This is a genomic window from Alcanivorax sp. VBW004 (assembly GCF_009718865.1).
GTDB lineage: Bacteria > Pseudomonadota > Gammaproteobacteria > Pseudomonadales > Alcanivoracaceae > Alcanivorax.
This window is the reverse complement of record NZ_WNHC01000001.1, coordinates 1,630,701-1,745,298: the sequence shown is the minus strand read 5'-3', so window position 1 is coordinate 1,745,298 and position 114,598 is coordinate 1,630,701. Positions and strand designations below refer to the sequence as shown.

Below are 114,598 nucleotides of genomic sequence, written 5' to 3'. Positions count from 1 at the left end.
CAGTACCCGCAAGCCGCCCTGATGCTGGGCATAACGACGAGCCGGCTCATCCAGAGCCGTAATTTCCGGGCGCACCGGGTTGCCCACCCAACAAGCCTGCGGATTACCAAAGGCACCCTGAAACCCTTCCAGGGTCACCGTGGCCAGGCGGGACAACAGGCGATTGGTCAGCCCGGGAACCGCATTCTGCTCATGGACCACCACCGGCACTTTGCACAACCGCGCTGCCAGGCCACCGGGGCCGCTGGCAAACCCGCCAAAGCCCACCGCCAGTACCGGCTGACGGGTACGGATCAACTGGCGCGCCTGCAACACCGCCCGCAGCAAATTGAACGGGGCCGTCAGCTTGCGCTTGAGTCCGCCACCGCGCAGACGGGACACGGACAGCTCGGCAATCTCGTAGCCATACTGGCGCACCAGCTTGCCTTCCATGCCGTTTTCCGCGCCCAGCCAGAGGATCTCGAAGCCCCGCGCACGCAGTTGGTCGGCCACGGCCAACGCCGGGAACACATGCCCGCCGGTACCACCAGCCATAATCAGGACGGTGCGACTCATCGTGCAGCCCTCCCTCTGGCTTTCAGGTGATCGGATTCCGCCCCGGCGCGCAGGATCAGCCCCACCATGGCGGCAGAAATCAGCAAGGAAGAGCCGCCGTAACTGATAAACGGCAGTGTCAGGCCCTTGGTGGGCAACAGCCCCATATTTACGCCCAGGTTGATAAACGCCTGGGAACAAAAGACGAAGGCACAGCCATAAACCACATAGGCGTGGTACAGCAGCCCACGCTCTTCCAGACGATGGCCGACACGAAACACCCGCCAGCCCAGCAGAACAAAGCCGCTGATCAGCGCCACATTGCCCAACAAGCCCAGCTCTTCCGACATCACCGCGTAAACAAAATCCGTATGCGCTTCCGGCAGATAAAACAGCTTCTGCACGCTGTTACCCAGCCCCACGCCCAACCAGTGGCCGCGCCCGAAGGCGATCAGGCTCTGGGTGAGCTGATAGCCGGAACCGAACTGGTCTGCCCAGGGATCGGTAAAGGTCATCAAGCGCGCCACCCGGTAAGGTTCGGCAAAGGCCACCAGCCCGCCCAAGGCCACCGCGATCAGACCAATCAGCAGGAAGCGCAGGGTCGGCACGCCGGACAGGAACAACATGCCCATGGCGGTAATGCCCAGCACCACCACCGCGCCGAAATCCGGCTCCAGCAACAGCAGCAGCATCAACACACCCAGCAAGCCCAGCGGCAGCAGGAAGGCTTTCCATTCGGTTTCCAGCGCAGCTTTGCGCTCGGCCACGTACCCGGCCAAATACAGCACAAAGCACAATTTGACGATTTCCGAGGCCTGAATGGTCAGGCCCGGCAACGCGATCCAGCGGGTGGAACCATTCACGGTTCGTCCCAGCCCGGGAATAAACACCATCACCAGTACCACCAGGGCCACGGGCAACATCACAAAGCGCAGGCGCTCCAGCAGCGCCAACGGCACCGCGTAGTACACAAAGGTGCCGACACCCAGCCCCAGCGCCAGATAAATGCCGTGGCGCATGGCGTAATAGAAGGGATCACCCAGGCGCGTTTCCGCAATCTGCAAGCTGGCGGAGGACACCATCACCAGACCCGCCAGCGACAGCAAAACAGCAGTCCACAACAACGGCTTGTCGATGCCCGTACTATCTACTTTCAGGATCATGCGCTCAGTCATGGCACACCTCCCGGGCACGGGCGGTGAAATCATCGCCGCGGGCTGCAAAACCGCTGAACATGTCGAATGATGCACAGGCCGGCGACAGCAACACCGCGTCACCCGGCTGTGCCAGCGCATGGGCACGGGCAACGGCAGCGGCCATATCAGCCACCAGTTCGCAGGGGGCAGCGGACATACCCTGAGCCACGGTATTGCGGTCTTCGCCCATCAACAGGGCGGCACGCAAATATTGGCGCGCCGGCTCGGCCAGCGGGGAAAAGTCCTGCCCTTTGCCCTGACCGCCCGCCACCAGAATCACCTTGCCTTCAATGCTTTCACCGATACCGGTGAGCGCGGCCAGGGTGGCGCCCACATTGGTCGCCTTGGAATCGTTGAACCAGCGCACGCCACCGGCTTCCGCTACCAACTGACAACGGTGCGGCAAGCCGGTGAAGGCTTTCACCGTGGCCAGGGCCTTGTCCCGGTTCAGGGACAGCGCGTCGCTGATCGCCAGTACCGAGAGAATATTCATGGCATTGTGGTGGCCAGTCAGCGCCAGCTCGGACAGTGACAGCAACGGCTCACCCCGACACAACAACTGACCGTTCTCGCTGTCCAACCGGTAATCCGCTTCCGGGTGGGCGCCAAAACTGATCTGCCGCGCCACGGTGGCCGGCGGACGGGTGGCCAGATCATCGCGATTCCAGACTGCCACCTGGCAGCCGTCGTAGACACGCTGCTTGGCCGCCAGGTAATCGGCAAAGCTGGCATAGCGGTCCAGATGGTCCTGGGACACATTGAGAATCGTGGCCACCTCTGCACTCAGGCTGTAAGTGGTTTCCAGCTGGAAGCTGGACAATTCCAGCACATACAACCGGGCCTGGTCGTCAAGCAATTCCAGCGCCGCCACACCCAGGTTGCCGCCGATGCCCGGGTTCATCCCGCAGGCATCCGCTACCTGACCCAGCAACGTGGTCACTGTGCTCTTGGCATTGGAGCCGGTGATGGCCACCAGCGGCTCGCTGGCCGCACGGGCGAACAGCTCAATGTCGCCAATCACTTCTTTGCCATCCACTACCTGCTCGGCAATGGCCGGCGTGGATACCGCCACGCCCGGGCTCACGATCAGGCGACGGGCCTTGCCCATCCAGCCTTTTTTGAAGCTACCGGTGTGCACTTTCAGGTCCGGAAATTCTGCGCACAGGGCATCCAGCCCGGCCGGCTCAGCACGGGTGTCAATGGCGCGCACGGGCATCCCCTGATCCGTTAGATAACGGATCACGGAGCGGCCTGTTACACCCAGACCAATGACCAGATCAAACCCGTCTTTCGCCATAAATTGACTCAATCCCCTATCGGATTTTCAGGGTCGCCAGACCCACCAGTACGAGAATCACGGTGATAATCCAGAACCGCACAATGATCTTCGGCTCCGGCCACCCCTTCAGTTCAAAATGGTGATGAATGGGGGCCATGCGGAAAATCCGCCGGCCGGTGAGCTTGTACGAGCCCACCTGCAACATCACCGATACCGTTTCCATCACGAACACACCGCCCATGATGAAAAGCACAATTTCCTGGCGCACGATTACCGCCATCACACCCAGCACCGCCCCCAGGGACAGCGCGCCCACATCGCCCATAAACACCTGGGCGGGATACGCGTTGAACCACAGGAAACCGAGACCCGCACCACACAGGGCAGCAGAGATAATCACCAACTCGCCAGCACCGGCCACATAGGGAATCTGCAAGTAAGTCGCAAATTCCGTATGCCCCCCGGCGTAGGCAAAGATGCCCAGGGCGCCACCCACCAGTACGGTGGGCATGATGGCCAGGCCATCCAGACCGTCAGTCAGGTTCACCGCGTTGCTGGTGCCGTTAATCACAAAATAGGTGAGCACGATGTAGAACCAACCCATGTTGATGGCCACGCTTTTGAAGAAGGGCACGATCAACTGGGTTTCCACCGGGCTTTGCGCGGTGAAGAACAAGGCACAACCGGCACCAAGCGCGCCCACTGACAACCACAAATATTTCCAGCGGGCGGGCAAGCCGCGCGGGTTCTTTTCCACCACCTTGCGCCAGTCATCCACCCAGCCCACGGCGCCGAAAATAAACAGCACACCCAGGGTGATCCACACAAACCGGTTTTCCAGATCGCCCCACAACAGGGTGGAAATAACGATGGCCACCAGAATCAGCGCGCCGCCCATGGTGGGGGTACCCGCCTTGCTCAGGTGACTCTTCGGACCATCGTCACGAATGGCCTGGCCCACCTGCTTTTCCTGCAGTTTGCGGATCATGATCGGGCCGACCCAGAACGCGATGAACAACGCCGTCAGCACACTCAAGATGCCGCGCAGGGTGATGTACTGCACCACCAGAAAACCGCTGTGGTATTGCGCCAGATATTCCGCCAGCCAAAGCAGCATCAGCGTGCCCCCTCTGTGTGTGTGCGTTCCTGTGTAAGCCGCTGCACCACCGCTTCCATACCGGCGCTACGGGATCCTTTCACCAACACCGTGCCGCCTTGTGCCAGCACCGGAGCACTCCAGCTCGCCGCCTGTTGATAGTCCTCGGCAATTTTTGCTGCTTCGCCATAACCCCGTGCGGCCGCCGCTGCACCGGTCATGGCAACCAAACCGGAAAGCCCGGCCTGACGAGCGTATTCACCCAGTTCCTCTACCAGCGAATCGGCCTGCGGGCCCAACTCGCCCATGGCGCCCAGCACCAGCATTTGTGGTGCCGGCTGCGCGGCCAGCCAATCGATGGCGGCGCGCACTGAACCCGGGTTGGCGTTGTAGGTGTCATCAACCACCGCGCCGGCACCGGCGGCCTGGATATGCATTCGTCCGGGGACCGGTTTCAGTGCTGCCAGACGCGGCAACACCTGAGGTAAATTTACGCCCAAGGCACGCACCGCCGCGCAGGCCATCAGGGCATTGCTCACCTGATGTGCACCGGGCAGCGGTACCGTCACCGCTTCGCCCAGCGGCTGAAGCACAAACTCCGCACGATCGCGATGCAGGGCGATATTTTCGGCATACAGGTCGGCACCGGTTCGCGTGCTTTCATCCATGCTGACCCGCACCACCGTCAAACCAGCAGCACGGGCTTTTTCGGCGAAGAAATCCGCGAAGCTGTCATCGTTGTTGATGATCGCCTGACCACCCGGCGTGCAGCCGCCAAAGATTTCCGCCTTGGCATCGGCAATACCCTGCATGGAACCAAAGCCTTCCAGGTGCGCGCCGGTCACGTTAGTAACCAGCGCCACCTGCGGGCGCGTCAGCGAACTGGTCCAGGCGATTTCGCCCGGCGCATTGGCGCCCAGTTCGATTACCGCGAAACGATGCTCTGCGCGCAGGCGCAACAGGGTCAGCGGCACTCCCACGTCATTGTTGAAGTTGCCATGGGTGGCCAGGGTACCGTCACCCAGCATGGCCGCCGCCATTTCCTTCACCGTGGTCTTGCCGGCATTGCCGGTGACCGCCAGGCGGGGCAAATCGAACTGGGCGGCATAACCGCCGGCAAGTCGACCCAGGCCTTCACGGCTGTCGGCTACGCGCACAGCGCTTTCGAAACTGTCCTGCTCACGGTCCACCAGTGCCGCAATGGCGCCACCGGTTTTGGCCGAGGCCAGAAAATCATGGGCGTCAAACCGCTCACCGCGTAACGCCGCGAACAAGCAACCCGGTTCGATGGCGCGGGTATCGGTGGCCACCGCATTCACTTTCAGGTCGTCACCCTGCAGGGTGCCGCCGGTCCACTGGGCGATCTGTGACAGCCACATCATTGCGCACCTCCCCGGGCGATAAACGCCTTGCGGGCAAGGTCGCGGTCATCACTGGGGTAACGCACGCCATCGACTTCCTGATAATCCTCATGACCCTTGCCGGCAAGCAGAATCACATCGCCGTCACTGGCCGCTTGCACGGTATCCATTACCGCCTGGGCACGCTCAACAATGGCCTGCACTGACGCTGCATCGGCAAGGCCGGCTCGCATGTCGTCGATAATCTGTTGCGGGTCTTCGCTGCGCGGGTTGTCACTGGTCAGCACCACACGATCCGCGCCGCGCTCGGCCACAGCGGCCATTTGCGGGCGCTTGCCGGTATCCCGGTCTCCGCCACACCCCACGATGCAGAACAACCGGCCATGGAAATGGGCGCGGCATGCCTGCAAGGCTTTTTCCAGCCCGTCCGGGGTATGGGCGTAATCAACGATCACGGTGGGACAGCCCGCTTGCTGTACCGGTTCCATGCGACCGGGCACCGCTGTTACCGCCGCCAGCGCGCCACCCAGCGAAGCAGTGCTGATACCCTGGCCATGCAGAATGCCGGCAACGGCCATCACGTTGCTGAGGTTAAAACGACCAAACAGCGGCAGCGTGACCGTCAACGGGTCACCGCCCACGGTCAGTTCGGCGCGCATACCGTCGGCAGTAAAGGTGACAGCGGCACAGCGCACGGTGGCGCCCGGCTGATCGCCGAAGGTGACACAGCGCACGCCATCGGCCAGACAGCCGATCAGCGAATAAGCCGCCGGATCATCGCAATTGATCACCGCCAGCTTGACGCCGTCGCGGGTGAACAGCACAGATTTGGCTGCCAGATAGGCTTCCATGTCCCCGTGGTAGTCCAGATGATCCCGGCTCAGATTGCTGAACACCGCCACCGGTACCGGCGTGGAACCAAGGCGGTGCTGATCCAGCGCATGGGATGACACTTCCATGGCTACACAATCAGCGCCCGCATCACGCACCCGGGCCAGACCGGCCTGCAGGGTAATCGGATCCGGCGTGGTATGGCCGGTAGTCTGCTCATCGCCTTTCAGGCCCAGCCCCAGGGTGCCAACCAGCGCACAACGGTGGCCCAAGGCATTAAGGGCATCGCGCAGGAACCAGGTGATGCTGGTCTTGCCGTTGGTGCCCGTCACGCCCACCACATTCATGGCCGCACCGGGCTCGCCGTACCAGCGCGCCGCCAGCGCACCCACGCGACGCCCCAGCCCCGGCAGCGCCACACAGGGCACCGCCTGATCCTGTTGAATCTCAAAGGTTTCTGCGTCCGCCAGCACCGCCACCGCACCGGCGGCGATCGCCTGGCTGACAAACTGACGACCATCGCTGGCCACGCCCGGCACGGCCAAAAACAGATCGCCGGGAGCAACATTACGGCTATCGAGCTGTAGCCCTGAAAGCACAACACCCGCCGCAGAAGCTGGCAGGGTGACATCGGGTAACAGTTGCTGGAGGGTCATCATGAGCGATCCTCCGCATCCGGGCCGCCGGCCAGCAGCCCGTCGGGCTTGTCCGGTGGCACATGCAGCGAACGCAATACGCCACTCATGATGTTGGAAAACGCCGGCGCCGCGACCAACCCCCCGTAGTAGGCTTTTCCGCCCGGATCATCGATTACCACCACGGTGACAATGCGCGGATCTGTTGCCGGGGCCAGCCCGGCAAACAAACCAATATAGTTGTCATCGGCATAACCACCGGCCATCACCTTGTGCACCGTGCCGGTCTTGCCGGCCACCTGATAGCCCGGCACCTGCGCACGGCGCGCGGTACCCACACGGCTGACCACGGTTTCCAGCATCTGCACCAACTGCCGGGCCGTCGCCTTGCCAATCACCTGCTCGCCCTGCGGCACGCCATCCACTTTTTTCAGGGTCAACGGCACTTTGACGCCATCGTTAGCGATCACGGCGTAGGCCTGGGCCAGCTGCACCGCAGACACGCTCAAGCCGTAACCATAGGACAGCGCCGCCCGCTCCACATCGCGCCACTTGCTGCGCAGCGGCAGCAGGCCGTTGCTCTCACCAGGGAAAGCAATGTGAGTGGACTGGCCAAAACCGAAACGCTCCAGATAGCCCGGCAGGGCCAGGGGCTCCATGGCCAGTGCCAGCTTGCTGGTGCCCACGTTGGAGCTCTTGGTCAGCACCGTGGTGATGTCGATGACACCGTAATCCCGGTGATCACGAATCGTTTTGCTGCCCACCCGCAAGGTACCCGGGTGGGTATTGATGGTGGTGGACGGTGTCACCATGCCCATTTCCAGGGCCGCCGCCACGGTAAACGGCTTCATGGTGGAGCCCGGCTCGAACAGGTCCGTCACTGCCCGGTTGCGAAGCGCACCGGTATCCAGATTGCCGCGATTGTTGGGGTTGTAGGCCGGCTGATTGACCATGGCGAGCACTTCACCGGTGCGCACATCCAGCACTACCGCACTGCCACCCTTGGCCTTGAATTTCTGCACCGCGCCGAGTAACTCCCGGTAGGCCAGGTATTGCAGCCGCAGATCAATGCTCAGGGTAACGTCTTCACCGGGTTCTGCCGGCTCCAGCACTTCAATATCCTGAATCACCCGGCCCAGCAGATCGCGCACCACTTTCTTGCGACCGGAATGGCCGGACAGATGATCTTCCATGGACAGCTCAATGCCTTCCTGCCCCTGATCATCAATATTGGTAAAGCCCACCACATGGCTGGCCACTTCGCCGGCCGGGTAATAACGACGGTACTCTGTCAGCGAATAAACGCCGGGCACATTCAGATTCAACACCGTCTTGGCCGCTTCCGGGGCCAGGCCACGCTCCAGATAGATAAACTCGCGGGATTCATGCCGGCGGACCTTGCGGGCAAACGCTTTCGGGTCGATCACCGGGTTGCCGGCCAGGCGACCCCACTGATCCTGATGCTCCATGGCTTCGCGGGGATTCACCCACAGCGTCACCACCGGCGTACTCACCGCCAGCGGCTTGCCGGCACGATCACGAATCACGCCACGATGCGCCGCCAGCGGCTCCACACGCAGGTTGCGAATGTCGCCCTGGTGCGCCAGATAATCGTGCTGAATCACTTGCAGATTCACCGCCCGAACCAGCAACAGACAGGCACACACCGCCCAGAAGCCCAGCACAAAGCGCCAGCGCATCGGGTGATTCGGTTGCCGTGTCTTGCGGGCCTGTTTCTTCATGGCCGGATCAGCACTCTCTCATCGGTCTTGGGTAATTTCATGCCCAGCTTTTCCCTGGCCAGGCGCTCCACCCGGGCGTAGCTGCCCCAGGTGCTATGCTCCAGCAACAACTGGCTCCACTGGCTTTCCAGTCGAGTCTGACGCTGCTGCAAACGTTGACTCTCATCGGTAAAACGGCGTGCCTGATGCACGCTGTAGCTGACTGCCAACGCAGACATGACCACCAGCACCACCAGGGCACGGATCATCCACGGGGCCGCCATCAGGCCACCTTCTCCGCCACCCGCAACACCGCACTGCGCGAGCGTACATTCACTTTCAGCTCTGCCTTGCTGGCACGCATGGCCTTGCCCACCGGCTCCAACCGTTGAGGCATCTCATTGCCCAACGGCAAACCACCACGCCCCTTCGGCGCCCGGCCGGAATGGTCGCGAATAAACAGTTTCACGATCCGGTCTTCCAAAGAATGGAAGCTGATAATGGCGAGACGCCCGCCGATGGCGAGCGTCTCGAGGGACTGTTCGAGCACTTCATTCAGCGCATCCAGTTCCCCGTTTATATGTATTCGCAGCGCCTGAAAGCTGCGCGTGGCCGGGTGCTTGCCCTGCTCATTGCGCCCCAGCACGGACTCGATCAAATTGGCCAGCTGCAGGGTGCGGGTAATCGGCTGCTCTTTACGGGTGTCGCAAATGCGTTTGGCAATCCAGCGGGACTTGCGCTCTTCGCCATAGCGATACAGCACATTGGCAATGTCTTTTTCCGCCGCATGGGACAACCACTCGGCCACGCTTTCGCCCTGAGTCGGGTCCATGCGCATGTCCAGGGGGCCATCGCGCAGAAAGCTGAAGCCCCGCGCCGCATCGTCCAGCTGGGGTGAAGACACCCCCAGATCCAGCAACAACCCGTCGATCGGCCGCCCCGCCTGCTCCACCACTTGCGGCAGGCAATCAAAACGGCTGGCCACCATATGAAAACGGCTGTCGCTGGCCGCGAGCTGCTGCCCGGCGGCAATGGCCTGCGGATCACGATCAATGCCGGCCAGGCGGCCGTTGTCGTCCAGGCGCGCGAGCAAGGCACGGCTATGGCCACCACGGCCAAAGGTACCGTCCACATAAAAGCCTTCGCTCTGGCTGAACCACATATCCAGCACCTCTTCCAGCATGACCGGCTGGTGTGCGTACTGCGTGTTTTCGGTCGTCATCAGAACGACAGCTCCTGCACACTTTCCGGCAAGGCCGCCGGATCCAGGGTGCCATCCACGTCGGACCAGCTTTCCTCTTTCCAGATCTCGAATCGGTGCATCTGACCGATCAGCATGGCGCGTTTTTCCAGGCTTATCGCCGCTCGCAACTCCGGCGGTACCAACAGACGGCCATTGCTGTCCATCTCGATTTCAGCAGCCTGCCCCAGGAAGCGTCGCTTGAGCTGGCGCACCTGCGGGTTGGAATCACGCTGCTCAGACAGCTTCTTGGCGGTATCCATAAATTCGGCGCGTGGGTAGAGCGCCAGGCAGTCGTCAAACGGGTGCAACGTAAGCACAAGCTGGCCGCCGCACGTGTCGATTAACGACGCACGGTACCGGGTCGGCATGGTTAACCGCCCTTTGGCATCCAGATTGAGTGCTGCGCTCCCAGTAAACACTGGCCGTCCTCTTGCTCTTGGTTATGCGGTTCCTTCCCGGGGCCTTTCGCCCCACTTCGTGACACCTGTCACGACGGAATTCCCACTTTTTCCCACTTTTCACCACATTGAGACACTCTAGGGCCACTGCAAAGCCCAAGTCAAGCGTGACGACACAGGGAAACGTAAAAGAATTTCCAAATAAATCAGCCTGTTAGCTGGCTATTTGAGCAGAGAAGAGGGAGCCGGGAAGCGATAAACGGAAGGAGTTCCGTGACGAATCAGAGCGCTGGGACGCGCAGGTGAGAAAGCACTTTAAGTGTTAGACAGATTAGTTATTACTAACTTTATTTATATATCATTATTCACATGACGCATCAGCAATCCGCCGAAGGGAGCCGGTAGTTTCCGCTATCCAGCAAGTCCACGCCGCACTCCAGCTGCGCCAGCCAGTCGAGAAACCGCCCCACATTGTCATCCTGAAAGTACCCGCCATGCTGGGGCACAATCATCCGCGGCGCGAGCTTACGCACCATCGCCACCCACAGCCTGCAGGCTCGATTGCTGGCCATGTAGCGGCGATGGAATCCCTGCATGCTGTGACAATGATCCGCAAAGTTATCCACCCGCCCTTCTTCCCCGCCCAGGCTGGCGCCCACGTCGCCGGAAAAAAGGATACCGCTGAGCGGATCATAGAAGCTGAAATTGCCCACGGAATGCAGAAAGTGCGCCGGCAACACCCACAGCTTGGTACCGGCAAACGGCAACACCTTGCCTTCGTCGGCAATGCCCATAATCCGCGCCTGCAGTTGCTCACCCATCTTGCCGGTGACATAGGACGATGCCAGGTGCGGCAAGAAGCGGGACCACAGACGACTGACCACCACCTGACAGCGGGTATGCATTAACCAGCGCGGCAGTGATGCGATGATGTCCGGGTCCTGGTGGGACGCAAGAATATACTCCAGCCCGTCCAGATTAACGCGACGACTGAGCGCAATGGTTAAAGGGGTATAGGTGAGATCGCCACCGGGGTCGATCAGCGCGGCCTTATCGTTATGACGGATGCAGAACTGGTTGGCCTGTACCCCCTCGCCCACCACCAGGTCAGCAAAGCGCAGAACCTCATGCCCATTTTCACTGAAGAGGGTATCCACCTGTGCCATGCCGAGCTCCGAACTGCGTGAGCGGGCAAGCCTAACGGCGCACGATTATTGAATCATGATCCAGGTCAACAAGGAGAGTGATTGCGAGAAACAAGCAACGAAACACGAAGCCCTTTCAGGTCATCGCACTCGTCGCTTGCGTCGCATATGGAAAAAGGTGGACCGGTCGATAAGCCGGGTTCTGTCGTGGACAGTCATTCATCTCGGGTTTGCGTCGCCACAAACCTCTAGCAACCTACCCGGATCCAGCGCGGGCCACGCCAACGGATCCCTATTTGGTCTTGCTCCGGGTGGGGTTTACCCTGCCACCGCTGTTGCCAACGGCGCGGTGCGCTCTTACCGCACCTTTTCACCCTTACCGATTCCGACACAAGGACGGAACAGGCGGTATCTTCTCTGTGGCACTAGCCGTAACCACACCGTTCCCAGTGTGGCCCCCAGGCGTTACCTGGCACCCTGCCCTGTGGAGCCCGGACTTTCCTCCAACGGCCATCCTTAAAAAGAATCGCCGCCAGCGACTGCCTAACCGGTCCGGGGCGGAGTCTAAACAGTTAATAATTAATAGTGAATAATTAATAGCTGCGCGGACCAGGTTTTCTGATCTTGAAGCGCAAAAGGCCACGCGCCCCAAAGTTGAGCGCAGCCTCTTGTGCCTGAAAAACGACCAAACCGGATCGCAAGTTATTCATTATTAACTATTAATTGTTCATTGCCTCTAACAGCGCATACAGCTCCTGGCGCTTCAGCCCGGTATGGGCCGCCATGATTTTGGCCACCCGTGACACCGGCAACTCAGTCAACAGGCTTTTCGCCAGCGCCTCGTCCTTGTCTGTCCACGACGAAGACTGCGCCACCGGCGACAGCACCAGCACCAGCTCACCGCGCCGCTGGTTGCTGTCCGACGCCACCCAATCGCAAATATCACCTACCGGGCCACGACGAATCGTTTCAAATTGCTTGGTCAGCTCACGGCACAGGGTAATTTCACGATCTTTTTCAACCAGCTCTTTCAGGGTTTCCAAAAAGGACAGCACCCGGTGAGGCGCCTCATAGATAATACTTGTGACTGACAGGGCCGCCAGGCGCGCAATGGCTTGCTGACGCGGCGCCCCCTTGGCTGGCACAAAGCCTTCGAACAGGAACCGGTCGGAGGGCTGCCCCGCTGCCGCCAGCGCGGCCAGCAACGCCGACGCCCCCGGAATCGGCACTACATTTACCTGTGCCTCCTGGCAAGCACGAACCAGCCTGTAGCCGGGATCACTAATCAACGGCGTCCCCGCATCACTGATCAACGCCCCCTGCTCGCCACCCTGCAACCGCGCCACCAACTCATCGCTGCGCTGGCTTTCATTATGGTCATGGCAACTGATCATGCGGCTGCGAATACCCAACTGATCAAGCATCCGCTGACTGTACCGGGTATCCTCCGCCGCGATCCAGTCCACCGCCGCCAGTACGTCAATTGCCCGACGGGTAATGTCATCCAAATGACCGATCGGAGTACTGACAATAAACAAAGTCCCGCTCATATTCGTGCACTACTCAAGTGTTAAGACGCCCGGAAAGCGCCTACAATAGCCGCTTCATTCTGGTAATACGAACCTCGCCATGGAATTTAGAAAGGCTTATCTGGCAGCATTTCTGGCTGCCGCTGTTGTGGCCGGCTGCTCCACCACCCCTTCATCAAAGACCAAGGTCTATGAAACGCCCGCCGTTGCCACGCCCCGCGCACCGACAGAGGCGCCCGCTGCGCTTTCTGCCGCCCGCAACCAACTTGCCGGCATGGATGCCGACGAACGCATTACCTCAACGCTGTCCTGGGCCTCTACCTATCTGGGCGAAAAACGGGCCGCCGATGCAAACCAATTGCTCGCGGACCTTAACCCCGGACAACTCAGCAGTGAGCAGCGTTTCACCTGGTTGCTACTCAGTGGCCGCGCCCAGCTCGGCCAACAGCAAGCGGACAAGACCCTGACGCTGCTGCAGCAATACCAGGACGAAATACTGCAATATCCCGCCGAGCATCAGGCCCAACTGGATCTGTTGCGCGCCGACGCCCTGGCCATGCAAGGCAAGCTGCTGGACAGCCTGCAGCAACGCGTCGCCGCGCACCCGCTACTCAGCAATGATGATCAGGGCTACAACCACAACATGATCTGGCAACTGCTGATGCAGCTGCCCAACACCGATCTGGCCGACGCCATTGATGGTAGCAGTGGCGATCTGCGTGGCTGGCTGACCCTGGCCCAACTGTACCGCGACCCCATTGCCGACCTGGATGCCCAGGTGACCCGCCTGAACCAATGGAGCGCCCAGTGGCGCACCCACCCGGCCATCGACGATGTGCCACAAATGCTGGAAGCTCTGGAAAAAGCCGCCAGTCAGCGCCCCAGCCAGGTCGCCATCCTGCTGCCAACCACCGGCACACTGCAAACTGCCGGCAAGGCCCTGCAGGAAGGCATTATGACCGCCTTCTACCAGCAGCAGAAAAACGGCCAGCCGCCGACCCTGCGTTTTTACGACTCCGGTGGCGACGATGTCCTCGCCGTGTACCAGCAGGCCGTGGCCGATGGCGCCGATTTCATTCTTGGTCCCCTGGCCAAGGACAAGGCCGCCACCATTGCCGCCCAGGGCACACTGCCAGTGACCACCCTGGCACTGAACTACATCGACACCGACAACCGCGCCGACAACTTTTTCCAGTTCGGCCTGGCCCCGGAAGATGAAGCTCGCCAGATCGCCAATCATGGCGCCCGCAGTGGCGCCTTGCAGGCCGGCATCCTCTACCCGGAAGGGGAATGGGGCGACCGCGTTGCCCAGGCCTTCGTCGATCGCTGGCAGGAACTGGGCGGCTCAGTCACCATCACCCGCACCTACCAGGAAGGGCCCAGCATAGGGGAAACCGTCAAGGAAATGCTGCTGGTAGCACAAAGCCAGAAGCGCGGTAATGCGGTCAGCCGTTTCACCAGCCTGAAGATGGATAACCAGCCTCGCCGTCGCCAGGACATGGATTTCCTGTTCCTGCTCGCCGACCCCAATCAGGGGCGCCAGGTGAAACCGGCCCTGAATTTCCACTACGCGAAAGATTTGCCCGTCTACGCCACCTCCCTGATCTACAGTGGTGAAGACCCGCGCCGAAATCAGGACCTGAACGGCATCCGCTTTGTGGATATGCCCTGGATTCTCTCCGACGATAACCAGGCCCTGCACGACGCCGCCAACGAACAATGGCCGGACGGGCATGGCCGCTACGAGCGCCTGTTTGCCATGGGCATCGATGCCTATCGACTGCAGGGCCGTCTATACCTGCTGAATGCCCTGCCTTCCAGCGAGCTCCCCGGCGTGACTGGCCGGCTGCATATGGAAAACCAGCGCATCGTTCGCCAGCTTAACTGGGCCGTCTTCGTAGGCGGCAAGGCACAGACGCTGCCACAAGTAGCCGAACCAGGCCAAAACAGCTCCCGTGCCATTACTTCGCAGTAAAAAAGACACCGGCCGCGACGCGGAAAAACGTGCCGCGAAATGGCTGGCTGAACAGGGGCTGACCGTTGTGGAGCGCAACTTCCACTGCCGTCAGGGGGAAATTGATCTGATCCTGCTGGATCAGGACACCCTGGTCTTCACTGAAGTGCGCTGGCGCAAACACCAGAGCCATGGCGGCGCGCTCGCCTCGGTGGATCAGCATAAACAACGGCGACTGATCAACGCGGCCCAGCACTTTCTGGCCCGCCACCCAGAACATCATCACCGGCCCTGCCGCTTCGATGTACTGGGCATGGAACCGGGCAGCCAGCAGGCTGTCCTTTACCAATGGATACAAAACGCCTTTTATAGCGAATAAGCTACACAGCAGAATGTGAAAGATTGAGCGACCCTGAACTCAGCGAACAGGACATTGAAGGGACAATTTATGAGCGTGGACCGTATCCGGCAACTGTTTGCCGAAAGCATCGAAACCAAAGCAAAAGCCGGCGAAGTACTGCCTACCGTAATTGAAGCCGCAGGTCAGGCCATGGTCGAATGCCTGCTCAACGGCGGCAAGATCCTCACCTGTGGCAACGGCGGCTCCGCTGGCGACGCCCAGCACTTCTCTTCCGAGCTGCTTAACCGCTTTGAAATGGAGCGCCCGGCGCTGCCCGCCATCGCACTGACCACAGACTCGTCCACGCTGACCTCTATCGCCAATGATTACAGCTACAACGAGATCTTCTCCAAGCAGGTCCGCGCCCTGGGCGGCAGTGGCGATATCCTGCTGGCAATTTCCACCAGCGGAAACTCCGCCAATGTGATCCAGGCTATCCAGGCCGCCCACGATCGCGAAATGCGCGTGGTCGCCATGACCGGCAAGGAAGGCGGCGAAATGGTCAATCTGTATGGCCCCAACGATATCGAAATCCGGGTGCCCGCCACCTCCACAGCCCGCATTCAGGAAGTCCATCTCCTGGTCATTCATTCGCTGTGCGATTACATCGACCAGCAGTTGTTCGGAGGCCAGTAATGGTCGCACGCTTCATCCGCTTATCCGCCCTTGCCCTGCTGCTGTCACTGACTGCCGGATGCGCATCCCTGTCCAAGGGCATGTCCGATCAGCCCACTGACCAGGATCACGGTTCACGGACTTTTGGCGCCTTCGTGGAAGATGGCAACATCGAGCGAAAAGTCGCCGTCAACCTGTCACGGGCCAGCGCCGAGCTCGACGAGTCCCGCATCGTGGTGGTCAGTTACAACGGCAACGTCTTGCTTGCGGGCCAGGTGGCCAGCGAAGGCCTGAGCACCCAGGCGGAAAATATCGCCAGCCAGGTACGCCATGTGCGCAACGTGCACAACGAACTACAGGTAGTGGGCTCCGGCTCCTTCCTGGCGCGTACCAATGACACCTGGCTCACCAGCAAGGTCAAAAGCCGCCTGCTGATTAACGGCGACGCGCCGGGCTGGCGCACCAAGGTGGTGACGGAAAACGGCGTGGTCTACCTGATGGGCCTGCTCACCCATGCCGAAGCCGATGCCGTGGTCGCCCAGGTACAGAAGGTGTATGGCGTACAGAAGATCGTGAAGATCATTGAATATATAGATTAGGCGCTGCGCGCCGGTAACACGCTTCACGCGTCACGCCCCATGAAGGGAAAACAAAAAGCCCGCTCAATGAGCGGGCTTTTGCGTGTTGCCTGCAGCGTGAGGCGTGCTGCGTCTCACTTTCTCACTTCACCACTTTCAGGTGACTGACCTTACCTTTGCCTTCCTCTTTCTTCTCGGGCTCCGGGGTCGTCGGTGGCTCCGGTGGATCCACCGGGTCAAACGCCATGCCCTGCCCGTTCTCACGGGCAAAGATCGCCACCACCGCATTCACCGGCACCCGGATCGTCATGGGCATGCCACCAAAGCGGGCAGAAAAGGCAATTTCATCGTTATCCGCCACGAACTGGGTGACGGCGCGCGGCGCAATGTTCAGCACGATCTGGCCGTCCTGCACAAAGTCCTGCGGCACTTCCACACCCGGGAAACTGGCATTTACCGCCAGGTGGGTGGTCAGGCCGTTATCGCAGATCCATTCGTGGATCGCCCGTATCAGATACGGGCGATTGGAGGTCATTTCGGACATGATTACAGCGGGTTACGCAGTTCGCGCTCGGCGTCCGTCAGGCTGGCCTGGAACGCATCACGATCAAACAGCCTCTCGGCGTAGTCCAGCAGCGGCTTCACCTGCTTGGCAGGCAGCTCAATCCCCAGTGCCGGCAACCGCCACAGGATCGGCGCCACCACACAATCCACCAGGGTGAACTCTTCGCTCATGAAATACGGCAGCTCGCTGAAGATCGGCGCGGTGGCGATGATCGCCTCGCGCAGCTCCTTGCGGCGCTTGTTCAGGCTGGCTTCTTTCTCTTCACCGGCCAGAATCGCATCCACATGGCCACACCAGTCACGCTCCACGCGGTGAATCAGCAGGCGGCTCTGGGCACGCGCCACCGGGTAAACCGGCAACAACGGCGGATGCGGGAAACGCTCATCCAGATATTCCATGATCACCGTGGACTGAAACAAGGTCAGCTCACGATCAACCAGCGTGGGCACTTCGTTGTACGGGTTCAGCGAGGCCAGATCTTCCGGCTTGTTGCTGCTATCCACATCAACGATATCGACCGTGACCCCTTTTTCTGCCAGCACGATACGCACGCGATGGCTGTAATGATCTTCCGGGGAAGAAAAGAAAGTCATTGAAGAACGCTTGGTCACCACACCCATTGTCGAGTCATCTCCGCACTAGTGATCTATAACAGAAACAGGGTAACCGCTTACGCGGATACCCTGTTCAACGCTGGAATCCTACACTGAAGGATCAGTGTACGTCTTTCCAGTATTCCTTTTTGAGCAGGTAAGCCGGGATCAACAGGATGCCCAGGAAGACCAGCACATAAACACCCAGACGTTCACGCTGCGGGCGAATCGGCTCCGCGGTGTAGGTCAGGAAGTTAGTGAGATCGCCCATGGCCTGCTTGAACTCGTCTTCGCCCAACTCTTCTTCCAGGCCCGCCATCACGTGGGGCATACCCACGCTCGGGAACACATGGTTGTTGTAACCGAACGGACGGGACTCATCTTCGTAAAAGTTGATCAGGTACGAATACACCCAGTCGGAAGAACGGTACCGGGTCACCATGGTGAGATCCGGCGGTGCATTACCAAACCACTTCTTCGCGTCGTCCTGGTCCATAGCGTTATGCATCTGGTCACCGAACTTGTCACTGACGAAGTTCAGGTTCTCCATCACCAGCTCTTCCGGCATTTCCAGATCTTCCGCCATGCGGCTGTAGCGCTGGTACTGCAGGGTATGACAACCCAGACAGTAGTTCACGAACAACTTGGCACCGTTTTGCAGGCTAACCTTGTCTTGCAGGTTTACCGGCGCTTTCACCACGTACTCGTTGTGGCCACCGCCAGCCGCGAACGCGACCAACGGCAGGCAGCTGAAAAGAATAACCGCTAGTTTCTTCATCAGTGTCCCCCCGTTACCCGTTCCGGAACCGGCTTGGATTTCTCGAATTTATGCACGAACGGCATGATCAGCAGGAAGTAGCTGAAATAATAGATCGTGCCGAACTGCGCCATCATCGTCTTGCCTGGTGTTGCCGGCTGGGTACCGAAATAGCCCAGCATCAGGAAGTCCAGCACGAAGAGCGTCATGAAGACCTTGCTCCAGATGCCACGATAGCGGATGGACTTCACCGGGTGACGATCCAGCCACGGGATCACGAACAGGATCACGATCGCGCCGCCCATGGCCACCAGACCCCATGCCTTGGAAGACATGATGAAGTCGATGGTTGTGGCACGCAGCATGGCGTAATACGGACCGTAATACCAAACCGGTGCAATATGATCCGGGGTTTTCAGCGGGTTAGCCGGTTCAAAGTTCGGCTTCTCCAGCAGGTAACCACCACCATCCGGGAAGAAGAAGATCACCACGGCAAAGATCATCAGGAACACGATCACGCCCGGCAGGTCCTTCACGGTGTAGTAAGGGTGGAACGGGATGCCGTCTACCGGTACACCGTTTTCATCCTTGTTCTGCTTGATTTCCACGCCATCCGGGTTGTTGGAACCCACTTCGTGCAGCGCCAGAATGTGCAGCACCACCAGGGCAAGCAACACAATCGGAATAGCCACAACGTGCAGCGCGAAGAACTTGTTCACCGTGGCCGTGGACAGCAGGTAATCGCCGCGCACCCAGGTAGTCAGGCCTTCACCGATTTCCTTGGCGTCTGCCGCGCTAATGAACGGCAGCAGATCAAACGGGATCGCACCCGCCAGGGAGATAATTACCTGGGCACCCCAGTAGGACATGTTGCCCCAGGGCAGTACGTAACCGAGGAAGCCTTCGGCCATCAGCGCCAGGTAGATCAGCATACCGAAGATCCACACCAGCTCCCGCGGCGGCTTGTAGGAACCGTACATCAGGCCACGGAACATGTGCAGGTACACCACAGCAAAGAACGCAGACGCGCCCACTGCGTGCATGTAACGGATCAGCCAGCCCCACTCCACATCACGCATGATGTATTCAACGGAGGCAAACCCTTCGTTGGGAGAGAAGAACATGGTCAGCCAGATGCCGGTGAGCAGCTGGTTTACCAGCACCACGATGGAGAGCACACCAAAGTAGTACCAGAAGTTGAAGTTCTTCGGCGCATAGTATTCGGACATGTGACGCTTGTAGGCGTCCACCACGGGCAGACGGGCATCTACCCAATCGACAACGCGATTCACCATTCCCATCATGCCTTGGTCTCCCCTTCCTCAGAGCCGACGATAACGACAGCTTCGCTCAGGTAAGAATGCGGCGGAACCACCAGGTTGGTAGGTGCCGGAACGCTCTTGTACACCCGGCCGGCCAGATCGAACTTGGAGCCATGACAGGGGCAGAAGAAGCCTCCGTGCTCCAGCTCTACCGTCGGCTGATCCTCAAATAGCGGGGAGCAGCCCAGGTGGGTACAGGTACCGACCAGAACCAGGTATTCCTTCTTGATAGAACGCCATTCGTTCCTGGCGTATTCCGGCTGTTGATCCGCTTCGGACGCAGGGTCACGCAGCTTCTCGTCCAGCTTCGGCAGGGTATCCAGCATATCGTCCGTGCGACGCACCACCCAGATGGGCTGGCCTCGCCATTCTTCTACTACGCGCTGCCCTGCTTCCAACCGGCCAATATCCACTTTTACCGGCGCACCGGCATTTTTGGCTTTGGCACTGGGCTGCCAGGACTTAACGAAAGGTACAGCCACGCCAACGGCTCCTGCGGCACCAATCGCCGAAGTCAAGCCGATCAGGAAAGTGCGGCGGCTGCTATTAACGCCGTCGTTGCTCATTGAGTTATTCTCCCCTTAGATCCCACGCTCGGGGTTAGTCCGAGACTCGAGGTTTATCCTCGCGTTACGGGCGGAGTAAGGCGGCGCAAATGGTAAAGAAAAAGCCCACACCTGACAACCGGTTATTATCCCGACAGAATCGCTAAACACCTGATTTGAACACAAAAAAGCCCAGCATTGCTGGGCTTTTTTGTATAACTGTAGTGCTTGAAGCTTAACGCTTGGAGAACTGCGGACGACGACGCGCCTTGCGCAGACCCACTTTCTTACGTTCCACTTCACGAGCATCACGTGTCACGTAACCGGCACGACGCAGCTGACCACGCAGCTCACCGTCATACTCCATCAGTGCACGGGTAATACCGTGACGGATGGCGCCAGCCTGACCGTTGTTGCCGCCACCGCTAACGGTAACCAGCACATCAAACTTGTCAGTCGCTTCTACCAGCTCCAGCGGTTGACGAACAACCATCTGGTTGGTTTTACGGCCGAAATAGGCATCCAGCGGGCGACCATTAACACTGATCTTGCCACTGCCCGGACGCAGAAAAACGCGAGCGGAAGAGGTCTTGCGGCGACCGGTTCCGTAGTTGGTTTCTACAGTTGCCATCGACAAACCCCTTAAATTTCCAGCTGCTGCGGCAGCTGAGCGGTATGCGGATGCTCAGTGCCTGCGTAAACTTTCAGTTTGCGGAACATGGCGCGGCCCAGCGGGTTACGCGGCAACATGCCCTTGATCGCCTTCTCGATGATCATCTCAGGCTTTTCCGCCTGCAGAGTCGCAAAGTTGGCTTCCTTCAGGCCACCCGGGTAACCGGTGTGACGGTAATACATTTTGTCTGACGCTTTCTTACCGGTAACGGCCACTTTCTCGGCATTGATCACAACAATGTAATCACCGGTATCGACATGTGGAGTAAACTCCGGCTTGTGCTTACCGCGCAGACGGCTGGCGACTTCAGTAGCCAACCGACCCAACGTTTTGCCGGAGGCGTCTACCACATACCAGTCGCGCTTTACGCTTTCCGGTTTTGCGCTGTAGGTCTTCATGGAATTCTGCCCTAAATTCAATATGTTACGGGTAGTAAACACCCGCCGGCGACGGTTACGCCGGGCAAGAGAGCGCGAATTCTACCCAAGCCCCCAAAAGAACACAAGCAGTTCGGGGGCATTTGTTGTCATGACACCGGATGGCCACAAATAAAGCCATGCCCCCTGTGCAAGCGGGTCATTGTGAAGCCGGCGGCGCCATGTTGAGATTGAGCGCGATTCTACACCCTTGCAGCCCCCTGTTTAAAGGAGCAGACAATGCAGTACCGCCGTCTCGGACGCACCGACCTTGAGGTAAGCGCCCTGTGCCTGGGCACCATGACCTGGGGAAGCCAGAACACCGCCGAAGAAGGCCATGCACAGATGGACATGGCGCTGGACTACGGCATCAATTTTTTTGATACCGCCGAAATGTATGCCGTTCCCGCCAGCCCGGACACCTCCTTTCGCACCGAAACCATCATTGGCGAGTGGTTTGCCCGCACCGGGAATCGCGACAAGGTGGTACTGGCCACCAAGGCAGCCGGCCCCGGCGAGTACGTGAAGCATATCCGTGGCGGCCCACGTTTCAGCGCCGACAGCCTGCAAAGCGCCGTTGAAGGCAGCCTGAAGCGCCTACAGACCGATGTGATCGACGTTTACCAGCTCCACTGGCCCGAGCGCACCACCAATTTCTTTGGCCGCCTAGGCTATAAACACCGGGACGGCGAGGACGGCATTGCCATCAGCGAAACCGTTGCCGGACTGAAAGCACTGGTGGATGCAGGGAAAATCCGCCACTGGGGCCTGTCCAACGAAACCCCCTGGGGCACCATGCGCTTTATCCATGAAGCAGAAAAAATCGGCCTGGCGCCACCGGTCAGCATCCAGAATCCCTATTCACTGCTCAATCGCAGCTTTGAGGTTGGCCTGGCGGAAGTGGCGCACCGGGAACAGGTGGGCCTGCTGGCCTACTCGCCACTGGCATTCGGCATGCTCAGCGGCAAGTACCGCAACGATCAGTGGCCGGAAGGCGCTCGCCTCACCCTGTTCAAGCAGTTCGCCCGCTACACCAACCCCCAGGCTATCGCGGCAACCGAGGCCTATTGTGAACTGGCCAGCGAGCGAGGCATCAGCCCGACCCAACTGGCGCTGCAGTTCGTTACCACACGCCCTTTCGTGACCAGCAACATTATTGGCGCTACCAACCTGGCGCAGCTGGAAGAGAACCTGAAAAGCATCGATGCACCTTGGGACAAGGCGCTGGATAAAGCCCTGGAGGCCATCCATACCCGCTTCCCGTATCCGGCGCCGTAGCAAGAGACGCAGCACGCTTCACGCGGCATGCAGCACGCCGCGTTGAGGCCTGACGCCAACCATAAGATCACCGGGCGAAAAAACGACACAAGCCAATCTTCGGCCTGCGCGACGGCATATCCTGGCCAACTCCCAAGCTACTAAACACCATTGACGCAGGCCGTTCATCCGTGCCAATGTTAACACCGTTAACTTGAGACAACGGATCAGTATGGCACGCACCGCATATCACCACGGCGATCTCCACCAGCAGGCCCACGATCAGGCCCTGGCCGTACTGCGCCTTGAAGGCGACGGTGCCATCAGCCTGCGCGCCATTGCCAAGCAGATTGGTGTCAGCGCCCCTGCGCTTTATCGCCACTATGCGGACCGGGAAAGCCTGCTGGCTGAACTGGCTATCAGTGGCTTTGCCGCTCTGCGCCAGCAGCTGCTTAGCGTGGATCAACATGCGCCCCGCGCAGCGCTGATCGGCATCGGCCTGGCCTATGTAGCGTTTGCTCAATCCGAGCCCAACCTGTACCGGCTGATGTTTGGCGGCCGGGTGCTCCCCAAAGGCGCTCACCCACGGCTCGATCAGGCCGGACTCGACGCGTTCAACGTATTGCAGGACACCATCGCCCGTGGCCAACGGGCGGGCTATCTGAAGCCCGCACCGCTCGCGTTGATGACCGCCACCGCCTGGTCGCTGGTTCACGGCCTTTCACAGCTGACTATCGACGGCCATCTGCCCAATGCGGATGCCGAGCCCCAACTCGCCGAAGGCATCACCAGCCTGTTGCTGGAAGGTGCCATTGCCCCTACTCATAACCATATTGATAACAACGAGGACACCCCATGAGCAGCCCAACTCCCAGCACCCTCCGTGTCGGCCGCCGCTATCGCGCCAAACGACTCAACGGCCCCTATGACGCCATCGTCATCGGTTCCGGCATTGGCGGCCTCACCGCTGCCGCCTGCCTGAGCAAAATGGGCAAGAAAGTGGTGGTGTTCGAGCAGCACTACACCGCCGGGGGCTTTACCCACAGCTATGACCGCAATGGCTACGAATGGGATGTGGGTGTGCACTACATCGGCGACATGGGCGCCGACCACACCATGGCCAAACGCCTGTTCGACCATGTCACCGACGGTGAGCTGAAATGGGCCCCCATGGACGCCAACTACGACCGGCTGTTTATTGGCGACCGCCAGATCGATTTGATGGCCGGCCCCAAGGCCTTCGTGGATAGCCTAAAAAACGATTTCCCGGATGAACATCAGGCCATCGATACCTACATGGGCTACCTGAATCAGGTCGCCAAGGCCCTGCCCGGTGTGACCCTGGCAAAGGTGCTGCCCAATCTGCTGGCCGGCCCCTTCCGCCGCCTGGCCAACCGCAAGGCGCCTGCCTTCCTCAATCGCCCCACCCAGGAGGTGCTCGAAGGCCTCACCGGTAATCAGGAGCTGATCGCCGCCCTTACCGGCCAATGGGGCGATAACGGCCTGGTCCCCACCGAATCCAGCTTTATTATTCACTCGCTGATTGCCCGCCACTATCTTTATGGTGGCTATTACCCGGTCGGTGGCGCCTCGGAAATGGCAAAGACCATCATTCCCGTCATCCAGCAAAGCGGCGGCGAGGTGTTTACCTACGCAGACGTGAAAGAAATCCTTGTTGAGAAAGGCCGCGCTGTCGGCGTGCTGATGGCCGACGGAGAAACCGTCCGCGCCCCGGCAGTGATCAGCAACGCGGGGGTTTACAACACCTTCGGGCCGCTGCTGGCCGATAACGCCCCGCACAAAGCCTTCTACCAAATGAAACTGGGCAACGTGCAGCGCTCCATGGCCAGCGTCTGCCTCTACATCGGCATCCAGGACACGGCGGAAAACCTGCAACTGCCGAAGACCAACTTCTGGATTTATCCGGGCACCGATCACGCCAACCAAGTGGACAACTTCCTCAAGGCGCCGGATGAGCACGACATTCCGCTCACCTATATTTCCTTTCCCTCCGCCAAGGATCCCAGCTTCGCGGCACGCTACCCCGGCCGCGCCACCGTGGAAATTGTCGCGCCCGGTCCGTTCGAGTGGTATGCCGACTGGGCAGACAAGCCCTGGGGCAAACGCGGTGATGATTACGAAGCCAAAAAGGAAGCGTACTCGCAGCGTCTGCTGGAAAAGCTGTACGAGAAGATGCCGCAGCTGCGCGGCAAGGTGGACTACTATGAATTGTCCACGCCGCTCTCCACCGACTACTTCTGCCGTTACAGCACCGGTGAGATTTATGGCCTGGATCACACCCCCGAGCGGTTCGAACAGGACTGGCTGAAACCGAAAACGCGCATCCCCGGCCTGTACCTTACCGGGCAGGACGTGATGACCTGCGGCGTGGTCGGTGCCATGGTCGGCGGCCTGCTTACCACCGTAGCGATCAGCGGCCTGAAAGGCCTGCCGCTGGCCAAGAAAATGTTTGTGGGCTAAGCCATGCATTTGCCGTTCTGGTTCAGCGTTGGCGCACTCAGCCCCGTGGTGATACCACTGGCACTCTACACCCGCCGCACCACCGTGCGGCTCCCGGAGGCCAGTGGCGAACCCCGGGGGCAATGGGGGCAAGGGGCGCCGGCAACACGCCTGCTGGTCGTCGGCGAGTCCACGGCGGCCGGAGTTGGCACCCTGCATCATCGCCAGGGGCTGGCCAGCCAGCTGGCCCTGCAGCTGCACCAGCACTCCGGCCAAGCCGTCGCCTGGCACACCCTCGGCGTTAACGGCATTCGGCTGGAGGCACTGCTCGCCAACCTTGCCGACATCGCTCTGCCAGAGGTGGATGAGGTTTTCATCAGCATGGGCGTCAATGACACCACCGGGCTAACTTCCCGACGGCGCTACCGGGCAGGGCTACTCCACCTGGTCCAGGCGCTGCGCAAGCAGCACCCGGCTGTCCGCGTCACTCTGCTGGCCGTGCCCCCCATGCACCGCTTTACCGCCCTGCCCATCCCGTTAAGACAACTGCTCGGGTGGCGCGCCAGACAACTGGATCAACAACACCGCCATGTGGTCGCCGGCGATAGCGCCCTGCTCTATCTCGGCTACCCCGCCCTGCAAGACCCCACCCTGCTCGCCGAAGACGGCTACCACCCCAGCGCCAGCGGTTACCGCGCCATGGCACTCGCACTGGCAGAGCAACTGAACAGCCAACAAGGAGCGTGACACCGAAAGGAATACAGTAACAGCAGGAAGGCAAGCGCACCGAGAAGACAACAGCACACTCGCGCAGGTCGCATTAGCCGCAGGCGTAATCCGACAGATTTACCGGGCGTATTTCAAAAGCGCAGGGCTGCAATGCACACCTGTCGGGTTACGCCTTTGGCTAACACGACCTACACGACAGGCGTCATACAGGGGACTACTGGAACAGCATCCCGAAACCGAAACGCCACAGGCCCTGATCAACCGTGCCTGCGCTGCGGTCCACATCCAGCCATTGCTGGCTGTAGCCACCACGCATGAAGAATTGATCATTCACATCCAGGCGCACACCTGCGCCCACTTCATAACTGAACACCGTATCGTTCAGAGTCGGCGTATCCAGCCCGCAGTAATAGCCCCACCACGGATCCCACCAGCACACCGGCGTCGACGGCCCAGTGGGCACATTGGTATCCAGGTAAGTGGCCCCCATCGCCCCATGCACATAGGGCGTTAGCGCCTTGCGGAAAAAATGGTAGGTGCCGTTCACGTTCATGGTGGTCATTTCCAGGTCGCCACGGCCATCAAAGGCGCTGCCCCCGGCCACCGGTTGCGTGGTGGTCCTGAAATCCGTATCCACCCACTCCAGCGCAAACCCCAGCGACAGCTTTTCATCCAGGTTATAGGCCATATCGAAACCAAACCCGATATCGTCATCCACCTTCGCTTGAGACCCGCCATCCCCCGTGAATGACTGCCCCTCAAGGCCAATCACACGAAAGCTGCCTTCCCAGCGCTCCGCCCGGTAACTATTGGGAATTTCCGCCAATGCCGGCAGTGATAACAGGCATGCCATGCCACCCCATACAACTCGTTTCATCCCGTGCCCCTGTGATCTATCTGGCTTTTCTCTGGCAGCATACCACCACCCAAGTGATTCGCGTACATCGGCACGGCTTCGCCATACCCCGCCCTCTGCCCCACAAATGTCAGGCGTTTACGGGAAGCCATGCTTGCATGACGAAGACGCTGGCCCAGCGATACGAATCCCGATTGAATCGTATTACGGCTTTATCGACGCGATGAACCTGGCCACGAAAATCCCATGGCACAGCACCAGTGTCTGTTGTGAGACAAAACGAAAGCCAAAAAAAAGCGAACCCGAAGGTTCGCTTTTTCTGCTTAACCACCACTCAGATTAGAAGCGGTAGGTCATCTGCGCACCGATCACATCGGCCTCCAACTCATAGGTACCTTTCAGCTGAGCACCTTTATCAGAACGGCTGATATCCGCATCTTCCACAAAGATGTGTGCGTAACCCACGTCAATGGTCATATTATCGGTCGGATTAAAACCGGCACCAAGAGTGGCCCAGATACGATCAGAGTCAGGCGAGATAGCCGAACGGTTATCCGTTCCCTGCGTGGACTCCTCCTTGGCCACACCAAAACGCAGCACAGTTCCACTGGTAAGCGCGTGGTTCAAGCCAAGGGAATAACGAGTGGTATTATTCCAGTCAAATTCCTCTGTGGGATTGAACGCCAACCCTGGACTCTCCACCACCAGAGCGTCCAATGAGCTCCACTCTGTCCACTCCACGCCAAGCAACAGCTGAGTTCGATCAGACAAATCCCCTGCATAGGACAACTGCAAGGATGCTGGAAGATCGATATCCGCTGACCCGTCATAAGTACCCGGTGCAACTGGGTTACCTCCCAAAGTCGACAACGCAGCGCCAGCATCACTGAAGGTAATATCACCCTCCACTTCATAGCTCATTTCTGAGCGATACGCTACGCCGAAGTGATTGTTATCGTCAGCGCTGAAAGTCAGGCCCAGGTTCCAACCAATGGCATCATCATCGCCCTCAAGACGGGTGGCCGCATTTTGAATATCTGCATCCAGCATCTGGTAGTTGATGCCCACCCCAAGATTTAAGCTATCGGTCAACTGAATTGCCAGAGACGGGTTAATGTTGATCGTCTGAAGATCTGACTCCGTGGCATAAAAGTCACCAGCCGTTACCGTACCTAACCCACCAGGAGGTGGCGGTGTAAGATAGGCATTACCCCATCCACTCTCATATTCAATCTTGGTACCAAAAGGCGAAACAACGCTAAGACCGAAAGTCATGGTGTCACCCATAGGAACCGCCAGGAAAACGCTCCCAACGAAGGGCTCAACATCTTCAAAATCACCTGTGCCTTGTCCCATTTGGGGGCCAAACAAAGAGGTGCCATCGGAGTCCGAATTAAAGGTCGTGTCCACCCACACTTGGTGCAGTGGCACAGAAATTTCTGTTGAGCGAAGCTCAGCCAACGTCGCCGGGTTATACCATTGGTTTGACGCGTTTTCGCTGAGTACTGCCGAACCCGCATAGGCCGTACCCATCGCAGAGACGGACTGATAAGACACACCAAAACCACTGGCCATGGTCTGGCCGGCTGCCAGTCCCAGAGCGGAACCGATAAGTAGCGCACCTGTTTTTTTCATTGTTGCTCTCCCTCTTCCTGAATGTCCTAAAATTATGGGCGTACACGCCAGATCATTCCTCGATCTGATTCCACTTATACACAACTTAGGCCAATAACAGCAAGGCCGGAAAAAGGCTCATACTTTTCCATTAGCCCCAGTATTTGTAAAATCTTCAGCCACAAAAAAAGGGCTGCCGAAGCAGCCCTTTTTGTGGAGCACCGGCATGCCTCTAATCGGCCAGCACCGCCTTGGCAACAATGCCCTTCATGATTTCATTGGTGCCGCCATAAATCCGCTGAACCCGCGAATCCGCAAACATGCGGGCAATCGGGTATTCCCACATGTAGCCGTAACCACCGTGCAACTGCAGGCACTCGTCGATCACTTCGCACTGCAGGTCGGTAATATAGTATTTGCCAGCCGCCGCGGTAGGAATATCCAGTTCTTTCTTCAGGTGCAGTTCCAGGCAGCGGTCCACATAGGCGCGGGCCACTTCAAGCTTGGTGTGCATCTCGGCAATCTTGAACTGGGTGTTCTGGAAACCGGCGATCGGTTTGCCGAAGGCCTTTCTTTCCTTCACGTATTCGATGGTGTGCGCCAACGCAGACTCGGCCATGGCCAGACCACCAATGGAAATACCGAGACGCTCCTGGGGCAATTCCTTCATCAGGTAAATAAAGCCCATGCCTTCTTCACCCAGCAGGTTTTCTGCCGGCACGCGCACGTCCTGGAAAAACAGCTCGGAGGTGTCCTGGGCTTTCATGCCCACTTTCTTCAGATTCTTGCCTTTCTCGAACCCTTCGGAATCGGTTTCCACCACAAACAGGCTGATGCCCTTGGCGCCTTTGGTGGGATCGGTTTTTGCCACCACAATCACGATATCCGCATTCTGGCCATTGGTGATGAAGGTCTTGGAACCGTTCAGCACGTAATGATCGCCGTCTTTCACCGCGGTGGTTTTCACGCCTTGCAGGTCGGAGCCGGCGCCGGGCTCGGTCATGGCGATGGCACCAATCATTTCACCGGTCACCATTTTCGGCAGGTATTTCTGCTTCAGTACTTCAGAGCCATTATGCTCAATGTAGGGGGCGACGATTTCAGTGTGCAGCCCCCAGCCGATGCCGGTGAGGCCCAGCTTGGAAATTTCTTCGTTGATCACCACGCTGTACAGGAAGTCAGCGCCGATACCACCGTACTCTTCGCCTACCATGGGGCACAGGAAACCCTGTTCGCCAGCTTTTAACCATACGTCTTTGGGCACCACGCCCTGCTGCTCCCACTCTTCATTGAAGGGAACGGCTTCGTTTTCCAGGAATTTGCGCACGGTATCGCGGAAGGTTTCGTGGTCAGAACTAAACAGCGTACGGGGAATCATCATGCTCTCCGGCATCAGGTTATCGGGAGTGGCCCCAACGCCGGACCGGCAGGGGCACAGAATGCCCCATGATGTTCACTGTCGCTGCCATCGGGCAATGACCGAAACGCTCAGGCCCCTGCCCGGCTGTGAAACCCGGCCAATGACCCTCTTGCCGGAAACTGGTCAGGCGCGGTGTTCACGGCCCAGATATTCAGAGGATTGCATCTCTTGCAGGCGCGAGCGGGTGCGCTCGAATTCGAAATCCAGCCGCCCACCGGCGTAGATGTCCTCGATGGGCACCTCGGCGGCGACCACCAGCTTCACGGCACGGTCGTAGAATTCATCCACCAGGTTGATAAAACGCCGGGCCATGTCGTCCTTGCCAGCCCCCATCTGCTCCACATTGGCCAGCAACACGGTGTGGAATTCCCGGGCAATCTCGATGTAGTCGGTCTGGCTGCGCGGGCCATCACACAGCTCCTTGAACTCAAACCAGACCACATCATCCGCACAGATGACGGTGGCAATCTTGCGACCTTCAATAAGCACATTGCCACGATCCCGGTGGCGGGAATGGTCCGGCTCCAAGGTCTGAAACCGCTCCTGCAGAAAGGCATCGGCCCCTTTTCCCAGCGGGCAGTGATAAAGCTCGGCCTGTTCCAGCAAGCGCAGGCGGTAGTCATTCCCCCCGTCCACATTCATTACCTGGGTGTGCTCTTTCAGCAACTCAATGGCAGGGAGAAAACGGGCCCGTTGCAGGCCATCCTTGTACAAACCATCGGGCTCGATATTGGACGTGGCCACCAGGGTAACGCCGTTGGCAAACAGCTCCTGCATCAGGCCGGCCAGAATCATGGCATCGGTGATGTCGGTAACAAAGAATTCGTCGAAACACAGCACCCGTGCCTGGCTGGCGAATCTGCGGGCGATACTGATCAGCGGATTCTTTTCCCCCTGGCGCTCACGCATTTCGCGATGCACTTTCTGCATGAAACGGTGAAAGTGCATGCGACGCTTTTCCTTGAACGGCAGCGCCTGGAAGAACACATCCATCAGGTAGGTCTTGCCACGCCCCACGCCGCCCCACATGTACAACCCCGTCAGCGGACGGGGTTTGCGAAAACGCCCGAACAGGCCGCCGGATGCGGGTTCCGCCAGCAAACGATGGTACAGGTCGTCCAGCGCGGCGACGGCTCGCTCTTGGGCCGGGTCCTGGAAAAAATCATCGCGCTGAAGGTCGGCCTTGTATTGCTCAAGAGGGGTCATGGGTCGCGGACCTGCCACTGTGTAGTTGAAACCGGCTCAGGGCCTGAAACAGGCCCGGCAAGGGCGGGCCAATGTAGCGCCGGGGCCGCCAGCTGACAACCGTCCGGGGAAAATCCACTCGCAGGGCAAAGCTAGCCCGGCAGGTGGCTGGCCGCCACCTCCTTCAGGTCCACCAGCTTGCCGTGGAAAAAATGGCCGCAATCCGGGAAGCGGACCAGATCGGGGGCCAGGGGTGTTTGCTCTGCCCAACGAAACACCTGCTCCGCCGGCACCACTTCGTCGTCTTCACCCTGCACCACCGTCACCGGACAGCCGGTATTTTCAATCTCGTCAAACGGGTAATGGTGCACCGGCGGCGCCACCAGCAGCAGTTCCCGCGCCGGCATGCCGTTGGCCTTGAGAATTTCTGCCCCGCGCGCCGCCACAAAACTGCCAAAGGAAAAACCTGACAACCACAGCGGCAATTGCGGATATTGGTGGGTCAGCCAGCTGTGGATAGCCAACAGATCTTCGGTTTCACCGATACCGTCGCTATAGGCCCCCTGGCTCTCACCGACACCACGGAAGTTGAAGCGCACCACCACGGCACCTTCATCCCGGGCCAGGCGGGCCAGTGTGGTCACCACCTTGTTGTCCATGGTGCCACCAAACAGCGGATGCGGATGACAGACAATGGCCACAAACGGTGGCGTGTCACTGCCCTGTTCCACGACGACCTCCAGCTGCCCGGCTGGACCGGATAAGGTTTGCCGTTGTGTTGCCATTTTCTACTCCTATCGCATCCTGTTACGCCTTTCACCCTTGGCGGCCGCGCAGCTCTGTGCTGCAATAGCCTCAGCGTTATCGCCAGCGTCTTGGCGATACCTTACAGGAGTATGCCATGGATATGCTGACAACTGGGGTGCTGTGCTTTGCTGCCGGCGTGGTAGTAGGTGCAGGACTGCTTTTCTGGTTGTTACCGGCACGGCGGCAAGCCGGCCAACTGATTCGTGACCGTGACGAGGCCCGTCAGGCGCTGAATCATTATCGAGACAAGGTGGACGATCATTTTCTGCAGACCGCCGATCTGGTCAACGATATGACCCAGGCGTACCGCTCCGTGCATGAGCATTTGTCCAAGGGCGCCCAGGTACTCTGCTCTGAAGTGGGCCGAAAACGGGCCGTGGCCAAATCCCTGGATTCCGCACCGGACAAGGAGAATAGCGAACCCATGGCGCCACCGCTGGATTATGCCCCCAGCGCCAAGGGCACGCTCTCGGAAGACTTTGGCCTGCAGCAAAAGCCCACCGGCCCCTTTGCGCCGGTGGACGTGGCGGATAACCCGATTCCTGACACCGTGGTCGAGCCGCCCCGGGATTATGCCGAGGGAGATGACGACACGGCGGATGACAAGAAACCCGGCTGATTGCCGCTCCATCACAGCAAGCAAACATAAAAAAGCCCGCTCTCTGAGCGGGCTTTTTTATGGTTCATCACGTACTGGAGTGAACAACGCGCTTCTCGCCGTTTGACTGGCTTATCGTTACTACTCCGCACTTTGCCAAACGCTCGACGCCGGATGCCTGACGTAAAACCCTATGAATCAAACAGGACCGCTACCCGCATGAGCACCGGCGCGTCTTCCACCTCAATCTCCGCGGGCAAGCTACCTGCCGGGTCGCCGTCCGCCTGAATCGGCTCATCACCGTTCTCACAGCGGATATGCACCCGCTGGGCTCGCAGGCTGGCCACACCATCCACCCGCTCCATACGCCCAAACAGCAAGGCAATCAGGCAGCGCAGCAAAAACCGCACGCCGGGCTTCTGGAATAACAGCACCTGCACTTGTGGGCGCAGGATATTGGCCTCGTTACTCAACACGAAGCTGCCACCGTAATGGCGACCATTGGTGATAATGGCGGAGAAACAATCCAGTGGCCGGCCATCCACTTCCACCCGGTAGTGACGCTGGCCATAACGGCCAATCTGACCAAGCATAGACTGCACATAGGCCAGTTTACCGAAGCGCTCTTTGATGCCCAGATTGACCCCATTGACCACCCAGGCGTCATAGCCGATGCCGCACATCATGATAAACCGCCGGCCGTTCAGACGGGCCGGCGTCACGGATACGCTTTTGCCCTTCACTACCACCTGCGCGGCCTGCTCCGGCTTTTTTGGCAACCCCAGCTCTTTGGCCAGTACATTCGCCGTACCGGTGGCAAACACGCCCAGCGCCACCCCGGCAGCCAACCCGTTGAGCACTTCGTTGGTGGTGCCATCGCCCCCTACGGCCACCACGCAATCGCCCTGGTCAGAAAGCCCATTGAGGTAGTCCGTGGCGTCGTTAGGGCCTTTGGTGTAATACAGGCGCACGCTGGCCCCCTGGCGCTCCAGCTCTGCCACAAAACGGCAGAGCAACGCCTCCCGACCGCCACCGGCGGTCGGGTTGTAAATCACAGTGACTTTCATCAGACAGGAAACCCTCGTACTGCTCCCGGTTTAGCAGGCTATTGGATAACCTATTGCCTGCTAGGCCGGGTTATCGATATCAATAAAGGTATGCTCAATGCCGTAATGGTCGCTGAGCCACTGACCCAGTGCCATGGCGCCATAACGCTCGGTGGCATGGTGGCCACAGGCGAAATAGTGCATGCCGGTTTCCCGGGCAAAATGGGTGGTCGGTTCGGAAATTTCGCCGCTCAGGTAGGCATCCACGCCTTTGGCCTGAGCCTTTTCAATAAAGCCCTGGGCCCCGCCGGTACACCAGCCGATGGTTTCGATTTCATCACCCGGGTCACCGACATGTAACGGGGTACGCCCCAATACCGCCTCCACATGAGCGGCAAATTCTGACGCACTCATGGGGCTGTCCAGCCGCCCCACATTGCCGATGGGCCGGGGGGAATCATCCAGCCCGCCTTCGGTGGTCAGCCCCAGGCGAAGCGCCAACTGGACATTGTTACCCAGCGTGGGGTGGGCATCCAGCGGCAGGTGATAGGCAAACAGGTTGATGTCATGGCGCAACAGGGTCTGCAGGCGCTGCTTCTTCATGCCCCGGACCTGCTGGCTTTCCCCTTTCCAGAAATAACCGTGGTGCACCAGAATCGCATCCGCCTCTTCCACAATGGCCGCGTCAATCAAGGCCTGACAGGCGGTCACCCCGGACACCACCCGGTGGATCTGCTCCCGGCCTTCCACCTGCAGTCCATTGGGGCAAAAATCCTGGAAACGGTCCGTGGCCAGTTCCTGATCGAGCAGAGACAACATGTAATCGCGCTTGAGCATGACACCTACCGGATAAAGGTCGGAACAATAAAAAGTGAGCCATTTGGTCACGAAACCCGTGAACCCGGATCACCGCGCCAATCCGCTCGGGGAGAGTGCGGTGTATCCTGTTTCCCACGTAAACCGCAGGTGAGAGCCGCGCCAAGCCTTGCAATGTGGCCATCGCCCACAGCCAGGCGGCAGTAGCAATCAGTATTCACAGGTTCTACTATTGCGCGCAGTTTACCTATCTGACCCCGCACTTGTCTCGCCGGGCGCCCTTCACCAGGCCCTGATGAGACCGGGGAACAGCATTAACGGGGGCATTACCGGTGATCAAACTGCTTCGTTTTCTGGCCGGCCCGGTGATTACCGGCCTGGCCGTCGGCCTTGTCGCCCTGTGGTGGTACCAGTGGGGACCCAACGCCGAGCCCGCACAACACGACACCGGCGTTGCCAGCTATGCCGGTGCGGTGAACCATGCGGCCCCGGCGGTGGTGAACATCTACACCACCCAAATCATCACCAACGAGGACGTGGCTGAAGACCCGCTGTTCAACCGCTTTATGGAGCAGCCCCGCCGTGAACGCGCCCTGAGCAGCCTGGGCTCCGGGGTAATCGTCGACGACGGCGGCTATGTGCTGACCAGTTATCATGTCATCCGCGATGCGGATGAAATTCTGGTGGCCCTGCGTGATGGCCGTGATGCCCCCGCCCGGGTAGTGGGCACAGACCCGGAAACCGACCTGGCACTATTGCATATCGCCCTGGAAGCCTTGCCCGAAGTGGAACTGAACGGCAACGGCCCGGTGCAGGTGGGCGATGTGGTACTGGCCATCGGCAACCCGCTGGGTGTGGGTCAGACCGTGTCCATGGGGATTGTCAGTGCCACCGGCCGCAGCCACCTGGGCATCGCCACCTTCGAGAACTTTATCCAGACCGATGCGGCGATTAACCGGGGCAACTCCGGCGGCGCGCTGATTGATACCCGCGGCCACCTGATCGGCATCAACACCGCCATCCTTTCTGCGGACGGCAGCTGGCAGGGCATCGGCTTCGCCACTCCCGCCTCGATTGCCAAGGAAGTCATGAATGACCTGATCGAACACGGTCGGGTGATTCGTGGATATCTGGGCGTCACCGTGCAGGATATGACTCCCTCACTGGCCGACACCTTTGGCATGGAAGAGGTGCGCGGGGGCGTAGTCACCGAAGTGGTGGTCGACAGCCCAGCCCATAAAGGTGGCCTGCAACCCGGCGACGTGCTGGTGGGAATCGACGGCGACGTGATGGCCGACGGCTACGAAGCCATGAATCGCATCGCCGGTATGAAACCGGACGATAACGTAACGCTGGAAGTCATCCGCAACCGTCAGCCCCTGTCCGTGGACGTAGTCATCGGCACCCGCCCGCCAGCGGACTAAGAGACGCAACACGCGGCAGACTTCACGCAACAACGCGGACAATGCCTGTCTTTGAGCCGATAGCAAGAGGCCGCGCCCAAACCATGGGCGCGACCTCTTGCGTTTCAAGACAGAGAACCTGTCTCGCGCACTATTAATTATTCATTATTAACTATTAATTGCCTTTAAAGCCCTTCCACACCGCTCAGCGTAGATTCTTCCGGGTAGCGAATTTCGAAGCCTTGCTTGAAACTTTCTTCCCCCCCGGCGGGCAAGGTGAACTGCCAGCGCTGCAGCCCTTTCACATCATCCACGTCGCGGGCATCTGCGGCCTTGCCCTTGGCCGTGACGGTAATATCCTCGTTGCCGGCCACCGGCAGGCGATCCAGCAGATTCACCGTCACCGCCTTGTCGTAATGGGACGTCAGAGTGATGTTCTTCAGCGCAGAAAGGGTATTTTCCTTGCTGATCAGGCCGACCTCCCCTTGCTGTGATGGCTCGCGAACCACGGCAATCTGCAGGCGTGGGTCATCGCCGAAACTCATTTTCACCTGCTCGCCCTGCTTGATGCTGTCGCCGCGATGGTAACGGGCCAGCCGCTGACCATCCCGCAACAGAGTGACACGCCCCGCCAGCCAGGGCAGCGCGCTGGTATTCTTCCATTCCCCCACCAGCAACACCGCCGGCTGCTGCCAGAGATAACTTTCGCGGCTGAGCGTCACCGGCAATTCAGCCTGCTGATAGGGCACCCGGGCACTGGCGCTACCACTGGCCAGAGACAGCGGAGACGAAAGCGGCACGCGCATATCAAAACCGTGAGCCACCGGAGCGGCCACCGGCATCGCCTGCACGCGCTTGGCCATATCGGCTTCGAAGGCGGCCGGTTCCGCCATCACGCTGCGCAGGGACTGTTTGCGCATTTCCGGTTGCGGCGTCGCCAGACGCACAATCCAGGGCTGCGGATCCGGCAGGTGACGGTAACCGGCCGGCACCAGCCCCAGGGTGGCACTGACATTCTGCCAGTCCTCGCCGGTGCGGTTATGAATCAGCGCAATCCCGGTAACGGCTACCGTTTCACTGCCGCTATCCAGATCGACCCGCAATTGATTCTGCCAGCCGGCCTGGCCGGTAAAATACTGCAATTCAACCTGCGCGGTAGCCGACGTTTCGGCACCGACAGTGAGCACCAGTTCGCGGCTGCGAGTCTGTCCCTGTCCCAGCTGCTGACGCTCCTGTCGCAGAGCCTCCAGCTTGCGTTGCTGTTCTTCCCGGGTCACCACACGCTGATTAATCGACGCCTGCCGTTGCGCCACCGCCTTGCCAATGGACGCCCAGGCACTGGCCCATTTTTCCACCGGCACCTGGGCAAACACGGCCTCACCTTGTGGCGCCTGCCCCATCAGGGATTGCAGATGATTAATCTGCTGCTGGTCCAGGCTGTCTGCTGCCCGGGCGGCGGCCATGGCCTGCTCCAGTTCGAGAATCGCCGCATCCAGCTCGGCACGACGGGCCGAGACATCGCCCTCAGCAATGGCAAATCCTTGCCGCATCCCCAGCAACTCGGCACCTTTCACCGCCACCTGCAGACTATCCAGATCCAGCTCCGGCAAACCTTTCACCACCAGCTGGTGCTCACCGGCGGGCAAGGCCTGGGAGAAAGTACGGCTGAGATGAGCCTGGGCGGGAAACAACACCGCCTTGCTCACCGGAGCGGTGACAGCAAAGTCAGCGGCAAACAGGGGAATCGGGATCAGGGCACAGGCAAGCAGTAACGAACGTTTCATTAATAAGGCCTTTCCGTTGGGCGATGCCTGTTAGTACCGCAGGTATGGGAAAGGTTCAAGCGGGCAAACCCTGACATCGGCCAAGAGGCGATTTACGAGCGATAAGACCTCTGAAAAAAAACCAACATTGGTAATATCTGTGGGAAGTGATGCTCGCATCACGAATAACGGTGGAAAGCTAAAGCGCCTTCGCGATGCAAGCATCGCTTCCCACAGTGGCATCGCCGTCTTCAAGAAATGCAAAGTTCAAGCGCGGCTTTACCCGTTAACGCAAAGAGGCCGCACCCAGAGTGTGGGCGCGGCCTCTTTGTCTCAATGTGGTAACACTTAGCCCGCGCTCTTCAACTTTGAACTTTGAACTTTTCACTCAACCCGTCCAGCGCCGCAATCAGCGCCTGGTTCTGTTCTGCCGTGCCCACAGTGATACGCAGGTAGTCCGCAATACGTTCAGGCTTACCAAAGTGACGCACGATAATGCCTTGCTCGCGCAGCCCTTGGGCCAGTTCAGCACCACTATGCTTCTCGTGGCGGGTAAAGAGAAAGTTGGCCGCCGAGGGCAAACTCTCAAAGCCACGCTGCGCCAGCTGTTCGTTGAGCCACTCGCGCTGGCCAATCACCTGCTCACAGCCTTTTTCAAACCACTCCTGATCCTCAAACGCGGCCACGCCGGCGGCAATGGCCAGGCGATCCAGCGGATAGGAATTGAAGCTGTCCTTGATGCGGTTCAGACCATCAATCAACGCTTCATCACCCACAGCCAACCCGATACGCAAACCGGCCAGGGAGCGGGATTTTGACAGGGTCTGGGTAACCAGTAGATTCGGGTAGCGGTTTACCAGCGCAATTGCCGTGGTGTCGCCCTGCCCCGGGCTACCGGCAAAATCGATATACGCCTCATCGATCACCACCAGGGTTTCCGTATTGATCTGTAACAGGCGCTCAATCTCACTCAGCGGCAACAGCTTGCCGGTGGGCGCATTGGGATTGGGAAAAATAATACCGCCGTTGGGGCGCGGCTTGTCGCCCTCAAGATAATCGTCCACCGCAATGCCCAGCGCCTCATCGAGCGGCACTGGTTGATAGTCGATTTGATACAGGCCGCAATACACCTTGTAGAAACTGTAGGTGATATCCGGAAACAACAGCGGCTGATCCTGTTTGAAAAACGCCATAAACAGGTGCGCCAGCACTTCGTCGGAACCATTACCGACGAACACCTGGGAACGCTCGATCCCGTAGCCTTGATTGGAATAGTAATCGGCGATGGCCTGCTTGAGCTGGCTGCTGTCCGGGTCTGGATACAACCGCAGCCGATCATCCGCTTCAGCGCGGATCGCCTCGATCACTTTCGGCGACGGCCCGAGCGGATGCTCATTGGTGTTCAGCTTTACCAGCTTGTCCATCTTGGGCTGCTCGCCGGGCACATAAGGCTCCAGCCCATGAACGAAGTCGCTCCAGTATTTACTCATAGTGATTCCGCCTGCATGCATCAGGCAACACGCAACACGCGTGAAGGCGTGGTGCGTGAGGCGTGTTAGCGTTTCTTGATTCTATATTCCGCACTGCGGGCGTGGGCCGTCAGGCTTTCGCCGCGCGCCAGCGGCGAGGCGATTTTTGCCAGGGTGCTGGCCCCGTCCGGGGAGCAACCAATCAGCGAGCTGCGCTTCTGGAAATCGTACACACCCAACGGCGAGGAAAAGCGCGCGGTGGCACTGGTGGGCAACACATGATTCGGTCCGGCACAGTAATCACCCAGTGCTTCCGGGGTGTGGCGCCCCAGAAAGATGGCACCGGCATGACGAATTTTTTTCGCCCACTGCTCCGCATCATCAATGGATAATTCCAGATGCTCGGAGGCAATGCGGTTGGCAATGTCGATGGCCTGATCCAAATCCTGCACCTGGATCAATGCGCCCCGGTGCTTCATGGACGTGCGAATAATGGTTTCACGCTCCAGGGTCGCCGCCAGCGTTTCCATGGATTCAGCCACCTGTTCCAAGAACGCCGCATCCGGGGACACCAGAATCGCCTGGGCTTCTTCGTCATGCTCCGCCTGTGAAAACAGGTCCATGGCGATCCAGTCCGGGTCGGTCTTGCCGTCGCAGACCACCAGAATCTCCGAGGGGCCGGCAATCATGTCGATACCGACTTTGCCGAACACCTGCCGCTTGGCTTCGGCCACATAGATGTTGCCGGGGCCAACGATCTTGTCCACCGCCGGCACGGTTTCGGTGCCATAGGCCAACGCGGCCACCGCCTGCCCGCCGCCCAGGGTAAAGAGCTTGTCGACACCGGCAATGGCCGCTGCCGCCAGAACCATGTCATTGATGATGCCGTCCGGGGCGGGCGAGACCATGATGATTTCGCCCACGCCGGCCACCTTTGCCGGCAACGCATTCATCAATACGGAGCTCGGGTACGCCGCCTTGCCACCGGGCACATAAATGCCTGCGCGATCCAGCGGCGTCACCTGCTGGCCCAGCAAGGTGCCATCGGCTTCGCGATAGTGCCAGGAATCCTGCTTCTGCTTTTCATGGTAACGACGCACGCGCTCGGCGGCGGCTTCCAGGGCTTCGCGCTGCTCGGCAGGAATGCGCGCCAGCGCGGCTTGCAACTGGGCGTGGTCCACCACCAGCTCATCCATGCTCGCGACGTCACGACGATCAAAACGGTTGGTGTATTCCACCAGTGCAGCATCGCCACGCTTGGCCACATCCTTGAGGATGCCGCGCACACGATCCGCCACTTCTTCGTCGCGCTCTTCCGACCAGGCGGTTAGCGCGGCGAGCTTGGCATCAAAATCAGCGTCTTGGGCATTCAGCCTGGTGGTTTCCATGATCCCTCTCGTTCAACGCAACAGACCCGCACACCTTCAGCAACCCGCGTGACCGCGTGAAACCTGTTGCATGCAAGCGTTAACTTAATCCGCTTTTAACCCGCTTCGCGGGACGCCACGGCCTCGGCCAGCTTGTCCAGGATCGTCTGGATATCACTGTGGCGGGTCTTCATGCTGGCCCGGTTGACGATCACACGGGTAGAAATGTGGGCGATCAGCTCGGTGGGCTCCAGGCCGTTGGCGCGCAGGGTATTGCCGGTATCGACGATATCCACGATGCGGTCCGCCAGCCCCACCAGCGGGGCCAGTTCCATGGCGCCGTATAGCTTGATCACTTCTGCCTGCTTGCCCTGCTGGGCGTAGTAGGCCTTGGCCACATTCACAAACTTGGTGGCCACTCGCAGGCGGCTGCCGGTTTCCGGGGCATCCTTCATGGCCGCCACCATCAATTTGCAGCGGGCAATGTCCAGATCCACCGGTTCAAAGACCCCGTCACCGCCGTGTTCCATGAGCACGTCTTTGCCGGCCACACCGATATCCGCCGCGCCATGCTGCACATAGGGCGGCACGTCCGTGGCGCGGATGATGATGATTTTCACGTCGTCACGGGTGGTGTCGAAAATCAGTTTGCGTGAGGCCGCCGGGTCTTCCAGCAGCTCAATGCCTGCGGCTTTCAGCAGCGGCAGGGTTTCCTTGAGAATGCGCCCTTTGGAGAGGGCGATGGTCAATGGCTTGCTCATCACAGATCCCGATCCGATCAGCGTGGTACGCGACGGATGATCGCGCCCAGCGATTGCAGTTTCTCTTCGATGCACTCGTAACCGCGATCAATATGGTAGATGCGATCCACGGTGGTCTCACCGGACGCCGCCAGCGCGGCGATCACCAGTGAAGCCGACGCGCGCAGGTCCGTGGCCATCACCGGTGCGCCGGTGAGTTGCTCGACACCACGGCAGATGGCGGTGTTGCCCTGCACCTCGATATCCGCGCCCATGCGGTTCATTTCCTGCACGTGCATAAAACGGTTTTCGAAAATGGTTTCGACAATGGTGCTGGTGCCTTCGGCCACCAAATTCAGGGCCATGAACTGGGCCTGCATATCCGTGGGCATGGCCGGGTAAGGGGCGGTACGCAAGGACACGGCCTTCGGACGGCGCCCTTCCATGTCCAGCTCGATCCAGTCGTCACCGACGGTGATTTTCGCCCCGGCTTCTTCCAGCTTCTGCAGCACCGCATCGAGAATGCCAGGCACGGTGTCCTTGGTCTTGATGCGGCCACCGGTAATGGCGGCGGCAATCAGGTAGGTGCCGGTTTCGATCCGGTCAGCAACGACCTGATGGTGGCAACCGGTAAGGCGCTCAACCCCTTCAATGACAATAGTGTCGGTGCCGGCACCGCTGATCTTGCCGCCCATGGCATTGATGAAGTTGGCCAGATCCACCACCTCCGGCTCACGGGCTGCGTTTTCCAGGTAGGTGGTGCCGTCGGCCAGCGCGGCCGCCATCATCAGGTTTTCGGTACCGGTTACGGTGACCACATCCATAACGATGCGAGCGCCCTTCAGGCGACCGTCCACACTGGCATTCACATAGCCATTGGCCACTTCGATCTCGGCACCCATGGCTTCCAGACCGCGCAGGTGAATATCCACCGGCCGCGAGCCAATGGCACAACCACCGGGCAAGGAAACCGACGCCTTGCCGAAATGCGCGACCATGGGGCCCAGCACCAGGATCGACGCGCGCATGGTTTTCACCAGCTCGTAGGGGGCGGTCAGCTCCTTGATGGTGGTGGCGTTCACTTCCACATTCATGCGGTCATCGATCACCACATGGACACCCATCCGGCCGAGCAATTCGATCAGGGTGGTCACGTCCTGCAGGTGCGGCAGATTTCCCACCGTCACCGGCTCATCAGCCAGCAGCGTGGCGGCCAGAATCGGCAGTGCCGCATTCTTGGCCCCGGAAATACGAATGTCGCCGTCCAGCCGCTGGCCGCCGGTGATGATCAATTTATCCATGAACAATCTCTAGATGGTTGCGTTCTTCCAACCCGATTTCGGCCTGGGGCCGGGGTCAGGACAGGCCCTGATTCTGGGCTTTTTCCCACTCCGCCGGAGTAAAGGCAATAATCTGCACGGCATGGATGGTGTTGCTTTTGATCTGCTCGTCGATGGTGGCATACACCAGCTGCTGGCGTTTCACCGGCATCAGGCCGGCAAAGGCCTCTGACACCACACGAATCTGGAACCGGTCACCGCCGCCTTCCACTGCCACATCGGCATTGTCAAAACCGGCATCAACCAATGCCTGAACTTCTTCCGGATTCATCTTTGCTCCTCATCAGGGCCTTGGTCAGGCCCAAACAGCACTGGAGCGGCCTGCAGCCGCTCCATCAAATCGTCATCAAGGGCGTAATAATACGCGAGCACGCTGCCCCTTACCACGGCAGGCGGGTTCACTCGCCCTGTTTGGCCTCGTCGATGCCGGCATCAATCTTGGCATCCGCAGACCAGTTGTCGATCACCTTGTCGATATCGTTGTACTGCTGCATCCCCTGGGCGAACTGGCTCTTGAAGGTATCGCGCAGATCCAGGCCATTCACATACACATTGATCACTTTCCACTGATCATCACGCAGGAACAGGGTGTAGTAGATCGGCACCACTTGCCCGGAGTTGGTTTTTACCTCCATGCGCACCCGTGCATAGTCGCCTTTACGGTCACCGTCCTGCATGGGCAGGGTTTCGATCTTCTGGCCGTCATACAGGGTAATGCCGGAGGCATAGGTGTTGATCAGGCTGTTTTTGAACACATCCAGAAAACGGTATTTCTGCTCCTTGCTGGACGGGCCAAAGTAGTCGCCCATGACCATGCGAGTGATGCGCTTGAAATCCACCAGGTCAGCCAGCTCTTCACGGACCAGCGCCTTGGCCTTGTCCGGATCCGCCTTGAGCGCCTCGCGTTCCGCCTCGATGCGGGATGTCATGCGCTCCACGGCGTCCGACACCACCTGGCGCGGGTCACTCTCGGCATGGGCCAATGTGGCCATGCCTGCCAGCAGCAGCACCAGGCCGGCGTGCAGCCACGTTCGAATATACCGTTGCAAATGCATAGATTACTCCCTGTTAGTCTCCGGCGGTTTTACGGTGTTCTTTACCCCCTGTCCAGTCATCAACAGCGGCAACATCGTGAACCTTGGTTGTTTTATTGGAGTCACAAAGTTCGATACGGTTCCCGCGCGGAAGGCCGGGTTACCGATTACGGGTCAACGTGAAGGGGGCAACCGGTGTATAATCGCCGCCAACGCCAAGGAGAACGCATGAGTCACGACCATATCAGCGTCGGTCAACGGGTACTGGATATCGAAGCCCGGGCCGTGGATAACCTTAAAGACAGCCTGGACGCCAGCTTTTCTGCTGCCTGCGATCTGATGCTGAATGCCAAAGGCCGCGTGATCGTCACCGGCATGGGCAAGAGCGGGCATGTGGGCAGCAAACTGGCGGCCACCCTGGCCAGCACCGGCACCCCCTCTTTCTTTGTGCATCCCGGTGAAGCCTCCCATGGCGACCTGGGCATGATTACCCCGGACGATGTGGTACTGGCACTCTCCAATTCCGGCGAAACCGCCGAGGTGCTGGCCATTCTCCCGGTGATCAAACGCAAGGGCACTGGCCTGGTCGGCATGACCGGCCGGCCGCAATCCGCGCTGGCACAACTCTCCGACGTGCACCTGACCGTGGCCGTGGCGGAAGAGGCCTGCCCTCATAACCTGGCGCCCACCTCGTCCACTACTGCCGCCCTGGCCATGGGCGACGCCCTGGCCATCGCCCTGCTGGAAGCCCGCGGCTTCACTCCGGAAGATTTTGCCCTCAGCCATCCCGGTGGCAGCCTGGGCCGCCGCCTGCTGCTAAAAGTGGATGACATCATGCACGCCGGCGAACAGCTTCCCGTGGTCAGCGCGGACACGTCGCTCAGCGAAGCCCTGCTGGAAATGACCCATAAGGGCCTGGGCATGACCGCCGTCACTCACGAGGACGGCACCCTGGCCGGCATCTTTACGGATGGGGATCTGCGCCGCATATTCGACCGGGACATTGATATCCGCAAAGCCACCATTGCCGAGGTCATGGTCACCGACCCGATCACCATCGCCCAGGGCCATCTGGCGGCAGAAGCGCTGCAGATCATGGAAACCCGCAAAATCAACGGCCTGATGGTTTGCGATAATGCAGGCAAACCCCTCGGCGCCTTCAACATGCAGGACCTGCTACGCGCAGGAGTGGTATAAATGCCCATGCAATTTTCCTCCGTTGATGCCCAGAACCTGCGCCTGATGGCGTTTGACGTGGACGGCGTAATGACCGACGGCCGCCTGCTGTTCGGCCCCCAGGGCGAAGAACTGAAAGTCTTCAACACCCTGGACGGCCACGGCCTGAAAAAGCTGGCCGCCAGCGGCGTGATCCTGGCCATCATCACCGGGCGCAACTCCCCCATGGTGGCCAAACGCGCGGCAGACCTGGGCATTGAACACGTGATTCAGGGTCGCGAAGACAAAGGGGTGGCACTGGAAGCACTGGCTGAATCACTGAGCATCGCCGCCCATGAAACCGGTTATGCCGGTGACGACGAACCCGATGTGAGCGCCCTGCTCTGGGCCCGGCTCAGTTTTGCCCCGGCCAACGCCCACGACTGCGCCAAAACCGCCGCCGAGCACGTTACCGAACGCCGCGGCGGTGAAGGCGCAGTACGGGAAATCTGCGATGCCATTCTCGCCCTGCGGAGCCAGGCATGAAACGACAGGGACTACTCAGCGCCACCGGCATTCTGATGCTGGGGCTGGTCATGCTGATGACGCTCCACGAGTGGGACAGCACCCTGCCCGGCCAGGACAACGCCGTAATGATGGCGCCGGCCATTATTGCCGACGACGTGACCGCCCGCGCCTTCAGCGAAAAAGACGGCACCCTGCAATATCACCTGACCGCCGACAACCTGGTGCAGTTTGACCACAATCCCCTCACCGAAATGGAAGCGCCGGTGCTGGTCATGGCGAACGACAAGGGCAGCTGGACCATCACCAGCGAGCAAGGCACCGTGGAAGACAATGGCGACCTGATCACCTTTCTCGGCAAGGTCAATGTGGACAACCCCACCCAGAAAGTGAACCTGGACACCGACGAACTGCGCTTCAACAGCGACACCAATATCGCCACCACCCCCGGCGATGTGGAAATGACATTCGACTCCGGCCAGACTCGTGCCGGCGCCCTGGAAGCCGATCTCGACAAGGGCATTCTGAACCTGAAACAAGGAGTAAAGAGTGAGTTTGAAGCACCGGCTTCATAGCACCCGCCGCCTCGCCGCACTGGCATTGCTGGCGACATTGCCCCTGGGCGTTCAGGCCGCCCCCATGGAAGGCCCCATCCAGGTCACGGCAGACAGTGGCCGCTTCGAACAGGATGCGGGCAGCGGCCTGTACCGGGGCAACGTGGAACTGATTCAGGGCAAGCGCAAACTGTTTGCTGACGAAATGCGCCTGTTCACCAAAAATGGCGACCTGGTCCGGGTGGAAGCCACCGGCTCCCCCGTGCGCATGGAGGAAGGCGAGGGACTGAATGCCCACGCCGAAAACCTGGTATACGACATTAACGCGCGCACTCTGGTCCTCACCGGCGACGCTTACATCGAGCATCAGGGCAATACATTTGAAGGCGCCAAGGTGGAATACAGCCTGGACTCCAAACGTGTGGACGCCAGTAGTGAAGGCGACCAGCGCGTTCGCCTGGTGATCCCGGCCGAGAATCAAACCAACGCCACCCGCACCGACGACGATGCTGCCGGCGACGAAGACACCAGCAACTCAAACGACACCCCCGGTGGCGGTAACGACACCGCCTCACCCGACGCGGAGCCCAGCACACCATGAGCCACTTACGCGCCCACCACCTGGCAAAAAGCTACAAGGGCCGCCGGGTCATCGAGGATGTCTCCCTGGACGTGGAAGCCGGCCAGATTGTCGGCCTGCTGGGCCCCAACGGCGCCGGCAAGACCACCTGCTTCTACATGATTGTCGGGCTGGTGGAAGCCGATGCCGGCCGCATTGAGATCAATGACAGCGACATCACCCACCTGCCCATGCACGGTCGCGCCCAGCGCGGGATTGGCTACCTGCCCCAGGAGGCCAGCATCTTCCGTCGCCTGACGGTGGAAGAGAACATCATGGCGATTCTGGAAACCCGCAAGGAGCTGAGCAAGGCAGAGCGCCACGAGCGCATGGAGAGCCTGCTCAAGGAATTCCACATCGGCCACATTCGCGATTCGCTGGGGATGAGCCTGTCCGGCGGCGAGCGGCGCCGAGCGGAGATTGCCCGCGGCCTGGCCACCGACCCGGACTTTATCCTGCTGGACGAACCCTTCGCCGGGGTGGATCCGATCTCGGTGAACGATATCAAGGGTATTATCCGCCACCTGAAAGACCGCGGCATTGGCGTCCTGATCACTGACCACAATGTGCGTGAAACGCTGGATATCTGCGACACCGCCTATATCGTCAGCGCCGGCCACATCATTGCCTCCGGCGATGCGGACATCATCCTCGCCAACCAGCAGGTGCGGGATGTGTACCTGGGCGCCGACTTCAGGCTCTAAACAGACTGCCAGCGACGCCGTGAAAGCACGGACCGGCCTGAAAGCAAGGTAGCCGCGCCCAATGCCTGGACGCGGCTACCTGCTGCCCCCCCCATTGCTGCTCGCCTCGCCACCAACGGCCCACTATCAACCGCCAACGTCACTCACCTAGCACACAAAGACCAGTGGCACAATTCTTGCTTGTTGTGTGATCAGCTTGGTATTCTCGTGTTTTGGGGATCCGCAGAATACCGAGCAGTATGAAGCCCACACTACAACTACAAATTGGCCAGCAGCTCACCATGACGCCGCAGCTGCAGCAGGCCATCCGCCTCTTGCAGCTGTCCACGCTGGACCTGCGCCAGGAAATCCAGCAGGCCGTGGAGAGCAACCCCTTGCTGGAACTGGCCGACGATTTCGGTGACGACAGCCTGCCCGAACATGACGAAGAACGTCAGGACGAGGAGCTGGACACCGAGCGTGACGACGCCCTGGAAGAACTGGTGCAGGACGAACCCGGCGCAGAAACCGAGTGGGACGATGTCTATTCCGGCCAGACCAGCAGCGCCACCGCCTCCCTCCCCGACGATGCAGACGAATGGCAGCAACGCCACGCGGTCTCCGGCAATCTTCAGGACCACCTGCTCTGGCAGCTGAATCTGACGCCCATGAGCGATGTGGACCGCATTATCGCCATGACAATCATTGAATCCCTGGACGACCGCGGCTACATCACCGTGCCCCTGGATGACATCGTCGACATGGTGAACGCCCAGCCGGAGCTGCTCACCGAAGGCGATGAACTGGAGCGCGACGAAGTGCTTGCCGTGCAGCACCGTCTGCAGCAGTTCGACCCCGTCGGCGTAGCCAGCATCGATCTGGCGGACTGTCTGGGCGTACAACTGCGCCAACTGCCCGCCGATACCGCCCTGCGCGACGAAGCCTGCGCCCTGCTGGCTCACCTGGACCTGCTGGAAAAACACGACTACGCCGCCCTGCGTCGCACCCTGCAGACCAGCGAAGACGTCCTGCTGGAGGCCCTGTCCCTGCTACGCACCCTGGACCCGGCCCCCGGCGAGCAGATCGGCGAGCCCCAGGTGGACTACGCCGTTCCCGACGTGATCGTCCGTCAGCATAAGGGCCGCTGGCAGGTCAGCCTCAACGACGACGTGCTCCCCCGGGTCAACCTGCAGCAGCAATACGCCAACATCGCCCGCAACACCAGCGGCGAAGACGGCCAATATCTGCGCAATTGCGTTCAGGAAGCCAAATGGTTCATCAAGAGCCTGCAGAGCCGCCACGACACCCTGCTCAAGGTAGCCACCCGCATTGTCGATGTGCAGCAAGGGTTCTTCGATTATGGCGATGAGGCCATGAAACCCCTGGTTCTGGCGGATATTGCCGATGCCGTTGAGATGCACGAATCGACCATCAGTCGGGTCACCAACCAGAAATACATGATGACACCCCGCGGTGTCTTTGAGCTGAAATATTTCTTTTCCAGTCACGTGGGAACAGACGGCGGCGGTGAGTGTTCCTCCACCGCTATTCGTGCCATTATTAAGAAGCTGGTCGCTGCCGAGAATCCCCGCAAGCCGCTCAGCGATAACAAGCTGGCCAGCTTGCTGAATGAGCAGGGAATCAATGTAGCGCGCCGGACCGTCGCCAAATACAGAGAGGCGATGCGAATACCGTCTTCCAGCGCCCGCAAGCGTTTGGTGTAGGGCGCCAGGACGGATCCCAAACAGGTAAAGGAGCCAGCCATGCAAATTAATATCAGCGGTCATCACCTGGATATTACCGATGCCTTGCGTGCCTATGTGGGTGATAAGTTCTCCCGCCTGGAGCGCCACTTCGATCAAATCACCAGCGTCCAGGTCATTCTCTCTCCGGAACCGAAAACCCATAAAGCTGAATCCACAATCCATATTTCCGGGGCCGATGTCTTCGCCACCGCTGAGGCCGGAGACATGTATGCAGCGATCGATAAGCTGACGGACAAGCTGGACCGCCAGATTCTCAAACACAAGGAAAAGGCCGTCAGCCACAAGCACGGTCACTAACCCAAAGCGACAATTATGCGAGTTCGCGAACTACTGACTCTGGCCCGCACCCATCATGGCGTGCAGGCCAGCAGCAAGAAACAACTGCTGGATCAGGTTGCACAGCTGGCCGCGGCCAGCTGTGACAGCCTCAATGAACAGGAGGTCTTCGATGCTTTGGTCGCCCGGGAAAAACTGGGCTCCACAGGCATTGGCGAAGGCATTGCCATTCCCCACTGCCGGCTCGGACATTGCCAGCAAGCAGTAGGCCTGTTGTTGAAACTGGAAAGCCCCATCGATTTCGACGCCGTTGACGGGCACCCCGTGGACTTGGTGTTTGTATTGCTGGTCCCCCAGGACAACCCGGAACAGCACCTCAAGACACTCAGCCACCTGGCATCCCTGTTCAACGACGACAGCTACCGTGCGGAACTGCGCCACAGCACCGATAACCAACACCTCTATCAGACGGCCGTAGAGTCCGAAGCGGAGTTGCGACTGGCATCATGAAGGAACGCAACAAGCTTTCACGCATCATGCAACACGCCCCAAACGCCCCCTTGTCTATCGATCTTGCGTGCCAGCGTGCTACGTGTGGCGTGCCAGCGGTGCAATCATGAAACTCACCATTATTAGTGGCCGCTCCGGGTCCGGGAAAACCACCGCGCTGCAAGCGCTGGAGGACCAGGGATTTTATTGTGTCGACAACCTGCCCGCCGGCATGCTGCCGACACTGGCGAAACAGCTCAGCGAGGGCGAGCCCCCGATTGAGCGGGTCGCTGTGGGCATTGATGCCCGCAACCTCCCCGCCCAGCTACTGGCTTTCGACAACATCCTTGAAGCCTTGAACGAACAACAGGTGGGCAGTGAAATCATCTACCTGGACGCGGATGACCACACCCTGCAGACCCGCTTCAGCGCCACCCGTCGCCGTCACCCGCTGGGCACCGGCGAGCGCTCACTGGCCGACGCCATCGGCCATGAACGGGAACTGCTGGCCAACATCCGCCAGCGCGCCGATCTGGTCATCGACAGTAGCAACCACGACGTGCACACCCTGCGCAACCTGATGCGCGAACGGGTGGCTCGCCGTGAAGCCGCCCTGTCGCTACAGCTGGAATCCTTCGGCTTCAAGAATGGCCTGCCCACCGACGCGGACCTGGTGTTCGACGTACGGGTATTGCCCAACCCGCACTGGCATGCAGACCTGCGCCCCTTTACCGGCAAGGATGACTGCATCATCGATTTCCTCAGCCAGCATCAGGCCAGTCACGACATGCTCAAGGACATCGGCGATTTCGTGGCGCGCTGGTTACCGGCGTTTGCCCACAGCGATCGCAGCTACGTGACAGTCGCCATCGGCTGTACCGGCGGGCGCCATCGCTCAGTCTTTATCACCGAACAGCTGGCATGGACTCTGCGCGCCAAAGGCATTGCCCTTCAGGTTCGCCACCGGGAACTGCCCAGAGAGCAATAACGCGGCCATGACCTGACACCCGGCCTTTTCCCTTTCAGATCACTTCTGACCACAAGACACCCGATGATTGAAAAGAAGCTCGACGTAATCAACAAACTCGGCCTGCATGCCCGCGCGGCCGCCAAAGTGGTCAGCGTGGCCTCCCGCTACGACAGCCGCATTCTGGTCCTGCACAAGAGCCAGACCATCGACGCAAAAAGCATCATGGGCCTGCTCATGCTTGGCGCAGCGAAAGGCAGTAGCGTCACTTTTCAGGTGGAAGGGGAAGACGAACAACACGCCATGGACGAATTGGAAGACCTGTTCGCCCGCTGTTTCGACGAAGGCGAGTAGCCTTCTAATCACCGGGAAATTTACCACTCTTTACCGCCATCCCACCGGCGACGCTTCGGCCTTCACACCGCCTCGTGTAAACTCTCTTCCAGCAAGGAGGAGCCATGCCCGCTGATAGCAGCCGTAGCCAACAGCATTTAAAAGCCATTAACCGCGCCCTGGCCAGCGGTACCTATACCCAGGTACGTCAGCTGATCAACAATTTGCCCGGCGCGGAAGCGGCGCATTTACTGGAATCCTCCCCGCCACGGGAACGGGAAATTCTCTGGCAGTTGCTGCATAAAGACCAGGAATCCGAAGTCCTGCAATACCTGGGCGAAGAGGTCCGGGTCGAACTGCTGCGTAACCTGTCCACCGACGAACTGGTCTCGCTGGTCGAAGAACTGGACACGGATGACCTGGCGGATTTGCTGCAAGAGCTGCCGGACCATGTCACCTCCCAGGTGATGGCCAGCCTGGACGAACAGAACCGCGAACGGCTGGAGCATGTGCTCAGCTACCCGGAAGACACCGCCGGCGGCCTGATGAACACGGACGTGATCACCGTGCGTCCGGAGATCACCTTCGAAGTTGTTCAACGCTACCTGCGTCGCCGCGGCGAAATTCCTCGCACCACGGATAACCTGGCCGTAGTGAACCGGAAAAACCAGTTCATCGGCCTGCTGCCACTGACCAAGGTACTGATCAGCGACCCAGGCACCACCGTGCGCGAAGCCATGATCACCGACACGGAATCCATTACTGCCACCCTGCCCGCCCACGAAGTGGCAAAGATCTTCGAACGCCACGATTTGGTAACCGCCCCGGTGGTGGATGAGGACGGCATGCTGGTGGGCCGGATCACCATTGATGACGTTGTTGACGTAATCCGCGAAGAAGCGGATCACTCACTGATGAGCATGGCCGGTCTGGATGAAGACGAAGATACCTTCGGCTCCGTGTGGCAAACCGCTCGCCGTCGGGCCCTGTGGCTGGGCATCAACCTGCTGACTGCACTCGCCGCCTCTGCCGTCATCGGCCTGTTTGAAGCCACCCTGGAAAAAGTCGTGGCGCTGGCCATCCTGATGCCCATCGTGGCCAGCATGGGCGGTATCGCCGGCAGCCAGACACTGACCTTGGTGATCCGCGCCATGGCGCTGGGCCAGATCCAGTCCAACAACACCCGCTACCTGCTGTTCAAGGAACTGTCCGTGGGTGCAATCAATGGCTTGCTATGGGCAACCGTGATCGGCATTACCGCCGGGCTGTGGTTCAACGACCCCAACCTCGGACTGGTCATCGCCGCCGCCATGGTGATCAACCTGGTGATGGCCGCCAGCGCCGGCGCTCTGCTACCTATCACCATGAAACGTCTCGGCATCGATCCGGCCCTGGCCGGCTCCGTGGTGCTGACCACCATTACCGATATTGTCGGCTTCTTTGCCTTCCTCGGCCTTGCCACGGTGCTGTATGCACACCTCCTCACCTGAGCCGCGATGGTGATAACTTGCAGCATGCTGCTGCCGCAGAGCGGTATAAAAAAGGTTCATCGCGGAATTGAGTAATCAGCCGGCTTCAGAACTTGTCTCATTATCCCGCCTTGGCAGCCGCTGGACGCCGGATGCCAGACGACGGACGCTTGCATTCAAAACCTGAACACCTTGGCCCCGATACTCTCCGCGCAAAATGCATTACCCGATCACGACCTTAATGATGGCCCTGAAATCCCCACAATAACGACAGCCGCTCAGGCCAGGGGTTTTACGTCAGGCATTCGGCGTCAAGCGTTTGGCAACGTGCCGGGCATTCGCGATAACCCAATTAAACGTTGAGAAGCGTGTTCTTCACTCCAGTCCGCGAAGAACCATAAAAAAAGGCGCCGTACCCGGCGCCTTTTTTTATCACTGCATCATTGCCCGTCGCGCTTATTCCACAAACAACTGCTTGAACGATACGTAGTACGCACCGGCCAGAATCGGCATCACGAACAACCACCCCAACAGGAGCGGAATCGCTGCTACCACCAGGATCAGGGAGATCACCAGGGTATAAACGATGAAGGGAATAATATTTTTCAGGCAGGCATCCAGGCTCAGCTTCATGGCGTCGACCACCCCTTTTTGCCCCAGAAAGATCAGCGGCACGACGAAGTAAAACAGGAACATGAAGACAAACATGGCTACCGTGGCCAACAGGCCAAGCACCACGATGGCCGCAGTACCGCCGTCACGGCCGAGCAGGAAAAACAGGCCACCCAATACGACGCCCGCCACCAACAGCACCACCAACTGCGCCACTGCGGTCATGATCAGTGGACTGGTACGGTCAGAAAACCCGGCGAACAGATCCGAGAAATCAGAACGGTTTTCCGTATCGATACGATGAAAGATTTTCACAATGCCCGCGTACAGCAGCGGTGTCAGCAGTATCTGGGCAATCGCACCCAGAAGCGGAATGATCTGCAAGGCAGAAGTGATCAGCACAGTCACTACCAGCGCGCCCAATACCACACCCCAATGCCCGCTGAGCATGCCATGACCTTTGCCAATCCAGCCCATGGCATCACCCACGCTAATTTTGCGTGGCGCGATGATGGTGAACTCATTGGCGCTGGCTGGCGCCGCATTGGCCACATCCGATTGCGGCTGTTGATACGGATTCATATCACTCATTAGCTGGTTCCTTCCCTTTCCCAAGTCAAAAAAATAATCGAATCACACCGGAGGCCATTACCGGCCGGCAATCTTAATGGGCGACAACAGCAGGGACCCACAGGCAATATTCCCGCGGTAATCCACATCCGTGCCACTACCCTGAATCCCCAGCAGCATCTCCCCCAGGTGACCGGCAATAGTAAACTCTTGCAAGGCACCTTGTATGACACCGTTCTCAAACCAGAAACCGCTTGCTCCCCGGGAGTAATCTCCGGTGACCAAATTGATGCCCTGCCCCATGACCTCAGTGATCAGAATCCCCTTCGGCACCTTGGCCATCAGCTCCGCCAGCGAATCACCGGTATCAGTAATACGCACATTGCGAACACCGCCACCATTGCCGGTGGGCGCCATCTCCAAACGCCGGCTGGCGTACAGGCCCAGCGCATACTGTTTCAGCACACCGTCTTCCACAAACGCCTGAGCCCGGGTGGGCAAGCCGTCACCATCGAAAGGCGCCGACGCGTTGCCCGCTGCCAGGTGCGGATTTTCCGTGAGCTGAAACCCGGCCGGTAACACCGCCTTGCCCAGGCAGTCCTGCAGAAAAGAGCTACGGCGATACAGTGCTCCGCCGCTGATCGCAGAAACCAAATGTCCCAACAGACCCGACGCCACTTCCGGGGCGAAGATCACCGGCAGCTCACCGGTTTCCGGCACCTCAGCACCCAACCGGGCCAGGGCGCGCTCACGGGCTTGCTCCCCCACGGCTTCGGCAGACGCCAGACGATCTCCCACACGCCCACCGTCATACCAGTAATCGCGCTGCATGCCGGCCTCATCTTCCGCCACCACACTGCACACACGGCTGTGGTGGGTGCCACGGTAGCCGTGCAAAAACCCTTCCGAGGTGGCATACACCCGCAGGCTGGCCCCGCTGTTGACGGAGGCACCTTCGGAATTGACGATGCGCGCATCGTCACGGGCCACGGTTTCACAACGCAATGCCTGCTCAATGGCAGCCTGGGTATCCATGGCCCAGGGGTGATACAAATCCAGGTCTGTCACTTCCTTTGCCAGATCAGCCGCTGGCGCCAGCCCCGCATAACGGTCTTCTTCGGTGTAACCGGCAATAGCCGTGGCAGCAGCCAGGGTGGCCCGCAAACTGTCCCGGTTATCATCGGAACTACTGGCGTGGCCTTTACGCTGCCCCTTGTACACGGTCACCGACACACCCCGGTCACGGTGGAATTCCACTGTTTCCACTTCGCCCTGCCGCACGTTGACCGAATAGCCCTGGGACAGGCTTACTCCCACTTCCGCCGCATCAGCGCCCTGCCGTTTGGCCTCTTCTATCAGCCAGGCAGCCGTATCTTTGGCCTGTTGTAACTGCGTATTGTCGAGTTCGGCTGTCGTTGGGGAGGAATCAGACATAAAATAGCGGTTCCATTGATGGGTATTAAACAGTTATGACCGAGTATAGCGACGACCAGATCACCAGCAAGGGCCAGCAAAAGCGCGAAGACAATGCCTTGCAAGAGCTGGGTCTGTTACTGATGGACATGAAACAGGTGGAGCGCGAGCGCCTGCCCCTGCGTGACGATCTGCAATACGCGCTGGTTGAAGCCACACGCATCACCAGCCACGAGGCACGCCGCCGCCATGCCCAATACATCGGCCGGCTCATTCGCGAAACCAACAGCGAACAGATCATTCAGGCGCTGGAGCAACTCAATGATCCGTTTCGCCAGCAGCGTCTCAGCAACTGGGTGGAGCAGATTGTAATCTGCGAACAGCCCAAAGATGCGGAAAGCACCGTGCAACAAATTCTGGAATTCTTTCCCCACGGTGACCGCCAGCAGCTGCGCAACCTGACGCGCAATGCACTGAAGGCCCGGGTGAAAGACCCCGCCGACGCGCCCCCCGCGGAAAAGGAGAAATTCAAACGCGAGCGCCGCAAGCTAATCAATTACCTGAACCAGCTGGACAAGACGGCACCGCTGTACTGACATCGGCGCGTTGCCCAAAGCCATATCAAGGCCGCCCCGGAACCACCAGGGCGGCTTTATCCGCTTGCCACCAGCGTAAAAAACGCCCGCCCACGGATTTCTGTGGTTGCGAATGGGCCTCGCCTTCAATGCCCTGTTCCTTTTCCATCAGCGCCACTTTTTCATTCGCCGCGTCGAACCAGGCTTGCGGATCATTGACCCCGGCGGCCATCGCCTCGCCGTACAACGCCTTGCTGAACCAGGTCCGTTCGGAATCATCGCCACAACCGAACGAGGTGCGATCTGCCGCCGCAGAGGAAAACACCACTCGCTCCGGCGTCGCCAGGCCTTCCACCCACTTGCCCGAATAACAGGCCGACACAATCACCCACTGATGCCGGGCAGACAATCCATTCAACCATTGCTTGCCATCGGCCACGGTGAGGTTGTTGAGCTTCAGGCTTTTGTCATCCAGCAGCAGATCACCGTCGGGAGAACCATGGCTGACAAAATGCACCAGCAATAAATCTTCCTCAGGGTCCAGCAAGGCATCCAGCGCCTTGAGACTTTCCTGCACGCTGGTACGGGTGGCCAGCGGCAACTCATCGCTGCCACCATTGATCAGGCGTACATGGCGGCGCTTCAAATCAAACACCGAGCCCAACCGTTCCGCCACCCAGTCCACCTCACGGGCAAACACCGCTTCGGTGCCATCACCGCCGACTACCAGCAAATAGACATCGCGCACACCGGGTCGCTGGGGCGCCAACGAGGACAAGACAGACTGTAATCGGCTGGATTCGGTATACAGCCGCGCTTCCATGGCCGCCGCCTGCTGCTGCTTGCGCTGCCGCCAGGCTTTTTCACTGGGGTAGTAATCGCCCCGTACAAAAAAGCCCTTCTCCACCACGGGCTCGCCCTCATCACGGGGCCGCGTGCGCGTCCCCGGGCCTTCCGCGTGGCCGTTTTCAAACGTGGCGCGGATCACCACGCCGTCCGGACGGGTCAACTCCCCTTTGCCTTCAAAGGTGAAGAAATCGAACTCGCCCTGATAGTGGTAACCTTCCTCGTTGCGGTAAGTTCCCTTCACCATGTAACCCTCGGCAAAGGTGCCTTCAAACTGTTCTGCTGATGCGGTGACCCAGAGCCCTTGTCCGTGCGGTTGAAAATCACGGAATTCCCCCTGATAGGAATTATCGTCCAGATACGCCACCGAGCCTTTGGTCAGCTCCCCATTGGTGAACTGCCCCTGATAGGACGCATCCGGGCAGGTATAACTCCCTTCACCATTGAGGACGCCATTCACAAAGTGGCCTTCCTGCACACAACCATCCCGGCCTTCCAGGCGCCCCTCACCGGTCATCAAGCCTTCCTGGAATTCTCCCTCGTAATGCCGACCGTCCGGCCAGGTCAGGCTACCCTGACCGTGGAACAGGTTATCTTCTGTGTCGCCGTCATACACGGCGCCATCAGGCATGCGCACATCCGCCGGCAATTGCACCGGCTCACAGCCAGACAGCAGTCCCAGCAATACCAACAGACACAGGTTTCTCATAAGCGACAGGCTTTCATTAGCCCACTGGCAGCTTGAACTGAGCCAGCTGGGACGAGGTACGGCGCAGGTGAGTGCATAACAGGCGGGCGATATTTTCCATCACCAGACTCACCGCATGGGGGCTGCGTTTTCGCAACTGCTCGATACCCTTGCGGGTCAGCACAATCAGGGTAGCGTCTTCCGCCGCGCGCACGGTTGCCGAACGGGGCTCGTGGTCCACCAGCGCCATTTCGCCCATGGAATCACCAGGGCGCAGATGCGCAATCACGACTTCGCCACCGCCGTCATTATCCTTGACGATATCCAGGCAACCGCGCACCACAAAGCAGACAAAATCACTGCGGTCGCCTTCCCGGCAGACCACGTCGCCCACCGGCACCCGGTTCACGAACACCAGCTTTTCCAGCACCGCCAGCTCCTCATCACTGAGGCCGGCAAACAGGCGCATGCGCGACAGAATATCCAGAACCTGGGACATCAGGCGGTGCCTCCCACGGTGAGCGCATCCACGCGCAGGGTCGGCTGGCCCACGCCCACCGGCACGGATTGGCCATCCTTGCCACACACGCCGATGCCCGAATCCAGCGCCAGGTCATTACCCACCATGGAAATGCCCCGCATGACTTCCGCGCCGCTGCCAATCAGGGTGGCACCTTTTACCGGACAGACAATCTTGCCCTTCTCCACCAGGTACGCTTCGCTGGTAGAAAAGACAAAACGGCCAGACGTGATGTCGACCTGGCCGCCGGCAAAGTTCACCGCATAGATGCCACGATCCAGGCTGGCAATAATATCCTGCGGATCGCTCTCGCCCGGCAGCATGTAGGTATTGGTCATACGTGGCATGGGCAGGTGCGCATAGGATTCACGGCGACCATTGCCGGTGGGGGCAACCCCCATCAGGCGCGCATTGGTCTTGTCCTGCATGTACCCCACCAGCTTGCCGTTCTCGATCAGGGTATTGCAGGCAGAAGGCGTACCTTCGTCGTCCACACTCAGGGAACCCCGGCGATCCATCAGGGTGCCGTCATCCACCACCGAGCACAGTGGCGAGGCCACCCGTTCGCCCATTTTCTTGGCGAACATGGAGGTTCCCTTGCGATTGAAGTCCCCCTCCAGGCCATGGCCCACCGCCTCATGCAACAGCACCCCGGGCCAGCCGGGGCCCAGCACCACCGGCATGGTCCCTGCCGGCGCCGCTTCGGCCTCCAGGTTCAGCAAGGCACCGCGTACCGCCTCGCGGGTCCAGGTTTCGATGCGCTCTTCCTGCAGCAGCCAGTCATAGGCCACGCGGCCGCCGCCGCCAGCACTGCCCCGCTCACGGCGGCCTGCCCGCTCGGCAATCACACTCACATTGCAGCGAATCAACGGGCGCACATCCGCCGCCAGGGTGCCGTCACTGGCCACCACCATCACCACATCCTGCTCTGCACTGAGGCTGGCGGTGACTTCGACAATGGCCGGGTCCAGGGAGCGGGCCATGGCATCAATACGCTGCAACAGTGCGACTTTTTCCTGGGCGGGCCAGCCCAGCAAGGGGTCGATGGCGGTGTAGCGGGCGGTTGCGGCGCGGCTGGCCAGTTGGATCTGCCGATCCTGGCCTTGCCGGGTAATCGCCCGCGCGGCGCCGCTGGCCTGCTGCAATGCCGCCAGGGTGATGTCGTCGCTGTAAGCAAAGCCGGTCTTGTCGCCCTGCACGATACGCACACCGGCGCCGCGCTCGGTATTGAAACTGGCATCACGAACAATGCCATCCTCCAGCACCCAGGCCTCATGGCGGCTGTGCTGAAAATAGATATCGGCGTAATCCGCCTGCCCGGTCAGTTTGCCATTCAGCAGTGACGCCAGTTGCGGGGTGTGCAGATTGGCCGGAGCCAACAGCACGGATTCGGCAATAGAAAGAGCGTCATCAGTTTGCGTCATAAGGACCTTCAATACGTAATCGTTGATGCTGCTGTACAGGCATTCGCTGGCGAAGCTCGTCCATGGTAGCAAGGTCCAGCGGCGCCACAAGCGCGCCGGGCTCATTCTCCAGACTTGCCACCACGTCCCCCCAGGGGGACACCAGCATGGAATGGCCATAACTGGCACGACGCGGGCCATGTTGCCCGCATTGGTTGGCACCCAGCACATAACAACCGGTCTGCACCGCAGTAGCACGCAGCAGCAGCTCCCAATGGGCGGCACCGGTCACGGCGGTAAACGCCGAGGGATAGACCAACAACTGGGCGCCGGCACTCACCAGGCGCTGGGCAAGGGCCGGAAAGCGCAGGTCATAGCAGATGGCCATGCCCACCTGCACACCCGCCAGGGGCACGGTGACGATGGTTTCACCGGGCTCAAAAAGATCCGACTCCCGGTATTGGCCCTGAGCGTCCTGCACCTGAGCATCAAACAAATGCAGCTTGTCATAACGGCCAACGATCTCGCCATCCGCCGTTACCGCCAGGGAGCGCGTGCGTACCCGTGGAGCGGACACAGGCTCACCGTCCGGGCGATGCAACGACGGCACACTACCACCAATGATGGCCATGCCCAGCCGGGACGCCTGCTCACAGAGCCACTGCTCCAGCATGGTGTATTCTGCCGCCAGCACCCGGTAATCACCGCCGTAGCCCGCAAAATTTTCCGGCAACACCGCCAGGCTGGCGCCCTTGTCCCGGGCCGCCTGCAACAGCTCGGCAGCCTGCTCCAGGTTGGCCTGCGGCGTTTTACCGCTGGTCATCTGTATTGCGGCAACCTGTGCCGCTGCGTTAGGCACCGTCATTCGAAAATCCCTTCGGTTTCAGACACTTTCGGGTTCGACCAACTGCCGCTCACGCGGTATTCCATGGTCGCAGTCTTGTCCAGTTTATCGCCCCAGATGCGCTCCACCACAAAGATACCGGCACAGGCGGCAGGCCCGGCCAGACACCCGGCATACAGGTTGCTGGACAGGGGTAACGTGACTTCCATCTGATGGTTCAGGGTTTCTTTTTCAAGGTCGATGGCCCCTTTCACACGAATGGCGGCCGAGGGCGAATCAATGGCCAGATTGCTGGTGGACACCTGGGGACCGTCGATGGCGAAGTCCCCGCTGATGCTGTCGCAACTCAGCCCCTTCTTGTACAGGTCGGAGAAATCCAGCCGCAATCGGCGCTGGATGGTGCCCAGATTGAGGATACCCAAAAGCCGCAAAAACGAGGTCTTGGTGTCGGTATCGGGAATCCGGCATTCGCCGATATCCACCCGCGCCTGACCATCCAGAGCAAGGTAATCCGGCGCCAGTGGCCACTGTGGCCAGCCCAGCGACACCTTGGCACTGGCGTCATCGGATTCAATCATTTCCGGCAGCCCCCAGGCACTCAGGGAACGCCCCAGATTATCGGACGCCAGCGATCCATTGAAGCGGGTGTACTGATTGCCGCTGTCTTCTGTCCAGTCCACCGTGCCCTGTATCCGGCTGGCCCGCCAGCGGCCCTGCAGATTGTTGATCCGCACCCCTTGCGCCGTGGGACGCAGGTCCGCCTGCCATTCACCGAAGTCTTCACCGTTGATACGCAGGTTGGCCAGGCGGGCATCCACGGCAGGCAGACTCATCGGCGACAGCGGCGCCCCGGATTTCGGATCCGCACTTTCCGGCAAGGTCAGATTCATCCGCGATACGGATAAATTCAGGGGCGCGTCTCCCCGGGCCGAAAACCCTTCGGGAATGGTCATGGAGCCGGCCACGGTCGGGCTGCTCAGGGCCAGGTCCCAACCTTTGCCGCTGGGCAGCACCGACAGGCTCGCTCCGGGCACATCCACGCCGAACAAATCCAGCGTGGCCACCTGCACATTTACCTTGTTAAGCCCACCTTGCTGGCCGCCAGAATCGTCACTATCCGACGTATTGTCCTCCATGGCCGGCGCCAGCTGATCGCTGACAAAATCGATCCAGGGTTCCACGCTGGCACGGGCCAGGCGCCCATGCACATCGATGCCAGACGCGGGAATGCGCGGCGTCCCGGCCCCCAATCGAAGGTCACCCCGCACCGTTTCACCCAGCGCAAAGGCGCCGCGCACGACATCGCCATACTGCAGCCCCAATCGCTGGCCATTGCCGGTAAGGTCCAGCGTCAGCGCCCGGGTCTGCGCCGCACTTTTGCCCAGAGGCGCTGGCGCCTTCACTGTCACGCCCTTGAGGGAGGAGGTCGCGTGCAGGGCAAAGGGCGTGCCCTGCCAGGGCACCTGAATGGTCAGCGCCAACGGCAACGAACCACTGGCCGGGGCCAGCCAGTTGAAACCCAGCCACTCACGCACCGACTTCACTGGCACCGCCCCCTCCAGGGCGAGGGTGCTCTTGCCCGCGTCGGTGGTCCATTTGCCCGTCACCTTGCCACCCAGCGTGGAGGCGCTGAGCTGCGACATCTGCAACCCGTCGCGCAGATGGAAATACACCGGCGCCTGCACCTCAGTCAGCAGCAGGTTGCGTTCCGTATTTTCCACCCGGCCATCGGCCACGGACGCATCCACGATCACCATGGGCGCGCCCTCACCTTTCTTGAGCGGGATATTCAACGTCAGCTGCCCCCCCATGGTGCCGGACTGATAGCGCCAGTCTTTCACCTCGTCGGGCAACTGTTCTGTCAGCGGGGTGTCCTGAAACACCGTATCCAGGTCACTGAGCGGGCCGTGAACCTTACCGGTGACAATCACGCGGGGCCCGGTCTCATCATCAAACGCCGGCACGTCCACGTGCACATCCGCCACCTGGCTATTGAGCAGATTGCCCCGGCTGGCCACCCCCTGCACTTCCCGGCCATTAATCCATACATCCGCGTTAACCCCAGTGGCCTGCGGCCAGTCAGGCAGAAACGACAGGCGCACGTCCTCGCCCTGATAACGCATCTGGAAAGTCCGGTCCTGCTGCCGGCTTTTATCGATTTTCACCGGCCCTTGATAGAGCAGCTGGCCCCGCTGCAAATGACCATCGCCGATGGCCTGCCCAAGCCAGCCGGACAGGCCATCGGGCAACCGCTTCAGCGGAATGTAGTGATTGGCACGGGCACCATTGCCATCGTAAATCTCTGCCGCCAGACGCAGCTCGGGCACCTGCTCCGGGCGCACGGTCACCGCAACCATGGCCTCACCGTGAGCATCCGGGTTCACCACGCGCAGGCGGCTGGAGCGCACCGTGAGCGCATCGCCCTGGCGCTGCCAGCCAAACACCCCGGCCATCTGGCCACCCAGTTCGTGGTCATACAGGCGCGGCAGACGCAGCGCCAGATCATCGCTGTACAAATGCGCCAGCCCCGCATCCGGCGACCCTGCAACCCACCCGTTCAGACCTTTGACGCCGGGAATCCGGTCATCCGCCTGGCTGGCCAGGCCGGCAAAGCGCATCTGAAACTGTTCCAGATCCCGCGCGTGGCCACTCAGGTACACCCCCTCCACCACACCGCGCGGGGACAACACCGACAATTGCTGACGCACCTTGCCGGCGGGCGCCGGCAGGCTGAATGGCCAGCTCTGAAATTGCTGGCTGATGGCGTGCACGGGCAGTTCATTGGCGCGCAGCTGCCACTGGCGCCGTTCGCCCCGGGTCTCCCAGCGCAACGCCATATCACCCAGCGTGAGCGGGCCGGAAGGCGACTTGCCGGACAGACTGGACAACGACAAGGTCGCTTTATCGTCCTCGCGCAGCAGTGAGGCGCGCAGGGACAAACCGGTTAACGGCCAGGCCGTATCTGCCTGGGTAAGCGTCAACGTGGGCACATCAACCTGCAGCTGGCCGCTGATCGGCTCACCGCCTTCCAGGGTGCCCCACAGCGCCACGGAGGCATCCAGCGAGCCAAGATCCAGCGGCATTTTGTCTATATCGGGCAACCATTCGTGCAGGCGCCTGCCCTCGAAGCGGGTATAGATATCCGCATCCACCTCATCCAGCGCGTAGGCATCATCGTGCAGGTGTATTTTTGCCAGCAGGGAAAGAGGCCGGTCCCTAGCTTCCACACGCACCGCCAGCCGGTGTTCGCCACCCGTGTTGGTCATGGTGGCATCCAGCTGCGATGCCGCCAGCGGTGGCATGCCCGGCCATTCCAGGGACAAGCGGGCATCGCTGATCGACAACAATTGCTGGCGGTAAAACAACTTGAGGATACGCTCCAGCGGCGGCCGGGATTCAGGGTCACTCTGGCCGAGCACATCCAGGCCACGCAGACGAATCTTGCCGTCTTCACCGCGCACCAGATTCAAATCCACCCCGCGCACACTGAATTCCTCAAGCACCAGGTCCCGGTGCCACAGGGAGCGAAACACATCAATGCTGAGCACCACTTCATCCAGCACCAATGGCGCCTCCCCTTCCGGGGCGGGCAGGCGAATCTGGCGGGCCACGAACTGGGGCACCAGGCCGGACATGGTGCCGTTCAGTTCAGCGATGGTCAGCGGGGTCTGAATGCGTTCTTCGAAGAGATGCTCAAGGCGCTCACGGTAATCCGGCACCAGCAACATCAGCTGACGCCCTACCACCACATAGGCAGCCATCAGCAATAAAATGATCGCGGCTGCCCACCACAGGGAAGGAAGCAGTCGGCGCCAGCGTGAAGTGTGGGTCGATGCCATAAGTCAGTCGACTTGCCAGTAAGGAATGTCGGCCCATTCAAGCAACGCCACCGTTTGCTCCAGGGGCAGGCCAACCACTCCACTGTAACTGCCAGACAACGATGCCACCAGTGCGCCGCCTAGCCCCTGAATGCCGTAACTGCCCGCCTTGTCGCGCCCTTCACCTGTGGCCACATAGGCCTGCAGGCGCGCGGCATCCAGTGGCCGGAAGTGCACTGTCGTCACCGAATAGCGCACGGCTTGCCGACCCTCAAGGCAAAGACAAACCGCCGAGATGACCTGATGGGACTGTCCGCTCAGCTGCGCCAGCATCGCCAGGGCATCGGCATCATCGGCAGGCTTGCCCAGAATACGCTCCCCCAACACCACCGCCGTATCTGCACCCAGTACAGCACCCGGTGCCGGCATGCGGGTCAGGCCCACGGCCGCCTTTTCGCTGGCCATACGCTGCACATAGTCCAGCGGCACCTCACCGGGACGGGGCGTTTCATCGATGGCCGGAGCGGGCAACACCGTAAAGGGAACGGCAATCTGCTGGAGCAATTCCGCCCGGCGGGGAGAGCCGGAGGCAAGGTAAAGAATCATAGAATTAGTTGCTAGTTGATAATGGACAATTGATAGCTGCGCGACCCAGTGATGCCGAGAACTGAAAAATTGAAGCCGCGCCCAAAGTAATCCGGGTTTTCGCTGTCAACGATCAATTATCAACTGCGAACGACGCTTTTATCGTACTAGAAATCGCAACTGAACCCAGCGTAACGCCGCACATACCGGACGCCACAACAGCGCGCTGGTCACAGAAGAGTAGAGAATGGTGTAAGGCGGGTACAGGGTACGTCCCACGGATTCCTGCACCAGAAACGCCAGCAGGCTCACCGTGCCCACCAGCAGGAAGACCACCGCACACTGCTGTAGCGCGGTGAATACGCGCATACGCTTGTAAGCCGCCAGCATCACGAAGGCGCCCAGCGCCGTGGCCAGCCCCCACTGCCCCAGCGTGGTGCCCACCAGCACGTCGTGATAGAGCCCCACAAAAAAGCCCCACAACACACCAATGCGATGCGGCAGGGAAAGCACCCAGTACACCAGCACCAACAGCATCCATTCCGGGCGCACCCAATCAATGCTCGCCGGCAGCGGGATCACTTCCAGCAGTGCCGCCAGCAACAGGGTGACGATGATAACGCCGGTGCCGGCGGGACGATCACTGATCATTGTCGGCCTCCGCTGGGGTGGGCGCACGTACCGGGGTTTGCGTGGGCTGCACCAGCAGCACATGGCTGGCACGATCCAGCTGCGCAGTGGGGCGAGCAGCAATATGCGCGAAGGGGGTGCCCGCCTGATGATTCACCGAGGTGACGCTGGCCACCGGATAGCCGCGGGGGTATAACTGCCCCAGGCCCGTGCTGACCAGCAGATCACCTTCCTGGATATCTGCGGTGTCGGGCACATACAACAATTTCAAACCGCTGGATTGCCCCACCCCGGCCAATACGGCGCGCACCCCATTACGGTTTACCTGCACACTCATGGCGTGGCTGGCGTCGGTGATCAGCAACACACGGGAACTGAGCGGGCCGGCATCCACCACCTGGCCAATCAGGCCCTGGGAATCGAGCACCGCCTGCCCCCGGGACACATTGTCCCCGGACCCTTTGTTGATGACGATCTCCTGGCGGTTAGGATCAGGATCCACACCGATGATTTCCGCCACCAGCACATTGGCATCCAGATCCGCCGAGGAATTGAGCAGCTCACGCAACCGCACATTCTCGGCTTCCAGCACCGCCAGACGCTGCACCTTCTGCTCCAGAATCAATGCCTGACGCTGCAAACGACGGTTTTCGTCAAGCAGGGTGCCGCGGCTTTGGGTCTGTTCAGAAAGCCATTCACCGCTGTCCACGGGCAAGTGGGCGAGGTAATGAATGGGCGCCGTCAGGTAGCCCAGTGCATGGCGCACGGGCGCAGCCCAAGGGGTACGCTGGTCCAGCACCATCATGACGACAGCCAGGACCAACGCGATAATGAGTCGGTAGGAGGGTTTGGCCGGGGCCACCATGGGAGTTAACCCATGGCCAGCATGTCAAAGCCCTGGCTGTCCATCAGCTCCAGCGCCTTGCCGCCACCTCGGGCCACACAGGTCAACGGATCATCGGCAACAATCACCGGCAGGCCGGTTTCTTCCGACAGCAAACGATCGATATCGCGCAACAGGGCACCACCACCCGTGATCACCAGACCACGCTCGGCAATATCCGAGGCCAGTTCCGGCGGGGAGGCTTCCAAAGCATTTTTCACCGCATTGACGATGGCCGCCAGCGGCTCTTTCAAGGCTTCCAGAATTTCTTCGGAATTCAGGGTAAAGCTGCGCGGCACCCCTTCGGCCAGGTTCCGGCCACGCACATCAATTTCACGGATTTCAGCACCCGGGTAGGCCGTACCGATTTCGTGCTTGATACGTTCAGCGGTGGATTCACCGATCAGCGAACCATATTCCTTGCGCACGAACGCCACGATCGCTTCGTCGAAACGGTCGCCGCCAATACGTACGGATTCAGAATACACCACGCCATTAAGGGAAATCAGGGCAATTTCAGTGGTGCCACCACCGATATCCACCACCATGGAACCGCGGGCTTCTTCCACCGGCAGGCCGGCACCAATAGCCGCCGCCATGGGTTCTTCAATCAAATACACATCACGGGCGCCAGCCCCATAGGCGGAATCCTGAATGGCACGGCGCTCCACCTGGGTGGACTTGCACGGCACACACACCAGCACCCGGGGCGCTGGCGGGAAGAATCCGGTGTCGTGCACTTTTTTGATGAAGTACTGCAGCATCTTCTCGGTCACATCGAAATCGGCGATCACGCCGTCTTTCATGGGCCGGATAGCGGTAATATTGCCCGGGGTACGCCCCAGCATACGCTTGGCATCCGCGCCAACGGCCGCCACACTCTTCTGTGCACCATGGTGGCGGATGGCAACCACGGAGGGCTCATCCAGCACAATGCCGCGGCCACGTACGTAAATAAGGGTGTTTGCGGTCCCCAAATCGATGGACAAATCGGTGGAGAACATCCCCCGAATACGCTTGATCATGGACATCCTAGCCAGTTTCCTGAACTTTTCGCGAAAAAACGATGCCTGGCGGGAAAAAGCCGGGCATCTCATAAGATGGCGCAACTCTAGCAACGGCAGGGGCATTGGGCAAGCTGGCGTGCTCTGCGGACAGTGGCCCCGGACAGGCGGTCTATGGTACTTTTTGCGCCTTCCAAGCCTCATACCTCCCCTCTGCCAGCCTTCGGTGGGGGATGCCTACGGAGAGAACCATGGCCATTGATTCCAAGGTGGTTGCCCAGGTGGCCCACCTGGCGCGCCTGAAAGTGGACCCCCAGGACAGCGACGCCCTGTCCGATCGCCTGAATGACATCCTCGCGATGGTAGACCAACTGCAACAGGCTGACGTAGAAGGCGTGGCCCCCATGGCCCACCCTCTGGACGTCACCCAGCCCCTGCGCGACGACGTGGTCACCGAGCCCAATATCCGCGACAAGGCACTGGCAATTGCCCCGGCAGCCGAAAACGGCTGTTTCCTGGTTCCCCGGGTCATCGAGTAACGACGACCGTATAAAGGCGACTGACTGACCATGCACAACAAGACCCTGACCGAACTCAAGGCTGGCCTGGCCAACCGGGACTTCTCCTCCCGGGAGTTGACCGAGCACTTCCTGGCCCGCATCCAGCAATACGACGGCGACCTCAACAGCTTTGTCACCGTCACCGACACCCAGGCGCTGGCCCAGGCCGATGCCGCCGACGCCGCCATTGCCGCCGGCAAGGCCGGCCTGCTCACCGGCCTGCCCATCGCCCACAAGGACATTTTCTGCACCGAGGGCGTGCGCACCAGCTGTGGCTCGAAAATGCTGGACAACTTTATTGCCCCCTACACCGCCACCGTGGTGGAAAAGATGGCTGCCGAAGGCGCCGTCATGCTGGGCAAGACCAATATGGATGAGTTCGCCATGGGCTCGTCCAACGAGACCAGCTACTACGGCCCGGTGAAGAATCCTTGGGACCTGGAACGGGTTCCCGGCGGCTCCTCCGGCGGCGCCGCGGCCTGTCTCGGCGCCCGCCTGGCCCCTGGCGCCACCGGCACCGACACCGGCGGCTCTATCCGCCAGCCCGCCGCCCTGAACAACATCACCGGCCTCAAGCCCACCTACGGTCGCGTCTCCCGCTGGGGCATGATTGCCTTTGCATCCAGCCTGGATCAGGCCGGCCCCATGGCACAGAGCGCCGAAGACTGTGCCCTCATGCTGCAGGCCATGGCTGGGCACGATCATCGCGACTCCACCAGCCTCAACGAAAAGGTGGGCGATTATCTGGGCGCCCTGAAAGACGATATCAGCGGCCTGACCATCGGCATCCCGGAAGAATTTTTCCCGGACACCCTGGACGGCGCCATCGCCGATAACAGCCGTGACGCCATTCGCGAACTGGAAAAACTCGGCGCTAAAGTCGTCTCCGTGTCCCTGCCCAGCATCAAGCTGTCGGTGCCGGCCTACTATGTGATTGCCCCGGCAGAAGCCAGCGCCAACCTCAGCCGCTTTGACGGCGTGCGTTTCGGCCATCGCTGTGACGACCCGAAAGATCTGGAAGACCTGTACAAACGCTCCCGCTCCGAAGGGTTTGGCGACGAAGTAAAACGCCGCATCCTGGTCGGTGCCTACGCCTTGTCCGCCGGTTACTACGACGCCTACTACCGCCGCGCCCAGCAAGTCCGTCGCCTGATCCGCGACGACTTCGCCCGCGCCTTTGAAAAAGTGGACGTACTGATGGGCCCCACGGCACCGGAAACCGCCTTCAAACTCGGCGCCAAAAAGGACGACCCGGTGAGCATGTACATGGCCGACGTCTTTACCATTGGCGTTAACCTGGCAGGCCTGCCGGCGCTGTCCATGCCCACCGGCTTTATCAACGGCCTGCCCACTGGCACCCAGATCATCGGTAACTATTTCCGTGAAGGTCAGATTCTCAACGTGGCCCACAAATATCAGCAAGCCACTGACTGGCACAAGCAAGCGCCAGCGTTTGGAGGTGCACAATGAGTTGGGAAGTGGTTATCGGTCTGGAAGTGCACGTCCAGCTCAACACCGCCAGCAAACTGTTCTCCGGCAGCAAGCTGTCCACCGGCGCAGAACCGAACACCCAGGCCTCACTGGTTGATCTGGGCCTGCCAGGCACCCTGCCCGTGGTCAACCGGGAAGCGGTACGCAAGGCCGCCCTGTTCGGCCTGGCCATTAATGCCGACATCTGCCGCCACAGTGTTTTTGAACGAAAAAATTATTTTTATCCGGACCTGCCCAAGGGCTACCAGACCACGCAACTGGCGGAGCCGGTTGTCGGTGCTGGCGAAGTCGAAATCCAGCTGGCCCCGAAGGGCAACCAAGGTGGCGAGGGCGAGAAAAAAATCGTTCGCATCCATCATGCCCATCTGGAAGAAGATGCCGGCAAGTCTTTACATGAAGCTTTCTTTGATGAAAGGGGCCACGGCATGACCGGCATCGACCTGAACCGCGCCGGCACCCCACTGATTGAAATCGTCAGTGAGCCAGACATGGCCAACGCCGAAGAAGCCGTGGCCTTTGCCCGCAAGTTGCACGCCATCGTCACCTCCATCGGCATCTGCGATGGCGACATGTCCCAGGGCAACATGCGCTTCGATGTGAACATTTCCGTTCGCAAACCCGGCGAGCCACTGGGCACCCGCACCGAAACCAAAAATCTCAACTCTTTCCGCTTTATGGAAAAGGCCATCGCCCTCGAAGTAGAGCGGCAGATTGACGTTCTGGAAGATGGCGGCGAAATCGTTCAGGAAACCCGCCTGTACAATGGCGACACACACAGCGCCCGCTCCATGCGCAGCAAGGAAGACGCCAACGACTACCGTTACTTCCCCTGCCCGGACCTGTTGCCCGTCGCAATTACCGATGCCGACATCGAAGAGCTGAAAGCGGCCATGCCAGAGCTGCCGGATTCTCGCAAGGCACGCTTCATCAACGACTATCAGCTGTCAGAGTACGATGCAGACCTGTTGTCCGGCTCCATCGCCACTGCCGCGTTCTTCGAAGCAGCCGCCAACGCCGGTGGTGACGCCAAGCTGGCCGCCAACTGGGTCATGGGCGAACTCGCCGCCAAGTTGAACGCCGAAGAAAAAGATATTGCCGACAGCCCGGTTAGCGCCGAACAGCTGGGCCAGCTGATTGCTCGACTGAAAGACGGCACCATCAGTTCGAAAATTGCCAAACAGGTATTCGAAGCCTGCTGGGCCGGCGAAGGCAACCCGGACGACATCATTGAAGCCAAGGGCCTCAAACAGATGAGCGACACCGGCGAACTGGAAAAAATTGTCGATGACATCATCGCCAACAACGCCGCCCAGGTGGACGATTACCGCAACTCTGACGACGCCAAGAAAAAGAAAAAAATCGGCTTCTTTGTGGGCCAGGCCATGAAGGCCACACAGGGCAAAGCCAACCCACAACAACTGAACAAACTGTTGCAGGAGAAACTGCAATGAGCCTGATCCATGACCGGGTAAAACTGGAAAAGAAAGACGGCATTGCCTACGTCACCCTGAGCCGGCCCGATAAATATAACGGCCTGGATTTCCCGATGATGGAAGGGCTGGTGGAAACCGCCCGCCTGATTCGCAAGGACCGTGAATTACGCGCCGTGATTCTTCAGGGCGACGGCAAGGCATTCTGTGCCGGGCTGGATTTCGGCACCGTCATGAAACAGCCGGTAAAACTGCTGCGCAGTTTCACCAAATACGGCATCAAGAAAACCAATCTTTTTCAAGAAGTGTGCTGGTGCTGGCGCGAACTGCCCATCCCGGTGATCGCCGTGCTGCACGGCTACTGCTACGGTGGCGGCATGCAGATTGCGCTGGCAGCGGATTTTCGCATCACCACACCAGACTGCGAAATGTCCATCATGGAAATCAAGTGGGGCATGATTCCCGACATGACAGGCACCGTGACCCTGCGTGAACTGGTGCCCATGGACGTGGCCAAGGAACTGACCATGACCGGGCGTTTGTTCACCGGTGACGAAGCCAAAACCATGAACCTGGTCACCCGCGTGGCAGCCGATCCCCTGGAAGAAGCTGAAAAACTGGCACAGGCGATCAAGACCCGCTCACCGGATGCCATCAGCGCCAGCAAGGCCCTGTTTCAGCAAAGCTGGAACGTGCCGGAAGCCCAGGCTTTCGACGTGGAAAGCAAACTGCAATTCAAAATGCTGCGCAGCAAAAACCAGCGCCGCGCCATGCAGGCCAACATGAAAAAAGAAGCGCCAACGTTCGGCCCTCGCGAACGGGATTACTGAACCGATTCGCACACACCGGGGCGCCTTGCCCCGGTGTCTTTCCCTCCTCATCGATCTGCCAAGCGAGTCCTGTTTCCTCTCGGGATCTTGCGGCATACTCAATGCAGAAACCGACCATTATTGAGGCAGCGTATGATTTCTGTAGCCGAAGCCAGCGGCGGCTTTTCCGCCCTGACCCGCCTGTACAAACGTCTCGTCAAGGAACTGATCGGTCAGCTACCGCTGCAGCCACAAACCCTGCCCCTGGCGCCCACGGACGATGCCTTGAAATACGGCATGTGTCGCGACACCACCTATGTGGTGAAAGGCGGCATGCTGGGGATGCGCTGTCAGGACCGCAAGCTGTTCACCTGGGACGAGGGCGACCTGATTCTCCCCGACGCCGGCAACGATGAAATTACCTATTACGCAGAAAGCTCCGTGCTGCTGGCCGCCTACCCCACCGTCGAACTGGTGGATGCGGTTCTCGCCGACGAACAGATGGCACGGCTGTGGACCCGGATTCTTACCACCCAGCAAGGCATGCTGACACGGCTTCTCGCCGCCCATGTTCCCGAAGAGCACCACACCACACCGGGTTTCGCCTATTTTGAGCCCGGCAATATCATCATTCACCAGGGCGAACCCGCCGACTATGTTTTCAGCCTGTTCGAAGGTGAAGCGGATGTGCTGGTGGATAATGTGGTCGTCGGTCATGTCAGCGAAGGAGAAGTGCTCGGCGCCATCGCCCTGCTCACGCATTCACCACGCAGCGCCACGGTGCGGGCAAAATCACGCTGCTCGGTGGTCAAGGTTCCCAAGCACCAGTTCAAGAACCTGATCCGGACCAACCCCGGCATGATCCACAGCCTGCTGACAGACATGGCCCGGCAGGTAAAATCATTGAATGGTCAGGTGGTGGAATTGTCGGCCTGATCCGGCGACGTTCGCCTCCAGGCCCGAAAGCGCAACCTCAGCAACCCCCAGGGAGGGCGGCTCACCATGAAACATCTCATCGGATGGGCGTTTCTGATTGTGGTCATTGTTCTGGTTCTGATTGGCGTCATGGCGGAAGACCCGCCGATCATGGCCGAAGGCATGCAGGACACGCCGGCCGCCACGGACAATCAGCCCGGCAACTGACGCGCCGCGCAAACCGGGCATTGAGGATCGCGGGGAATCGCCACCTGGCGCCAGCCCAGCGTTCGGCCGTCGAACAAATGCAGCACCGATGCCACCGAGGCACCGGACAGCGTTCGTATGGCAGCCAGAGCCTGCAAGGTTCCCACCACACCGACCACCGGCCCGAGAATCCCCGCCTCGCTACAGGCCAGATCACCGTCCGTGCCGTCCCCGTACACACAGGCGTAGCAGGGGCTGTCTGCGGCGCGCAAATCAAACACTGCCAACTGGCCATCCATGCGAATAGCGGCACCACTGACCAGAGGCTTGGCATGGGCCACACAGGCACGGTTGATGGCCTGTCGAGTGACGAAGTTATCGGTGCAATCGAGTACCAGGGTCGCCTCCGTGACGGCGTCATCCAGCCAGGCATCATCCACGCGCACCACCGCCGAGCGCACGTCCACATCCGCGTTCAATAGTTGCAGTTGATCTCGTAGCGCCTCAGCCTTGGACTGATGCACCTGATCACCGCGAAAGGCCACCTGCCGGTGCAGGTTGCTCAGCTCCACCCGGTCGTCATCCGCCAGCACCAGCTGCCCGACACCGGCACCCGCCAGATATAACGCCGCCGGATTGGCCAGGCCACCACAACCGACGATCAATACCCGGGCGGCTGCCAGTGCCTCCTGCCCGTCCAGATCCAGTTCATCCACCATCAATTGGCGGCTGTAGCGATTGAGTTGCTCGTCGTTAAACATGAAAAGACTCGCTGCATGCAACACGCTTCACGCTGACACGCAAAGCCGGTCTATGAAAGTGACGGCAGAAGCCTGAAGATCGCAAGCAGGCTTTCGCCTACACCGGGTGCTGCCCAAAGGTGACCCGATCGTTGCCACCCAGATCCTGCGCCGTACCCACCTGCACGAAGCCGGCCTGCGTCAACAGGGTACGCACGGCCTCACCTTGCTCAAAGCCATGCTCCAGCAACAGCCAACCGCCGGCAACCAGTTTGCCGGCGGCTTGCTGAGTAATGGCAGCCAGATCCGCCAACCCGTTATTGGGCGCAACCAGTGCCGAGCGGGGCTCGAAACGCACATCCCCTTCATCCAGATGATGGTCACTTTCCTCGATATAGGGCGGGTTGCTAACGATCAAATCAAACGGCCCCGGGCTGGGCGACAGCCAGCTGCCCTGCAGACAAGTCACCGCGGCCCCCAGCCGATGAGCGTTGTCAGCGGCCACCTGCAAGGCGGCCTCACTCAGATCCACCAGGGTGACATGCCACTCCGGCCGCGCCAGCGCCAGGGAAACGCCGATGGCTCCGGTCCCCGTGCCCAGATCCACCACCCGCGCCTCGGCGGGCACATCCAGCGACAGGGCCTTTTCCACCAGGGTTTCCGTATCCGGGCGGGGAATCAGGGTATCGGCGGTCACCCGAAACAGGTGGCCGAAAAACTCCCGCTCGCCGATCAAATGCGCCACCGGCTCGCCCGCCACCCGGCGGTCCAGCAAGGACGTAAAGTCGGCCTGCTGCGCAGTGCTCAGTTCGCGTTCGGGCCAGGTAAAGAGATAGCTGCGCGGCTTGCCCAGCACGTGGCAAAGCAGCAACTCCGCATCCAGTGCGGCGCTCGGCGAGTCGCTCAACCGGCTACGCGCATCGCGCAGGGCCGCGTCAATGCGCATGGTGATCAGCTCTCGCCCAGCGCGGCCAGCTGATCGGCCTGGTACTCCGCCAGCAAGGCACCCAGCAATTCATCCATGTCCCCCTCCATCAGCTCGCCCAGGCGATACAGGGTCAGGTTGATGCGGTGGTCGGACACCCGGCCCTGCGGGTAATTGTAGGTCCGGATGCGCTCGGAACGGTCACCGGAGCCCACCAGGGACTTGCGCTCCGCCGCCTGCTCCGCGTGGGCCGCGTTCTGCTGGGCATCATAGAGTTTGGCACTGAGCAGGCTCATGGCGCGGGCCTTGTTCTTGTGCTGGCTGCGCTCGTCCTGACATTCCACCACCACACCGGTGGGCAAGTGCGTAATACGCACCGCGGAATCGGTAGTGTTAACGTGCTGCCCCCCGGCGCCGGAGGAGCGATAGGTATCGATCCGCAGATCTTCGTTGCGAATGGTGATATCGCCCAACTGCTCGGCTTCCGCCATGATCGCCACCGTACAGGCGGAGGTATGGATACGCCCCTGGGATTCCGTGGCCGGCACCCGCTGCACCCGGTGGGCACCGGATTCAAATTTCATGCGCGAATAGACGCCATCACCGATCACCCGTGCGATCACCTCCTTGTACCCGCCGTGCTCGCCCTCACTGGCGCTGACCATCTCCACTTTCCAGCCACGCTGATCGGCGTACTTGGAATACATGCGGAACAGATCGCCGGCAAAAATGGCCGCCTCGTCGCCGCCAGTGCCGGCGCGGACTTCGAGGAACACGTTGGCACCGTCGCGGGGGTCTTTAGGCAACATCAGTTTCTGCAGTTCTTCGGCAAGCTCCTCCATGCGCGCCTGGGCATCACGGGCTTCTTCCGCGCCCATTTCGCGCATATCCGGATCGCTGTCGTCCTGCATGGCCCTGGCCGCGTCCAGGTTATCAGCAGCCTGCAGATACGCCTGATAGCATTTCACCACCGGATCGATTTCCGCGTACTCCCGGGACAAATCACGAAACTGGTTCTGATTGCCGATCACATCCGGGTCAGACAGCAATCCCGCCAGTTCTTCGAACCGGTCTGCGAGCTTATCCAGCTTGCCTTGCAATGACGCTTTCATAGAGTCCTCTAAAGCACAGTGCTTTATTCAGGGGTGTATTCGGGTGAGCTATTCGTTTTCTTCGGACGAGGAACCCGGATTTTCGAGCAGCAGCTCGCGGGCCAGCAACAGGGCTTCGGCGCGACCATCAGCCGCCATTTTTCGCAAGGTCACACTGGGCGTATGCAGCCACTTGTTCACCAGCGAATGCTGAAACTTGCGCAGCACCTGTTCCGCATCGCCACCATTGCGTAACTGCTGAAGGGCTTTTTCCAGTTCACTCTCCGCCATGCTGGTGCGTTGCTCACGGTAGTCGCGCAACACCTTGACGGCATCCTGCTCACGACGCTGACGGCGATGCCGCACAATGGCATCACGGATCAATTCCGAGGCTTCCTGGGCCGCCTGCTGACGGGCACGGACATTTTCCTGAATGGCTTCCTGCAGGTGATCCACGGTGTACAGGTAAACATCGTCCAGCTCGCCCACTTCCGGTTCGATATCCCGTGGCACGGCGATATCCACCATGAACATGGGCCGGTGGCGACGTTTTTTCAGGGCCCGCTCTACCATGCCCTTACCCAGAATCGGCAACGGGGCGGCAGTACAGGAAATCAGGATATCGGCACTTTCCAGCGCCACCGGCAATTCTTCCAGGCTGATGCCCCGGCCGCCCACGGCCGCTGCCAGCTCGCTCGCCCGTTCCTGGGTGCGGTTGGCAATGGTAATTTCCTGCACCTGCTGCTCGCCCAGATGACGCGCCACCAGCTCGATCATTTCACCGGCACCGATCAACAACGCCCGGCTTTTTTTCAGGTCCGCAAAAATGTGGCGCGCAAATGAAACCGCCGCATAGGCCACCGATACCGGGTTAGCACCGATGCCGGTTTCCGTGCGAATGCGTTTGGCCACCGAAAAGACTTCCTGGAACAGGCGCGACAGTTCGCCATTGAGCAGGCCTGCCTCGTGGGCGCGGGCATAGGCTTCACGCATCTGCCCCAGGATCTGGGGCTCGCCCAGCACCAGCGAATCCAGGCCGCCTGCCACCCGCATCATGTGCTCCAGCGCCTGCTCCCCGGAGTGCTGATACAGCACCGTGGACAACCGTTCGGCGGACAGGTTACGGCTCGAGGCCAGCCATTGGGTAAAATTCGGGGAAACGTCGTCAGTGAGGCAATACAGCTCGGTGCGATTACAGGTAGACAGCAAGGCAGCCTCCCGCACACCGGGCATCTCACGCAAGCTGGCCAGCGCCGCTTCCGCCTGCTGCGTTGAAAACGCCAGACGTTCGCGTAACTCCACATCCGCGGTGGTGTGATTGACGCCAACAGCGACTAGATTCATACATTCCTGTGCGCGACAGTGACAGCGGGCGATCGTGGCCAGCCCGAAAACCCCGAAAAAGCCGGGGCGCAAGGGTGTGGCATTTTGCGCGAAAGCGCCTGCCAAAACAATGTCGGCCCGGAGAGCAAACCGTTATGGTAGCGCACACCACTTCACGGTTTGGGCAATGGCCAATCGCTGTGCCATGATAGCCCAAACAGAAAACAGGCATACCGACCTTAATGACCCGTTACGCGATTCTGCCGCTCTGCGGCGCACTCCTGATCCACGGCTGCGCCAGCCAGACCCCAGCTCCTGAGCCCACCCCGGAACCCACGGTGCCGGTGGCCAGCGCCCCGAATTATGACAGCGAGACCCTGTCCGACCTGCTCGTGGCAGAAGTGGCAGCCCAGCGCCAATCCCTGGGCGTGACCCTTGGCTACTACAGCCGGGCAGCGGAAAGCACCCGTGACCCGGCCGTCATCAGCCAGGCCGCCCAGCTGGCCCACTATCTGGAAGATCCCCAGCAAGCCCTGGCCATGAGCGAACTCTGGCTGGACACCACGCCGGACAGCGAGGACGCCCTGCAAGTGGCCATCCTCTCGGAGATTCGTCTGGGCAACACTTCAGCGGCCACCCGACATCTGGACCAGTTACTGAGCGCCCATGGCGAAGACGCCCTGGGTCGTCTGGTCAACCAGGCACGCGGCCTGGACGAGCAAGGCAACCTGCAACTGGTCGAGGCCCTGGCCCAGCTCACCGACAGCTATCCGGATCAGGCACCTCTCTGGTACGCCCGCGCCCTGTGGCTTGAACACGAAAAACAGCCCGAACCGGCCCTGGACGCCACCGAGCGCACACTCAAATTAATGCCCCGCCATGAAGATGCCCTGCTCCTCAAGGCGCAGCTGCTCTACGAAACCGGCGAGCCCCAAAAAGCCCTGCGCCACCTGAAAAAGCTGGTCCGCAAATACCCGCAAGCGCGCCGCCCCCGCATCGCCTACGTTCGCATGCTGCTGGCCACCGGCCAGCTGGAAGAGGCTGGCGAGCAACTCACCATCATGGCAGAGCAAAACCCTCAGGATCTGGACCTGCGCTTCTCGCTGGCCCTGCTTGCCCTGGAGGCTGGCGCCAGCGATGCCGCGCAGACCCAGCTTAACGTCCTGCTCGCACAGAACTATCGCCCCGACGATATTCATCTGTACCTGGCCCAGGCCGCCGAGCAGAAGATGGACACAGACAGCGCCATCGACCATTACCTGAAAGTCGGTGGCCCCCAGGCCATCCGCGCGCGAGTGCAAGCCGCCCGCCTGCTGTACCAGCAAGGTAATGCCGGCCAGGCCCACGCCCTGATGCAGGATCTGGCCCAGCAACAACCGGAACTGCAGGACAGCCTGACCATCACCGAAGCAGAAATGCGCAGCAGCAACGGCGACCCTCAAGGCGCCATCGCCCTGATCAACGACGCACTGCGTGACCAGCCCGACAATACCGAGCTGCTCTACAGCCGTGCCATGACCGCCGAAAAGGTGGGCGACCTGGCACAGCTGGAAAAGGACCTGAAGCGCATCATCACCCTGAACCCGGACGATGCCAGCGCCCTCAATGCCTTGGGGTATACCCTGGGCAACCGGACCGATCGTCTGGACGAAGCCTATCAATACGTCTCCCGGGCACTGGAGCTGCGCCCCGACGACCCGGCCATTCTCGATTCCATGGGCTGGGTACTGTACCAGCGCGGCGAGCCGGAAGCCGCCCGGGACTATCTGCGCCGGGCCTATGAAAAATTCCCCGACCCGGAAGTCGCCGCTCACTATGGTGAAGTCCTGTGGGTTCTGGGCGCCCAGAACCAGGCCCGCCAGGTCTGGCGCGACACCCTGGAAAGCGACCCGGACGCCCCCCACATCCGCGAAGTCATGGAAAAACTCGGAGCCCGCCTGTGACCCTGAGCCTTACCCGCCTTATTGGCCTGGCGCTGATAGCCCTGGCATTAAGCGCCTGCCAGCTACGCCCCACCACGACCGCCCAGTTCGAACACCCCGGCCAGATCCAGCAATGGCAGATAAGCGGCAAGCTCGGCTACCGCACCGCCAACGACGGCGGCAGCGCCACCTTTGACTGGCGCCAACAACCCCAGCGGGGCGATATTCATTTTTCCGGACCACTGGGCTTTGGCAGCGCAGACCTCCATTGGGATAGCGGCCGCGCGGAACTGGTCACCACCAAGGAAACCTACCAGGCCCGCAGCCCCGGCGAACTGGCCTGGCACCTCACCGGCTTCTGGCTGCCCGTGTCTGCCCTGCAATACTGGGCTCGTGGCCTGCCCTGGCCCGGCGCACCAGCGGATGCCGAATACGATGACCAGCAACGCCTGATTTCACTGGAGCAACTGGGCTGGTCGCTCAGCTTCGATCGCTACGCGCCCATCGCCGGCGTCGCCCTGCCCTACCGCATCAAGGCCCAGCAGAACAGCAACCGTTTCACCCTGCTGATCAAGGACTGGCAACCCGGCAGCAGCGCCCCGTGACCCGACCAAAACCCGCCCCGGCACTGACACTGCCGGCCCCGGCCAAGCTCAACCTGTTCCTGCACATCACTGGCCGCCGCGATGATGGCTACCATCAACTGCAGACCGTGTTCGCCCTGCTCGACCATGGCGACACCCTGGCATTCTCCCCGGCAGACGCCTTGTCGCTGCAATGCCACACGGAAAACAACCAGGGCGCCCTCCCCACGGATGACAGCAACCTGATTCTGCAAGCCGCCAGAGCACTGCAGGCGCACACCGGCAGCAACAAGGGGGCGGCGATCACCCTGACCAAGCGCCTGCCACTGGGTGGCGGCGTAGGTGGCGGGTCCTCCGACGCCGCCACCGCCCTGCTGGGTCTGAACCAACTCTGGGAGCTGGGCCTGACACTGCCGGAGCTGGCCGATATCGGTCTGGCGCTGGGCGCCGATGTGCCCGTCTTTGTGCTGGGGCACAGTGCCTGGGCAGAAGGTGTCGGCGAACAAATTTCCCCCGTCACACTACCAAATGACGCTTTTTTGGTCGTTCACCCCGGAATTCATGTATCAACTGCTCGAATTTTCGGCGACCGGCAATTGACAAGGGATACACCCATCAGTAAATTACCGGCCTCGCTTGAGGCGGTGCTGACCCGCGACTTTCACAACGACTGTGAAGCGGTGGCAACCCGGCACTTTCCGGAAATCGGAAAAACGCTGGACTGGCTCAAGCAACATACGGGCAATGCTCGTATGACCGGCACAGGCGCTTGCTGTTTTTCCCGCCTGACCGGATTGCAACAGGGGCAGCAATTGCTGCAACAGTTGCCACAACACTGGACAGGTTTCGTCGCTCGAAGCTGTAATACTTCTCCTCTCCACCAGATTCTGGGAGAGACACTGGCGAAGTTTCGAGAGACAAAGAATTCAGGCAAACCCGCTTAAGCGGGCCTGAGACCGAGTGTTGGGGTATAGCCAAGTTGGTAAGGCAGCGGGTTTTGATCCCGTTATTCCCAGGTTCGAGTCCTGGTACCCCAGCCATTTTCTTCTGAGGAACCTCTTACCCTTCCCCTTAGTGGTTCCCAAATTCACGACGCAAGACCCCAGGGGGCGCCAGTGTCCAAGCTCGTCGTTTTCACCGGTAACGCAAATCCCGAATTGGCCAAAGCCATGGTCAACAACCTGAACCTGCCGATCGGCAATGCCGATGTGGGCACGTTCAGCGATGGCGAAGTTGCCGTGGAAATCCAGGAAAACGTGCGCGGCAAAGACGTCTTTATCGTGCAATCCACCTGCAACCCGACCAACAACAACCTGATGGAATTGCTGGTCATGGCCGACGCCCTGCGTCGCTCCTCCGCAGGCCGCATCACCGCTGTTGTCCCCTACTTTGGTTATGCCCGCCAGGATCGCCGCGTGCGCTCCGCCCGTGTGCCGATTACCGCCAAAGTGGTCGCCGACATGATCACCGCCGTTGGTATTGATCGCGTGGTTACCGTGGATCTTCACGCCGACCAGATTCAGGGCTTCTTCGATATCCCGGTAGACAACGTCTACGCCACCCCGCTGATCGTGGCGGACATCGAACGCCAGAACCATGACGACCTGATGGTGGTCTCCCCGGACGTGGGCGGTGTAGTCCGTGCCCGCGCCCTGGCCAAGCAGCTCAATGACGCCGACCTGGCCATCATCGACAAGCGCCGCCCCAAGGCCAATGTGTCCCAGGTGATGCATATCATCGGTGAAGTGGAAGGCCGCACCTGCGTACTGGTGGACGACATGGTCGATACCGCCGGCACCCTGTGCAAAGCCGCCCAGGCCCTGAAAGACCACGGCGCCGCCAAGGTGATTGCCTACATCACCCACCCGATCCTGTCCGGCCCGGCCATCGACAATATTGCCAGCAGCGCCCTGGACGAACTGGTTGTCACCGACACCATCCCCCTGTCCGAAGCCGGCCGCGCCTGCGCCAACATCCGCGTCCTCAGCCTGGCCCCCATGCTGGCCGAGACGGTACGCCGGGTGAACAACGAAGAGTCCCTGAGCGCCATGTTCGACCGGCTGGAGCTGGTATAGGGAGACGCAGCACGCTTCACGCTGCACGCGACAACACGGATCACGTCTTTTGATCTGCTCGCCTTGAGGCCGCGCACCAAATTATGGGCGCGGCCTCTTACGTTCTGAAACCGACCCCACTTGTCGTGTTGTTGCGTGGCGCGAGTTGCGTGATGCGTCCCGAAGGGCCATAATCGCGCCCCCGCGGAATCCTCCGTGGTTTTATCAACCTCTCTGGCCGACCTGGTCGCGGGAAGCCCGAGAGCATACTGGAGACAGACCATGTCCAATGAATTCCAGCTTAATGCTGAAAGCCGCAGCGATACAGGGAAAGGTGCGAGCCGCCGCCTGCGTCGTCTGCAAGAACGTGTTCCCGGCATCCTCTACGGTGGCGAAGCCGAGCCGCAGATGATCAGCGTTGAACTGCGCGAGCTGAAAAAAGCCCTGGAAAACGAAGCGTTCTACAGCCACATCCTGACCCTGAAGCTGGACGGTGCCAGTGTGCAGGCCGTACTGCGTGACATGCAGCGTCATCCTGCCAAGGGCCACCCGCTGCACGTGGATCTGCTGCGCGTCGACAAGACCCACAAGATCACCATGAACGTTCCCCTGCACTTCATCAACGAAGAAAGCTCTATCGGCGTGAAGAAGCAAGGCGGCGAGATTCAGCACAACTACGCGGAAGTGGAAGTGAGCTGTCTGCCCCAGCACCTGCCCGAGTTCATCGAAGTGGACATGGCTAACGCTGAGCTGGAGACCGTTATTCACCTGTCCGATCTGAAACTGCCGAAAGGCGTGGAGCTGACCCAGCTTGCTCTGGGCGACGACCACGACCAGCCGGTAGCTGCGGTTCACCAGCCGAAAGTCCGTGCGTCCGCTGATGACGATGCCGACGAAGCGGCAGGCGAAGAAGCCTCAGGCGAGGAATAAGACGCACCGTGGCGGAACCTGTTCGACTGATCGTGGGCCTGGGCAATCCGGGCCGCGAATACGAAGACACCCGCCACAATGCCGGCGTCTGGTATGTAGACGCCCTGGCCCGACGCCAGGGCGTCTTCCTTACCGAAGACAAGAAATATTTCGGCCTCACCGCCACCTTCTCCTTTGAAGGCGAAACGATCCGCCTGCTGGTTCCGACCACCTTCATGAACCGCAGTGGTCAGGCAACCGCCGCACTGGCAAACTTCTTCAAGATTCCCGTTACGCAGATGCTGGTTGCTCACGACGAGCTCGACCTGCCCCCCGGCTGTGCCCGCTTCAAGCAAGGCGGCGGCCACGGAGGCCACAATGGTCTGCGCGACATCATCAGCCGACATAGCAACAGCCGCGACTTTTACCGGCTACGCCTGGGCATCGGCCACCCCGGCTCTGCAGACCGGGTTACCCCCCACGTGCTGAACAAACCCTCCAAAGCCGATCGGGACCTGATCGATCGCGCCATCGATGAAGCCGCCCACTACACCGCCGATATGCTCCGCGGCGATCTGAATGGCGCCATGAACCACCTCAACGGCTTTAAAGCTTAAGATCAGCCACACGCCCCAAGCAGCACGCGACAACGCGAGAGCCGCTTTCTTTGATTTAAAGCAACGAGCCGCGCCTGACCATGAGAGCGACCTCATGGCGTACACGCCTCCTCCATAGCTGCGGCGCGTTGTAGCTTGTCGCTTGCCGCTCATGTAGCATTGCGGCCTCGAAAAATGGAGGTCTGTCATGGGTTTCAAATGCGGTATCGTCGGTCTGCCCAACGTGGGCAAATCCACCCTGTTCAACGCGCTGACCAAAGCGGGTATTGATGCCGAGAACTTCCCGTTCTGCACCATTGAACCCAACACCGGCGTGGTACCGGTGCCAGACCCGCGTCTGGACAAACTCTCCGCCATCGTCAGCCCGGAGCGGGTCATGCCCGCCACCATGGAATTCGTGGACATTGCCGGCCTGGTCGCTGGCGCCTCCAAAGGCGAAGGGCTGGGCAACAAATTCCTGGCCAACATCCGTGAAACCGACGCCATCGCTCACGTGGTGCGCTGCTTCGACGATGAAAACGTGATCCACGTATCCGGCAAGGTATCCCCGCTGGACGATATCGCCGTGATCAACACCGAGCTGGCCCTGGCCGACCTGGACACAGTAGAAAAAGCCCACCTGCGCGCCACCAAGGCCGCCAAAGGCCAGGACAAGGATGCCAAAGGCTTGCTGCCGGTACTGGACAAGGTACTTCCCGCCCTGAACGAAGGCGACCCGGCCCGTTCCGTGGAGCTCACTGACGATGAGCGCAAGGCAATTAAAAGCCTCAACCTGCTGACCCTGAAGCCCACCATGTATATTGCCAACGTGGACGAAGGTGGCTTTGAGGACAACGCCCTGCTGGACGCTGTGCGCGAGCTGGCCGAGAAAGAAAATTCCTCCGTGGTGCCGATCTGCGCCAAAATCGAATCCGAGATTGCCGAACTGGACGACGAAGAAAAAGCCGACTTCCTCGCTGACCTGGGCATGGAAGAACCGGGCCTGAACCGGGTGATTCGTGCCGGCTTTGACTTGCTCGGCCTGCAGACCTACTTCACCGCCGGCGTTAAGGAAGTGCGCGCCTGGACTGTTCGGGTTGGCGCCACCGCGCCCCAGGCTGCCGGCGTGATTCATACGGATTTCGAGAAAGGTTTCATTCGTGCCGAAGTCACCGGCTACGATGATTACATCGACAACAACGGCGAGCAGGGTGCCAAGGAAGCCGGCAAGTGGCGCCTGGAAGGCAAGGAATACATCGTCAAGGATGGTGACGTGGTGCATTTCCGGTTTAACGTATAAGAGAACGCTGCACGCACCACGTTTCATGCAACACGCGAATAAAAAAGGCCGCCCTTCCGGGCGGCCTTTTTTGTTTCGCAGTTAATTATTAACTGTTAACTATTCATTGCCCTTTTAGTCCGTACCGCCCGCATTCACTGGCTCGAAGTCTTCATCCTTCAGCTCCGGCAGCTTCTCATCGCAACCCTGAATGCCCTGCTTTTTCAGGTTGGTGCAGACCCGATCCAGCTTGTTGTCCACCGCGTGCATGTGATCCAGCAGCAGGTGAATCGCTTCGGCCACCGGGTCAGGCATGTCGTTGCTGACACCATAGGCCTGGAAACCAATTTTCTCGGCCATTTCCTGGCGAGTCTTTTCTTTCTCGGTCAACGGATGGCTAATCACCCGGCCCGGGATACCGACCACCGTCGCCCCTTCCGGCACCTCCTTGGTGACCACGGAATTGGAGCCAATCTTGGCATTCTTGTGCACCGTAAACGGCCCCAGCACCTTGGCTCCCGCACCAACCACCACACCGTCTTCCAGTGTCGGGTGGCGCTTGCCCTTGCTCCAGCTGGTGCCACCCAGGGTAACGCCGTGATACAACGTCACGTCATCACCGATTTCTGCGGTTTCACCGATCACCACCCCCATGCCGTGATCAATAAAGAAACGACGGCCAATTTTGGCACCGGGATGAATTTCGATACCGGTGAGCCAGCGCGAAAACGTGGACAACAACCGCGCCAGTTGCTTGAAGTTGCGCGTCCATAGCCCATGGGCCAACCGATGGAAAAGCACTGCGTGCAAACCGGGATAGTTGAGCAACACTTCCAGCGTATTGCGGGCCGCCGGGTCCCGGTGAAAGACCGAACGGATGTCCTCGCGCACTTGATCAAACATAACTACCTCAACATCGAAGCCTTGGGCCTGGGCCCGTTAGGATGACGCCAATAACCGTTTGTTACGGCACATCAGCCATCATCTCGCGGCATTTTTTTCTCCAACGCCACCAATACGCCCCGCAAAATGCTCATTTCCATTTTGTCCGGTCGGGCGCGCATAAACAAACGGCGCATGCGCGTCATCACCTGCCCGGGCTGCTCCGGATTCAGGAATCCACTCTGCGCCATCACCTTTTCCAGGTGGTCCAGAAACCCCGATACCGCTTCGTTAGTGGCCGGCGGCTCATCCCAGAACATTTCCGGCAACGGCATGACCTCGCGACGGGAACGGGATTCCTGCAGCTCAAAGTCGTCCCCCAACAACGCCAGGCGCAGCTCGTAACTGATTAATTGGACCGCCGACGCCACATTCAAGACCCCATACTCCGGGTTGGTGGGCACGCTCACATGAAGATTGCAGCGGCGCAGCTCATCGTTGGTCAGGCCCCGGTCCTCACGGCCGAACAACACCGCGATGCGAGTATCCTGCGGCGCATTGGCCAAATCGTGAGACAACTGAGCCGCCAGCTGGCGTGGAGTCAGGCAAGGCCACGGAATGCGACGCTGACGGGCGCTGGTGCCAATCACCAGAGTGGCGCCTTCCAGGGCCTCGTCCACGCTGTTGCATACCTGTGCAGCCTCCAGCACATCGCCGGCACCGGAGGCGCGCGCCGTCGCCTCCACACTGGGGTAGGCCTGCGGCTGCACCAGACGCAGATCCGACAGGCCCATGGTTTTCATGGCCCGGGCAGCCGCGCCGATATTGCCGGGGTGGGAGGTTTCCACCATCACAATGCGCACATTTTCCAACATGGGAGGCCTCTCATTAAAAAAGGCGCTAATCTTAACACGGCGGCTGCCCTGATCGCGCGGGCTCTGCTACAATCCGCGCCCCGGAACGGGAACCCCGAGTTTCCCTGCCCTGCGCTCTTTAAAGGAGCCTCTGAAGAACGCCTTGTGTGCTCAGTCTTTCAGGCTGGCCCGCAATCTAGGCGCGCTTTTGACGGTGTATGTCGATCCATCGAAAAAGGGCAACAACGAGTGCGGGCCAGCCTGGAAGACCCGGAGGGCGCGGTCTGAAACGCCCATTTGCTGCGCCTTGCCTCTAGGAAAGGGAACCACCCTGCCCGTCGAGACAAGACACAACAACTGCACGTTTCAGACCACGCTGAGCACACAAGGCGTTCTTCAGAGGCTCCTAGCCGTTACGCCACACGTCATATTGAGGATAGATGCCATGCATGCGCCGCAAGTGAATATCGCCCTGCGAGCCGCCCGTCAGGCGGGAAATCTGATTCGCAGAGCTGCTGAAAGCAGTGATCCCGTGTCTGTCACGAAAAAGGGCATGAACGACTTCGTCACCGAAGTGGATCGCGCTGCAGAAGCGCGCATCATCGATGTGATTCGCAAGGCCTACCCGGACCACAGCATTCTGGCTGAAGAATCCGGTATGCTCGAAGGCAGTGGCGACGGTAAAGACTACCAGTGGATCATCGACCCACTGGACGGCACTACCAACTTCATCCATGGCTTCCCCCAGTACTGCGTCTCCATTGCCCTCAAATTCAAAGGCAAAATCGAGCATGCGGTCATTTACGATCCCAACCGCGACGAAGAATTCACCGCCAGCCGTGGCCGTGGCGCCGCCCTCAATGGCCGCCGCATTCGCTGCACCAACCGGGCAGGACTGGATGGCTGTCTGATTGGCACCGGCTTCCCGTTCCGCAAGGACCAGGCCCCGCATATGGACGCCTACCTCGGCATGTTCGCGGATATCGCGGCCTCCACCGCCGGCCTGCGTCGCCCCGGTTCCGCAGCCCTGGATCTGGCCTGGCTGGCCGCCGGCCGGCTGGACGGCTTCTTTGAATTCGGCCTGGCAGAGTGGGACATGGCCGCAGGCGTACTGCTGATTACCGAAGCCGGCGGCCTGGTTGGCGACCTGAGCGGTGGCCACAAGTACCTGGAAAGCGGCGGTATCGTCGCCGGCAGCCCGAAAGTCTTTAAGGGCTTGCTGCAAAAAATCAAACCTCATCTGAACGACAGCCTGAAGCGCTAACCCCCGCACAGCCTCACCTTCTCCCTTCCTCCCGCTGCGGAGGAAGGGTTTTTCCTGCCTGTCCCCTCACTCCGTTTTGTAAAAACTCCTTAGACTTCAATACGAAAGTGCTGTCTGTGGCATGGACATCTCGGCACGCTTTGCTAGCGTGTCAGGTATAACGGTTCAGCAAGGAGACGCTTCATGGCAACAGTTTCTCTCACGGACAGCACCCTGTTCCGCCAACAGTGCTACATCGATGGTCAGTGGTGTGATGCTGACGACGGCGCCACCTTTGCGGTCGACAACCCGGCAAACGGCGAAGACATCGGCACCTCGCCCCGCATGGGCGAAGCCGAAACCCGCCGCGCCATCGACGCCGCCCATCAGGCTTTTCCCGGCTGGCGCGACAAGACCGCCGCCGAACGGGCCAACCTGCTGATGGCCTGGCACGATCTGATGATGGAGCACCAGGAAGACCTGGGCCGCCTGATGACGCTGGAACAAGGCAAGCCCCTGCCCGAGGCCAAAGGGGAAATCGCTTACTCTGCCTCTTTCCTGAAATGGTTTGCCGAAGAAGCGCGCCGGGCCTATGGCGACACCATTCCCGCGTCCAAACCCGGCCAGCAGATCGTGGTGATTAAACAACCCATCGGGGTCACCGCCGCGATCACGCCTTGGAACTTTCCCTCCTCGATGATTACCCGCAAAGCCGGGGCGGCCCTGGCCGCAGGCTGCACCATGGTGGTCAAACCCGCCAGCGCCACCCCGTACTCCGCACTGGCGCTGGCCGAACTTGCCGACCGCGCCGGGATTCCAGCAGGGGTGTTCAATGTCATCACCGGCAGCGCCGGCGCCATCTCCACGGCAATCACCGACTCCCCCAAGGTTCGCAAACTGAGTTTCACCGGCTCCACCGAAGTGGGCAGCCAGCTCATGGCCCAGTGCGCCAAACACATCCAGAAGGTCTCACTGGAACTGGGCGGCAACGCCCCTTTCCTGGTATTCGACGATGCCAACCTGGATAAAGCCGTGGAAGGCGCCATGGCCAGCAAGTTTCGCAACACCGGCCAGACCTGCGTGTGCGTGAACCGTTTCCTGGTACAGGAAAGCATCCACGATGCCTTTGTGGAGAAATTCAAGGTTGCCATCGAAGCCATGAAAGTAGGCGATGGCTTTGAAGAAGGCGTTTCCCAGGCTGCCCTCATCAACCGGGGCGCCTCCGATAAAGTCATGGAGCATCTGGAAGATGCACTGGGCAAGGGCGCCCGGGTCATCACCGGGGGCCAACGCCACGAACGGGGTGGCAGCTTCGTTCAGCCCACGCTGATCACCGGCGTTTCCACCGATGCCCAACTCTGCCAGGACGAAACCTTCGGGCCGCTGGCGGCCATCATTCCCTTTAAAACGGAAGAAGACGCCATCCGCATTGCCAACGACACCCCTTACGGGCTGGCAGCGTACTTCTACAGCGACAATATCCACCGCTGCTGGCGCGTGGCAGAAGCACTGGAAAGCGGCATGGTCGGCGTCAACGAAGGGTTGATTTCCAATGCCACCGCACCGTTTGGCGGGGTCAAGGAATCCGGCCTGGGCCGCGAAGGCTCCCACCAGGGCATGGAAGAGTATCTGGAAACGAAATACCTGTGCATGGGAAGTTGAGACGCTTCACGCAACACGCTTCACGCAACCACACGGGGCAATGCCTGTAATAACGCATACCCTCGCGCTTCGCGCATCAACGTGATCCCGCGGTTACAAGACGTGAAGCCAGCGCCACACGCAAGGCGCGCTGTTGTGTGCAGCGTGGAGCATGCTGGGTTAAAGGAGTTAAGGATGACGAAACGGCTAAACATCGCCCTGCTCCCCGGCGACGGCATCGGCCCTGAAGTCATGGCCGTGGCCGAACAAGCGTTAACACTGCTGATTGACCGCTTTCAGTTGCCGCTGTCCTGTCACTCTTTCCCCTGGCCGTCCCACGCCTGGCACCAGCAACACGGGCAGATGATGCCGGATGATGGCGTCGACCAGCTACGCGCCTTTGATGCCATTTTGTTGGGGGCCCTGGGCGACCCGGGGCCACTGGATGATCCGGACCGTTTTGTGCTGCCCGACAGCATTTCTCTCTCGCCGCTGTTGGCGCTGCGCAAACAACTGGACCTGTGGGCCTGTGAGCGGCCAGCCCGCTGGCAGCCCGGCGCGCCCCAGTACCTCAGCGATCCACGCGCCAACGATGTGGACATGCTGGTGATTCGCGAAAACAGCGAAGGTGAATACAGCAACCAGGGCGGTCGCCTGCGAGCCGGCACGCCCCACGAAGTGGCCACGCAGGTGGAGGTATTTACCGCCTCCGCCACTGAGCGTTTGATTCGTCATGCCTTTGAGCGCGCCCGCCAGCGGGCCACCCAACGTCATCGGCCGCGCCAGTTCAAGAACGAAAAAGCCTCACAGGTCTGCCTGATCACCAAACGCAACGCCCAGCCCTTCTGGGGCGACCTGTACACCGAAACCTTCCTGCGCCTGGCTCAGGAGTATCCGGATGTGGACACCCACCACGAACTGGTGGATGCGGCCTGCATGAAATTTGTCCAGTGTCCCTGGCGTTTCGATGTGGTGGTGGCCAGCAACCTGCACGGCGACATCCTCACCGACCTGGCGGCGGTACTCTGTGGCGGCCCCGGACTCGCCCCCTCCGCCAACCTGAATCCGGCCGACAACAGTATTCCCGCGTTATTCGAACCGGTCCACGGTAGCGCACCGGACATTGCCGGGCAGAATCTGGCCGACCCCCGCGCCACCCTGCTCAGCCTGGCCATGACCCTGGAATGGCTCGCCCCCCACCACCCGGCCCTGGGCAATGCGGCACAACATCTGCATGACACGGTAACGGCGGACCTGGCCAGGGGAAATGACCCCACACTGACCAACGGGGCCCAGGCCACCGGCACCCGGGAAACAGGACAACGGCTTTACGCATTGCTGGCTCCGTAACACGGGCCGGTAACGTCAGAGCACCAGCGGGGCGTATTTTCATCCCGCTGGCATCAGACAACGACGGCAATGAGCGATGAGAAAGGAGGCACCATGAGTCATTTGTCCCCCTTACTGGTTCAGTCCAGCGGGATTTGCGCAGAGCGCGGCGAAGGTAGCTGGCTCTATGATGAAAAAGGCAACCGCTGGCTGGACTTCACCTCCGGCATCGGCGTGACCTCCACCGGCCACTGTCACCCCAAAGTGGTCGCCGCCACGCAGGCTCAGGCCGCCAAGCTGGTTCACGCCCAGTACGCCACCGTCACTCACCCCAACATGCTGGCCCTCACCGACCGGCTCTACGAACACCTGCCCAAAGGACTTGATGCGGTGGCCTTTTCCAACTCCGGCAGCGAGTCCGTGGAAGCGGCCATTCGCCTGGCGCGCCAGGCCACCGGCCGCACCAATCTCATCGCCTTTCGCGGTGGCTTCCACGGCCGCACCCTGGCCGCCGCCTCGCTGACCACGTCCACCAGCAAGGTACGTACCGGCTGGCAGCCGCTGATGGCCGGGGTCAGCATCGCCCCGTTCCCGCACGCTTATCGCTATAATCAGGACATGGATCAGTGTGTCACCGACTGCCTCAACGAGCTGGACCATATCTTCGCCACCGAGTGCAACCCGGCCGACACCGCCGCCATGATTATCGAACCGGTGCAGGGCGAGTACGGCTATTACCCCGCCTCGGCCGCCTTCATGAAAGGCCTGCGCGAACGTTGCGACAGGCACGGCATCCTGCTGATTGCCGATGAAATCCAGGCCGGTTTTGGCCGCACCGGCAAGTTCTGGAGCCACGAACATTTCGATGTCAAACCCGACATCATCGTCACCGCCAAAGGGCTGGCCAGCGGCTACCCACTCTCCGCCATCGCCGCCAGCCGCGACCTGATGACCCACGGCTACCCCGGCTCACAGGGCGGCACCTATGGCGCCAATGCGGTGGCCTGCGCCGCCGCACTGGCCACCCTGGACGTCATTGAGGAAGAGCAGCTGGTGCCCCGCGCCGACAAGCTCGGCCAGCAGCTCCTTACTCACTTGCAGGGCCTGCAAAAACAGCATGACTGCATTGATGAAATTCGCGGCATGGGGCTCATGCTGGGCCTGGAAATTGTCAGTGCCCCACACACCCCCGATGGCGACCGCGCCGGCAAGCTGCTCAAGCATTGCGAAAATAACGGCATGCTGATGTTGCGCTGCGGCACCCAGGGCCAGGTGGTACGCTGGTTGCCACCGCTCACCGTCACCGAAGCGGAAATCGAAAAAGCGGTAGAACTGTTTGATGCCGCACTGAAAGAAACATGAGTTAAAAGATGAAAGTTAAAACGCGATCCCGGCATAGGGTTAACAGGCCCCTATGAAACCGCGCTTGTACTTTGAATATAAGCGGGCAAGGCTTTTGTCTTACGACAAGCTACCCCGGATTTTTCAACTTTGAACTTTTCACTTTCAACTCAAAAGGAGATTCGATGACCGACACCACCATCACCGTCCTGCTGGCCGAAGACGAACCGTCCCTGCCGGGCCTGGACTCCCTCAGCGACCACGCCCGGGTGCGGGAAGTGCGCACACCTGATGCACTCCGGGCCGCGCTGCCAGACACCCAGGTACTGGTGGTTACCGATTTCCGCACCGACCTGCTGGAAGAAGTGTGGCCGGATAACTGCCCGGTGCGCTGGGTCCACGCCACCAGTGCCGGTGTCGATGCACTGATGATCGACCCGATCAAACACAGTGACATCGTGGTCACCAACGCCCGCGGCATTTTCGATCGCGGCATCGCCGAATACGTGCTGGGCGCCCTGCTGATGTTCGCCAAGGACACGCTCGGCAACCTGGTACTGAAAGAACAGCACCGCTGGCAACACCGTGAAACCCGCATGCTGCGCGGCGCCAATGCACTGATCGTAGGCGCCGGCTCTATTGGCCGGGAAGTCGCCACGGTGCTCGGCGCCATGGGCATGAACGTGATCGGCACCGCCCGCCATGCACGCCAGGACAGCGCCTTTGATCGGGTCCACCGACAACAGGATCTGCCTGCCCTGCTCGGTGACGCGGACTATGTGGTGATCACCGCACCGCTAACACCGGACACCGACGGCCTCTTCGACGCCGCCACCTTCCGGCAGATGAAGCCCGGCGCGGCTCTCGTCAACGTCGGTCGCGGCCCCATCGTGCGCACCGACGCCCTGATGCAAGCCCTGCAACGCGGCCGGCTGGCCGGTGCAGCACTGGATGTGTTCGAAGCGGAACCCCTGCCCGCCGACCATCCGCTATGGGATCACCCCAATGTGATGATCTCGGCGCATATGGCCGGGGACTTCATTGGCTGGCGCCAGGCGCTGGGCCAGCAATTTGTCGATAACTTCCACCGCTGGCGCCGGGGTCAGCCACTGGACAACCCCGTCAGCAAGGAACACGGCTATGTAACCAACCGGTGAGCCCGCCGCGACGGGCCACCCCAGGAGGATCGTCGATGAGTAAGGAATTACTGACCATGAGCGCTCAGGCGCTGAAAGCCGCTTACCAGACCGGCGCCCTGTCACCCGTGGAGGTGTGCAACACCCTGCTGGATCATGTTGAGCGCCATGATGAGGCGCTCAACGCCTGGTGTCTGATCGACCGTGATACCACCTTGCAATGGGCTCGCGAAGCCGAACAGCGATACCAGAACGGCAACGCCGACGGCCTGCTTGACGGGGTGCCGGTTGCGGTCAAAGACGTCTTCCTTACCCCCATGTGGCCCACCCTGAAAGGGTCGAAAACCATCGATCCCGCCAGCACCCTGGAAAAACGCTCCCCGGCCGTCGCCGCACTGGAACGCCACGGTTATGTGCCGCTGGGCAAGACCACCACCCCCGAGTTTGGCTGGAAAGGGATTACCGACAGCCCCCTGTGTGGCCCCACCAACAACCCCTGGGACCCGAGCAAAACTGCCGGGGGCAGCAGTGGCGGCAGCGCGGCCGCCGTATCCGCCGGCATGGCGCCCATGGCACTGGGCACCGACGCGGGCGGCTCCATCCGCATTCCCGCCGGCTTCTGCGGCATCGTCGGCCACAAGCCCACATTCAGCGAAGTCCCCCACTGGCCAGCCAGCCCCTTCGGCACCCTGGCCCACGCCGGCCCCATGACCCGCACCGTAGCCGACGCCGCGCTGATGATGACCGTCATGAGCGAAGCCGATGCCCGCGACAGTCTGGCCGCGCCACGCCGCGGCATTGATTATGTCGCCGCTCTGCAACAGCCCATCAAAGGTCTGCGCATCGCCCTAAGCACCACTCTGGGTTATGCCGACGTGAACCCGGAAATCGAAAAAGCCACCCGTGAGGCCGCCCGGGTTTTCGAGTCACTGGGCGCCACCGTCAGCGAAGTCGACCCGGGTTTCAGCAACCCGCTGGCGGCATTCAGCCACTTGTTCTACAGCGGCGCCGCCAATGCCATGCGCGACCTGGGCGAGCGCCAGCGCAGCCTGATGGACCCGGCACTGGTGGAAGTGGCCACCAAGGCAGAAAAGCTGAGCATGCTGGATTACCTGGGCGCCATGAACGAACGCATGGCGGTGAGTGAACGTATGGCCGTATTCCACACCAAGTACGACCTGCTGATCACCCCCTGCTTGCCCATCGAGGCCTTCGACACCAACCGGGAAGTGCCGGTGGACTGGCCCAGCACCCGCTGGCCCACCTGGACGCCCTTCACCTACCCCTTCAACCTGACGGGCCAGCCGGCATTGTCTGTGCCATTGGGGCTCAGCAGCAACGGCCTGCCCATGGCGCTACAAATTGTCGGTGCCCGTTTCGACGATGCCCGAGTGCTCGCCGCTGGCCACGCCTTTGAACAGGCTCAGCCGTTTACCCAGCGACCACCGATGCTACAGAACTAGGAGCGCGACGGTGCGCATAGGGCTATCTTTTAGCGTCAGGCGTCCAGCGCTTGGCGTCCGGCGTTTGATAAGGAGCAGATGATGGGAAACAGCAATCTGGACACGGATTTCTACGAAAGCGAAGACCCGATCTGGAACCCGGCCCTGTTGACCATTCCGGTGCCGGGTATCCGCCGCATGGTGAATCTGGCTGCCGACCTGGACGATGTGATTCATCTGTCCATCGGCCAGCCCGACTTCAAACCGCCGGAGCACGTTATCCAGGCCGGGGTGGATGCGCTTTATGCTGGCCAGACCGGTTACACCATGGACGCCGGCCTGCCGGAGCTGCTGGAATCGCTGGCGGAGTACTACAGCAAACGCTATCAACGCACCCTGGTGCCGGAAAACTTCATGGTGACCACCGGCGCCACCGAAGCCCTGTATCTGGCGTTAACGGCCACCTCGGCCCCCGGCCGGGAGTTCATCGTGCCGGACCCGTCTTTCATGCTCTACGGCCCACTGATCCGCATGAACGGTGGCATCGTGCGCAACATTGCCACCCGCGCCGAGAACAACCATCAGCTGGATCCCCAGGAAGTGATTGATGCCATGGGACCCAATACCTTTGCGGTGATTCTCAACTCCCCCAGTAATCCCACCGGCACCATCTACCCGCGGGAAACCATCGAAGCCATTGTCGAAGAAGCGGCCTATCGCGGCATCCATGTGATCAGTGACGAGGTCTACGACCACCTGATCTACGACGGCAAGGATTACCCCAGCGTGCTGTCCTGTTGCCCGGATCTGGACCACGTCATGGTGATCAGCAGTTTCTCGAAAACCTTTTCCATGGCCGGCATGCGCATCGGCTGGCTGATCGGCAGCCAGGGCGCCATCAAGAAACTGCGCCGCTACCATATGTTCACCACCACGGTGGCCAACACGCCCTGCCAGTGGGCCGGCGTCGCCGCACTGCGTGGCAGCAACCAGTTTATCGACAACATGGTGGAGGAATATCAGCGCCGGCGGGATCGGCTGGTGGAATTGGTGGAACAGACGCCACACCTCACCGGCTACAAACCGGATGGCGCTTTCTATCTGTTTCCCTCGTTACCGGAAGGCGTCGACGGGGCCAACGTGGCGCTGAAACTGTTGCGCGAGACCGGGGTCTGCACCATTTCCGGCGATACCTTTGGGGACGCCGGGCGCAACGCCCTGCGCATCAGTTACTCCACCTCGCTGGATCAGATCGAAGAAGCCTTCAAACGAATTATTCCCTGGATGGAGAAACAGAACTTCAGTTAAGGAAAGCCGCAAAAAACGGGCTGGCTTGGGCGTAAACAGCACCCAACCGGCCCGCCATCGTCCTGAGTCCAATGCCGGATTACGACTACACCTGGTTCGACCCATACCGGCTTTTTCGATTACGGTTTCTGCGCACCTTTTTGTGCGTCTGCCTGGGCCAACTCCGCTTCCATATCGGAAAACATCTGCTGCAGGGACGGCATCACATGCTGCATCTGGCGCTGGGAAATCTGTACCGATTCAGCCATTACCTGGGGCATTTTCTTCATGATCGCCCGGCCACTGTCTGACTGATAAAACTCGGCCATGTCCCGCAGCTCCTGCAGGGAAAAGGTACGCTGATAAATGGCCAGCATCTGCTCTTCCATGGCGCCCCAGTCCAGCCCCTCTTCCAGAATGGTCTGTACCCGCGAGGTATAGCGCTCCATCATGGCCTTGTTGTCCGCCGGTATAGTCTGCGTCAGGGCCTGGTCGGTCATGCCTTCAATCTGTCGCCGGGCTTCACTGAAAATGGCTTTGGCATTACTGGCTTCCAGTACCTCTTTGGCGGCAGCCGTCTTGTCCGCCTGTTCCGATGCCTGTGCGGTTACCGACAGGAAAGACAGCAACAGTACGGTCAGTATTTTTTTCATGATTATCTCCAACATTGCGGTGCCAGCACCGCCAGCCTGAAAAGCAAAAAGGCCGTGACGAATCACGGCCTTTTACTATCAATTAACCACTATTAATGATCAATTGCCGTTATGGCATTTCATCCACTTCTTCCGGTTCCGGAACCATGAAGTCTTCCTTGCTGACCTTCATCATGAAGAGGATATTGCTGACCACATAGATGGACGAGTAGGTACCCACGAAGACCCCTACCAGCAAGGCTTCCGAAAAGGAACGCATCACTTCGCCACCGAAGAAATACAGCGCCACCAGCACCAACAAGGTAGTCGCGGAGGTGTTGATTGTCCGGGTCAACGTCTGGTTCACCGCACCATTGATAATGGCCACCGGGTCCGTCTGTCGTGAATTGCGGAAATCTTCCCGGATACGGTCAGCCACTACAATGGAGTCGTTAAGCGAGTAACCGATCAGCGCCAGCACCGCCGCCAGCACGGTCAGGTCGAAAGGCCACTGAATCAGCGAGAACAATCCCAACACGATGATCACATCGTGAAACAATGCGACCACGGTGGCCACGCCGAACTTGTTGGAGAACCGGAACCACACGTAGACCATCATCAGACCCAGCGCCAACAACATGGCGGTGCCCGACTCGTCACGCAGCTCGTCCCCTACCTGCGGGCCAACGAACTCCACTTTCTGTTTTTCCAGGTCCGGGTTGTGGTTTTTCAATACCGCGACCACATTCAGGCCAACCTGGTCTGCATCCTTGCCGTCCCTGGGGGCGACTCGAATATTGACCTCTTTTGGCGAACCGTAATGCTGAACAACCGCATCACCAAACCCCGCATCGGCCAAATCCGCACGGATTTCAGACAGTTCCACATCTACCGGGCTTTTTACTACCACGGTCGTGCCACCGGTGAAATCCAGCCCCAGGTTCAGACCCCGGGTCAGCAGCAGCGCCACGGAAATAACGACTAGCGCCAGCGACAGGACACCCAGCGGTTTGCGGGCGGCCATAAAATTGATGTTCATGGGTGCTTTGCTCATAACCGCCTCAGATGCTCAGTTTGCTCGGGGCGCGGGCGCCTCGACCGTAAATCATTTCTGCCATGGCACGGGTACCGATAATCGCCGTGAACATGGAGGTGAGGATGCCGATGAACAGCGTAACCGCGAAGCCCTGCACCGAACCGGTACCCGCCGCAAACAGAATCACCGCCACAATCAGGGTGGTAATGTTGGCATCGATAATGGTGGTGAATGCGCGCGCGTAACCTTCTTCAATGGCCTGGCGCGGACTGAGCCCCCTGCGCAAATCTTCACGAATACGCTCGAAGATCAGCACGTTGGCATCCACCGCCATCCCCACGGTCAGCACGATGCCGGCGATCCCCGGCAAGGTCATGGTGGCCCCGGGGATCAACGACATGACGCCGACAATAATCACCAGGTTACCCAACAGGGCCACGTTGGCAATCAGGCCAAACAGCTTGTACCAGATCACCATGAAGACCAGCACCAGCGACAGACCCAGCGCCATGGACTTGAGCCCGGCTTCGATGTTTTCCGCCCCCAGGCTCGGGCCCACGGTGCGCTCTTCCACGATGCTCACCGGCGCCGCCAGAGAACCCGCGCGCAGCAGCAATGCCAGTTCGGAGGCTTCGGCAGGATTATCCAGCCCGGTAATACGGAAACGGCTACCCAGAGTGCTCTGGATGGTAGCCACGTTGATCACATACTTGTCGGTGCTGCTGGTCATCTGATCAACGCTGTTGCCGTCCTCGTCGATCACCTTTTTTACGTCGGTCTTGGTTTCGATAAACAGCACGCCCATGGGGTTACCCACGTTCTTGCCGGTAACACGCTGCATGCGACGGGCGCCATCGGAATCCAGCGTCACGTTCACTTCCGGCTGACCGTTCTGCTGATCAAAGCCCATCTTGGCATCGATCACCTGATCACCGGTGGCAATGCTGGATTTATTCAACGCGACGATACGGCCCTCTTGCCCCTTGAACGGGAAGAATTCCAGACCGGGAGGCGCCATGCCGGAACGCAGGCGGGCAGAAGACACACTGTTGTCTACCAGACGGAATTCCAGGGTCGCGGTGCGGCCCAGAATCCGGCGGGCGGTGGCCGCATCCTGAATCCCCGGCAGCTGCACGACGATGCGGTCTGCACCTTGACGCTGCACCACGGCTTCCGCCACACCCAGTTCATTGACCCGCTTGTTCAGCGCGGTACGGTTCTGGTCCACGGCGTAATCCTGCATTTCCTTCAGGGCCGTTTCGTTCAGCGTCATGACAATTTTCGGGCTGTCACCGGCCGGCTGCATGGCCAGCTTGTCCAGCGCCTGACGCAGCGGTGCACGGGCTGCGTCCGCAGCTACCTGATCGCCAAAGGTGGCGGTCAGGGTGGTGCCATCCACAGACACCGCGCGGTAACGCACTCCCGCATCACGCAGGGTCAGCTTGGCGGTACCTTCCCAGGCTTCCATGCGGCTCTTCACCACCGAATCCATATCCACCTGTAGCAGGAAGTGCACCCCACCACGCAAGTCCAGGCCCAGGTTCATGGGGCTGGCGCCGATCTCACGCAGCCACTGGGGCGTGGTCGCCGCCAGGTTCAAAGCCACCACGTAGTTATCGCCCAGCGTCGCCGCAGCGATGTCCTTGGCGCGCAGCTGCGCTTCGGTATCGCCCATACGCACCAGCAGTGAGTTCCCCACCACTTCGCCGTCACCGTGGCTCAGGCCTGCATCATCCAGGGCGCCGAGCACTCGCTGCCTGGCCACATCAGACACTTCACCGCCCGCCTCGGAATGGCTGATCTGGATAGCGGGAGCATCCGGGTACAAATTAGGGAGCGCATAAAGGCCGCAAACAACGAGGGCAGCCAAAAGCAGGAAAAATTTCCAGCGTGGATAGCGGGTCATAGTTCTTTCCGGTAGTGCCGGTTTTTTAATAGTGCGACAGTGCGTCGAGCGCCGAAAAAAGGCGGCCGGCATGCACGATTAATCAACCGCTCGATACATTGGGTTTTGCTGGCGTTACCGCAACAGCAAAAGCCCCGCTCAAGACGGGGCTGCTATTCTTCTAGATCGACTTGATGGTGCCTTTGGGCAGAGTGGCCTGGACGCTGCTTTTCTGCAGCTTGATTTCCAGGTTGTTGCTGATTTCCACCACCACAAAATCATCGGTCACTTTCGCTACCTTGCCCAGAATGCCACCGCTAGTGACCACTTCATCACCCTTGCTCAGGCTCTGGACCAGGTTTTTGTGTTCCTTGGCACGCTTCTGCTGCGGGCGAATCAGGAAGAAATAGAAAACCACCATCATCACGACCAGCATGATCAGCTCGACACCGCCCGGGCCGGCAGGGGCAGCAGGGGCTGCAAACGCCGGAGAAACCATGGCAGTGGCCAACAGGGCCAGCAGGGAACGCATTGCGATGTTCATTACATACTCCAATCGATAAATAGCTACAGCGCTGGCGTAGTCTGGCCACGCGCCGCATAGAAGTCGTCCACAAAGGCGGACAATGTACCCCCTTCAATGGCCCCCCGCAATCCAGCCATCAGCCGCTGATAGTAACGCAGGTTATGGATGGTATTGAGCTGGGAGCCCAGCATTTCGTTGCAGCGATCCAGGTGATGCAGATAGCTGCGGGAGAAATGCTGGCAGGTATAACAGTCACAATCCGCCTCCAGGGGAGCCAGATCATGACGGTGTCGGGCATTTCGGATTTTCACCACCCCTTCGGCGATGAACAGGTGGCCATTACGGGCATTACGGGTGGGCATAACGCAGTCGAACATATCCACCCCACGGCGCACCGCTTCAACGATGTCGTCCGGCTTGCCCACGCCCATCAGGTAACGGGGGCGCTCTGCAGGCATATGCGGGGTCAGGTTGCCCAAGGTGCGTAGCATTTCTTCCTGGGGCTCGCCCACGCTGAGGCCGCCCACGGCGTAGCCGTCGAAACCGATATCTACCAGCCCGGCCAGGGATTCGCGGCGCAAATCGTCGTACATGCCGCCCTGAACGATGCCGAAACACGCCGCATCATTGCCTTCATGGGCGTCTTTTGAGCGTTTCGCCCAGCGCAGGGACAGTTCCATGGAATCGCGGGCCTGTTTCTCGGTGGCCGGAAACGGGGTGCATTCGTCAAAAATCATGCAGATATCGCTGCCCAGTGAGCGCTGCACCTGCATGGCCTTTTCCGGACTCAACTCCACCTTGTCGCCATTGATGGGGTTTTTGAACACCACACCCTGCTCGGAAATCTTGCGCATATCGCCCAGGCTGAATACCTGAAAACCGCCGGAGTCAGTGAGAATCGGCTTGTCCCACTGCATGAAGCCATGCAGGGACCCGTGGGCTTCGATGACCTCGGTACCCGGGCGCAACATCAGGTGGAAAGTATTCCCCAGACAGATCTCGGCACCGGTCTCGGCCAGATCTCGGGGCAACATGCTTTTTACCGTCCCGTAGGTCCCCACCGGCATAAACGCCGGCGTCTGGATGGTGCCCCGGGGAAACGTAATCTCACCACGGCGGGCGGCACCATCGGTGGCGTTGAGCTGGAAGGTCATTCGGGACATGGGTAAGAGCTCGCTTGCACGCGGCATGCTTCACGCAGCATGCCAAAAAACGGGAAACACAGGATCATTCGTCAGCCCCACCCGCGTGTTGCGTGTCGCGTGATGCATGCTGCGTTCCTTCAATAAACATGGCATCGCCGTAGCTGAAAAAACGGTACTGGGACTCAATCGCCGCCTGATAGGCGTTCATCACCCGATCACGGCCCGCGAAGGCACTGATCAGCATCAGCAACGTCGATTTGGGCAGGTGGAAGTTGGTCACCAGGGCATCCACCAGCCGGAACCGGTAACCCGGATAGATAAAGATATCCGTCTCGCCCTGCCCGGTTTGCAAACCACCGGACTGGCTGGCCGCTTCCAGCGCCCGCAGCGCGGTCGTTCCAACCGCCACCACCCGGCCACCCCGGGCATGGGCCTGGGCCACTTGCTCAACCAGGGAATCGGGGATCTGGTAGCGCTCACTGTGCATGTGATGGTCTTCCACCTTGTCCACGCGCACCGGCTGGAACGTCCCTGCTCCTACATGGAGGGTGACAAAACCGATATCAACCCCGTGCTGCTCCAGGGCCGCCAGCATCGCATCGTCAAAATGCAGGCCGGCGGTCGGGGCCGCCACAGCGCCGGGTTCGCGGGCATAGACCGTCTGGTAGCGCTCCATATCCCCATCTTCATCCGGGCGGTCGATATACGGCGGCAACGGCACATGGCCGATTTTCTCCAGTGCCGTCAGCAGGGTGTCGCAGCCCTGGCCCGGCAGCGAGAACTGCAAGATGAACAGGGCGTCACGACGCCCCGTCACCTGGGCACGAATACCCTCATCAAATTCCAGCCAACTTCCCGGTTTCGGTGACTTGGAGGCGCGCACGTGGGCGAGTGCCTCGTGGTCATCCACCACCCGCTCGATCAACACTTCAACCTTGCCACCGCTTTCCTTCTGGCCAAACAGCCGGGCAGGAATCACGCGGGTATCGTTGAAGATCAGCAAATCGCCGGGGTGCACATGGGAAAGCAGATCAGGAAACTGCTGATGCAGCAGCGCATCGCGGGTAAGGGCCAACAGGCGCGCATCACGGCGCTCAGCAGGCGGATGGCGGGCAATCAACCCGTCGGGGAGCTCAAAATCAAAATCGTCGACGTTCACGTACTGTACCGGCACGGAAGTTCAAGGGGCGCCAAGGATACCTGCTAAACCCCCTCACACCAAGCGCTCTACGTCGCCGGCCCGCCAGGAAACAAGGTGCGATTCAGGGTGTCTTGGGTTTCTTCGACAGTTGCACCGTCGCCGTAGCGGACAGGCGATCGTGAAGCGTTTGATGCGGCGCGATCAGCACCACCAGATAGCCGGCCCCGAACAGGCCCCAGGACACACAAGCCCCGACGAAACGAGCCAGGGTCTGCCAGAGCTTCACCGGCCCACCGCGATAGTCCCGCACCTGCAACCGCCAGGCACGCATGCCCAGGGTCTGGCCACCACGCATCCAGAACCAAGCGTAGAACAACCAGGTTTCCACCAGCAACAGCGGCAGCAGAATCCCCTTCAGGTAATCCGGAGCAGCGCGGGTGACGCCATTAATATCCTCCATCGGCAACCCGGTTTTGGGGTAGACCAGCACGAAGATACCCGTGGTCACAAACCACAAGGCGAGCACCAGAAAGCCATCATAGACCAGCGCCATCAAGCGCTTAAGCAAACCGGCGGGCGGGGCATATTCGGTCATGATCACTCTCCTGGACAGACGAGTTTGAGCTATCGAGAGCCTGCGACGCCCGACATAAAAAAGCCCGCTGGAAGCGGGCTTTTTTATTGTTTGGTACCAGAGGCCGGACTTGAACCGGCACGCCCGTGAAGGCAACGGATTTTGAATCCGTCGTGTCTACCAATTCCACCACTCTGGCAGTGGGGCGCGAGTATACCAGCCCTTCACGGCTTTTCCAGCCTTTACGTTAACGCAATTTTGATCGCGGTCACGTTATCCCGACTGCCCGCGTTCAAGGCTGCCTTGAGAATGGCAGACTCGCTGGCGCCCTCGACCAGCAATTGATGTATCTCAGGCACCCGCAGCACAGAATGCACGCCATCGGTGGTCAGCAGGAATTGCTGGCCGGCCCCTACCGCAAACCGGATCTGTTCCAGTTTCAGCTTGTCTCCATTACCAATGGCCTGATAGATCACGTGACTGCGAGGGTGGCGCATGGCCTCTTCTTCGTTGATCTCACCTGCGTCCACCAGTGCCTGCACAGGGGTGTGGTCCTTGGTGATGGCACTGGTTCGCGATGCCTCATGCCGGTAAAGCCGGGCATCGCCGGCCCACAGCACCCCAGCCTCGCCATCATGAATCAGCAGCACGACAACCGTCGCCCCCATGGGCTTGCTGCCCAGGTGCATGGCGGCGTGGTGACGGATCGCATGATTGGCGCTTTGCAGGGCGGCATCCACCGCCAGCAACCGGTGGGCAATACCGCCCCCGAGGGCAAGATTGTCCAGTGCATGACGGATCATGGTGGCGGCAAGGTCGCCGGCGTCATGGCCGCCCATGCCATCAATAACGGCCCATAAACCCTCACCGTCACGGCACACCAGCGCGTCTTCATTGGCCGGCCGGCGGCCTGCGTGGGTGCGTCCCTGCCCCCGCCAGCAGCTCATCTCATCGCACTCGCTGCAGTAGCCAGATACCCAGCACCAGACACAGGGACGGCGGCAGCATGGCAGCCAGAAGCGGGTCAGTATGGAATACCAGCGACAACTGGCCGAAGAATTGCTGGCCGTAATGGAAGATCAACCCGGCGACGATACCCGCCGTCAGCCGCAGGCCCATGGTGACTTCCCGCAAGGGGCCGAACACAAAGGAGATGGCGATCAACACCATGCCGATGGTCGCCAGCGGCATGAACAGTTTCTGCCAGAAGCTGAGCATATAGTCTGCGGTTTCCAGACCCTGGCGCTTCAGATAGCGGGTATATTCCAGCAGTTTGACCAACGCCAGATTGTCCGGTTGAAGCACCACGATGCTGAGCAACTGCGGCGTCAGCTCCGTTTGCCACTCGCCCTGATCTTTCTGGTAGGTTTCGGCGTGATCATCGAACAAACGAGTGCCGTGGATCCCCTCCAGCGACCAGAAGTCCCCTTGATAGATCGCCCGATCCACATACTGGGTTTCTGTCAGTTTCTGGTTGTCGCTGAAGCGATAGCGGGTCAGACCGTGCAACACGCCGTTGGGCTGCACCGCATTGATATGAATGAATTCGGGCCCTTCCCGATGCCAGTAACCGTACTTGGAGCGCAACGCTTCACCGCCGCCCTCGGCCATGGAGCGGTTACTCTGCGCCACCTGCTCGCTGTAAGGCGTCAGGTATTCACCCAGGGGAATCGACAGGATGATCAGCACCAATACCGGGCGCAGCACCAGCCAGCTCACTTTCAGGGTGGAGACCCCCGCCGCACGAATCACCGACAGCTCGCCGCTATTCGCCAGCAGCCCCAGTCCGATCAGGGTGCCCAGCAAAATGGCCATGGGCATGTATTCGTAAAAGCGCCGCGGCGTGGTAGTCAGGATAAACTGCAGAGCTTCCATGACCTGGTAATTGCCGCGGAGAAACTCCAGCTCATAAACAAAGCCGAACAGACAATCCAGGCCGACAATAATAAACAGGATGGCCAGGGTCGGGATCATTACCGCCCGCCAGAAGTAGCGCTTGAGCAATGTCATGAGCGCGCCCTCCGCCGGAACAGGCGCCCGCCAAAGTAGAGCAGAAAGACCACTGCTCCGGCACTCAGGTGGATCCAGACCATGCTCAGATACCAGGGCAGCGCCCCTTTATGGTCTTCAATGGCGCTGCGGCATACCAGCAACATACCCACGTACAACATATAGCCCAGCACCGCGGGGATAAGGCGATAGAAACGGCCTTGCCGTGGGTTGACCCGCGCCAGCGGAATCGCCGCCAGCGCCATGATCGGCACGGTGAGAATCAGCGAGAGGCGCCACTGCAGCTCCGCCAGCGCCGCCTTGTTGTCGGCTCGCTGATCCACCAGCTCCTGGGTAGAGCGCCCCCGCACTTTGGGGGGGCGACTATCGGTTTTTTCGCCACCAATACGTACACGAGCTTCCTTGAAGCCCACTTCCTTGTAATCCAGCTGACCCGGCTTGCCCTGATACTGGAAACCGTCCGTCAGCAACAGGTAGCTGATACCTTCTTCCACCACCAGCTTGCCGCTTTTTGCCCAGACGGTGAGCAAGCGGCCGGCCTCGCCCTGGCTTTCAAAACGGGCATCGGCCACGAACACATTTTCCAGAACCCCCTTTTCCCTGTTCAGGTGTTCCGCATAGGTGGCGCGCTGGGAATCGCTGGAACCTTTGACGTGAAAGCGTCCCGGGGTAAGCAGCTCCAGCACCGATCGGTCCTTTTGCTCCTCAAAAATCCGGTTCACCTCTGCATCCCCGCGCGGCGTGACGTAGAGAGAAAACATGCCCACCAGAGTGGTGGCCATCAAGATGGGCACCACCAGCGAACGCACCACCCGGCCGTTACCCTGACCACCGGCCTGCAGCACTACCATCTCGTTATCCATGTGCATCCGCCCCAGCACCAGTAGCAAGGCGATATACAAACTCAGGGGAACGATCATCTGCAGGAATTCCGGCATCCGGAACGCCATCACCAGGAACAGCGCATCGGCGGCAATTTCACCGGCCGCCGCTTCCGCCAGGTATTTGATAAAGCGCCCACTGACCAGCACCATCACCAGAATAAAGGTGACCAGTACCGTGGTCATGAACACTTGCCGGTTAATATATCGATGAAGAATCAAGGGCAGGCCCACTCATTGCTGTCTGCAAAAACGCACCGGGCACAATAAAGGCAGGCGAATAGCCAGCGGCTCGGCACACACCGCCGGGCAAAAAACGCCTGCGGCAGCAGTGAATGCCACCTAGTGTAACTGAGTGCTCGACCAAGGTGATAATTCCGTGTGAACAAGGCCACCGATGGATAGCGCCGAACGGATTGCGTTTCCGTGCGTGACGGCCCACTATTTCCTTTATTTATCGGGTGAATAGCGCCCCCACCCTTTTATTGATCTGGAGACAGCATGGACTTCGCAGTAAGCAACAGGCCCCTGGAAAAAAGCAAGGCAGACGCCCTGATCGTACTGTTGAGCAAGAAAAGTGACCTTCCCGAGGCCCTGCCAGACAGCACCCGCGAACACATTTCCCAGTTCATGAAGGCCGGCGATTTCAGCGCAAGCAAAGGTCAACTGGGTTGGCTGCATGCCCCTCAGGGCATCAATGCGGCCCGTCTGCTGCTGGTCGGCACCGGTGACAGTCCACTCAGCGACCACAGCTGGCTCTCCCTGGTGCAAAAAACCGCCAAGGCACTGACGGCCGCCCCGGTGAAACAGGCTCTCTGGCTGCTGGATGACGCCCAGCCCCAGGCACTGGAATGGCAGGTTCGCGAAGGCACCCGGGTAGTGGAAGAAAGCACCTACCGTTTCGACGCCTACCGTAGCAATCCGGCGCCGGCCAGCAAACTGGCCAAGCTGACTTTCTGGCACGCGGAAAAAGACGCCGCCCTCGCCAAGGCCCACAAAACCGGCAAGGCGGTCGCCGTTGGGGTGAACCTGGCCCGGGATCTGGGCAACTTGCCCCCCAATGATTGTTTCCCCGAATACCTGAGCGGCGTGGCCCGCGATCTGGCCAAGGATTACGAAAAACTCACCGTGAAAGTGCTGAGCCAGGCACAGGCCGAAAAGATGGGCATGGGCGCCTTCCATGCGGTGGCCAAAGGGTCCGAACGCCAGGGCCAGATCATCGTGATGGAGTACAAAGGCGCCAAACCGACCAAACAAGGCCCCGTTGCCCTAGTTGGCAAAGGCATTACCTTCGACACCGGAGGCATCTCCCTGAAACCCGGTGCCACCATGGATGAAATGAAATACGACATGGGCGGTGCGGCCAGCGTTTTCGGCTCCGTGAAGACCGTGTGTGAGTTGGGCTTGCCGATCCATCTGGTCGCCGTCGTGGCCGCCGCCGAAAACATGCCCGACGGGCGGGCCGCGCGCCCCGGCGACATCGTCAAGACCCTGTCCGGGCAGACCGTGGAAATCCTCAATACGGATGCCGAGGGCCGGCTGGTACTGTGTGACGCGCTGACCTATGTGCAGCAGAAGCACAAGCCACATACCGTCATCGACATCGCCACACTCACCGGCGCGTGCGTGGTTGCACTGGGCGCCCATGCCCAGGCGGTTTACGCCAACGATGATGCCCTCAGCGAAGCCCTGCTCACCGCGGGCAAGGAAACCGGCGACCGCGGCTGGCCCATGCCCCTGTGGGACGAGTACCAAAGCCAGCTGGACAGCCCCTTCGCCGACATGCAGAACATTGGCGGGCCCAAGGCCGGCTCCATCACCGCCGCGTGCTTCCTGTCCCGCTTCACCAAAGACGTGAAATGGGCGCACCTGGACATCGCTGGCACCGCCTGGGTCAGCGGCGGCATGAGCAAGGGCGCCACTGGCCGCCCTGTGCCCATGCTTACTCGCTACTTGATGAACCAATGCTGACAAGCCGCACGCGAACCAAACGCACTCGGCGTGTTGCCTGCAGGCGTGTCGCATGGAGCCTTTAATTGACTGAAGTCACGTTCTATCTCAGCAGCAAGGTCGGGGACGGTGTACGCCAGGCGCTGGCCTGGCGGATTGCCGACAAAGCCCTGAGGCAAGGTCGCCAGGTTTATGTGCATTGCCAGAATGAGGCCCATGCACGACAGGTGGACGCACAATTCTGGCAATCTCCTGCTACAGGTTTCTTGCCCCATGCCCTGGGCGGGGAAGGCCAGGCACCGGTGTTGCTCGGGTTCGGCGACGATCCCGGTCATCATCACGATGTGCTGATCAACCTCACCGACCAGGTGCCGGACTTTTCGTCCCGCTTCCAGCGAGTGGCCGAAATGATCAGCGGCGCCGATACCGAACGACAACAGGGACGAGAGCGCTTCCGCTTCTACCGGGACCGGGGCTTTCCCGTTACCACTCATGAACTGGGCTGACCACTGCGAGCGACACGGCGATGAGCAACAACAAGGAGACGGCAAAACACGCACTACTCAAGGAACTGGATGATGTTCAGTCCCTGCTGGATGATGCTGACAGCCCGACTCAGCCGCCCCTACTGAAGCCCTCAGCAGAAGACACCACAGCTCCGGATTCTCAGCGGATCCGGCAGCTCGCCAGCGAACGGGCCAATCCATTCCTGTCCGGTCGTCCAGCGCCCAGCACATCACCAGCGCAACCGGCGCCCTCCGTCCCCACCCCTGCCCCACAGACGGCAGCCCCTCGCCCGACGCTGACCAACAACGATATCGACGCCGCCATTGATGAACTGGTGGCCGAGGCCCTGCCCAAGCTCGAAAAGGCCCTGCGCCTGAAGCTGCGCGCGGCCCTGCGCAGGAAGACCTGACGCACCTCAGCCCAGATGCCTTTGTGAAAGTGAGCCGCCTTTTCTGTTTCCCTCGTCAGGCATCCGGCGCCCAGCGCCAGGCGTTTTCTCACAACCCGCGACGAACCCGCCCCGCTTCGCTATAATTCGCCCTCATTTTTTCTGGTTTAGAAGCGGTGATCATGGACAAAACCTACCAACCCGATCGCATCGAGCAATCCTGGTATGAACACTGGGAAAAGGCCGGTCATTTCAAGCCGAGCGGCCAGGGTGATTCCTTCTGCATCATGATCCCGCCCCCCAATGTGACCGGCAGCCTGCACATGGGTCACGCCTTCCAGGACACCATCATGGACACCCTGGTGCGCTACCGCCGCATGCAGGGCCGCAACACCCTGTGGCAGGTGGGCACCGACCATGCCGGCATCGCCACCCAGATGGTGGTGGAACGCAAACTGGCCGGCGAAGGCACCAACCGCCACGAACTGGGCCGGGAGAAGTTTCTCGACAAGGTCTGGGAGTGGAAAGGCGAATCCGGCGGCACCATCACTCGCCAGCTGCGCCGCATGGGCGCCAGCGTGGACTGGACCCGCGAACGCTTCACCATGGACGACGGCCTCTCCAACGCCGTGCGCGAAGTCTTTGTACGCCTGCACAAGGAAGGCCTGATCTACCGTGGCAAGCGCCTGGTCAATTGGGACCCGGCCCTGCACACGGCCATCTCCGACCTGGAAGTGGAGAACGTGGAAGAACAGGGCCACATGTGGCACTTCCGCTACCCGCTCTCCGACGGCTCCGGCCATCTGGTGGTCGCCACCACCCGCCCGGAGACCATGCTCGGCGATACCGCCGTGGCCGTGCACCCGGAAGACCCGCGCTACAAGGACATGATCGGCAAGACCATTCGCCTGCCGCTGGCAGAGCGCGACATCCCCATCATCGCCGATGATTATGTGGACCCGGATTTTGGTTCCGGCTGCGTAAAAATTACCCCCGCCCATGACTTCAACGACTATGAAGTGGGCAAGCGTCATGACCTGCCGATGATCAACATCCTGACTGCGGATGCGGCCCTCAATGAAGAAGTGCCAGAGGCCTATCGCGGCCTGGACCGCGTGGATGCCCGCAAGAAAGTCGTGGATGATCTGGATGCCCTTGGTCTGCTGGAAAAAGTCGCTGACCACACCTTGCAGGTGCCCCGTGGCGACCGCTCCGGCGTTGTCATCGAACCCTACCTGACCGACCAGTGGTTCGTGGCCGTGGAAGAGCTGGCCAAGCCCGCCATTGCCGCGGTGGAAAATGGCGACATCCAGTTCGTGCCCAAGAACTACGAGAACATGTATTTCTCCTGGATGCGCGACCTGCAGGACTGGTGTATTTCCCGGCAGCTCTGGTGGGGCCACCGCATTCCTGCCTGGTATGACGCCGACGGCAATGTCTATGTGGGCCGCAGCGAGGAAGAGGTCCGCGCCGAACACAATCTTGGTGACACACCGTTGAGCCAGGACGATGACGTTCTGGACACCTGGTTCAGCTCCGCCCTGTGGACCTTCTCTACCCTTGGCTGGCCGGAAGACACCGATGCCCTGCGCACCTTCCATCCCACCGATGTGCTGGTGACCGGTTTCGATATCATCTTCTTCTGGGTTGCCCGGATGATCATGATGACCCTGAAGTTCACCGACCAGGTGCCCTTCAAGAAGGTTTATGTGCACGGCCTGGTGCGCGACAACGACGGCCAAAAGATGTCCAAGTCCAAGGGCAATGTGCTCGATCCGCTGGACATGATCGACGGCATTACCCTGGACGCGCTGATCGACAAACGCACCAAGGGGCTGATGCAGCCGCAAAAAGAAAAGCAGATTACCAAGCGCACTCACAAGGATTTCCCGGATGGCATCAACCCCTACGGGACCGATGCCCTGCGTTTTACTTTCCTGTCACTGGCCTCAACTGGTCGGGACATCAAGTGGGACATGGGCCGGATCGAAGGCTACCGGAACTTCTGTAACAAGATCTGGAATGCCGCCCGCTATGTGATGATGAATACCGAGGGCGAAGATTGTGGCGTCACGGCTGACAGCGACATCGAGCTGTCCCTGGCGGACCGCTGGATTATCTCTGCCCTGCAACGGGCCGAGCAGGAAGTCAGCGACGCACTGGACAGCTTCCGCTTTGACGTGGCCAGCCATGCTGCCTACGAGTTCATCTGGAATGAATACTGTGACTGGTATCTGGAGCTTTCCAAACCAGTGCTCTGGGGCGACGAGTACTCCGCCGCCCAGAAACGTGGCACCCGCCGCACCCTGGTCACTGTTCTGGAAGCCATCCTGCGCCTGGCTCACCCCTTCATGCCATTTATTACCGAAGAGATCTGGCAAAAGGTTGCCCCGCTGGCAGGCAAAGCAGCGGACAGTGAAGGTGAAAACAGCAACACCATCATGCTGCAAGCCTTCCCGGCCAGCGACCCCGCCAAAATCGATACTGATGCTGAAACCGGTGCAGAATGGGTGAAAGCGGTGATCAGTGCGGTACGCAACATTCGTGGCGAAATGGGCATCCCGCTGGGCAAGGCGCTGCCAATCTACCTGCATAACGGCAAGGACTCCGACCAGGCCCTGCTGGAGGCCAACCGCGTCTTCCTGAGCAAGCTGGCCAAACTGGAATCCATTACTTGGCTGGCAGCGGAAGACTCCGCCCCCGCCTCCGCCACCGCACTGGTGGGCGACATGGAAATTCTGGTGCCCATGGCCGGGCTGATCGACAAGGAAGCGGAAATAGAGCGGCTATCCAAGGAAACCGACAAACTGCGCAAGGAAGTGGGCCGCGCGGAAGGCAAGCTGAAGAACCCCAAGTTTGTCGATAAGGCGCCCCAGGCGGTGGTCGATAAGGAAAAAGCCAAGCTGGATGACTATCGCTCCCAGCTGGCCAAGCTCGACGAGCAGCTGGAAAAAATCAAATACCTGTAAGGACGGCCATCATGGATGATCCCCGCCGCGCCCGCATACTCACCTGCGCCCAGGAAGTCTTCGCCAGCGAAGGCTTTCGCAGTGCCGAGGTAAAGACTATTGCCGAGCGGGCCGGCGTGGGCAAGGCCACCATCTATAAATTCTTTCCTTCCAAGGAAGCCTTGCTACTGACCATTGTGAAGGAAAACCTGAACACCATCCGCGACCTGATCCTGTCCGAACTGATCGGTGTTGCGCCTCCCCTGGAGCGGCTGGAAAGCCTGTGCCGAGCCGTGGCTCGGTATCTGGAACAGAATCAGGATTTTTCCCGGGTGCTGATTCAGGAGGCCGGCGACTTCATGGGTGACATCCAGCGCCAGTATCTGGCCCTGATGGAGCAAAACCTGCCCGTGGCCGATGCTTTTTTCAATGAACTGCGCAAAGACGGCTATTTTGTTGCCCTGCCTACTCGCGATACGATTCTGATGATGGTAAACCTTGTCACCGGAACCACGTATACATGGGCCCTCACAGGTGAGGGCAGCCTCGAACAACAAGCCGCAGACTACATGAAGGTGTTGATCCGCGGCCTCAGATAGGACGAGCCGAGATCATGCGACTTATGGTTATCTTTACCGCGTTGCTTTCCACCACCCTGATTCACGCCGGAACGCTCGATCAGCTGACCGACGCCCCCCACCGCACCCCGCAGGAAAAGGCCCGTGACGAATACCGCCACCCGGTGGAAACCCTGAAATTTTTCGATGTCGAAAAAGACATGACGGTGGTGGAAATATGGCCCGGCGGCGGCTGGTACACCTCCATTCTCGCGCCCTGGCTTTACAAGTCCGGCACCTATTACGCCGCCCACTTTCCTGAAGACAGTGACATCCCGTTCTATCGCCGCTCGGTGACCCAGTTCAAGACCAAGCTGGCAGAGCACCCGGAAATTTACGACCATGTTCGGGTCACGGCACTCAATCCCCCCACTTACACGGTTATCGCCCCGGCGGGCACCGCAGACCGCGTGCTGACTTTTCGCAACGTGCACAACTGGGCAAAAGCGGGGAAGACGGAAGCTGTGTTTGCCAGCTTTTACCAGGCCCTTAAACCCGGCGGCATTCTCGGCATCGTGGAGCATCGTGCACCGGAGGTCCGCCCGCTGGAAAGACAAATCGAAACGGGCTACATGAGCGAGGGATATGTGATTGCCCAAGCCGAACAGGCCGGGTTCAAGCTGGTGGATCAATCGGAAATTAACGCCAACCCCAAGGATCAGGCAAACCACCCGGCCGGGGTCTGGACACTGCCCCCCAGCCTGCGTCTTGGCGACAAGGACCGGGACACCTATGAAGCGATAGGGGAAAGTGACCGGATGACACTGAAGTTTATCAAGCCGGAGTAACCCGGCTCGATAGAATCGTTACGGCGCCGGGCGCTCCAGCATGCCCGGCGTGACTTCACCCAGCACCAGAGATTCAGCCACCCCCACCGCTACCCGCAAGCACTGGTCGAGGCGTTCCTGGGAAAAACCACCGTCCTCGAAAATATACAGCGAGTAATTTTCCAGCATCCATAGCATGGTCAGGAAAACCAGCGGCTCGTAGTTCTTGCCGGTAAACCGGTTAATCTGTACCGCAAGCACTTCCGACGCCAGCGTCTGGGCACGAGTACGGTGTGGCGCAAGGGCCGAATCAGAAGAACGGGCCTCTTCCATCATCAGCTTGATCACCGGCCCCATGCTCACGTGATAATCGAAATACACCTTGGTGGTGTTGCGGATGATGTCATTGGCAGACGATGCCTGCTTCACCTCTTTGTGGAAGTGCAGCAGCATGTTATCCACAAAAATACGGTAAATGCTTTCCAACACATCCATCTTGTTGCGGAAGTACTTGTAGAAAGTACGGCGCGACACGTCAGAAGCATCCAGCAGGTGTTGAACTGTCGTACGCTGCAACCCGCGCTGGGCAAAAACCTGCATGGAATGGATCAGGATCTCCGCCCGCGCCTGGGAGCGTTGCCCCCCTTCTTCGCGGGCATGCACTTCCAACACCTGATTCACCACCTGGCGAATCGCATCAATGTCACTGCTTCCTGTCTGCACCTGACAAATACCCCTTACAATGTATACTTTGCGGTAGCTTAACCAACGGTCATCACAGAGTAAACACCGAGTTTATCCTAAGCCATGACCGTTCCGCTCACCGCTTCAGGGTCTCGGCGACGCTTCCAGACCTTTTCGTGGAAATGGTAAGCCACCGTATTCACACAAGGTTCCACCAGCGCCGTCAAACCACCGATACGCCAGTCGCCGGTCATCGCCCAGACGACCAGAAACGCCACTGAAATATGCATTACTCCGAAACTGATTGTCTTGGCCATGAGATGCCCTCCTTTTCGACTATCATCGCCAACCCTATCCCTATAGAGAAATGCTATTCCCATATCTCAACAATAGCTAATAGCAATCATTATCACTACGCGATTATCAAGGATTGTTAACTTGCCCCCTAAATCATGCGCCAGTCACGCTCAGTGCTTTACTCTATGGCATCCGCCAACGACAGGGTTTACACCATGAGCAAGAAAGCCTTACTGATCCTCCACGGCAAACAGGCTGCTAATCAGGCAGTTCGCGATGCGGTTATGGACTGGCGCGATCAGGGCCACGAGCTGGCTGTTCGAGTCACCTGGGAAGGCGGCGATGCCGAGCGTTATGTCCAGGAAGCCCTGAATAACGGCTTTAAAACGCTCATTGCCGGCGGTGGTGACGGATCAGTACGCGACATCACCCAGGCCTTGATGGAAAGCGGCCAGCAAGATCTGGAGCTGGCGGTCCTCCCACTTGGCACGGCTAACGATTTTGCCACTGCTGCGGACATTTCACCGGAGCCGTCAGACAGCCTTCGCTTGCTCGAAAACGACCCTCACCCCTGCGATGTCATACAGGTTAATGACCATTATTTCCTCAATATGGCCACCGGCGGTTTCGGTACGGAAGTCACAACCCAGACATCGGAAGACCTGAAGAAGATGCTTGGCGGGGCAGCCTACCTGCTCACCGGCCTGAGTCGATTCTCGGAAATCGAATCCGCCAAAGGGCACTTCAAGGGCGAAGACTTTGAATGGGAGGGCGAATTTCTCGCCCTGGGTCTGGGCAATGGTCGCCAGGCAGGTGGTGGACAGCGTCTATGCCCTGACGCCCTGGTCAATAATGGCCTGTTCGATGTGGCGATCCTTCCCGCAGACATGGACTTGCTCGCCGGCGTGAAAGAGCTGTTCGACAGCGAAGCCCGTCAGGACCCCAACCAGGAAGGATTATTCATACGTACCCGGCTCAGTGAAATGCACATTGAAACACCAACGCCAATGAACCTGAACCTGGACGGCGAGCCCATTCAAAATACCACCTTTCACATCCGCTCCATTCCAAATGCGCTTCGCCTGTACCTGCCAGAAAACAGCCCGCTGTTAGGCTGATGCCTGCTGCCCGCCGCAACGCTGGACAAACTCGCGAACTTTCTGCCGACGTTGATCCAGCTTGTGGCCGTACAGGGGGAAATGCTCCCACACCCCCAGATCCTTGACGCCATAACGACGTGTTGCCACTGCCACCACCATCATTCCGGTTCGAATGACGCCCATCTCGCAGTGCACCAGACAGCGGCTTCCACCGCGATCAATCTCATCCATAAACTGCAGGATCTGCGCTTCCGTTGGCGGTGTGTCCTGGGCCATGGGGATATTGACCAGCTTTAATCCATGGCGGCGACAATAAGCGAGCTGCCGTACATACCATCCCTTCTTGCTGTACTCCGACTCCAGGCGCAAATTGACAATCGTGTTGATCCCCAATACCCGATGCATGATACGCAAGCCTACAGGCCCCAGGGTCCCGCTACGGTAAAGCTTGCCGGGTTTGACCACACGAAAGTGATACATCAGCTTGCGATACCGGTAAATAAATAAAACAACAAGAAGGACCGCAATGACGGTATAGAACAGCATGGCAAAGACTCCGCAACGTGGATATCGCTGCAGTGTGGCGTGTCTTTTTGGCAAGGGTATTACAGGGAGGGGGGCGGGGGCCTGGCAGCGCCAGGCTGTGACAGGAAACCCGCTTCTGCCCAGCCTGAACACAAAAAAACCCGACGCTTTCGCGACGAGGGTTTTCTGTTTCTTTAAGAGCCTGACGATGACCGACAGTGCGTGACGAGCATGCTCGTCATCCCTTCGGGGCGCCTGCGGCGCACCAAGCTGGCTCCTGCGGAGCATCGCTTGTCACACCTCGGTCCCGCTTGACGGGATGGCGGCTTCGCCGCGAGGTAGGGAGAATAATTCACCGTATCCACGTGCTTCGCTTGCGAAGTCGAACAGCCGCTTTTCAGGCTGGCCCAAAGGGTGAGCGCAGCGAATCAAATACAAAAAAAGCCCCCAAGCATAATGCTAGGGGGCCTTTTTTGTA

General features: G+C 60.0%; 112 protein-coding genes, 2 tRNA genes and 1 other RNA gene (1 of these 115 running past the window's edge). 50 read left to right on the top strand and 65 right to left on the bottom strand.

Translation table 11 applies throughout. The features are described from left to right. From murG to rsmI, 13 genes are all read right to left on the bottom strand, one after another. A protein-coding gene (murG, locus tag F1529_RS08090) for an undecaprenyldiphospho-muramoylpentapeptide beta-N-acetylglucosaminyltransferase (RefSeq protein WP_155133562.1) crosses the window boundary here: on the bottom strand, window positions 1-555 show its 5' portion. It extends 519 nt beyond the left edge of the window; the window shows 555 of its 1,074 coding nt (coding positions 1-555); the start codon lies at window positions 553-555; its stop codon lies off the left edge, out of view. Continuing rightward, on the bottom strand, window positions 552-1,709 hold the full coding sequence (gene ftsW, locus F1529_RS08085; RefSeq protein WP_155133560.1) for a putative lipid II flippase FtsW: 1,158 nt from the start codon (window positions 1,707-1,709) through the stop codon (window positions 552-554). The genes murG and ftsW overlap by 4 nt, the downstream gene beginning before the upstream one ends. After that, complete coding sequence (gene murD / locus F1529_RS08080) at window positions 1,702-3,027, bottom strand: UDP-N-acetylmuramoyl-L-alanine--D-glutamate ligase (protein WP_007148363.1); 1,326 nt, start codon at window positions 3,025-3,027, stop codon at window positions 1,702-1,704. The genes ftsW and murD overlap by 8 nt, the downstream gene beginning before the upstream one ends. Window positions 3,028-3,043: 16 nt before the next feature. After that, entirely contained in the window at window positions 3,044-4,126 is a 1,083-nt protein-coding gene (gene mraY / locus F1529_RS08075; RefSeq protein ID WP_007150321.1) for a phospho-N-acetylmuramoyl-pentapeptide-transferase, read from the bottom strand. Continuing rightward, on the bottom strand, window positions 4,126-5,487 hold the full coding sequence (murF, locus tag F1529_RS08070; RefSeq protein ID WP_155133557.1) for a UDP-N-acetylmuramoyl-tripeptide--D-alanyl-D-alanine ligase: 1,362 nt from the start codon (window positions 5,485-5,487) through the stop codon (window positions 4,126-4,128). Before murF ends, mraY begins: the two co-directional genes overlap by 1 nt. After that, window positions 5,484-6,956 carry a UDP-N-acetylmuramoyl-L-alanyl-D-glutamate--2,6-diaminopimelate ligase gene (locus tag F1529_RS08065; RefSeq protein WP_155133554.1) on the bottom strand — a complete coding sequence of 491 codons (1,473 nt, stop codon included), beginning with the start codon at window positions 6,954-6,956 and terminating at the stop codon, window positions 5,484-5,486. The genes murF and F1529_RS08065 overlap by 4 nt, the downstream gene beginning before the upstream one ends. Next, entirely contained in the window at window positions 6,953-8,674 is a 1,722-nt protein-coding gene (locus tag F1529_RS08060) for a penicillin-binding protein 2 (protein WP_155133551.1), read from the bottom strand. Before F1529_RS08060 ends, F1529_RS08065 begins: the two co-directional genes overlap by 4 nt. After that, entirely contained in the window at window positions 8,671-8,937 is a 267-nt protein-coding gene (gene ftsL / locus F1529_RS08055) for a cell division protein FtsL (protein ID WP_155133548.1), read from the bottom strand. The genes F1529_RS08060 and ftsL overlap by 4 nt, the downstream gene beginning before the upstream one ends. Further along, on the bottom strand, window positions 8,937-9,875 hold the full coding sequence (gene rsmH, locus F1529_RS08050) for a 16S rRNA (cytosine(1402)-N(4))-methyltransferase RsmH (RefSeq protein WP_155133545.1): 939 nt from the start codon (window positions 9,873-9,875) through the stop codon (window positions 8,937-8,939). The genes ftsL and rsmH overlap by 1 nt, the downstream gene beginning before the upstream one ends. Further along, complete coding sequence (mraZ, locus tag F1529_RS08045; protein ID WP_039926899.1) at window positions 9,875-10,315, bottom strand: division/cell wall cluster transcriptional repressor MraZ; 441 nt, start codon at window positions 10,313-10,315, stop codon at window positions 9,875-9,877. The genes rsmH and mraZ overlap by 1 nt, the downstream gene beginning before the upstream one ends. A gap of 356 nt (window positions 10,316-10,671) precedes the next feature. Continuing rightward, complete coding sequence (locus F1529_RS08040; protein WP_155133542.1) at window positions 10,672-11,460, bottom strand: MBL fold metallo-hydrolase; 789 nt, start codon at window positions 11,458-11,460, stop codon at window positions 10,672-10,674. Window positions 11,461-11,614: 154 nt separating this feature from the next. Beyond that, an RNA gene (rnpB, locus tag F1529_RS08035) (RNase P RNA component class A) lies at window positions 11,615-11,994 on the bottom strand. 164 nt (window positions 11,995-12,158) lie between these two features. Then, window positions 12,159-12,989, bottom strand: a complete 831-nt coding sequence (rsmI, locus tag F1529_RS08030) for a 16S rRNA (cytidine(1402)-2'-O)-methyltransferase (protein WP_155133539.1) — start codon at window positions 12,987-12,989, stop codon at window positions 12,159-12,161. 79 nt (window positions 12,990-13,068) lie between these two features. Here rsmI and F1529_RS08025 point away from each other — a divergent pair, with 79 nt between their 5' ends. From F1529_RS08025 to F1529_RS08010, 4 genes are all read left to right on the top strand, one after another. Continuing rightward, window positions 13,069-14,943 (top strand): penicillin-binding protein activator, encoded by a 1,875-nt coding sequence (locus F1529_RS08025; protein WP_155133536.1) that lies wholly within the window; start codon window positions 13,069-13,071, stop codon window positions 14,941-14,943. Beyond that, window positions 14,924-15,301: a YraN family protein gene (locus tag F1529_RS08020; protein WP_007149337.1), complete on the top strand. Its 378-nt coding sequence runs from the start codon at window positions 14,924-14,926 to the stop codon at window positions 15,299-15,301. The genes F1529_RS08025 and F1529_RS08020 overlap by 20 nt, the downstream gene beginning before the upstream one ends. A 69-nt stretch (window positions 15,302-15,370) precedes the next feature. Then, complete coding sequence (locus F1529_RS08015; RefSeq protein ID WP_007150375.1) at window positions 15,371-15,958, top strand: phosphoheptose isomerase; 588 nt, start codon at window positions 15,371-15,373, stop codon at window positions 15,956-15,958. Further along, window positions 15,958-16,536, top strand: a complete 579-nt coding sequence (locus F1529_RS08010; RefSeq protein WP_155133533.1) for a BON domain-containing protein — start codon at window positions 15,958-15,960, stop codon at window positions 16,534-16,536. Before F1529_RS08015 ends, F1529_RS08010 begins: the two co-directional genes overlap by 1 nt. A gap of 121 nt (window positions 16,537-16,657) precedes the next feature. Here the strand turns inward: F1529_RS08010 and F1529_RS08005 are convergent, their stop codons facing one another. The 7 genes from F1529_RS08005 to rplM form a co-directional block, all read right to left on the bottom strand. Next, window positions 16,658-17,059, bottom strand: coding sequence for a ClpXP protease specificity-enhancing factor (locus F1529_RS08005; protein ID WP_007148786.1), 402 nt, complete (start codon window positions 17,057-17,059; stop codon window positions 16,658-16,660). 2 nt (window positions 17,060-17,061) lie between these two features. Next, window positions 17,062-17,700, bottom strand: coding sequence for a stringent starvation protein SspA (sspA, locus tag F1529_RS08000; protein WP_007148462.1), 639 nt, complete (start codon window positions 17,698-17,700; stop codon window positions 17,062-17,064). A gap of 94 nt (window positions 17,701-17,794) precedes the next feature. Then, window positions 17,795-18,451 carry a cytochrome c1 gene (locus tag F1529_RS07995; protein ID WP_007149895.1) on the bottom strand — a complete coding sequence of 219 codons (657 nt, stop codon included), beginning with the start codon at window positions 18,449-18,451 and terminating at the stop codon, window positions 17,795-17,797. Then, window positions 18,451-19,725 (bottom strand): cytochrome bc complex cytochrome b subunit, encoded by a 1,275-nt coding sequence (locus F1529_RS07990; RefSeq protein WP_230457885.1) that lies wholly within the window; start codon window positions 19,723-19,725, stop codon window positions 18,451-18,453. The genes F1529_RS07995 and F1529_RS07990 overlap by 1 nt, the downstream gene beginning before the upstream one ends. A gap of 5 nt (window positions 19,726-19,730) precedes the next feature. Further along, window positions 19,731-20,318, bottom strand: coding sequence for a ubiquinol-cytochrome c reductase iron-sulfur subunit (gene petA / locus F1529_RS07985; RefSeq protein ID WP_007149851.1), 588 nt, complete (start codon window positions 20,316-20,318; stop codon window positions 19,731-19,733). A 214-nt stretch (window positions 20,319-20,532) separates the two neighbouring features. Then, on the bottom strand, window positions 20,533-20,928 hold the full coding sequence (rpsI, locus tag F1529_RS07980) for a 30S ribosomal protein S9 (RefSeq protein ID WP_007149663.1): 396 nt from the start codon (window positions 20,926-20,928) through the stop codon (window positions 20,533-20,535). 11 nt (window positions 20,929-20,939) lie between these two features. Further along, window positions 20,940-21,368, bottom strand: coding sequence for a 50S ribosomal protein L13 (gene rplM, locus F1529_RS07975; protein ID WP_007150332.1), 429 nt, complete (start codon window positions 21,366-21,368; stop codon window positions 20,940-20,942). Between the two features lie 258 nt (window positions 21,369-21,626). On the opposite strand from rplM, the gene F1529_RS07970 reads away from it, so the two are divergent. The 4 genes from F1529_RS07970 (at window position 21,627) to F1529_RS07955 (ending at window position 25,850) form a co-directional block, all read left to right on the top strand. Continuing rightward, the gene (locus F1529_RS07970) at window positions 21,627-22,664 is read left to right on the top strand and encodes an aldo/keto reductase (protein ID WP_155133530.1); all 1,038 of its coding nucleotides are present in this window, start codon (window positions 21,627-21,629) and stop codon (window positions 22,662-22,664) included. A gap of 211 nt (window positions 22,665-22,875) precedes the next feature. Beyond that, complete coding sequence (locus F1529_RS07965; protein WP_155133526.1) at window positions 22,876-23,502, top strand: TetR/AcrR family transcriptional regulator; 627 nt, start codon at window positions 22,876-22,878, stop codon at window positions 23,500-23,502. Further along, the gene (locus F1529_RS07960; protein WP_155133524.1) at window positions 23,499-25,124 is read left to right on the top strand and encodes an NAD(P)/FAD-dependent oxidoreductase; all 1,626 of its coding nucleotides are present in this window, start codon (window positions 23,499-23,501) and stop codon (window positions 25,122-25,124) included. Before F1529_RS07965 ends, F1529_RS07960 begins: the two co-directional genes overlap by 4 nt. Before the next feature lie 3 nt (window positions 25,125-25,127). Further along, window positions 25,128-25,850: an SGNH/GDSL hydrolase family protein gene (locus tag F1529_RS07955; protein WP_155133520.1), complete on the top strand. Its 723-nt coding sequence runs from the start codon at window positions 25,128-25,130 to the stop codon at window positions 25,848-25,850. A 196-nt stretch (window positions 25,851-26,046) separates the two neighbouring features. Here the strand turns inward: F1529_RS07955 and F1529_RS07950 are convergent, their stop codons facing one another. The 5 genes from F1529_RS07950 to F1529_RS07930 all read right to left on the bottom strand — a co-directional run bounded on the left by F1529_RS07950 (window position 26,047) and on the right by F1529_RS07930 (window position 31,692). Then, window positions 26,047-26,709 (bottom strand): outer membrane protein, encoded by a 663-nt coding sequence (locus tag F1529_RS07950; protein WP_007150694.1) that lies wholly within the window; start codon window positions 26,707-26,709, stop codon window positions 26,047-26,049. A 318-nt stretch (window positions 26,710-27,027) separates the two neighbouring features. Continuing rightward, complete coding sequence (locus F1529_RS07945; RefSeq protein ID WP_155133517.1) at window positions 27,028-28,323, bottom strand: OmpP1/FadL family transporter; 1,296 nt, start codon at window positions 28,321-28,323, stop codon at window positions 27,028-27,030. A 211-nt stretch (window positions 28,324-28,534) separates the two neighbouring features. Then, a complete protein-coding gene (locus F1529_RS07940; protein ID WP_155133514.1) occupies window positions 28,535-29,680 on the bottom strand; it encodes an acyl-CoA dehydrogenase family protein in 1,146 nt (381 codons plus the stop codon). A gap of 165 nt (window positions 29,681-29,845) precedes the next feature. Next, window positions 29,846-30,928, bottom strand: a complete 1,083-nt coding sequence (zapE, locus tag F1529_RS07935) for a cell division protein ZapE (protein WP_155133511.1) — start codon at window positions 30,926-30,928, stop codon at window positions 29,846-29,848. A gap of 131 nt (window positions 30,929-31,059) precedes the next feature. After that, window positions 31,060-31,692: an alpha/beta hydrolase gene (locus tag F1529_RS07930; RefSeq protein WP_155133508.1), complete on the bottom strand. Its 633-nt coding sequence runs from the start codon at window positions 31,690-31,692 to the stop codon at window positions 31,060-31,062. 116 nt (window positions 31,693-31,808) lie between these two features. Between F1529_RS07930 and F1529_RS07925 the strand changes: the two genes are divergently transcribed. Continuing rightward, window positions 31,809-32,333 carry a YhcB family protein gene (locus tag F1529_RS07925; protein ID WP_007150546.1) on the top strand — a complete coding sequence of 175 codons (525 nt, stop codon included), beginning with the start codon at window positions 31,809-31,811 and terminating at the stop codon, window positions 32,331-32,333. 170 nt (window positions 32,334-32,503) lie between these two features. Here F1529_RS07925 and F1529_RS07920 read toward each other — a convergent pair whose 3' ends face one another. Then, complete coding sequence (locus F1529_RS07920; protein ID WP_155133505.1) at window positions 32,504-33,379, bottom strand: diacylglycerol kinase family protein; 876 nt, start codon at window positions 33,377-33,379, stop codon at window positions 32,504-32,506. A gap of 60 nt (window positions 33,380-33,439) precedes the next feature. After that, window positions 33,440-34,195 (bottom strand): Nif3-like dinuclear metal center hexameric protein, encoded by a 756-nt coding sequence (locus F1529_RS07915; RefSeq protein WP_155133502.1) that lies wholly within the window; start codon window positions 34,193-34,195, stop codon window positions 33,440-33,442. Between the two features lie 311 nt (window positions 34,196-34,506). Between F1529_RS07915 and F1529_RS07910 the strand changes: the two genes are divergently transcribed. After that, entirely contained in the window at window positions 34,507-35,598 is a 1,092-nt protein-coding gene (locus F1529_RS07910) for a trypsin-like peptidase domain-containing protein (RefSeq protein ID WP_007149233.1), read from the top strand. Between the two features lie 164 nt (window positions 35,599-35,762). Here the strand turns inward: F1529_RS07910 and F1529_RS07905 are convergent, their stop codons facing one another. The 7 genes from F1529_RS07905 to F1529_RS07875 form a co-directional block, all read right to left on the bottom strand. After that, on the bottom strand, window positions 35,763-37,361 hold the full coding sequence (locus F1529_RS07905) for a DUF4139 domain-containing protein (RefSeq protein ID WP_155133498.1): 1,599 nt from the start codon (window positions 37,359-37,361) through the stop codon (window positions 35,763-35,765). 341 nt (window positions 37,362-37,702) lie between these two features. Further along, on the bottom strand, window positions 37,703-38,830 hold the full coding sequence (gene hisC, locus F1529_RS07900; protein ID WP_155133495.1) for a histidinol-phosphate transaminase: 1,128 nt from the start codon (window positions 38,828-38,830) through the stop codon (window positions 37,703-37,705). Between the two features lie 65 nt (window positions 38,831-38,895). Then, complete coding sequence (gene hisD, locus F1529_RS07895; RefSeq protein ID WP_155133493.1) at window positions 38,896-40,197, bottom strand: histidinol dehydrogenase; 1,302 nt, start codon at window positions 40,195-40,197, stop codon at window positions 38,896-38,898. Between the two features lie 95 nt (window positions 40,198-40,292). Beyond that, window positions 40,293-40,937 (bottom strand): ATP phosphoribosyltransferase, encoded by a 645-nt coding sequence (gene hisG / locus F1529_RS07890; protein ID WP_155133490.1) that lies wholly within the window; start codon window positions 40,935-40,937, stop codon window positions 40,293-40,295. Window positions 40,938-40,954: 17 nt separating this feature from the next. Next, window positions 40,955-42,217 (bottom strand): UDP-N-acetylglucosamine 1-carboxyvinyltransferase, encoded by a 1,263-nt coding sequence (gene murA / locus F1529_RS07885; protein ID WP_155133487.1) that lies wholly within the window; start codon window positions 42,215-42,217, stop codon window positions 40,955-40,957. A gap of 55 nt (window positions 42,218-42,272) precedes the next feature. Beyond that, window positions 42,273-42,527: a BolA family protein gene (locus F1529_RS07880; RefSeq protein WP_007151304.1), complete on the bottom strand. Its 255-nt coding sequence runs from the start codon at window positions 42,525-42,527 to the stop codon at window positions 42,273-42,275. Between the two features lie 127 nt (window positions 42,528-42,654). After that, the gene (locus F1529_RS07875) at window positions 42,655-43,311 is read right to left on the bottom strand and encodes a phospholipid-binding protein MlaC (RefSeq protein WP_063519841.1); all 657 of its coding nucleotides are present in this window, start codon (window positions 43,309-43,311) and stop codon (window positions 42,655-42,657) included. A 207-nt stretch (window positions 43,312-43,518) separates the two neighbouring features. On the opposite strand from F1529_RS07875, the gene F1529_RS07870 reads away from it, so the two are divergent. The 11 genes from F1529_RS07870 (at window position 43,519) to mgtE (ending at window position 52,147) form a co-directional block, all read left to right on the top strand. Next, window positions 43,519-44,487, top strand: a complete 969-nt coding sequence (locus F1529_RS07870; protein WP_155133484.1) for a KpsF/GutQ family sugar-phosphate isomerase — start codon at window positions 43,519-43,521, stop codon at window positions 44,485-44,487. After that, window positions 44,488-44,991 carry an HAD family hydrolase gene (locus tag F1529_RS07865; RefSeq protein WP_155133482.1) on the top strand — a complete coding sequence of 168 codons (504 nt, stop codon included), beginning with the start codon at window positions 44,488-44,490 and terminating at the stop codon, window positions 44,989-44,991. Beyond that, a complete protein-coding gene (gene lptC, locus F1529_RS07860; RefSeq protein ID WP_007149333.1) occupies window positions 44,988-45,545 on the top strand; it encodes an LPS export ABC transporter periplasmic protein LptC in 558 nt (185 codons plus the stop codon). Before F1529_RS07865 ends, lptC begins: the two co-directional genes overlap by 4 nt. Continuing rightward, window positions 45,520-46,125 carry a lipopolysaccharide transport periplasmic protein LptA gene (gene lptA / locus F1529_RS07855; RefSeq protein WP_299125297.1) on the top strand — a complete coding sequence of 202 codons (606 nt, stop codon included), beginning with the start codon at window positions 45,520-45,522 and terminating at the stop codon, window positions 46,123-46,125. Before lptC ends, lptA begins: the two co-directional genes overlap by 26 nt. Then, window positions 46,122-46,847 (top strand): LPS export ABC transporter ATP-binding protein, encoded by a 726-nt coding sequence (gene lptB, locus F1529_RS07850; protein WP_007151483.1) that lies wholly within the window; start codon window positions 46,122-46,124, stop codon window positions 46,845-46,847. The genes lptA and lptB overlap by 4 nt, the downstream gene beginning before the upstream one ends. Before the next feature lie 239 nt (window positions 46,848-47,086). Next, window positions 47,087-48,550: an RNA polymerase factor sigma-54 gene (locus F1529_RS07845; protein WP_155133479.1), complete on the top strand. Its 1,464-nt coding sequence runs from the start codon at window positions 47,087-47,089 to the stop codon at window positions 48,548-48,550. A 39-nt stretch (window positions 48,551-48,589) separates the two neighbouring features. Then, on the top strand, window positions 48,590-48,889 hold the full coding sequence (gene hpf / locus F1529_RS07840) for a ribosome hibernation-promoting factor, HPF/YfiA family (RefSeq protein ID WP_007151194.1): 300 nt from the start codon (window positions 48,590-48,592) through the stop codon (window positions 48,887-48,889). A gap of 15 nt (window positions 48,890-48,904) precedes the next feature. Next, the gene (ptsN, locus tag F1529_RS07835; protein WP_007151552.1) at window positions 48,905-49,378 is read left to right on the top strand and encodes a PTS IIA-like nitrogen regulatory protein PtsN; all 474 of its coding nucleotides are present in this window, start codon (window positions 48,905-48,907) and stop codon (window positions 49,376-49,378) included. Between the two features lie 106 nt (window positions 49,379-49,484). Next, window positions 49,485-50,345 (top strand): RNase adapter RapZ, encoded by an 861-nt coding sequence (rapZ, locus tag F1529_RS07830; RefSeq protein WP_007151424.1) that lies wholly within the window; start codon window positions 49,485-49,487, stop codon window positions 50,343-50,345. Between the two features lie 63 nt (window positions 50,346-50,408). Further along, complete coding sequence (locus F1529_RS07825; RefSeq protein ID WP_007150503.1) at window positions 50,409-50,678, top strand: HPr family phosphocarrier protein; 270 nt, start codon at window positions 50,409-50,411, stop codon at window positions 50,676-50,678. A 104-nt stretch (window positions 50,679-50,782) separates the two neighbouring features. After that, window positions 50,783-52,147, top strand: a complete 1,365-nt coding sequence (gene mgtE, locus F1529_RS07820; RefSeq protein WP_007148384.1) for a magnesium transporter — start codon at window positions 50,783-50,785, stop codon at window positions 52,145-52,147. Window positions 52,148-52,582: 435 nt separating this feature from the next. Here mgtE and F1529_RS07815 read toward each other — a convergent pair whose 3' ends face one another. Both F1529_RS07815 and pmbA read right to left on the bottom strand, forming a co-directional pair. Beyond that, window positions 52,583-53,329: a BPSS1780 family membrane protein gene (locus F1529_RS07815; protein WP_007151509.1), complete on the bottom strand. Its 747-nt coding sequence runs from the start codon at window positions 53,327-53,329 to the stop codon at window positions 52,583-52,585. A gap of 57 nt (window positions 53,330-53,386) precedes the next feature. Beyond that, a complete protein-coding gene (gene pmbA, locus F1529_RS07810; RefSeq protein WP_155133476.1) occupies window positions 53,387-54,742 on the bottom strand; it encodes a metalloprotease PmbA in 1,356 nt (451 codons plus the stop codon). Between the two features lie 35 nt (window positions 54,743-54,777). On the opposite strand from pmbA, the gene yjgA reads away from it, so the two are divergent. Further along, on the top strand, window positions 54,778-55,317 hold the full coding sequence (gene yjgA / locus F1529_RS07805) for a ribosome biogenesis factor YjgA (RefSeq protein ID WP_155133473.1): 540 nt from the start codon (window positions 54,778-54,780) through the stop codon (window positions 55,315-55,317). Window positions 55,318-55,342: 25 nt separating this feature from the next. Here yjgA and F1529_RS07800 read toward each other — a convergent pair whose 3' ends face one another. The 9 genes from F1529_RS07800 to F1529_RS07760 form a co-directional block, all read right to left on the bottom strand. Continuing rightward, window positions 55,343-56,851, bottom strand: a complete 1,509-nt coding sequence (locus tag F1529_RS07800; RefSeq protein WP_155133470.1) for a C13 family peptidase — start codon at window positions 56,849-56,851, stop codon at window positions 55,343-55,345. Window positions 56,852-56,867: 16 nt separating this feature from the next. Further along, window positions 56,868-57,329 carry a Crp/Fnr family transcriptional regulator gene (locus tag F1529_RS07795; protein WP_007151180.1) on the bottom strand — a complete coding sequence of 154 codons (462 nt, stop codon included), beginning with the start codon at window positions 57,327-57,329 and terminating at the stop codon, window positions 56,868-56,870. After that, the gene (tldD, locus tag F1529_RS07790; RefSeq protein ID WP_155133467.1) at window positions 57,329-58,774 is read right to left on the bottom strand and encodes a metalloprotease TldD; all 1,446 of its coding nucleotides are present in this window, start codon (window positions 58,772-58,774) and stop codon (window positions 57,329-57,331) included. The genes F1529_RS07795 and tldD overlap by 1 nt, the downstream gene beginning before the upstream one ends. Then, entirely contained in the window at window positions 58,761-59,618 is an 858-nt protein-coding gene (locus tag F1529_RS07785; RefSeq protein WP_155133464.1) for a carbon-nitrogen hydrolase family protein, read from the bottom strand. Before F1529_RS07785 ends, tldD begins: the two co-directional genes overlap by 14 nt. Further along, window positions 59,615-63,436: a YhdP family protein gene (locus tag F1529_RS07780; protein ID WP_196220381.1), complete on the bottom strand. Its 3,822-nt coding sequence runs from the start codon at window positions 63,434-63,436 to the stop codon at window positions 59,615-59,617. Before F1529_RS07780 ends, F1529_RS07785 begins: the two co-directional genes overlap by 4 nt. Before the next feature lie 3 nt (window positions 63,437-63,439). Next, window positions 63,440-64,021: a nucleoside triphosphate pyrophosphatase gene (locus tag F1529_RS07775; protein ID WP_155133461.1), complete on the bottom strand. Its 582-nt coding sequence runs from the start codon at window positions 64,019-64,021 to the stop codon at window positions 63,440-63,442. A gap of 138 nt (window positions 64,022-64,159) precedes the next feature. Continuing rightward, window positions 64,160-64,651, bottom strand: coding sequence for a rod shape-determining protein MreD (mreD, locus tag F1529_RS07770; RefSeq protein WP_007150669.1), 492 nt, complete (start codon window positions 64,649-64,651; stop codon window positions 64,160-64,162). Continuing rightward, window positions 64,641-65,495: a rod shape-determining protein MreC gene (gene mreC, locus F1529_RS07765; protein WP_155133458.1), complete on the bottom strand. Its 855-nt coding sequence runs from the start codon at window positions 65,493-65,495 to the stop codon at window positions 64,641-64,643. The genes mreD and mreC overlap by 11 nt, the downstream gene beginning before the upstream one ends. 5 nt (window positions 65,496-65,500) lie before the next feature. After that, a complete protein-coding gene (locus F1529_RS07760) occupies window positions 65,501-66,538 on the bottom strand; it encodes a rod shape-determining protein (RefSeq protein ID WP_039927492.1) in 1,038 nt (345 codons plus the stop codon). A 230-nt stretch (window positions 66,539-66,768) separates the two neighbouring features. Between F1529_RS07760 and gatC the strand changes: the two genes are divergently transcribed. From gatC to F1529_RS07730, 6 genes are all read left to right on the top strand, one after another. Next, the gene (gene gatC / locus F1529_RS07755; protein ID WP_155133455.1) at window positions 66,769-67,056 is read left to right on the top strand and encodes an Asp-tRNA(Asn)/Glu-tRNA(Gln) amidotransferase subunit GatC; all 288 of its coding nucleotides are present in this window, start codon (window positions 66,769-66,771) and stop codon (window positions 67,054-67,056) included. Window positions 67,057-67,086: 30 nt separating this feature from the next. Further along, entirely contained in the window at window positions 67,087-68,547 is a 1,461-nt protein-coding gene (gene gatA / locus F1529_RS07750; RefSeq protein WP_155133452.1) for an Asp-tRNA(Asn)/Glu-tRNA(Gln) amidotransferase subunit GatA, read from the top strand. Then, the gene (gatB, locus tag F1529_RS07745; RefSeq protein WP_155133449.1) at window positions 68,544-70,019 is read left to right on the top strand and encodes an Asp-tRNA(Asn)/Glu-tRNA(Gln) amidotransferase subunit GatB; all 1,476 of its coding nucleotides are present in this window, start codon (window positions 68,544-68,546) and stop codon (window positions 70,017-70,019) included. Before gatA ends, gatB begins: the two co-directional genes overlap by 4 nt. Next, window positions 70,016-70,828 (top strand): crotonase/enoyl-CoA hydratase family protein, encoded by an 813-nt coding sequence (locus F1529_RS07740; protein ID WP_155133446.1) that lies wholly within the window; start codon window positions 70,016-70,018, stop codon window positions 70,826-70,828. Before gatB ends, F1529_RS07740 begins: the two co-directional genes overlap by 4 nt. A gap of 132 nt (window positions 70,829-70,960) precedes the next feature. Then, window positions 70,961-71,743, top strand: a complete 783-nt coding sequence (locus F1529_RS07735; protein ID WP_155133443.1) for a cyclic nucleotide-binding domain-containing protein — start codon at window positions 70,961-70,963, stop codon at window positions 71,741-71,743. A 66-nt stretch (window positions 71,744-71,809) separates the two neighbouring features. Beyond that, window positions 71,810-71,950, top strand: a complete 141-nt coding sequence (locus F1529_RS07730; protein ID WP_155133440.1) for a hypothetical protein — start codon at window positions 71,810-71,812, stop codon at window positions 71,948-71,950. Here F1529_RS07730 and F1529_RS07725 read toward each other — a convergent pair. The 4 genes from F1529_RS07725 to hemA all read right to left on the bottom strand — a co-directional run bounded on the left by F1529_RS07725 (window position 71,935) and on the right by hemA (window position 76,029). Next, window positions 71,935-72,690 (bottom strand): molybdopterin-synthase adenylyltransferase MoeB, encoded by a 756-nt coding sequence (locus tag F1529_RS07725; protein ID WP_155133437.1) that lies wholly within the window; start codon window positions 72,688-72,690, stop codon window positions 71,935-71,937. The genes F1529_RS07730 and F1529_RS07725 overlap by 16 nt on opposite strands. Window positions 72,691-72,787: 97 nt before the next feature. Next, window positions 72,788-73,615 (bottom strand): peptide chain release factor N(5)-glutamine methyltransferase, encoded by an 828-nt coding sequence (gene prmC, locus F1529_RS07720; RefSeq protein ID WP_155133434.1) that lies wholly within the window; start codon window positions 73,613-73,615, stop codon window positions 72,788-72,790. 5 nt (window positions 73,616-73,620) lie between these two features. Continuing rightward, the gene (gene prfA, locus F1529_RS07715) at window positions 73,621-74,706 is read right to left on the bottom strand and encodes a peptide chain release factor 1 (protein WP_007150265.1); all 1,086 of its coding nucleotides are present in this window, start codon (window positions 74,704-74,706) and stop codon (window positions 73,621-73,623) included. A 48-nt stretch (window positions 74,707-74,754) separates the two neighbouring features. Next, window positions 74,755-76,029, bottom strand: coding sequence for a glutamyl-tRNA reductase (hemA, locus tag F1529_RS07710; RefSeq protein WP_007148964.1), 1,275 nt, complete (start codon window positions 76,027-76,029; stop codon window positions 74,755-74,757). Window positions 76,030-76,250: 221 nt separating this feature from the next. Here hemA and F1529_RS07705 point away from each other — a divergent pair, with 221 nt between their 5' ends. From F1529_RS07705 to ychF, 8 genes are all read left to right on the top strand, one after another. Beyond that, the gene (locus F1529_RS07705; RefSeq protein ID WP_155133431.1) at window positions 76,251-77,951 is read left to right on the top strand and encodes a tetratricopeptide repeat protein; all 1,701 of its coding nucleotides are present in this window, start codon (window positions 76,251-76,253) and stop codon (window positions 77,949-77,951) included. Continuing rightward, on the top strand, window positions 77,948-78,535 hold the full coding sequence (gene lolB, locus F1529_RS07700; protein WP_007150623.1) for a lipoprotein insertase outer membrane protein LolB: 588 nt from the start codon (window positions 77,948-77,950) through the stop codon (window positions 78,533-78,535). The genes F1529_RS07705 and lolB overlap by 4 nt, the downstream gene beginning before the upstream one ends. Further along, window positions 78,532-79,458, top strand: a complete 927-nt coding sequence (gene ispE, locus F1529_RS07695) for a 4-(cytidine 5'-diphospho)-2-C-methyl-D-erythritol kinase (RefSeq protein WP_370456973.1) — start codon at window positions 78,532-78,534, stop codon at window positions 79,456-79,458. Before lolB ends, ispE begins: the two co-directional genes overlap by 4 nt. Before the next feature lie 20 nt (window positions 79,459-79,478). Next, a tRNA-Gln gene (locus tag F1529_RS07690) sits at window positions 79,479-79,554 on the top strand. Between the two features lie 75 nt (window positions 79,555-79,629). Further along, window positions 79,630-80,589 (top strand): ribose-phosphate diphosphokinase, encoded by a 960-nt coding sequence (locus F1529_RS07685; protein WP_007149324.1) that lies wholly within the window; start codon window positions 79,630-79,632, stop codon window positions 80,587-80,589. Window positions 80,590-80,850: 261 nt separating this feature from the next. Further along, complete coding sequence (locus F1529_RS07680; protein ID WP_155133428.1) at window positions 80,851-81,498, top strand: 50S ribosomal protein L25/general stress protein Ctc; 648 nt, start codon at window positions 80,851-80,853, stop codon at window positions 81,496-81,498. 8 nt (window positions 81,499-81,506) lie between these two features. Then, complete coding sequence (gene pth, locus F1529_RS07675) at window positions 81,507-82,094, top strand: aminoacyl-tRNA hydrolase (protein WP_370456972.1); 588 nt, start codon at window positions 81,507-81,509, stop codon at window positions 82,092-82,094. Window positions 82,095-82,281: 187 nt separating this feature from the next. Continuing rightward, window positions 82,282-83,373, top strand: a complete 1,092-nt coding sequence (ychF, locus tag F1529_RS07670) for a redox-regulated ATPase YchF (RefSeq protein ID WP_007150675.1) — start codon at window positions 82,282-82,284, stop codon at window positions 83,371-83,373. Between the two features lie 114 nt (window positions 83,374-83,487). Here ychF and cysE read toward each other — a convergent pair whose 3' ends face one another. Together cysE and F1529_RS07660 are read right to left on the bottom strand one after the other, a co-directional pair. Then, window positions 83,488-84,255, bottom strand: coding sequence for a serine O-acetyltransferase (cysE, locus tag F1529_RS07665; protein ID WP_007148881.1), 768 nt, complete (start codon window positions 84,253-84,255; stop codon window positions 83,488-83,490). A gap of 71 nt (window positions 84,256-84,326) precedes the next feature. Next, complete coding sequence (locus tag F1529_RS07660) at window positions 84,327-85,109, bottom strand: RNA methyltransferase (RefSeq protein WP_155133425.1); 783 nt, start codon at window positions 85,107-85,109, stop codon at window positions 84,327-84,329. Between the two features lie 424 nt (window positions 85,110-85,533). Between F1529_RS07660 and suhB the strand changes: the two genes are divergently transcribed. The 7 genes from suhB (at window position 85,534) to F1529_RS07625 (ending at window position 94,528) form a co-directional block, all read left to right on the top strand. After that, complete coding sequence (gene suhB / locus F1529_RS07655) at window positions 85,534-86,352, top strand: inositol-1-monophosphatase (protein WP_155133422.1); 819 nt, start codon at window positions 85,534-85,536, stop codon at window positions 86,350-86,352. A 183-nt stretch (window positions 86,353-86,535) separates the two neighbouring features. Further along, window positions 86,536-87,993 (top strand): NAD-dependent succinate-semialdehyde dehydrogenase, encoded by a 1,458-nt coding sequence (locus F1529_RS07650; RefSeq protein WP_007149127.1) that lies wholly within the window; start codon window positions 86,536-86,538, stop codon window positions 87,991-87,993. A gap of 174 nt (window positions 87,994-88,167) precedes the next feature. Beyond that, window positions 88,168-89,322: an isocitrate/isopropylmalate dehydrogenase family protein gene (locus tag F1529_RS07645; protein WP_155133419.1), complete on the top strand. Its 1,155-nt coding sequence runs from the start codon at window positions 88,168-88,170 to the stop codon at window positions 89,320-89,322. 93 nt (window positions 89,323-89,415) lie between these two features. Beyond that, window positions 89,416-90,663 carry an aspartate aminotransferase family protein gene (locus tag F1529_RS07640; RefSeq protein WP_196220380.1) on the top strand — a complete coding sequence of 416 codons (1,248 nt, stop codon included), beginning with the start codon at window positions 89,416-89,418 and terminating at the stop codon, window positions 90,661-90,663. Between the two features lie 164 nt (window positions 90,664-90,827). Next, window positions 90,828-91,799 (top strand): D-2-hydroxyacid dehydrogenase, encoded by a 972-nt coding sequence (locus F1529_RS07635; protein WP_155133413.1) that lies wholly within the window; start codon window positions 90,828-90,830, stop codon window positions 91,797-91,799. Between the two features lie 35 nt (window positions 91,800-91,834). Continuing rightward, the gene (locus F1529_RS07630) at window positions 91,835-93,241 is read left to right on the top strand and encodes an amidase (RefSeq protein WP_007148374.1); all 1,407 of its coding nucleotides are present in this window, start codon (window positions 91,835-91,837) and stop codon (window positions 93,239-93,241) included. A gap of 81 nt (window positions 93,242-93,322) precedes the next feature. Next, the gene (locus F1529_RS07625) at window positions 93,323-94,528 is read left to right on the top strand and encodes a pyridoxal phosphate-dependent aminotransferase (protein ID WP_039926881.1); all 1,206 of its coding nucleotides are present in this window, start codon (window positions 93,323-93,325) and stop codon (window positions 94,526-94,528) included. A 119-nt stretch (window positions 94,529-94,647) separates the two neighbouring features. On the opposite strand, the gene F1529_RS07620 is transcribed toward F1529_RS07625, so the two are convergent. The 11 genes from F1529_RS07620 to lptF form a co-directional block, all read right to left on the bottom strand. Then, window positions 94,648-95,160: a DUF2059 domain-containing protein gene (locus F1529_RS07620; protein WP_039926879.1), complete on the bottom strand. Its 513-nt coding sequence runs from the start codon at window positions 95,158-95,160 to the stop codon at window positions 94,648-94,650. Window positions 95,161-95,269: 109 nt separating this feature from the next. Beyond that, window positions 95,270-96,193: a protein translocase subunit SecF gene (secF, locus tag F1529_RS07615; protein ID WP_230457739.1), complete on the bottom strand. Its 924-nt coding sequence runs from the start codon at window positions 96,191-96,193 to the stop codon at window positions 95,270-95,272. A 7-nt stretch (window positions 96,194-96,200) separates the two neighbouring features. Then, window positions 96,201-98,081: a protein translocase subunit SecD gene (gene secD, locus F1529_RS07610; protein WP_007150143.1), complete on the bottom strand. Its 1,881-nt coding sequence runs from the start codon at window positions 98,079-98,081 to the stop codon at window positions 96,201-96,203. 160 nt (window positions 98,082-98,241) lie between these two features. Further along, window positions 98,242-98,604: a preprotein translocase subunit YajC gene (gene yajC, locus F1529_RS07605; protein WP_155133407.1), complete on the bottom strand. Its 363-nt coding sequence runs from the start codon at window positions 98,602-98,604 to the stop codon at window positions 98,242-98,244. 23 nt (window positions 98,605-98,627) lie between these two features. Then, window positions 98,628-99,740 carry a tRNA guanosine(34) transglycosylase Tgt gene (tgt, locus tag F1529_RS07600; RefSeq protein WP_155137159.1) on the bottom strand — a complete coding sequence of 371 codons (1,113 nt, stop codon included), beginning with the start codon at window positions 99,738-99,740 and terminating at the stop codon, window positions 98,628-98,630. A gap of 73 nt (window positions 99,741-99,813) precedes the next feature. Then, the gene (queA, locus tag F1529_RS07595) at window positions 99,814-100,890 is read right to left on the bottom strand and encodes a tRNA preQ1(34) S-adenosylmethionine ribosyltransferase-isomerase QueA (RefSeq protein WP_039927491.1); all 1,077 of its coding nucleotides are present in this window, start codon (window positions 100,888-100,890) and stop codon (window positions 99,814-99,816) included. A gap of 103 nt (window positions 100,891-100,993) precedes the next feature. Then, on the bottom strand, window positions 100,994-101,467 hold the full coding sequence (locus tag F1529_RS07590; protein ID WP_155133404.1) for an RDD family protein: 474 nt from the start codon (window positions 101,465-101,467) through the stop codon (window positions 100,994-100,996). A gap of 91 nt (window positions 101,468-101,558) precedes the next feature. Next, window positions 101,559-101,645 (bottom strand) — tRNA-Leu (locus F1529_RS07585). A 43-nt stretch (window positions 101,646-101,688) separates the two neighbouring features. Beyond that, window positions 101,689-102,393, bottom strand: coding sequence for a PP2C family serine/threonine-protein phosphatase (locus tag F1529_RS07580; protein ID WP_155133401.1), 705 nt, complete (start codon window positions 102,391-102,393; stop codon window positions 101,689-101,691). 1 nt (window position 102,394) lies between these two features. Then, a complete protein-coding gene (lptG, locus tag F1529_RS07575) occupies window positions 102,395-103,456 on the bottom strand; it encodes an LPS export ABC transporter permease LptG (RefSeq protein ID WP_155133398.1) in 1,062 nt (353 codons plus the stop codon). Next, a complete protein-coding gene (gene lptF / locus F1529_RS07570; protein ID WP_290518926.1) occupies window positions 103,453-104,571 on the bottom strand; it encodes an LPS export ABC transporter permease LptF in 1,119 nt (372 codons plus the stop codon). The genes lptG and lptF overlap by 4 nt, the downstream gene beginning before the upstream one ends. A 267-nt stretch (window positions 104,572-104,838) precedes the next feature. Between lptF and F1529_RS07565 the strand changes: the two genes are divergently transcribed. From F1529_RS07565 to F1529_RS07540, 6 genes are all read left to right on the top strand, one after another. Then, window positions 104,839-106,308, top strand: a complete 1,470-nt coding sequence (locus F1529_RS07565; RefSeq protein ID WP_155133392.1) for a leucyl aminopeptidase — start codon at window positions 104,839-104,841, stop codon at window positions 106,306-106,308. 65 nt (window positions 106,309-106,373) lie between these two features. Further along, complete coding sequence (locus F1529_RS07560) at window positions 106,374-106,793, top strand: DNA polymerase III subunit chi (RefSeq protein WP_155133389.1); 420 nt, start codon at window positions 106,374-106,376, stop codon at window positions 106,791-106,793. 20 nt (window positions 106,794-106,813) lie between these two features. Next, a complete protein-coding gene (locus F1529_RS07555) occupies window positions 106,814-107,203 on the top strand; it encodes a hypothetical protein (protein ID WP_155133386.1) in 390 nt (129 codons plus the stop codon). 161 nt (window positions 107,204-107,364) lie between these two features. Continuing rightward, the gene (locus F1529_RS07550; protein ID WP_007150891.1) at window positions 107,365-110,151 is read left to right on the top strand and encodes a valine--tRNA ligase; all 2,787 of its coding nucleotides are present in this window, start codon (window positions 107,365-107,367) and stop codon (window positions 110,149-110,151) included. Between the two features lie 11 nt (window positions 110,152-110,162). Further along, on the top strand, window positions 110,163-110,729 hold the full coding sequence (locus F1529_RS07545) for a TetR/AcrR family transcriptional regulator (protein WP_155133383.1): 567 nt from the start codon (window positions 110,163-110,165) through the stop codon (window positions 110,727-110,729). 14 nt (window positions 110,730-110,743) lie between these two features. Continuing rightward, entirely contained in the window at window positions 110,744-111,535 is a 792-nt protein-coding gene (locus F1529_RS07540; RefSeq protein WP_039926855.1) for a class I SAM-dependent methyltransferase, read from the top strand. Between the two features lie 18 nt (window positions 111,536-111,553). Here the strand turns inward: F1529_RS07540 and F1529_RS07535 are convergent, their stop codons facing one another. Together F1529_RS07535 and F1529_RS07530 are read right to left on the bottom strand one after the other, a co-directional pair. Continuing rightward, complete coding sequence (locus F1529_RS07535) at window positions 111,554-112,237, bottom strand: TetR/AcrR family transcriptional regulator (protein ID WP_007149631.1); 684 nt, start codon at window positions 112,235-112,237, stop codon at window positions 111,554-111,556. 77 nt (window positions 112,238-112,314) lie between these two features. Next, window positions 112,315-112,515 carry a DUF2061 domain-containing protein gene (locus tag F1529_RS07530; protein ID WP_007151059.1) on the bottom strand — a complete coding sequence of 67 codons (201 nt, stop codon included), beginning with the start codon at window positions 112,513-112,515 and terminating at the stop codon, window positions 112,315-112,317. A gap of 195 nt (window positions 112,516-112,710) precedes the next feature. Here F1529_RS07530 and yegS point away from each other — a divergent pair, with 195 nt between their 5' ends. Beyond that, the gene (yegS, locus tag F1529_RS07525) at window positions 112,711-113,613 is read left to right on the top strand and encodes a lipid kinase YegS (protein WP_155133380.1); all 903 of its coding nucleotides are present in this window, start codon (window positions 112,711-112,713) and stop codon (window positions 113,611-113,613) included. On the opposite strand, the gene F1529_RS07520 is transcribed toward yegS, so the two are convergent. After that, window positions 113,605-114,141: a tyrosine-protein phosphatase gene (locus F1529_RS07520; RefSeq protein WP_196220379.1), complete on the bottom strand. Its 537-nt coding sequence runs from the start codon at window positions 114,139-114,141 to the stop codon at window positions 113,605-113,607. The two genes, yegS and F1529_RS07520, sit on opposite strands and share 9 nt — an antisense overlap. Window positions 114,142-114,598 lie beyond the last annotated feature (457 nt).

Excerpts from the sequence above, each read along its gene's own strand:
- F1529_RS07825 (WP_007150503.1), top strand. The coding sequence starts at position 50,409 with ATGATTGAAAAGAAGCTCGACGTAATCAACAAACTCGGCCTGCATGCC.
- yajC (WP_155133407.1), bottom strand. The coding sequence starts at position 98,604 with ATGAACATCGCAATGCGTTCCCTGCTGGCCCTGTTGGCCACTGCCATG.
- F1529_RS07845 (WP_155133479.1), top strand. The coding sequence starts at position 47,087 with ATGAAGCCCACACTACAACTACAAATTGGCCAGCAGCTCACCATGACG.
- hemA (WP_007148964.1), bottom strand. The coding sequence starts at position 76,029 with ATGAATCTAGTCGCTGTTGGCGTCAATCACACCACCGCGGATGTGGAG.
- F1529_RS07625 (WP_039926881.1), top strand. The coding sequence starts at position 93,323 with ATGGGAAACAGCAATCTGGACACGGATTTCTACGAAAGCGAAGACCCG.
- F1529_RS07580 (WP_155133401.1), bottom strand. The coding sequence starts at position 102,393 with ATGAGCTGCTGGCGGGGGCAGGGACGCACCCACGCAGGCCGCCGGCCG.
- hpf (WP_007151194.1), top strand. The coding sequence starts at position 48,590 with ATGCAAATTAATATCAGCGGTCATCACCTGGATATTACCGATGCCTTG.
- yegS (WP_155133380.1), top strand. The coding sequence starts at position 112,711 with ATGAGCAAGAAAGCCTTACTGATCCTCCACGGCAAACAGGCTGCTAAT.
- prfA (WP_007150265.1), bottom strand. The coding sequence starts at position 74,706 with ATGAAAGCGTCATTGCAAGGCAAGCTGGATAAGCTCGCAGACCGGTTC.
- F1529_RS08060 (WP_155133551.1), bottom strand. The coding sequence starts at position 8,674 with ATGAAGAAACAGGCCCGCAAGACACGGCAACCGAATCACCCGATGCGC.
- F1529_RS07760 (WP_039927492.1), bottom strand. The coding sequence starts at position 66,538 with ATGATCAAGCGTATTCGGGGGATGTTCTCCACCGATTTGTCCATCGAT.
- F1529_RS07870 (WP_155133484.1), top strand. The coding sequence starts at position 43,519 with ATGAGTCACGACCATATCAGCGTCGGTCAACGGGTACTGGATATCGAA.
- gatA (WP_155133452.1), top strand. The coding sequence starts at position 67,087 with ATGCACAACAAGACCCTGACCGAACTCAAGGCTGGCCTGGCCAACCGG.
- F1529_RS07950 (WP_007150694.1), bottom strand. The coding sequence starts at position 26,709 with ATGAAACGAGTTGTATGGGGTGGCATGGCATGCCTGTTATCACTGCCG.
- F1529_RS07865 (WP_155133482.1), top strand. The coding sequence starts at position 44,488 with ATGCCCATGCAATTTTCCTCCGTTGATGCCCAGAACCTGCGCCTGATG.
- petA (WP_007149851.1), bottom strand. The coding sequence starts at position 20,318 with ATGAGCAACGACGGCGTTAATAGCAGCCGCCGCACTTTCCTGATCGGC.
- F1529_RS07730 (WP_155133440.1), top strand. The coding sequence starts at position 71,810 with ATGAAACATCTCATCGGATGGGCGTTTCTGATTGTGGTCATTGTTCTG.
- prmC (WP_155133434.1), bottom strand. The coding sequence starts at position 73,615 with ATGCGCATTGACGCGGCCCTGCGCGATGCGCGTAGCCGGTTGAGCGAC.
- F1529_RS08015 (WP_007150375.1), top strand. The coding sequence starts at position 15,371 with ATGAGCGTGGACCGTATCCGGCAACTGTTTGCCGAAAGCATCGAAACC.
- F1529_RS07905 (WP_155133498.1), bottom strand. The coding sequence starts at position 37,361 with ATGAAACGTTCGTTACTGCTTGCCTGTGCCCTGATCCCGATTCCCCTG.
- F1529_RS07740 (WP_155133446.1), top strand. The coding sequence starts at position 70,016 with ATGAGCCTGATCCATGACCGGGTAAAACTGGAAAAGAAAGACGGCATT.
- F1529_RS07635 (WP_155133413.1), top strand. The coding sequence starts at position 90,828 with ATGACCGACACCACCATCACCGTCCTGCTGGCCGAAGACGAACCGTCC.
- tldD (WP_155133467.1), bottom strand. The coding sequence starts at position 58,774 with ATGACGCAAACTGATGACGCTCTTTCTATTGCCGAATCCGTGCTGTTG.
- F1529_RS07930 (WP_155133508.1), bottom strand. The coding sequence starts at position 31,692 with ATGGCAACACAACGGCAAACCTTATCCGGTCCAGCCGGGCAGCTGGAG.
- ftsL (WP_155133548.1), bottom strand. The coding sequence starts at position 8,937 with ATGGCGGCCCCGTGGATGATCCGTGCCCTGGTGGTGCTGGTGGTCATG.
- rsmH (WP_155133545.1), bottom strand. The coding sequence starts at position 9,875 with ATGACGACCGAAAACACGCAGTACGCACACCAGCCGGTCATGCTGGAA.
- hisD (WP_155133493.1), bottom strand. The coding sequence starts at position 40,197 with ATGGAAACCACCAGGCTGAATGCCCAAGACGCTGATTTTGATGCCAAG.
- F1529_RS07780 (WP_196220381.1), bottom strand. The coding sequence starts at position 63,436 with ATGGCATCGACCCACACTTCACGCTGGCGCCGACTGCTTCCTTCCCTG.
- F1529_RS07640 (WP_196220380.1), top strand. The coding sequence starts at position 89,416 with ATGAGTCATTTGTCCCCCTTACTGGTTCAGTCCAGCGGGATTTGCGCA.
- F1529_RS07965 (WP_155133526.1), top strand. The coding sequence starts at position 22,876 with ATGGCACGCACCGCATATCACCACGGCGATCTCCACCAGCAGGCCCAC.
- rapZ (WP_007151424.1), top strand. The coding sequence starts at position 49,485 with ATGAAACTCACCATTATTAGTGGCCGCTCCGGGTCCGGGAAAACCACC.
- F1529_RS07735 (WP_155133443.1), top strand. The coding sequence starts at position 70,961 with ATGATTTCTGTAGCCGAAGCCAGCGGCGGCTTTTCCGCCCTGACCCGC.
- F1529_RS07955 (WP_155133520.1), top strand. The coding sequence starts at position 25,128 with ATGCATTTGCCGTTCTGGTTCAGCGTTGGCGCACTCAGCCCCGTGGTG.
- yjgA (WP_155133473.1), top strand. The coding sequence starts at position 54,778 with ATGACCGAGTATAGCGACGACCAGATCACCAGCAAGGGCCAGCAAAAG.
- gatC (WP_155133455.1), top strand. The coding sequence starts at position 66,769 with ATGGCCATTGATTCCAAGGTGGTTGCCCAGGTGGCCCACCTGGCGCGC.
- murA (WP_155133487.1), bottom strand. The coding sequence starts at position 42,217 with ATGGATAAATTGATCATCACCGGCGGCCAGCGGCTGGACGGCGACATT.
- F1529_RS07880 (WP_007151304.1), bottom strand. The coding sequence starts at position 42,527 with ATGAATCCGGAAGAAGTTCAGGCATTGGTTGATGCCGGTTTTGACAAT.
- pmbA (WP_155133476.1), bottom strand. The coding sequence starts at position 54,742 with ATGTCTGATTCCTCCCCAACGACAGCCGAACTCGACAATACGCAGTTA.
- mreD (WP_007150669.1), bottom strand. The coding sequence starts at position 64,651 with ATGATCAGTGATCGTCCCGCCGGCACCGGCGTTATCATCGTCACCCTG.
- F1529_RS08025 (WP_155133536.1), top strand. The coding sequence starts at position 13,069 with ATGGAATTTAGAAAGGCTTATCTGGCAGCATTTCTGGCTGCCGCTGTT.
- F1529_RS07565 (WP_155133392.1), top strand. The coding sequence starts at position 104,839 with ATGGACTTCGCAGTAAGCAACAGGCCCCTGGAAAAAAGCAAGGCAGAC.
- F1529_RS08010 (WP_155133533.1), top strand. The coding sequence starts at position 15,958 with ATGGTCGCACGCTTCATCCGCTTATCCGCCCTTGCCCTGCTGCTGTCA.
- F1529_RS07925 (WP_007150546.1), top strand. The coding sequence starts at position 31,809 with ATGGATATGCTGACAACTGGGGTGCTGTGCTTTGCTGCCGGCGTGGTA.
- ychF (WP_007150675.1), top strand. The coding sequence starts at position 82,282 with ATGGGTTTCAAATGCGGTATCGTCGGTCTGCCCAACGTGGGCAAATCC.
- F1529_RS07875 (WP_063519841.1), bottom strand. The coding sequence starts at position 43,311 with ATGCATTTGCAACGGTATATTCGAACGTGGCTGCACGCCGGCCTGGTG.
- cysE (WP_007148881.1), bottom strand. The coding sequence starts at position 84,255 with ATGTTTGATCAAGTGCGCGAGGACATCCGTTCGGTCTTTCACCGGGAC.
- secF (WP_230457739.1), bottom strand. The coding sequence starts at position 96,193 with ATGAGCAAAGCACCCATGAACATCAATTTTATGGCCGCCCGCAAACCG.
- mgtE (WP_007148384.1), top strand. The coding sequence starts at position 50,783 with ATGCCCGCTGATAGCAGCCGTAGCCAACAGCATTTAAAAGCCATTAAC.
- zapE (WP_155133511.1), bottom strand. The coding sequence starts at position 30,928 with ATGACCCCTCTTGAGCAATACAAGGCCGACCTTCAGCGCGATGATTTT.
- lptC (WP_007149333.1), top strand. The coding sequence starts at position 44,988 with ATGAAACGACAGGGACTACTCAGCGCCACCGGCATTCTGATGCTGGGG.
- F1529_RS07960 (WP_155133524.1), top strand. The coding sequence starts at position 23,499 with ATGAGCAGCCCAACTCCCAGCACCCTCCGTGTCGGCCGCCGCTATCGC.
- F1529_RS07995 (WP_007149895.1), bottom strand. The coding sequence starts at position 18,451 with ATGAAGAAACTAGCGGTTATTCTTTTCAGCTGCCTGCCGTTGGTCGCG.
- mreC (WP_155133458.1), bottom strand. The coding sequence starts at position 65,495 with ATGGTGGCCCCGGCCAAACCCTCCTACCGACTCATTATCGCGTTGGTC.
- F1529_RS07530 (WP_007151059.1), bottom strand. The coding sequence starts at position 112,515 with ATGGCCAAGACAATCAGTTTCGGAGTAATGCATATTTCAGTGGCGTTT.
- F1529_RS07680 (WP_155133428.1), top strand. The coding sequence starts at position 80,851 with ATGTCCAATGAATTCCAGCTTAATGCTGAAAGCCGCAGCGATACAGGG.
- F1529_RS07620 (WP_039926879.1), bottom strand. The coding sequence starts at position 95,160 with ATGAAAAAAATACTGACCGTACTGTTGCTGTCTTTCCTGTCGGTAACC.
- hisC (WP_155133495.1), bottom strand. The coding sequence starts at position 38,830 with ATGAGTAAATACTGGAGCGACTTCGTTCATGGGCTGGAGCCTTATGTG.
- F1529_RS07705 (WP_155133431.1), top strand. The coding sequence starts at position 76,251 with ATGACCCGTTACGCGATTCTGCCGCTCTGCGGCGCACTCCTGATCCAC.
- ptsN (WP_007151552.1), top strand. The coding sequence starts at position 48,905 with ATGCGAGTTCGCGAACTACTGACTCTGGCCCGCACCCATCATGGCGTG.
- F1529_RS07725 (WP_155133437.1), bottom strand. The coding sequence starts at position 72,690 with ATGTTTAACGACGAGCAACTCAATCGCTACAGCCGCCAATTGATGGTG.
- F1529_RS07915 (WP_155133502.1), bottom strand. The coding sequence starts at position 34,195 with ATGCTCAAGCGCGATTACATGTTGTCTCTGCTCGATCAGGAACTGGCC.
- tgt (WP_155137159.1), bottom strand. The coding sequence starts at position 99,740 with ATGACCTTCCAGCTCAACGCCACCGATGGTGCCGCCCGCCGTGGTGAG.
- rplM (WP_007150332.1), bottom strand. The coding sequence starts at position 21,368 with ATGAAGACCTACAGCGCAAAACCGGAAAGCGTAAAGCGCGACTGGTAT.
- F1529_RS07990 (WP_230457885.1), bottom strand. The coding sequence starts at position 19,725 with ATGGTGAATCGCGTTGTCGATTGGGTAGATGCCCGTCTGCCCGTGGTG.
- murF (WP_155133557.1), bottom strand. The coding sequence starts at position 5,487 with ATGATGTGGCTGTCACAGATCGCCCAGTGGACCGGCGGCACCCTGCAG.
- F1529_RS07970 (WP_155133530.1), top strand. The coding sequence starts at position 21,627 with ATGCAGTACCGCCGTCTCGGACGCACCGACCTTGAGGTAAGCGCCCTG.
- F1529_RS07590 (WP_155133404.1), bottom strand. The coding sequence starts at position 101,467 with ATGACCGAATATGCCCCGCCCGCCGGTTTGCTTAAGCGCTTGATGGCG.
- F1529_RS07650 (WP_007149127.1), top strand. The coding sequence starts at position 86,536 with ATGGCAACAGTTTCTCTCACGGACAGCACCCTGTTCCGCCAACAGTGC.
- F1529_RS07800 (WP_155133470.1), bottom strand. The coding sequence starts at position 56,851 with ATGAGAAACCTGTGTCTGTTGGTATTGCTGGGACTGCTGTCTGGCTGT.
- F1529_RS07660 (WP_155133425.1), bottom strand. The coding sequence starts at position 85,109 with ATGTTGGAAAATGTGCGCATTGTGATGGTGGAAACCTCCCACCCCGGC.
- F1529_RS07775 (WP_155133461.1), bottom strand. The coding sequence starts at position 64,021 with ATGATTCTTTACCTTGCCTCCGGCTCTCCCCGCCGGGCGGAATTGCTC.
- lptG (WP_155133398.1), bottom strand. The coding sequence starts at position 103,456 with ATGACATTGCTCAAGCGCTACTTCTGGCGGGCGGTAATGATCCCGACC.
- F1529_RS07940 (WP_155133514.1), bottom strand. The coding sequence starts at position 29,680 with ATGATTCCCCGTACGCTGTTTAGTTCTGACCACGAAACCTTCCGCGAT.
- F1529_RS07815 (WP_007151509.1), bottom strand. The coding sequence starts at position 53,329 with ATGAGTGATATGAATCCGTATCAACAGCCGCAATCGGATGTGGCCAAT.
- F1529_RS07945 (WP_155133517.1), bottom strand. The coding sequence starts at position 28,323 with ATGAAAAAAACAGGTGCGCTACTTATCGGTTCCGCTCTGGGACTGGCA.
- F1529_RS07645 (WP_155133419.1), top strand. The coding sequence starts at position 88,168 with ATGACGAAACGGCTAAACATCGCCCTGCTCCCCGGCGACGGCATCGGC.
- F1529_RS07630 (WP_007148374.1), top strand. The coding sequence starts at position 91,835 with ATGAGTAAGGAATTACTGACCATGAGCGCTCAGGCGCTGAAAGCCGCT.
- F1529_RS07785 (WP_155133464.1), bottom strand. The coding sequence starts at position 59,618 with ATGACGGTGCCTAACGCAGCGGCACAGGTTGCCGCAATACAGATGACC.
- sspA (WP_007148462.1), bottom strand. The coding sequence starts at position 17,700 with ATGGGTGTGGTGACCAAGCGTTCTTCAATGACTTTCTTTTCTTCCCCG.
- F1529_RS08005 (WP_007148786.1), bottom strand. The coding sequence starts at position 17,059 with ATGTCCGAAATGACCTCCAATCGCCCGTATCTGATACGGGCGATCCAC.
- F1529_RS08040 (WP_155133542.1), bottom strand. The coding sequence starts at position 11,460 with ATGGCACAGGTGGATACCCTCTTCAGTGAAAATGGGCATGAGGTTCTG.
- F1529_RS07540 (WP_039926855.1), top strand. The coding sequence starts at position 110,744 with ATGCGACTTATGGTTATCTTTACCGCGTTGCTTTCCACCACCCTGATT.
- F1529_RS07550 (WP_007150891.1), top strand. The coding sequence starts at position 107,365 with ATGGACAAAACCTACCAACCCGATCGCATCGAGCAATCCTGGTATGAA.
- mraY (WP_007150321.1), bottom strand. The coding sequence starts at position 4,126 with ATGCTGCTTTGGCTGGCGGAATATCTGGCGCAATACCACAGCGGTTTT.
- F1529_RS07795 (WP_007151180.1), bottom strand. The coding sequence starts at position 57,329 with ATGTCCCAGGTTCTGGATATTCTGTCGCGCATGCGCCTGTTTGCCGGC.
- ftsW (WP_155133560.1), bottom strand. The coding sequence starts at position 1,709 with ATGACTGAGCGCATGATCCTGAAAGTAGATAGTACGGGCATCGACAAG.
- rsmI (WP_155133539.1), bottom strand. The coding sequence starts at position 12,989 with ATGAGCGGGACTTTGTTTATTGTCAGTACTCCGATCGGTCATTTGGAT.
- gatB (WP_155133449.1), top strand. The coding sequence starts at position 68,544 with ATGAGTTGGGAAGTGGTTATCGGTCTGGAAGTGCACGTCCAGCTCAAC.
- F1529_RS07545 (WP_155133383.1), top strand. The coding sequence starts at position 110,163 with ATGGATGATCCCCGCCGCGCCCGCATACTCACCTGCGCCCAGGAAGTC.
- lptB (WP_007151483.1), top strand. The coding sequence starts at position 46,122 with ATGAGCCACTTACGCGCCCACCACCTGGCAAAAAGCTACAAGGGCCGC.
- secD (WP_007150143.1), bottom strand. The coding sequence starts at position 98,081 with ATGACCCGCTATCCACGCTGGAAATTTTTCCTGCTTTTGGCTGCCCTC.
- F1529_RS07520 (WP_196220379.1), bottom strand. The coding sequence starts at position 114,141 with ATGCTGTTCTATACCGTCATTGCGGTCCTTCTTGTTGTTTTATTTATT.
- rpsI (WP_007149663.1), bottom strand. The coding sequence starts at position 20,928 with ATGGCAACTGTAGAAACCAACTACGGAACCGGTCGCCGCAAGACCTCT.
- murD (WP_007148363.1), bottom strand. The coding sequence starts at position 3,027 with ATGGCGAAAGACGGGTTTGATCTGGTCATTGGTCTGGGTGTAACAGGC.
- suhB (WP_155133422.1), top strand. The coding sequence starts at position 85,534 with ATGCATGCGCCGCAAGTGAATATCGCCCTGCGAGCCGCCCGTCAGGCG.
- hisG (WP_155133490.1), bottom strand. The coding sequence starts at position 40,937 with ATGAGCAAGCCATTGACCATCGCCCTCTCCAAAGGGCGCATTCTCAAG.
- F1529_RS07920 (WP_155133505.1), bottom strand. The coding sequence starts at position 33,379 with ATGAAAGTCACTGTGATTTACAACCCGACCGCCGGTGGCGGTCGGGAG.
- F1529_RS07555 (WP_155133386.1), top strand. The coding sequence starts at position 106,814 with ATGAGCAACAACAAGGAGACGGCAAAACACGCACTACTCAAGGAACTG.
- F1529_RS08065 (WP_155133554.1), bottom strand. The coding sequence starts at position 6,956 with ATGATGACCCTCCAGCAACTGTTACCCGATGTCACCCTGCCAGCTTCT.